The organism is Curvibacter fontanus (assembly GCF_054780335.1).
The window spans coordinates 54652-150000 of the sequence record NZ_BAAGWN010000003.1; the positions used below are offsets into that span (position 1 = coordinate 54652).

Here is a 95349-nt window from a genome sequence, read left to right on the forward strand (position 1 = left end):
CCAGCTCAGGATGCCGCCGCTGGTGGGTTATCTGCTGGCCGGTGTGGTCATCAGCCCGGCCACTCCGGGTTTTGTGGGGGACATCGGCCTGGCCGGCCAGCTGGCCGAGATCGGCGTGATGCTGCTGATGTTTGGCGTGGGCCTGCATTTCTCCATGCGCGAGTTGCTGGCGGTGCGGCGCATTGCCGTGCCGGGCGCCATCGTGCAGATCGCGGTGGCCGTGGCCCTGGGCATGGGCGCCAGCATGGCCTGGGGCTGGCACTGGGGCGGGGCGCTGATCTTCGGCCTGTGCCTGTCGGTGGCCAGCACCGTGGTGCTGCTGCGCGCGCTGGAAGCCAAGGGCCTGCTCGACAGCATCAACGGCCGCATCGCCGTGGGCTGGCTGGTGGTGGAAGACCTGGTCATGGTGCTGGTGCTCGTGCTGGTGCCGGCCCTGGCCGGTGTCATGGGCGAGGCGGGCGCAGGCAAGGCGGCCGACACCGGCAATCTCTGGACCGCCATGGGCCTGACCCTGGCCAAGGTGGCGGCCTTCATCGCCGTGATGCTGGTGGTGGGGCGGCGCGTGTTCCCCAAGCTGCTGTGGTGGGTGGCGCGCACTGGTTCGCGCGAGCTGTTCACCCTGTGTGTGGTGGCCGCGGCCATCGGTGTGGCCTTCGGCGCCGCCATGCTCTTCGACGTGTCCTTCGCGCTGGGCGCCTTCTTCGCCGGCATGATGATGCGTGAGTCCGAGTACAGCCACCGCGCGGCCGATGAGTCGCTGCCCCTACGCGATGCTTTTGCCGTGCTCTTCTTCGTTTCGGTCGGCATGCTGTTCGATCCGGCCGTGCTCTGGCAGCAACCGCTCAAGGTGCTGGCCGTGGTGGCCATCATCATGGTGGGCAAGACCCTGGCCGCTGTCGGCCTGGTGCTGCTGTTCCGTTACCCGCTCAACACGGCGCTGACCATCGGCGCCAGCCTGGCGCAGATCGGCGAGTTCTCCTTCATCCTGGCCGGCATGGGCGTGGCCCTGAAGCTGTTGCCGGCCGAGGGCCAGAGCCTGGTGCTGGCCGGGGCGCTGATTTCGATCGCCGCCAATTCGGCCCTCTTCGCCGCCATCGGGCCCTTGCAGGCCTGGCTGCGCCAGCGTTCCGATCTGGTGCGCCGTTTCGAACAACGCGACGACCCGCTGGCCGAGCTGCCCCTGTCCACCGACCCCAGGCAGCTCACGGGGCAGGTGGTGCTGGTGGGTTACGGCAGCGTGGGCCGTCGCATGGCGGCCGAGTTGCGCGAGCAGGAGATCCCCTTTGTCGTGGCCGAGCAGAACCGCGAGCTGGTGGAGACGCTGCGCAAGGAGGGCATTCCGGCCGTCAGCGGCGACGCGGCCGAAGCCGAGGTGCTGATCCAGGCGCACATCGCGCGTGCCGCCATGCTGGTCATCACCCCGCCCGATTCCATGCGCGCGCGCCGCATGGTGGAGACCGCCCGCGCACTCAACCCGAACGTGGAAATCCTGCTGCGCACCTTGAGTGAGGACGAAGCCCAGCTGCTGCGCCAGGAGGGCCTGGGCACGGTCTTCCTGGGCAAGGAAGAACTCTCGCGCAGCATGAGCACCCGGGTGCTGGACCGCATGCGGCCGCATCACGGCACGGTGCCCGTGCGGTCCTGAAGCCCCGCAGGGCTGGAGGTAAGATGAAGCGCAACCCGATCAGGAGGACCGTTCCATGACCGCATCCCTGCCTCACTGGCGTTTCTTCCGTGCCGGCGGTTTCGACCAGGTCCGCCTGGACACCGCGGCCGAACTGCTCAACATCGGCCAGCTCGACCAGAAGCTCTGGGTGGCCCTGTCCTGTCCGGTCAAGGGCATCGAGTTCGACGCCCGCACCCTGTCCTTTGTGGACAGCGATGGCGACGGCCAGGTCCGCGCGCCCGAACTGATCGCCGCCGTGGCCTGGGCCGGTGCGCGCCTGAAAGACACGAACGTGCTGGCGCAGAAACTGCCCGGCGTGCCGCTGGCCGCCATCCGTGACGACGATGAAGAGGGTGCGGCCATCGCCGCCGCCGCGCGCGAGCTGCTGGCCGACCTGAACAGCGGCGACGGGCTGGTCACGGTAGCAGTTGCCAACGCCGCGCAGCTGCGCCACGCGCAGCGCGCCCAGTCCGCATGGGAAGCGGCTGGCCAGGCCGCGCGCCCGCTGGGCGACGCCACCGCCGCCGCGCACGAGGCCCTGGCCGCCGTGGCCGGGAAGGTGGAAGACTGGTTCGTGCGCTGCCGTCTGGCGGCCTTCGATGCGCGTGCCGGCGCGGCCCTCAATGCGGCCGACGCGACGCTGGCCGCGCTCGGGGGCGCGACCTTGAAGAACGACGACGAGAACATCGCCGCGCTGCCCTTGGCGCATGTGCAGGCCGGTGCGACACTGCCGCTGGGCAGCGGGCTCAACCCGGCCTGGGTCGCGCGCATGGCCACCTTGAACCGGGCCGCCGTCCAGCCGCTGCTGGGGGATCGCGCGCTGTTGACCGAGTCCGACTGGTTGGCGCTGAAGGACAAGCTCGCGCCCTATGCCGCCTGGCTGGCCGCCAAGCCCGATGCGGCAGCCGAGGCCGAGGCCGTGCGCCAGCTCGAGCGCCTGGCCCATTACGTGCGCGACCTGCTGGCCCTGGCCAACAACTTCGTCGCCTTCCGCGATTTCTACACCCGCCAGGGCAAGGCCACCTTCCAGGTCGGCACGCTGTACCTGGACGGCCGTTCGGCCGAGCTCTGCGTGGCCGTCAACGACGCCGGCCGCCACGCGGCGCTGGCCACGCTTTCGCGCATGTGCCTGGTCTATTGCGACTGCGTGCGCGGCAGCGAGAAGATGAGCATCGCCGCGGCCTTCACCGCGGGCGACTCGGACCAGCTCATGGTGAGCCGCAACGGCGTGTTCTACGACCGCCAGGGCCGCGACTGGGACGCCACCATCGCCAAGATCGTGGACCACCCCATCAGCCTGCGCCAGGCCTTCTGGTCGCCCTACAAGCGCATCGCGCGTTTTGTCGGCGAGCAGATGCAGAAGATCGCCGCCAGCAAGGCCAAGGCCTCGGACGACAAGCTGACCACAGCCGTGGTCGACGGCGCCAAGAAGGTGGCCGCTGCCCCCGCCGCACCGGTGGCGCCCCCGCCGCCCCCTTTCGACGTGGGCAAGTTCGCCGGCATCTTTGCCGCCATCGGCCTGGCCGTGGGCGCCATCGGCACGGCCCTGGCCTCGGTGCTGGTGGGCCTGCTGACGCTCAAGTGGTGGCAGGTGCCCATTGCACTGGCCGGGCTCATGCTGGCGATCTCCGGCCCCGCGGTCATCCTGGCCTGGTTCAAGCTGCGCAGCCGCAACCTGGGCCCCATCCTGGACGCCAATGGCTGGGCCATCAATGCGCGCGCCAAGATCAACATCCCCTTCGGCACCTCGCTCACGCAGACGGCGCAGCTGCCGCCCAATGCCGAGCGCGCGCTGACCGATCCCTACGCCGAGAAGAAGCGGCCCTGGGCGCTGTACTTCGGCATCCTGGCGCTGATCCTGCTGGCGGCCTTTGCGTGGGTCTTGCGCGACCAGTGGCGCTGAGAACTTGCGAATAAATCTACTGCGCGACCCGATCGCCGCATTGGGCGGTGCTCGCCATCCTCACGTACCTGAAGTACGTTCCGGTGGCTGTGCTCCGTCCGCCTTGCGCTCGGGCCGCTCGCTACGATTTCTTCACAAGTTCTAAGTCCTCAGATACCGCGGGCCCGCTCGGCCGCGAACTGCTGCATGAAGGCCGCGTAAGCCCCGGCGTCCAGCGCGGCGCGCACTTCACGCATGAGGTTCAGGTAGTAGTGCAGGTTGTGCACCGTGCTCAGCATGGGGCCCAGCATCTCGCCGCAGCGGTCCAGATGGTGCAGGTAGGCGCGGCTGAAGCCGGCGCGCCCGCCCTCGTTCCAACTCACGCCAGCCGTGCCTGCGCAGGCATAGCAGGTGCAGGTCGGGTCGATGGGCTGCGGGTCGGACTTGTGGCGCGCGTTGCGCAGCTTCAGGTCGCCGTGGCGCGTGAAGAGGGTGCCGTTGCGCGCATTGCGCGTGGGCATCACGCAGTCGAACATGTCCACGCCGCAGTGCACACCGTAGACCAGATCCTCCGGCGTGCCCACACCCATCAGGTAGCGCGGCTTGTGCGCGGGCAGGCGGTGCGGCGTGTGCGCCATGATCTGGTTCATGAGCTCCTTGGGCTCGCCAACGCTCACCCCGCCGATGGCGTAGCCCGGGAAATCCATGGCCACCAGCGCTTCCAGCGATTCCTGGCGCAGGTCTTCGAACATGCCGCCCTGCACGATGCCGAAGAGCGCGTTGGGGTTTTCGAGGCGCGCGAACTCGGCCTGCGAGCGCAGCGCCCAGCGCCGGCTCATCTCCATGCTCTTGCGCGCCTCGGCCTGGGTGGTCACGTGGCCGCCCTTTTCGCCCTGCCAGTAGGGGGTGCACTCGTCCAGTTGCATCACGATGTCGCTGTTGAGCATGGTCTGGATCTGCATCGAGACCTCGGGCGACATGAACAGCTTGTCGCCGTTCACGGGCGAGGCGAAGTGCACGCCTTCCTCGGTGATCTTGCGCATCGCCCCCAGGCTCCAGACCTGGAAACCGCCGCTGTCGGTGAGGATGGGCTTGTGCCACTGCTCGAAGCCGTGCAGCCCGCCGAAGCTCTGCATCACGTCCAGGCCCGGGCGCATCCAGAGGTGGAAGGTGTTGCCCAGGATGATCTGCGCGCCCATCTCCTCCAGGCTGCGCGGCATCACGCCCTTGACGGTGCCGTAGGTGCCCACGGGCATGAAGATGGGCGTTTCGATCACGCCATGGTTGAGCGTGAGGCGGCCGCGGCGCGCGTGGCCCTCGGTCTTGAGCAGGTCGAATTTCAGCATGGAGGCCATGATTTTAGGTCGGGCCCCCAGGCAGACGCTCAGACGCGGTTTTGCTGCGCCTTTTTCTTCCAGACTTCCCAGGGGCGGCCCAGGTGCTCGTCGTTCATGTCGGAGGCGGCTTTCGCCTCCTGCGGCGTGAGAAAGTTGATCTCGCCCATGCGCATGGCCTCGCTCTGCAGGCGCGCGTTGCCCTCGGTGTAGATGGCGCGGAACACCACCTGCTGGATGGAGGCGCCCACCACCACATTGCCGTGGCCGCGCATCAGCGCCACGGCAGACTGGCCCAGGTCGGCGGCCAGCGCCTTGCCCAGGGCCTGGTTGCGGATCAGCAGGTCGGTGGCCTCGCCAGCCGCGTGGCGGATCTCGAACACCGGCACCTGGGCACCCAGGAAGCCGCTCATATGGCAGATGGGCCGCAGGCGCGCGCCCGTGACGCCAAAGGGGATGACGGCGGGCGAGTGGCTGTGGATCACGGCCTTCACGTCGGGGCGGGCGCGGTAGATCTCGCTGTGGATGAAACGCTCCACATAGGTCTTGCGGCCCTGGGCGTCGTGCACATTGCCGTCCAGGTCGCAGACCACGATGTCCTCGGCCGTCACCAGGCCGGGCGCCATGCTGCGCGCGATCAGGAAACGGTCGGGCTGCTGGTCGTGGCGCACGCTGATGTGGCCGAAGCCGTCGAGTACACCCTCGTTGACGAGGATGTGGTTGGCGGCGACCAGATCGTCGATCAGGGCGGGGCTGGCGGTCTGGGGCATGGTGTGTCTCCGGCTTGCGCAAATGATAAGTATGGTTATCATCTTAGAGCGAATTTCAATCAAAAGCATCAGGAGACACCATGGGATCGCCCAAACACATTCTCACCGGCCTCGCGCTGGGCCTCGCGTTGCTGACAAGCGCCAGCGCACAGAACTTCCCGCAACGCCCGCTCCAGCTCGTCGTGCCCGTCTCGGCCGGCGGCGGCACCGACGTGATGGCCCGCACCGTGGGCCAGAAGGTGGGTGAGCTGCTGGGCCAGTCCATCGTGGTGGAGAACAAGACCGGCGCCGGCGGCAACATCGGCGTGGAGTTCGTGGCCAAGGCCAAGGCCGATGGCTACACCCTGCTGTTCTCGCCCAGCACCATCGCCACCAATGTGGCGGTCTACCGCAAGCTGCCCTACGACCTGCTCAAGGATTTCCAGACCGTGGCCCTGGTCGGCCAGACCGACGTGGCCCTGGTGGTCCACGCCTCGGTCAAGGCGGGCACGGTCAAGGAGTTTGTGGACCTGGCGCGCAGCAAGGCGGGCGCGCTCAACTACGGCTCGGCCGGGCAGGGCAGCTCCCAGCACCTCACGGCCGAGTACTTCAACCAGCTCGCCGGCACCAGCTCCAACCACATCCCCTACAAGGGCCAGTCGCAGGCCATGAACGATCTGGTGGGCGGCCAGATCGACTACATGTTCAGCCCCCTGCAGAACGCCCTGCCCTACATCAAGCAGGGCCGCATCCGCGTGCTGGCCGTGGCCGCCAAGCAGCGCCACCGCGACCTGCCCCAGACGCCCACGCTGATCGAATCCGGCTACCCCGGCGCCGAGGTGTCGAACTGGTTCGCGCTCTACGCCCCGGCCGCCACGTCCCCGGCCGTGATCAAGCGCCTGCACACCGCCTACACCCAGGTGCTCAAGCAGCCCGAGATGAAGGCCAAGCTCGAAGGCATGGGCTTCGACATCGTGGACGCCACCCCGGATCAGGCCACCGACTTCATGCGCTCCGAACTCGTGCGCTGGTCGCGTGTGGCCGCGCATGCGGGCATCAAGGCCGAATAAGCCGACACGGCCCGGTACGCGGGGCTTTTTCTGTGAGGCGCTCTCCGTGCGCCCTGAGCTTGTCGACAGGCTGGCAGGGCTTCGGCAGGCCTGTCCTGAGCTGAGACGAAGGGCTCGGCCCGAACGGATAATTCCGTGATTCATCCCAAGGAAACCCATGAACCGCGTTGAACGTCACGGCAGCTACGGCGGCCGGCAGGAAGTCTGGAAACACCCCTCCACCACCCTGGGCTGCGAGATGCGCTTCGGCATCTATCTGCCGCCGGCCGCCGTGGAAGGCCAGCGCTGCCCCGTGCTCTACTGGCTGGCCGGCCTGACCTGCAACGAGCAGACCTTCATCACCAAGGCCGGCGCGCAGGAACACGCCGCGCGCCACGGCTTCATCCTCGTCGCACCCGACACCAGCCCGCGCGGTCCCGGCGTGCCCGATGAAGACAGCTACGACCTGGGCGAAGGCGCGGGCTTCTACCTCAACGCCACCCAGGCCCCCTGGGCCCGGCACTACCGCATGCAGGACTACGTGGCCCAGGAACTGCCCGCCCTCATCGAGCAGAACTTCCCCGCCACGGACGTGCGCGGCATCTTCGGCCACAGCATGGGCGGCCACGGCGCGCTCATCACCGCGCTGCGCAACCCCGGCCGCTACCGCAGCGTCTCGGCCTTTGCGCCCGTGGTGGCGCCCAGCCAGGTGCCCTGGGGCCAGAAGGCCTTCACGGCCTATCTGGGCGCGGACCCTTCAGTGTGGAAGGAATGGGACGCGGTGGAACTGATCGCCACCGCGCAGGAGCGCCTGCCCATACTCGTGGACCAGGGTGAGACCGATGAATTCCTGCGCAAGCAGCTGCGCCCCGAGCTGCTGGAACAGGCCTGCGCCCAGACGGGACATCCGCTGACGCTGCGCCGCCATGCGGGCTATGACCACAGCTACTACTTCATCGCGAGTTTCATGGTGGACCACTTTGCGCATCACGCAAAGGCGCTGAAACCTTGAGGGACCGGCCGGCTTCCAGATGTTGAGGCGGGGCGTTCCTGTTCCAGGTCGCACGGATTACCGGTGAGTGACTGTCAGCGCAGGGGTTTTCACGGTCTGGCCCACAAGGTTGCTCCAGTCAAATCGTCAGCGGATCCACATCCACCGCCCAGCGGATCAGCCCCTTGCCCTCGGGACCCTGCCGCACTTCATGCAGCACCTCATGCCAGCCCGCGAGGAAGCGCTGCAGCGCGGCGCGTGACGGGCTTTCAACCAGCATCTGCGCCCGCTCCACATTGGCCACACGCTGCACGCTCATGGGCACGGCCGGGTAGAGCGTGACGTTCAGTTCCGCAGCGGCTTCGGTGCCCAGGCCGCTGGCGGCATTGAGGAAAGCCTGGGCCGTTTCCTGCGCGCGCGCTTCCGCTCTTACCAGGGCCTGGAAGCTGTAAGGCGGCAGGCCGGCCTGTTCACGCTCCTTCAACTGCTGCGCGGCGAAGCCCGGATAGTCGTGTTTCTTGAGGTTCTCGTAGAGCGGGTGCATGGGATGCTGGGTCTGCACCCACATTTCGCTCTGCGCGCTGATGCCGGCGTCACGGCCCGCACGGCCCGCCGCCTGCATGAGCAGGTTGAAGAGGCGCTCGGGCGCGCGGAAGTCGCTGGAGAAGAGCGCGCTGTCGGGATTGGCCGCGGCCACCAGGGTGATGCGGCGGAAGTCGTGGCCCTTGGCGATCATCTGCGTGCCGACCAGCACGTCCACTTCGCCGGCGTGCACCTGGGCCAGCTGCGCTTCGAGTTCGCCCTTGAGCTTGGTGGTGTCGGCGTCGATGCGGGCGATGCGCACCGGTGAGCCATCGGGCCGTTGCACGTCGGCCAGCAACTCGGCCAGATGTTCTTCGAGTTTCTCGGTGCCGCGGCCCATGGGGCGGATGTCGGGGCTGCCGCAGCTGGGGCAGGCGCGCGGCACGCGCTCGGTGAACCCGCAGTGGTGGCAGCGCAGGGTGCGGTCGATCTTGTGGAAGACGCGAAAGGCGCTGCAGTGCGGGCACTCGCTTTTCCAGTCGCAGTCGCTGCAATGCAGCACCGGGGCGTAACCGCGCCGGTTCAGGAAGACCATGCTCTGCTCGCCCTGGGCGATGCGGCCCTTGAGGGCGTCGAGCAGGGGGGGCGAGAACACGGCGTGCTTGGGCTGGTGGTTCATGTCCACGCGGCGCACGAGCGGCAAGGCGCCGCCGTCGCCCACGCGGCTGGGCATGAGCAGGCGCACATAACGCCCGCCCTCGGCGGCCGGGCGGCTGTGATGCCAGGACTCCAGCGAGGGCGTGGCCGAGCCCAGGATGACCTTGGCGTTTTCCAGCCGGCCACGGTAGACCGCGAGGTCACGCGCCGAGTAGCGCGCGCCTTCCTGCTGTTTGTAGCTCGGGTCGTGCTCTTCGTCGACAACGATGAGCCGCAGTTTCGGCATGGAGGCGAACACGGCCATGCGCGTGCCCAGCACAATGCGCGCCGCGCCGCTGTGCGCGGCCAGCCAGCTCTTGAGGCGCTGGGGGTTGGTCATGCCGCTGTGCAGGGAGACCACCACGTCGGCACCGAAGCGGACCGCAAAGCGCGCTTCCAGTTGGGGCGTGAGGTTGATCTCGGGCACCATGACCAGGGCCTGGGCGTCCGGTTCGCGTTCCAGCAGGGCCTGCACGCTGCGCAGATAGACCTCGGTCTTGCCGCTGCCGGTGGCGCCGAAGAGCAGGAAGGGGCCGGCCTGGGCCTCGATCTGCGCCAGCACGGTGTTCTGTTCGGGGGTCAGTGCCGGCATGCTGTCGGCCGGGGCCACGCCGGCGGCTGCAGCCGTGCGCTTGAGGCGGCGCGTCAGTTGTTCGCTGCTGAGTTCACGCAGCTGCGGCGGCAGCGCAGCCAGGGCGATCTCGCCGGTGGCGCGCTGGTAGTAGCTGGCGGCAAAGTCCACCAGTCGGCGCCAGGCCGGCGTGAGCGGCGCCAGTGCGTCCAGCGCGCTGGCGATGGGGCGCAGACGGCTGCTTTCGACCTCGGCCTGATCCTGCGTTGCAGCATCCCAGACGATGCCCAGGGTCTCGCGTTTGCCCAGCGGTACGCGCACCAGCATGCCCGGGGGAAGTGCCTGCTCGCTCAGGTACGTCAGCGTGCCCGCCACCTGGCTGTGGGCTGGCGTCTGGACGAGGATGGGGAGCGGGGAGCTCATGCGTGGGGTTGCTTGGGGGCTGTTCTTCAAGCCGACTGGCGAAAGTCGCGCTAAGTGCTTGATCTGGAATGACTTTGCAAATGATTCAACAATTCTGTGGATAACTTTGTTGATACCTTGTCACGAGACTGTCCTAAGCCTTGATTTTCAAGGCTTTGCTCAAAATGCCCTTAAAAAAAGCATCGGGCAAATTTCTTATAAATCAACCACTTACGTTCGCTACTGCTTTTGTAGCAAGCGCCACACCCCGGGGGGCACTATGGCGCACCGCAGCACGGATTTTGTGCATAAGTGAGTCTGCACTGAGCCTTTTTGGGGCTGGCGGAACCGGGTGCTGGAATCAGGGTAATCCATGAGAACGTGCGCAGGCCAGGCGCTTGACAGCGCTCAGCCGCGCATCCGGCGCGAGTGCGCATGGACGGCCTGGACCAGGGCCGTCACATGCTCCGGCGGGGTGTACTGGCTGATGCCGTGACCCAGGTTGAAGATGTGCGTAGGGCCGCTGCTCTTGGGGTCGCGGTGCGGGGCGCCGAAGCTTTCCAGCACTTTCCTGACCTCGGCTTCGATGGCCGCGGGCGGGGCGAACAGCACATTGGGGTCGATATTGCCCTGCAGGGCTTTGCTGCCGCCCACCAGGGCGCGGGCGTGCCCCAAGTTCATGGTCCAGTCCAGGCCCAGCACCTCGCAGTCGAGCCGGCCCATCCGCTCCAGCCACAGGCCACCGCCCTTGGTGAAGACGATGCGCGGCACGATCTGCCCGTCCACACCGTTACGCTTGAGGCCGGCCAGCACGCGTGCCGTGTAGGCCAGGCTGAACTCCTGGAAGGCGCCGTCGGCCAGCACGCCGCCCCAGCTGTCGAAGACCATCACGGCCTGCGCGCCGGCGTCGATCTGGGCGTTCAGGTAGGCGGCCACGGCGTCGGCGTTGACCTGCAGGATGCGGTGCATCAGGTCCGGGCGGCCGTAGAGCATGCTCTTGACCAGGCGGTAGTCGTCCGAGCCCGCGCCTTCCACCATGTAGCAGGCCAGCGTCCAGGGGCTGCCCGAGAAGCCGATCAGCGGCACGCGGCCGTTCAGGGCCCTGCGGATCGAGGTCACGGCGTCGAAGACGTAACGCAGCTTGTTGAGGTCCGGCGCCTCGAGCCTGGCCACCGCGGCCTCGTCACGCACGGGCGTGGCAAAACGCGGGCCTTCACCCTGCGCGAAGCTCAGGCCCAGGCCCATGGCGTCGGGCACGGTGAGAATGTCGGAGAACAGGATGGCTGCGTCCAGCGGATAGCGCGCCAGAGGTTGCAGCGTGACCTCGGTGGCGTAGTCCACGTTGGTGGCCAGGCCCATGAAGCTGCCGGCTTGGGCGCGCGTGGCGCAGTACTCGGGCAGGTAACGCCCGGCCTGGCGCATGAGCCAGACGGGGGTGTGGTCGGTGGCCTGGCGCAGGCAGGCGCGCAGGAAGGTGTCGTTTTGCAGGGGGGCGTAGCTCATGGCCCCAATTGTCGCAGGCGCGGGATGACGCCCGCCATGCGGGCATGATCTCGCGCCGCAGGCGCATCATTGCGCCAGGCGCACTTCGAGGATTTCGAAGTCGATGGCTTCGCGGTAGATGCGGATGTCGTGCGTGGCCATGTAGAGCAGGATCTTGGCGGCCTGGTGCGCTACCAGGCGGTGCGCTGCCACGCCGAAGAGCACCAGGCCCAGGCCCAGCCAGGGGTAACCGAAATAGGCCATGCCGATGCCGGTGCCGATGATGGGCAGGATCAGCGCGGTCAGCATCAGGCGGTGCTTGACGTACTTGCGCGCGCGCTCCGGGTTGACGATCAGGCGGAAGCGCCCGGCCGGCAGGCCGGTGCGGAATTCCTCGAAGGGCACGTAGATCGGCTCGGGGCCGTCGACGATGCCGGTGCTGGCGGTCTCACTCATGGGTCTGGTTCTGGGCGTGGTCTATCTTGAGACAGCGATTTTGCCCCACACGCAGCCCGGCCTTGGTCGGGGGATGCGTTTGTTCATCCATAGGCCGGGCCGGGCTCAGGTAGTCGCCGAGTTTCACGGTCTGGCCATGGACGCCCTGGAGCGTGAAGTCGGGGCGCTCTGGCACACCGTGGGGGCCTTCGCGTTCGCCGGTACAGCGGCACGCAGGATGAAGGTGGAAACAAGCAGGCGTTGCCGCATGGTGATCTCCTTCAAGAACAGGCCCTAAAGCGTGGCCAGGGCCTGGCGCAATTCGTTCACGGACAGGACTTCGGACAGCAGCAGGGGGGCGCGTCCCTGGCGGTAGAGGACATACACCGGCACGCCGTTGCGGCCCAGCTGAGCCAGCGCGGCGGTGATGGCCGGGTCGCGCCGGGTCCAGTCGGCGCGCAGCATCACGACTTTTTTCGCATCGAAGCCGGCCAGCACTTCGGCGTCGGCCAGTGTGGTCTGCTTGTTGTACTGGCAGGTCACGCACCAGGCGGCGGTGTAGTCCACGAAGACGGTCTTGCCATCGGCCAGCAGGGCCTGCTGGCGTTCCGGGCTCCAGGGCAGCCAGCGTTCGTCGCCGGCCTGAAGGGTGGTCGCGCTTTCTTCCTGGAACAGGTAGGGGCCGAGCGCCCAGGCGCCCCAGGCGCCCAGGGCGATGAGCAGGCTGGCCAGCACCGTGCGCAGGCGGCCGGCGAGCGTGAACGCCCAGATCACGGCGCTGAGCGCGACCAGCAGGACCAGCAGGGCCGCAGCGCCGTTCATGCCGCTCTGGTGGCCCATGACCCAGACCAGCCAGACCACCGTGAGCAGCATGGGGAAAGCGAAGAACTTGCGCAGCGCGTCCATCCACGCACCCGGCTTGGGCAAGAGGCGCGCGAAGGCCGGGACGAAGCTGGCGAGCAGATAGGGCAGGGCCAGGCCCAGACCCAGGGTGGCGAAGATCAGCAGGGCCTGCGCGGCCGGCAGCGTGACGGCCAGGCCCAGCGATGCGCCCATGAAGGGGGCGCTGCAGGGCGAGGCGATGGCCACCGCGAGCACGCCGGTGAGGAAGGCGTCAACGACCGGATGACGCGCCTGGAAGGCCGCCAGCGAGCTGGGCGCGAACTGCCCGAACTCGAACACGCCGGCCAGGTTGAGCGCGATGACGGTGAAGAGGGCGGCGAGCGCGGCCACCACCCCCGGGTTCTGCAGCTGGAAGCCCCAGCCCAGGCTCTGGCCCGCGGCGCGCAGGCCCAGCAGCAGCAGGCCCAGGGCCACAAAGCTGACGATGACGCCGGCGGTGTAGGCCAGGCCGCTGAGGCGGTGGCCGCGGTGGTCGTCGGCGTGGCGCGTGAAGCTCAGCACCTTGATGGCCAGCACCGGGAACACGCAGGGCATGAGGTTGAGGATGAGGCCACCGAGCAGGGCGCCCAGCAGGGCCGCGTAGAAACCCAGAGGCGTGACCGGAGCGACCGTCGCGGCATTGGCCGCGAGCGCCGCCTGCAGGGCCGGCGAAACAGTGGCGGGCGCGGCGCCGGCCGGCCAATTGCCCTGGACCGGCAGCTCGACACGCCAGCCCTGGCCGCCCTGGGTCAGCAGCACGGGCAGGAGCTTGGGGCTGGCGCTGCGTTGCGCCATGAGCGGCAACTCGGCCGTCCACACGGCGCCTTGCCAGCTTTGCTGCCAGGGCGCCGCGGGATGGATGACTTCGGCGGTCTCGGGGAAGGCGTCGAGCTGTTTGCCGCGCAGGCTGGCCGGCAGGCCGGCCACGCTGAGCTTGAGGGTCTGGCCCTCGATCTGGACGCGGCTGTTCCTGTCCGTGTCCAGGGCCCGGGGCTGGGCCTGGCGCGCGGCCTCGAAGGTGGCGCCGTTCAAGGCGGTGGAGCTCTTGAGCGGAATGCGCAGGGTGTACTCGCCCTCCTCGGGTATGCACTCGGTCTTGCAGATCAGCCAGCTCGCGCGCAGCTTGACCGTGAGGTCCTGGCCCAGCAGGGGCGGCTTGAAGTCGGGCGTGATGGTCAGGGGCACGGCCAGCAGCAGCGTGCCTTCGTAGCCGTAATTGACCAGGGGGCCGACCGGGAGTTTCTTCGGAACCGGCCAGGCGATGTCACCGGCCTGGACACCGGGCGGCAGTGTCCACGCCAGTTCGGTGGGCAGGCCGGAGTCGCCGGGGTTTTTCCAGTAGCTGTGCCAGTGTTCCTGGTGCTGGATCTGCAGGCCCACCCAGACCGGCTGGCCGGGCGACACGCCTTCGGGCGCGTGGGCCAGCAGCTCGGTGCGCGACTGGGGTGTGGTGAGCACGGCGCCGCCGGCGCTGGAGACCCCCTGGGCTTGGGCGCCGCCGCAGAACACCAGGGTCAGGACGATGAAAAACAGCTTGCGCAGTACAGGGGGCAGGGGCATCAAGGACTTCCGGAGGGGCGGCAGGAGGATGGGAGTGCGCCGGGCTGGCGCAAGTTCCCCGCGGGCACCGTCTGGGGATGGGGCCGGCCATGAATATAAGCCAAGGCTGAAAGCCTTGAATTCCCTATGGTCCTCATAGACACTATCGAATTCCCGCTGCATTTTCTGGTCCGAATGATGCGTGCGTCGGAGATGACAACAGGCCGTCTGGCTGGCCTGTGCATGAAACGCTATTTGGAGGGGAGATTCATGATGGCGACCGGCATGGAAGCGGTGCTGAGCCCCTGGGTGGCCCAGATCAAGTCCAAGACCCAGCTGCCCCTGCTCGTGCAGTGGGGCGAGAACCCGGCGCCCGGCTCGGGCCTGCGCCTGGGGGACTTCAGCACGCCCAAGGTGGTGATCCGGGTGCGCAAGGCCAGCGCCGTGCCCCTGCTGCTTTCGCCCACGCTGGACAGCCTGGGCGAGGCCTATGTCGAGGGGCTGATCGATGTGGACGGCAGCGTGGACGACATCCTGGAGATGGCGCACCGTCTGGCCGAAGCCGGCAGCCGGACCGAGAGCCGCCTCACGCGCATCGCGCGCCATTTCCAGCACACCCAGAAGAGCGACAGCGCGGCCATCCAGTACCACTACGACGTCTCCAACGCGTTTTACCAGGCCTGGCTGGACCCGGCCATGGTCTATTCCTGCGCCTATTTCGAGAACGGCGACGAAACGCTGGAGGAGGCGCAGGTCAAGAAGATCGACCACATCCTGACCAAGGTGCAGCTGCAGCCGGGCCAGCGTCTGCTGGACATCGGCTGCGGCTGGGGCGCGCTGGTCATGCGGGCTGCAGCGAAGTTCGGCGCGCGCTGCACCGGCATCACGCTGTCGCAGCGCCAGTTCGAGCTGGCCACCGAGCGCGTGCGCGCCGCCGGCCTGCAGGACCGGGTGGAGATCCGGCTGCAGGACTACCGCGACGTGCAGGGCCCCTACGATCGCATCACCAGCGTGGGCATGTTCGAGCACGTGGGCCTCAAGCACCTGGAGGGCTACTTCGCCTGCATCAACGGCCTGCTGGCCGACGGCGGCTGGGTGCTCAACCACGGCATCACCTCCACCGACGTCAACGACGGCGAGACCGCCTACGGCGGCGGCCGTTTCATCGACCGCTACGTTTTCCCGCAAGGCGAGTTGCCGCACATCGCCACCGTGCTCAAGACCCTGCAGGCCGGCGGCCTGGAGGCGCTGGACGTGGAGAGCCTGCGCCGCCACTATGCCCGCACCACCGGCCTGTGGAGCCAGGCCTTCGAGGCTGCCGGCGAGAAGCTGCGCGACATGGTGGGCGAGCGCCGCTGGCGCATCTGGCGGGTGTACCTGGCTGGCTGCCAATGGGCTTTCGATCACGATGAAATATCGCTCTACCAGGTGCTGTGCACCAAGTCCGGTCGGCGCGCCCACGGCCTGCCTTGGGCGCGCCGCTGGATGTACCCGCGCTGAAGCGGCCGGGTTCGGCCGCGATGACCCCCGGGCGCGGTCGGTGATGCCGGAGGCTCTAAGATAGAAGGATGGGCACCCCTTCCCCCGCCAGCTCTCCGCGTTTCTGGGCCGACCTTTCCACGCGCGACTTCGCGCAGCTGGACACCGCGCGCGCCATTGCCGTGCTGCCGGTGGCCGCGATCGAACAGCACGGCCCGCACCTGCCGCTGAGCGTGGACACGGATCTGGCCAACGGCGTGGTGGCCGCGGCCCTGCCGCACATCGCCGCGGACCTGCCCGTGCTCTTCCTGCCGACCCAGGCCGTGGGCCTGAGCCCCGAGCACCAGGCCTTCCCCGGTACGCTCACCCTGTCCGCGCGCACCGTCATCAGCCTGTGGACCGAGATCGGCGAGTCGGTGGCGCGCGCCGGCGTCAGGAAGCTGGTGCTGCTCAACGCGCACGGTGGCCAGGTCGGCGTGATGGACATCGTGGCGCGCGATCTGCGCGCGCGGCTGGGTTTGCTGGTCTACAGCGTGAACTCGTTCGACCTGCCCTTGGGCGCGCAGGTCGAGGGCCTGTTCAGCGCCGAGGAGCATCGCTTCGGCATCCACGCCGGCCAGATCGAGACCGCCATGATGCTGGCGCTCAGGCCCGACCGTGTGGTCATGGCGCAGGCGCAGAACTTTGCTTCCGCCTCGCAGCAGCGCGCCCCACAATTTCCCATCCTGGGCAACGGCAAGAGCGCCAAGCTGGGCTGGCAGATGCAGGACTACAACCTGGCCGGTGCGGTGGGCAACGCGGCCGCCGCCACGGCCGAACAGGGGCGCGCCGTGCTGGATGCCGCTGGCCGCGCGCTGGCCGCCTTGCTGGCCGAGATCGACCGCCTGCCTGCGCAGACGCTGGTGCAAGGACCGCTGGCGTGACCCCGACACCGCCCACGCAGGATGAGAGACTGGCGGCAGAACAGCGCCGGCTGCTGGCCCTGGACAGCTATGCCGTGCTGGACACCCCGCGCACGCCGGGCTTCGACGAGCTGACGCAGCTGGCCTCGCAGTGGCTGGGCATGCCGATCTCCCTGGTCAGCCTGATCGATGCCGATCGCCAGTGGTTCAAGTCCAGCGTGGGCCTGGCGCAGCAGGAGACGCCGCGCGAGCAGGCCTTCTGCAGCGTGGCCATCGAGCAGCCCGGCGAGGTCATGGTGGTGCACGATGCGCAGCGCGATCCCCGCTTTCGCGACAACCCCCTGGTCACCGGCGAACCGGGCATCCGTTTCTACGCCGGGGCGCCGCTGCTCACGCCCGAGGGCGAGGCCCTGGGCACCTTGTGCGTGATCGACCGTGCGCCGCGCGAGTTCAGCGCGGCACAGCAGCAGACCCTGGCCCTGCTGGCCCGCCAGGTGATGGCGCAGCTCGAGCTGCACCGCCAGCAGGCCGCGCTGCAACTCGCCCTGGGCCGCTATCAGAAGCTGTTCGAACACACCCTGGACGGCGTGTTCCAGGCCGAGCCCGGCGGCGCCATCCTGGCGGCCAATCCGGCAGCCTGCGCCATGCTCGGTCTGAGCGAGGCGGAGATTTGCCAGCGTGGGCGCAGCGAACTGCTCGATCTGTCCGACCCCCGGCTGCCGGGGCTGATCGCGGCGCGCCAGCGCGACGGCCAGGCGCGCGGCGAGCTGCGCATGCGGCGCGGCGACGGCACCCTCTTCGAGGTGGAACTCACCTCGGCGCTGTACCAGGACCGGGCCGGCCACTGGCTCAGCAGCATCGTCTTTCGCGACAACACCGAGCGGCGGCGTCTGAACCAGCAGCTGCAGGCCCAGGTGAACCTGCTCGACAACCTGAGCCAGAACGTGCCCGGGGTGCTCTACCAGTTCCAGATGAGCCCTGACGGCCGTCTGAGCTATCCCTTTGCCAGCCATGGCATGCGCACCATCTACGAGGTCACGCCCGAGCAGGTGCGCGAGGATGCCAGCATGCTGCTGGAGCGCATCCATCCCGATGACCTGCAGGATGTGCTGGGGTCGATCCAGACCTCGGCGCAGACCTTGCAGCCCTGGCGCTTCGAGTACCGGGTGATCCTGCCCGAGCAGGGCCTGCGCTGGCGCGTGTGCAATGCCCAACCCGAGCGCCTGCCCGACGGCAGCACCCTGTGGCACGGCTTCAATGCCGACATCACCGATCGCAAGGAGGCCGAGGCCCACACCTTCCGGCTGGCCTACTTCGACGCCCTCACCGGCCTGCCCAACCGCAGCCTGCTGCGCGATCGCATCGACCAGTCGCTGGCGCAGGCCCGGCGCAACCGCCAGTACGGGGCTGTGATGTTCGTCGATCTCGACAACTTCAAGCAGATCAACGACGCCCGCGGCCATTCGGTAGGCGACCATCTGCTGACCGAGGTGGCGCAGCGCCTGCAGGCCCTGCTGCGCGTCGAGGACACGGTGGCGCGCATCGGCGGTGACGAGTTCGTGCTGCTGATCAACGATCTGGGGCAGGACGTGGAAGCCAGCGCACGCGCGGCCATGACCGTGGCCGAGAGGGTGCGCGCCACCCTGGACCGTCCGCACCAGATCGACAGCTTCAGCTACACCAGCACGGGCAGCATCGGCATCAGCCTGTTTCCCAAGGCCGGCCAGCAGATCGACGACCTGCTGCGCGAGGCCGACACTGCCATGTACCGCGCCAAGTCCACGGGGCGTAACCGCGTCGCCTTCTTCGAGCTGACCATGCAGCACGAGGTCGAGGAGCGGCTGGCCCTGGAGCAGGAGCTCAATGAGGCGCTGGCCACCGGCCAGCTGCGCCTGCATGTGCAGTCCCAGGTGGATGCCCATGGCCAGGCCGTGGCCGGCGAGCTGCTGGTGCGCTGGCTGCATCCGCTGCGCGGCCTGGTGCCACCGATGCGTTTCATCCCGCTGGCCGAGGAAACCGGCCTGATCCTGCCGCTGGGCGAGTGGGTGATCGAACAGGCCTGCCAGACGCTGGCGCGCATGCAGCGTGGCGGGCTGACGCAGGCCCTTTCGGTCAACGTCAGTGCGCGCCAGTTCCGCAGCGACGATTTCGTGCCGCGTGTGCGTGCCATCCTGCAGAGCACCGGCGCGCCGGCGCACCAGCTGATCTTCGAGGTGACCGAGAGCCTGTTCATCCAGGACTGGGAGCACTGCCTGCGACGCATCAGCGAACTGGTGCAGATGGGCATACGCTTTTCCATCGACGATTTCGGCACCGGGTATTCCAGCCTGCGCTATCTGCAGCGCCTGCCCCTGTTCGAACTCAAGATCGATCGCAGCTTCGTGCAGGACACGCCGCACGACGTCAACGACACCGCCATCGTGCGCTCCATCCTCTCGATGGCGCATCACCTGGGACTGGAGGTGGTGGCCGAGGGCGTGGAGAACCGTGCCCAGGCCGACTTCCTGCTGGCCAACCAGTGCGACCGGCTGCAGGGGTATCTGTTTGCCCAGCCGCAGCCGCTGGAAGACTGGCTGGCGCAGATGGGGCTGAACGACACCAGCCCGGCGTAGCCGGTTTGACAGCCCTGCCGGGGCTGCGGATACTCTCTGCATCCGTTCCTGGAACAGGAGCCGCCCTTGAACACCTCCACCGACCGCCGTCTTTTCCTGCGTTCCGTGTTCCATGCCCCGGTGCGCTTGCGACTGGGTGAGCAGGAGAGTCAGGCTTTTCTGCACGACGTCTCGCTCAAGGGCGCGCTGGTCGAGGTCTCGGCCAGCTGGGGCGGGCGGGTGGGCGAGGTCTGCCGTCTGCACCTGGAGCTGGCGCCGGATGCGGCCATCCTGATGGACACCACCGTGGCCTACATCGAAGGCCGCCATGTCGGCCTGCATTGCGAGCGCCTGGACCTGGACAGCATGACGCACCTGCGCCAGCTGGTCGAGCACAACGCCGACGATCCGGCCCTGCTGGAGCGGGACCTCGCCACCCTGGTGGCGCAGCGAGCAGGCTGAGAGGCTGAGAGCAAGTTGCCCATGGCTGCGCACCCCCCCAAACACCCCCACTCGGCGTTGCAAATGCTCGCCGTAGCCCGAGCTACGGCTGTGCTTTGCGCCTTGATTGGGGGCGTTTGCGTGGCCTGCTCGACCACGGTCAATTCACTCTCAGCCTCTGAGGCCGCCGGCCCGGGGTGGCATACGGATTGCTTGCTCCACCGGCATGTGCACCACAAGCCCCCACAGCCTGACAGCCGAGACGGACCGCGCCGGCACCCTGTGGCAGCGGCAGCTTGAGCTGCTGCTGGAATCCACCGGTGAAGGCATCTTCGGCATCGACCTGGCGGGCCACTGCACCTTCATCAACCGCGCGGGGGCGCGCATGCTGGGGTGGTCGGCGTCCGAGGTTCTGGGTCGCAATATGCACGAGCTCACCCATCATTCGCACGCGGACGGCCAGCCTTACGCAGCCCACGACTGCCCGATCTTCAATGCCTTCCGCCAGGGCCTGCCCTGCCGCATCGATACCGAGGTGTTCTGGCGCCGCGACCGGCAGCCTTTTCCCGTGGAGTACTCCAGCTACCCCCTGCTCGACGGCGAGCAGGTGCGCGGTGCGGTGGTGACCTTCGTGGACATCACCGAGCGCCGCCATGCGGCGCAAGCCCTGCAGCGGGCCAATGCGGAGCTGGCGGGGGCCAACGACGCGCTGGAGTCGCGCGTGGCCCGGCGCACGCAGGAGCTGTCGGTGGCGCTGGGGCAGTTGCGCGAGCTGGCCGCGTATTCGGAAAAGGTCCGCGAGGACGAGCGCACGCGCATCGCCCGCGAGGTCCATGACGAGCTGGGCAGCCTGCTGGTGGCACTGAAGATGGACGTCAACTGGATGGACAAGCGCCTGGGCGAGCAGCAGCAGCGCAGCGAGGACGATGCGCGGTCGATGCGCGGCCGGCTGCAGAGCAAATGCCGCAATATGAGCCGTCTGATCGAGGAGGCGGTGGACAACGTGGGCCGCATCATCACGGACCTGCGCCCCAGCATCCTGGACCACCAGGGCCTGTGGGCCGCGCTGGAATGGCAGGCGCACGAGTTTGCGCGCTCGGCCGAGCTGCGCCTGGCCTGGGCCATGGACGACACCGAAGGGATCGAGCTGCCCGAGCCTGCGGCGATCGCGGTGTTCCGCATCTTCCAGGAGATGCTCAGCAATGTGGGGCGGCATGCGCGCGCCAGCGAGCTGACCGTGCGGATCGGGACAAGCGGCGGGCAGCTCCACGTGGTGGTGCAGGACAACGGTTGCGGCGCCGCACCGCAGGCCCTCGAAGCGCCCACGGCCTATGGGGTCATGGGCATGCGGGAGCGCGCGCGGCATTTCGGCGGCGATATTTTCATCGCCAGCGAGCTGGGCCAGGGCGCGCGTTTTTGCCTGCAACTGCCCATCCAGCCATGATCAAAGTCCTCATCGGTGATGACCATCGCATCGTGCGCGAAGGCATCAAGCAGGTTCTGGCGGATGCACCGGATGTGTGCGTTGTGGCCGAGGCGCAGACCGGCCCCGAGGTTCTGGACCAGGTGGGCGTGCTCGGCGGCCGGCAGGGGCTGGATCTGGTGCTGCTCGATATCGCCCTGCCCGGTATCGACGGGCTGGAGGTGCTGCAGCATCTGCGCGTGCGCTGGCCCGAGCTGCCGGTGCTGATGCTCAGCACCTATCCCGAGAGCCAGTACGCAGCGCGTTGCATCAAGCTGGGCGCGGGGGGTTACCTCCACAAGAGTGCGGACCCGGACCCTATGCTCGAAGCCGTGCGCCAGGTCGCCGGCGGCGGCCGTTACCTGACCTCGGACACGGCGCAAGCCCTGGCGGCGGCCGTGGCGGCGACGGGCGCGGGCGGCGTGGAATCGTTGTCGCACCGTGAGCACCAGGTCTTCCGCCTGCTCACGGCCGGGCACAGCGTGGGCGAAATTGGTGCGCAGCTCAAGCTGGCCTCCAACACCGTGAGCACCTACCGCGCCCGCATCCTGGAAAAGACCGGCGTGAAGAACGACGTCGAGCTTGCGCTGCTGGCCGAGCGACACGGCAAGTCATCCCGTGCGGGCCCGATCTGAACGATTGATGTAGGGCCGCCCCTACGTGTCGTCATGCGAGATCGCATGAATTGCATCCGCTGGCGACCAGGGGCTGCGAACTGGCCCGACCCTTGCGAGACCGTGGCATCTCCACTCATGAGGTGATGTCATGGCCCCCTACTTCGATCCCTACAACGCCGACCGTCCGCTCATGCTCAAGTGCAGCTGCGGGCGCGACCACACGGTGGCCGAGCACCAGCAGGAACTCGTGGCCACGCAGGCCGCGGCCGAGTTGCGGCAGCGCAGCGAGAGCAGCGATTTCGAGGCCTACAGCCAGGAATTCATCGAGGCCACCCTGGTCAAGGCCCTGTTCCCGCAGGACGCGCTGCGTCGGCGCTTCCTGCGCGCCGTGGGCAAGGGCGCGGCCATGTCGGCCATTGCCAGCGTGCTGCCCGTGGCCAGCCTGCAGGCCATGGCCCAGGAGAAGGGCGCGCTGGAGAAGAAGGACCTGAAGATCGGCTTCATCCCGATCACCTGCGCCACGCCGCTGATCATGGCGCACCCGCTGGGCTTCTACCGCCAGCAGGGCCTGAACGTGGAGGTCGTCAAGACGGCGGGCTGGGCGCTGATCCGCGACAAGATGCTCAACAAGGAATACGACGCCACGCATTTCCTCAGCCCCATGCCCCTGGCCATTAGCCTGGGCCTGGGCTCCAACGCCACCCCCATGAATGTGGCCACCATCCAGAACACCAACGGCCAGGCCATCACGCTGGCGCTCAAGCACAAGGACAAGCGCGATCCGAAAGACTGGAAGGGCTTCAAGTTCGCCGTGCCTTTCGATTACTCGATGCACAACTTCCTGTTGCGCTATTACGTGGCCGAGCACGGCCTGAACCCCGACACCGACCTCCAGATCCGTGTGGTGCCCCCGCCCGAGATGGTGGCCAATCTGCGTGCCGGCAATATCGACGGCTTCTTGGGGCCCGATCCCTTCAACCAGCGCGCGGTGTACGAAGAGGTGGGTTTCATCCACCTGCTCACCAAGGAGCTCTGGAGCGGCCATCCCTGCTGCGCCTTCGGCACCAGCGCCGAGTTCATCCAGAAGAACCCCAACACCTTCGCGGCCCTGTACCGCGCGGTGCTCACGGCGGCGGCCATGGCGCGCAAGCCCGAGAACCGCGAACTCATCGCCAAGGTCGTTGCGCCCACCCCGTACCTGAATCAGCCCGAGGTGGTGCTGCAGCAGGTGCTGACCGGCAAGTTCGCCGACGGCCTGGGCACGATCCGCAACGTGCCCGACCGCGCCGACTTCGACCCCATGCCCTGGCAGAGCATGGCGGTGTGGATGCTCACGCAGATGCAGCGCTGGGGGTACATCAAGGGCGAGGTCAACTACAAGCAGATCGCCGAGAAGGTCTTCCTGCTGACCGACGCCAGGAAGCACATGAAAGAACTGGACCAAAAGGCGCCCGACGGCGCCTACCCCAGGTTCAAGGTCATGGGCCGCGAGTTCGACCCGGCCAAGGCGGCCGAGTACGCCGCCAGCTTCCCCATCCGCAAGGCGGTCTGAGATGCGGGTGTGGAACACGCTGGGCCTGCGCGCCGCGCTGGTCTCCTTGCTGCTGCTGGCCTGCCTGCTGCTGGCCTGGGGCTTGGCCACCCGGCCCAGCGCGGGCGCACCTGCGCCGGCGGCCACGGTCAGCCTGACCCCCGAACAGATCGAGTACCTCAAGATGATGGGCAAGGACCCGGACGCGCTCACGGCAGGTGGGGGCAAGCAGGCCGGCTTTCCCACGCCTTGGCAGACCGCACAGGTGGCCTGGAAGCAGCTCAGCAACCCTTTCTATGACAACGGCCCCAATGACAAGGGCATTGCCATCCAGCTCGCGCATTCACTGGGCCGCGTGGCGCTGGGCTTCGGCCTGGCCTGTCTGGTGGCCATACCCCTGGGTTTTGTGATCGGCATGTCGCCGCTCTTGCGCCGCGCCTTCGATCCTTTCATCCAGGTGCTTAAGCCCATCAGCCCCCTGGCCTGGATGCCGCTGGCGCTCTACACCATCAAGGACTCGTCGGTCAGCGGCATCTTCGTCATCTTCATCTGCTCGCTCTGGCCCATGCTGATCAACACCGCCTTCGGCGTGGCCTCGGTCAAGCGCGAATGGCTCAATGTGGCGGCCACGCTGGAGGTCAGCCCGCAGCGCAAGGCCTTCCTCGTGATCCTGCCGGCGGCGGCGCCGACCATCGTCACCGGCATGCGCATCAGCATGAGCATCGCCTGGCTGGTGATCGTGGCCGCCGAGATGCTGGTGGGCGGCACCGGCATCGGCTACTTCGTCTGGAACGAGTGGAACAACCTCTCGCTCACCAATGTGATCTTCGCCATCCTGGTGATCGGGGTGGTGGGCATGCTGCTGGACCTGCTGTTCGGTCGCCTGCAGAAGGCCGTGACCTATGTGGAGTGAACGCGTGTGAACGGATTCCTGAAAATCGAAAAACTCAGCAAGGCCTATGGCGGCGCGCGGCCCGTCTTCGCCGACGTGTCCTTCACCCTGGACAAGGGCGAGTTCGTCTGCATCATCGGCCATTCGGGTTGCGGCAAAACCACCATCCTCAACGTGCTGGCCGGCCTGGACACGGCCAGCTCGGGCCTGGTCTTCATGGACGGGCGCGAGGTGGTGGGGCCCAGTCTGGAGCGGGGCGTGGTGTTCCAGGGTCATGCCCTGATGCCCTGGCTCACGGTGCGCCAGAACATCGCTTTCGCCGTGCGTTCCTGCTGGCCCGACTGGTCCACGACCCAGGTCAAGGTCCAGGTCGAGAAATATGTCGCCATGGTGGGCCTGAGCCCGGCGATCGACAAGAAACCCAGCGAGCTGTCGGGCGGCATGAAACAGCGGGTGGGGATCGCCCGCGCCTTTTCCATCGCGCCCAAGATGCTGCTGCTGGACGAGCCCTTCGGCGCGCTGGACGCGCTCACGCGCGGCACCATCCAGGACGAGCTGCTGGCCATCGTGCGCCAGACGCAGCAGACCGTCTTCATGATCACGCACGACGTGGACGAGGCCATCCTGCTGGCCGACCGCATCCTGCTCATGAGCAACGGCAGCGAGCACGCGGGCGTCTACACGCCCGGCGGCATTGCCGAGGTGGTGGTCAACCCGCTGCCGCGCGAGCGTACCCGCGCCGGCCTGCACCACCTGGACGGCTATTACGAGCTGCGCAACCACATCGTGGACTTCCTGGTCACACGGGCCACGGCCCACTGAAATTTTTCAACCCAACCACAACCTGAAGGAGTTCGCATGAACCGCAACGACGTCACCGAGAAGATCATCACCGCCAAGGTCGCCAAGGGCCTCAAATGGGAAGACGTGGCCAAGAAGGTCGGCCTGAGCAAGGAATGGGTCACCGCCGGCTGCCTGGGCCAGATGACCTTCGACGCCAAGCAGGCCAAGGTGCTCGGCAAGATCTTCGGCCTCAACGAGGAAGAACAGAAGTGGCTGCAGGTCGTGCCCTACAAGGGCTCGCTGGAGACCGCGGTGCCCACCGATCCGCTGATCTACCGCTGGTACGAGATGGTCAGCGTCTACGGCACCACCATCAAGGAGCTGATCCACGAGGAGTTCGGCGACGGCATCATGAGCGCCATCGACTTCAGCATGGACATCACGCGCCAGGCCGACCCCAAGGGCGACCGCGTCAACGTGGTGCTGTCGGGCAAGTTCCTGCCCTACAAGACCTACTGAGCATGGACGCCAAACTTCCGCTGCCGCCCTATACGCTTGAGAGCGCAGCGCAGAAGGTGCGCCTGGCCGAGGATGCCTGGAACTCGCGCGACCCCGACCGCGTGGCGCTGGTCTACACCGAGGACACGCGCTGGCGCAACCGCGCCGAATTCCCGGTGGGTCGCGAGCAGGTGCGCCAGTTCCTGCAGCGCAAGTGGGCGCGTGAGCTGGACTACCGCCTGATCAAGGAGCTCTGGGCCTGCAGCGGCCACCGCATCGCGGTGCGTTTCGCCTATGAGTGGCGCGATGATTCCGGTCAATGGTACCGCTCTTACGGCAACGAGAACTGGGAGTTCAACGCGCTCGGTTACATGCAGCGGCGTTTTGCCAGCATCAACGACCTGCCCATCCAGGCCGGGGAGCGCAAGTTCCACTGGCCCCTGGGCCGGCGGCCCGACGACCATCCCAGCCTCAGCGATCTCGGGCTGTAGGCTTGAGGTTGCCCTTCAGTAGTGCGGCGGCAGATCGTCGCGCAGGTTGCGCAGCACCGGTGCGCTGCCTTCGGGTAGCTGCTGGCGCAGGTCGCCGATTTCGCGCAGCAGCAGGTCGATCTGTTGCTGCTGGCGGTAGATCGTCCGGTTCAGCTGTTCCAGCAGGTCTTCGGCGTAGCTGGCCTTGATTTCCAGTTCGGTCAGGCGTGCCTCGGCATCGTGCATCGGGTTCATGCCCGTATTGGACCTCAAAAGCATGGGTGTCGCCGAGGGCGCATGTGGCGCTGCGAGTTGCGAGCCGGTCCGATGAAATTCCTGAAGTGAAAACTTCGTTCATAGGTCATCACAGGGCATTGCGCAAGAGCCCTTTTTCGAGTGTTGCGCTCGGAAGACGCCACACTTCAAGCGATTTCTCAAGTCTCGGCCCTAAGCGCATGGACCGCCGTGATGCGCACGTAACAGTCTGATTATTCTGCGTTTTTCGCTCGCCTCATGTGCTGTTTTGATGCGCGCGGCCCGGACAATACGCACAGCAAAGCGACAGCGCGACAAGACCAGCACAGCAGAGAAAGGGCGACACACCATGTTCAAGACCTGGAAGAAATTCGCCGCACGCCCCGAAACCGTCGAGGGGGTGGAGGCCACGCCGGAGCTGGCACGCTCGCTGGCCTACCGGCGTTTCCTGCGCTCGGTGTACCAGGCGCCCGCCCGGCTCAATCTCGCGGGTTATATGCGCGAGGTCCAGGTGCTGGATGTCTCCCTCAGGGGCGCGCTGGTCGACATGGGCGCGGCCCTGCCCTGCCCCGTAGGGATGCGCGGTCGCCTGCGCCTGCAGCTCTCGCCCCTCACCTACATCGCCATGGACGTGGCGGTGACGCGTGTGCAGGGCAGCCAGCTGGGCCTGCAGTGCCTGCACATCGACCTCGACAGCGTGACGCACCTGCGCCAGCTGATCGAACGCAACTCCCCGGATCCGACCCTGCTGGTGCGTGAGCTCTCGGCGCTCGTGGGTGCTGCGGCCTAAGGCTGAGGCGCTCAGCGGTCCTTGCTGATCGCCTGGCGCGTCTGCGCTGCCTGTCCTGCAAGCCATTCGCAGAAAGCCTGCACCTCGGGCCGGGCGTGGCTGTGCGGCGCCGCGATGAGCCAGTAGGCCATGGGCGAGTCCAGGCGCATGCCGGGCAGCACCTCGATCAGGTCGCCTGAACGCAGGCTGTCGGCCACCAGGGGCATGCGCGTGAGCGCCACGCCCTGGCCGGCCAGCGCGGCCTGCGCGATCTGGTAGGCGTAACCGAAGTAGAGCCAGCGCTTGGGCTCGAGCTTGCGCAGGCGGTAGACGTCCAGCCAATGGCGCCAGGTCAGCCAGGCCATGGGCTGGCTGTGCTGCGCCTCGTTGGCCTCGATCAGCGTGAAGTGCGCCAGGTCCTCGGCGCGCTGCAGGCTGCGCCCGCTCTTGAGCAACCAGGGACTGACCACGGGGGTGAGCTGCTCGTCGAAGAGGTGCACGGCGTGCGCGGGCACGTTGGAGGCCTGGGTGTAGCGCAACACCAGGTCCACGTCGGCGGTGTCCAGGTCGACCAGCGCGTCGGAAGCGTCGATGCGGATGTCGATGTCGGGGTTCTCGCTCTGGAAGGCTTCCAGCCGCGGGATCAGCCACATGGAGGCGAAGGAGGCCCAGGTGCTGATGGCCACGCTCTTGCGTCCGGCGCTGCGCCGGATCTGGCGCACCGCGTTGTCCATGCGCTCCAGCGAAGGCAGCACGGCCTGCAGCAGCTGCGCCCCGGCGGCCGTGAGCTCCACCGCGCGCGTGTGGCGCAGGAAGAGGCTCACACCCACCTCGTCTTCCAGGGCCTGGATCTGCCGTGTCACCGCGCTCTGGGTCAGCGCCAGTTCTTCCGAGGCGGCGCGGAAGTTCAGGTGCCGCGCAACGGCCTCGAAGGCGCGCAGCTGACCCACCCCGATGGGTCGGGTGCGGGGCGAAAAATCGGTGGGCGACATGGCGATACCGTAGGGGGCTTGATTGATGCGTTTTGCGAATCAATAGCCTAACCGGATTTCATTGGACGGACCAGCGGATTCTGCTGATGATGCAATGCCGAACACTCTCAAAAGGAGTTTGTCATGGCCTCCCTCGGCGATCACGAATTGCAACAATCATTCGACGCGATCGGTGTCGCGCGGTGCTGGAATCTGGCGGCCGGACAGGTGCTCAGCCTGCGTCCGCGCAAGGCGGGCGTGTTGCGCATACGCGAGGGTCGGGCCTGGGTCACGCTGGACGAGCGGCCACGCGGGCACGGTCCGGACGCGGGGGACTATTTCCTGCGGGCCGGTGAGCAACTGGCGGTGCAGCCCGGGCGGCATCTGGTGCTCGAGTCGCTGGACGAGGGCGCGCTGAGTTTCGAATGGCTGCCTGCTGCCCAGACCGCATCGCGGCCACAGCCTGAGCCGCTGCTGCACACCCTGGGGGATCTTTACGCGGCGACGCGGCTGGCGGGCAATGCGCTGCTGCGCTTCCTGCACGCGCTGGCGGCCTATCCCGAATGCCTGCTGCTCGCGGGTTACCGCGGGCTCACGCGCCGGTGAGCCAGCGCGTGGCACCACCCAGGATGGGGGTGAGGCGCTGCATGACGCCAGTTCAGGGCCTCAGGCGTAGGTGATCCAGTCCGCGAGTTCAGGCCGGTCCAGGTGCGGCAGGGTGTTGTAGCTCAGCAGGGTGTGGCGCTTCGGCGTGTAGGTGAACTCCGTCACCGCGCTGTTGCGGATGCGCAGGTTCAGCTCGATCGTGGTCTCGGGCGTGGTGCCCAGCACATGGCCCACGGCGGTGGAAATCGGCCCGCCGCTGGAGACGATGAGCACAGGGCCCTCGTGGTTCTGGCGCACATGGTCGAGCGCCCCGGTCACGCCGGCCAGGAAGTCGGTGTAGCTCGGCATGCCCTTGGGGCTGACCACGCCGTTCATCCACTGGCGCAGGCCGTCGCGCAGCAGTCGGAAGTGGTGACGGTACAGCTCCGGCGTGTCGGGCTTTTGCAGCGGCTGCGGGTGGATGGCGGCGATCACCGCCTCGCTGTCGTATTCGTTCAGGCCCTCGAGGGCTTGCACGGTGTTGTCGTAGCCCGCACCGGCGGCGATGCCGGCCCAGGTCTGCGCGTGGCGGCGCAGCGTACCGGTGAGCACGGCGTCGAAGCGGATGCCGCGTTCGCGCCAGTAACGGCCCAGGCATTCGCTCTGCTGGCTGCCGAGTTCGCTGAGCTGGTCGTAGTCGGCCGCGCCGAAGGAGGCCTGGCCGTGGCGCACGAGGTAAAGGGTTCCCATGGAGAGATTGTCGCAAGTCCGGCGTCCGGAGCATGTCACCGGCGCGACGAGTGCTATTAATTCAGGAGCAAATCTCGACCAGGCCCTTCGGCGTCTGCAGCCCTGCCCGCAGCTGCGCCGGGCCGGTCTGCACGGACAGGCCCGGCAGGTCGAGGGCGCGACAGGCCGTCGCCAGCGTGTCGGCCCGAGGGTGCTGCCGTTCGAAAGACGCCAGCGTGACACCGCTGGCCGGCATGCCTGCAGCTGGATGCACCGCACCCCACTGGATCAGTGTGGGCAGGGCGCCGTCGTACAGGCGCTGGCCATCGGCGCGCACCGTGATCTGCCATTGCAGCAGGCCTGAGGGGGTCGGGCGCGATGCGGCGATGACCTCGCCGCGATCCAGGCCCTGCGTCTGCAGCGCGGCCACGGCGGCGTGGGCGTCGGGCACGCGTGCCACCCAGTGCGCGAGGTGCGGGCCCTGGCGGCGCACACGCTCCTGCAGGGCCGGGTCGTCCATGTCGAACCAGCGCCGGCGTGCCGGGGGCGGCGCCGCGGGGTCGATGGCGATGATCTCGAAGTAGGCCAGCGGAAAGGCGGGGCTGGCGATGCTGAAGAGCCGGTTGTGCGTGCCCATCAGCGCGTGCTGGCCGCCCGGCCCGGGTGTCACACCCAGCGTAGCCTCGCACCAGGCCACGCCTTCGTCCAGTGTGGCGGCGATCACCACCAGATGGTCGAGCTGCGCGCTCACAGCGAGACATTTCCCGTGATGCAGGTCTGCACCTGGCCGCCGACCCAGACCTGTCCCTGCGCATCACGCTCCAGCAGGACACGCCCGGCGCGGCCCAGGCAGGCGCCCTGCGCGGCCACATACCGCGCGGGCAGCCGGCCTTCGGCCATGAGCCACTGGGCCAGGCTGGCGTTGAGGCTGCCGGTGACCGGGTCTTCGGTGATGCCCACGGGCGCGGCGAAGGCGCGCACTTCCAGGTCGGGTTCGGCCAGTTGCGGTGCATCGGCCGTGTGTTCGGCGAAGGCGCGTGTTTCGCGGCTGCTGCGTGCGATCAGCTGCACCGCGCCGCTGTCCAGCGTGAGCGCGGCCACGCCCACCTTCTGGCCCAGCTCGCGCAGGCGCTGGTGCTCGGGTTCCAGGGCCAGCACGGTGTCCACGCTGTCCAGCAAGAGGCCCAGCCAGGACGGGCCGTTGACCAGCACTTGCGCCGCAAGGATCTGCTGCGCTTGGATGCCCAGGGCCTGCGCCACCTGGGCCAGCAGTTCGGGCGCCGGCGTGCTGCGCGTGAGCGGCGGCGCCGCGAAGGCCAGGTGCTGGCCCGCGCGACGGATGCTGACCAGGCCCACCGCGCATTCCTGCACGATGAGGTCTTTGTCCTTCGGCGCACCGCCGGCTTCCAGCCAGGCGTGGCAACTGCCCAGGGTGGGGTGGCCGGCGAAGGGCAGTTCGCCGCCTGGGGTGTAGATGCGCACGCGGTAGTCGGCGCCAGCCTGGGTGGGCGGCAGCACAAAGGTGGTCTCGGAGAGGTTGGTCCAGCGCGCGAAGCGCTGCATCTCGTCCTCGCTCAGGCCGCTGCCGTCGAGCACCACGGCCAGGGGGTTGCCCCGGTAGGGCGTGGCGGTGAAGACGTCGACCTGCTGGTAGGGGCGCTGGTGCTGGCTCATACCATGTGCTCCCGGATCACGGCGGACAGGGCGCAGACGCCGCGCTCGATTTCCTCCGCGCTGGCCGTGACGAAGGACAGGCGCAGGGTGCGGGCATCGGGCGCGCCGGCATAAAAGGCCGCGCCCGGCACATAGGCCACGCCGCGTGCCACGGCCTTGGGCAGGAGCGCCGCGGCGTCCAGTCCCGCGGGCAGGCGGGCCCAGAGGAACATGCCGCCCACGGGCCGGTTCCAGCTCACCTCCTGGGGCATGTGACGGGCCAGTGCGGCCAGCATGACGTCCCGCTGCGATTTGTAGAGCGCGCGGATGCGCGGCACATGGCGGTCGAGGAAACCGTCCTTCATGACCTCGGCCACCACGCGCTGGTTGAAGCCCGGGCTGTGCAGATCGGCCGCCTGTTTGGCCTGCAGCAGCTTGGGGAACACCTCTTTCGGGGCGACCAGGTAACCCAGGCGCAGGCTGGGCGCCAGCACCTTGGAAAAGGACCCGAGGTAGATGCAGCCGGCCGGGTTGCGTGCCGTCAGAGGGGCCGGCGGCGGCTGGTCGAACCAGAGTTCGCCATAGGGGTTGTCTTCGAGCAGGGGCAGGGCCAGCTCGGCCGCGGTGGCGCTGAGCGCCGCGCGCCGGGCCTCGCTCATCGTGCGGCCGCTCGGGTTCTGGAAGTTGGGCAGCACGTACATGAAACGCGCGGGTGTGCCGGCCGCCTGGGCCGCACGCAGCGCGGCGATGTCCACGCCCTCTTCGTCGCTGGCCACGCTGTGCACCTGGGGCTCCATGGGCGCGAAGGCCTGCAGGGCGCCGAGGTAGGTGGGTGTTTCCACCAGGATGCGGCTGCGTGTGTCGATCAGCAACTTGGCGGCCAGGTCCAGGCCCTGCTGTGAACCGGTGGTGATGAGCACCTGCGCGGGGTCCACCTGCCAGGGCAATCCGGCGGCCACCCGCTCGCGCAGCGGGCCGTAGCCTTCGCTGGCCGCGTACTGCAGGGCGGCATGGGCGTCGTCGCGCAGCACGCGCGCGCAGGCCTGTTCGAATTCCGCGACGGGGAAGGTCTTGGGCGAGGGCAGGCCGCCGGCGAAGCTGATGATGCCGGGCTGCTCGGTGAGCTTGAGCAACTCGCGCAGCACCGAGGGGTTCATCAGCGCGGCGCGCTCGGACAGCACCCAGGGCGAGGGGGAGGGGGTGCTCGGCTTCATGGGGTGCTTTCTTGGGTTTCAGTCGGACGGGTGCGGGCCCTGCGCACAGGCATTTTGCGCCCGGCAAAGACCACGGCGATCACGGCCAGACCGAAGCCCAGCGTGAGGGCATCGAGTGATTCGCCCAGCAGGGGCACGGCCAGGAGCATGGAGAGAAAGGGTTGCAGCAGTTGCAGCTGGCTCACGCGCACTGTGCCGCCCAGGGCCAGGCCACGGTACCAGGCGAAAAAACCCAGCCACATGGAGAACACCGCGACGTAGGCAAAACCACCCCAGGCCGCGGCTGAAACCGGTGACTGGGGCCAGCTCCACAACGTGAGTGGCAATGTCAGGGGCAGGGACAGCAGCAGGGCCCAGCAGATCACCTGTTCCGCCGGCAGGTGCTGCGCCAGGCGTGCGCCATAACCGTAGCCCACGGCGGCGCAGAGCATGCCCAGCAGCAGAAGCCCATCGGCCGGGTGCAGCGCGAGCCCCGCGCTGCCCGAACGCAGCAGGGCATAGGCCACAACCAGGGCCGTGCCCGCCAGCGCGCAGAGCCAGAAGCCGGCCGAGGGCCGCTGGCGCTGCAGCGCGGCGCCCACGGCCGCCGTGGCCAGGGGCAGCACGCCCACGATCACGCTGGCGTGCACCGCCTCGACGTGGCGCATGGCGATGGAGGTGCAGATGGGGAAGCCGAAGACCACGCCCCCTGCGACCAGCGCGAGCGCGCCCCAGTCGCTGCGGCGCGGCAGCGGGGCGCGCGCAACGAGCAGGAAGAGAACCGAAAGCACAGCGGCCACCACAGCGCGACCTGCGGCGATGTACAGGCCCGAGAGCTGCGGCGCCTCGGGTGTGCCCGTGGCCAGGCGGGTCATGGGCAGGGTCAAGGCGAAGATGAAAACGCCCAGCAGGCCGAGCCACAGGCCACGGCGCTGGATCGGATCGGGGGAGTGCAAGAAGGACGGGGTGCGCATCCCACCGACTTTAACGTGCAGCGTTGGTGAGTTTTCAGCCCGTCAGGGCGGCCAATGCACGCAGCAGTGCGCGGTTCACGTCCTGCGGCGCATACCCGTAGCTTTCGCCCAGCAGACGGGTGGCGCGCGTGTCGGTCGCTTCGAGCGCGCGCGCCAGCTGCAGGGCCGGGTGGTAGGGGCCGCTGTCTTCCAGCAGGGCCTGCAGGATGCGTTGCGACAGGGGCAGGCGTGGCAGCAGCTGCGCCAGGGGCTCGCCCAGCAGCCGGTGCAGTTGCGAGTACAGGCCGCAGAGGTAGACCTCGCGCCGCAGGTCTTCCTCGTCACCGGGGTCGAGCAGCTGTTCGATCAGGCGCGCGCGCAGGACCATGCCCAGGCGCACGGGCTGCAGATCCACCTCGCTGCCGGCCTGGGCCAGCTGGTCCAGCAGCCAGGCCTGCACATGGCGCAGGCCCCAGACCTGCAGGCCCTGGTACAGGGTGTCGATCTGGCCGCGCTGTTGCGGTGCGGTGGTGTTGACATGCAAGAGGAAGCGGTAGCTCAGCACGGGCTCGGCGCAAAGCAGGGCTTCGATGCGGTCCAGCGAGGCGTCCTGCTCGATGGCGCGCACCACGCGGCTGATGGCGGTGCGGTCGGGTAAGCGGGCCGGCGCCGGCAGTTCGTTCAGCATTTCGTCGGTGGGCCAGCCGGCCACGGCCCAGGCACCGCGCTGGTCCAGCGCGGTACAGGCCTGCGCACGGCTGGCGGGGGTGAGCAGGAGCTGCCCCGGTGGCAGGGCCTCGGCGTCGTCCAGGCGGTAGCGGCCGGGCCGTCCAGCGTTGGGCGCCGCCAGGCCGGGAGCATCCGGCCAGAGCAGGGGCAGGCCGCGTGCCTGGGCCTGCTGCGCGCGCGGGCGCAGCACGGCGTCGCTCAGCGCCTCGGGCGGCAGCAGCAGCCAGGGCCCGTCGGGGCGGCCGTGTTGCAGCAGGTCCAGCAGCAGCGCGGGATGGCGCACGGACAGCAGGAGTTGTGGCGCGCGCGCGGGCCAGAGCTCGTTCAGCACGGCCAGCAGATGGCGTGCATCGAGGCCTTGGGCTGCGGGCAGGGATTCGACCAGCAGCTGGACGCCCGCGATGTCGCGGCGGCGGTTCCAGAGCAGGCGGTGGCCCAGGGTCAGATGGTCCAGGACGGAAGCGCTCATGCGGGCGGGGCGCTCAGGAAATCAGTGCAAACAGGCCCCGGGCTCAGCTGATGTAGTTGAACAGCGAGAGGCGCTGGATCTGGGCGTAAGTCTGCAGCGCGGCACTGTAGCCGGTCTGCTGGGTCTGGAACTCGGAGATGCCCTTGATCATGTCCATGTCCTCGGCGCGCGAACGGTCGGCGGCGAGCTGGATGGTCTTTTCGCCCTGCGTGCCCTCGATGGTGTCGGCGCGCTTGAGCAGTTCGCCGGCCTGGCTTCGCGCCGACTGCACGCGTTCCATGCCGCTGTCTATCTGCGCCAAGGCCAGTGACAGATTTTGCGCCAGCAGGTGGCCATTGCCAGAACCCTTGATGCCGGAAATGGCCTGGTCGAGCACCGCAAACAGGTCGCTGCGCGTACTGGGGGTGATGTTGACGGTGTCGCCGTTCGCGGGCACGCCGCGCGCGACAAAGGACAGTCCGTCAAAGCTGATGTCCTGGCCGTCGGTATAGGGCTGGGCTGTCAGCACCGGGGTCGTCGTGATGGGCGGCGTGACCGTGGTCATGGAAACGTCATAGGTGGTGACGGGCGGGATGGTGGCGCTGACGTTGAAGGTGAGCGTGTAGTTGTTGCCGGTGATGGCGCTGGGCGTGAGGACCCGACCCACATCGGTCCAGAGCTGGCCGGTGTTGGTGGCGCCCAGATTCATCTTGAAGACGCCATTGCCGGTGGGCACGTTCATCCATACGGCCTGGCCGTCCATGGTGCCGGGAATGGAAACGGCGGTACTGGAGCGTGCGCCCGGAATGCCGTTGTAGACCACGCCGGCAGGCACGTCGACGAAGGGCTGCGGCGCGCTGCCGAGCCCGCCGAACAGGGGGATGCCGTTGCTGTCCACCTTGTTGGCATAGGCGAAGAGCTGGTCGCGCAGTCCGGCCATCTCCTGGGCGATGCTGGTGCGGTCGGTGGATGTATAGGACGCGTCGCCGGCGCTGACCACGAGCTGGCGCAGGGCCTGCAGGGCATCCATGCTGTTGCCCAGCGTGCCCTCGGCCACGGCGACCGAGTTGCGCTGCAGGTTGAGGGCGCGCACCTCCACATCGACGCGCGAGGAGCGCGTCATCGCGCGTTCGGCCTGGGCTGCGCCGGTCGGATCGTCGCTGGGGCGCACGACCTTCTTGCCGGCCGACAGCTTTTCCTGCAGGTCGGCCAGGCCGGCCTGGCGGTTGGTCATGTTGGCCAGGGTGTTGTCGTAGGTGTTGGCGGTGGCGAGTCTCATGGCGCGTTCCTTGTGGCGTCGTTCGGTCAGCGTGAGAAGGAGGCCATCAGGGTGTCGAAGATGCTCTGTGCAATCTGCATCATCTTGCCGGCCGCCTGATAGGCCTGCTGGTACTGGATCATCCGTGCGGCTTCTTCGTCCAGGTTGACGCCGGCCACGCTGGTGCGGTCCTTTTCCAGATTGGTGGCAATGTCGTTCGACACCTTGGCGGACTGCTGGGCGCCCTGCACCTTGGTGCCGATCTCGGCGATCACGCTGGCGTAGCCGTCGGTCAGCGGTCCGCCGTCGAACATCGCCAGATCGCGCAGATTCAGCATGGCCTGGGCGTTGCCTGCATCCAGCCGCGGATAGGGGTTGGCATTCACCGTGTAGGTGTCCCCCGCCTTCGGGATGCCTTTGAGCGTGAGCGACCAGCCGGTTTGCGGCGTGGTCGGCGGCACCGTGTACTCGATGGCCTGACCCGGCACATAAGCGTAGGCGGTGGCGCCGGTGTCCGAGCGCGTGTAGGTCCCCGGACCGGTAAAGGTCAGCGTGACGGCCGGCGGGATGGGAACCGTCCGAACCGTGAGACTCTGCAGCGTCAAGGCCCCGGTGTTGGTGGCGCCTGCGCTGGCGGCCAGTGGGCTGGCCATCGCCAGATCCTTGGGAGAGCTGAAGGCCGTGTTGATGCCGCGCGCGGCGCCGGCATAGGGCGTGACGAGGAAGCGGTCTCCGGCCGCGGCCGCGCCGCTTTGCTGGATCTGGAAGCCGTCGAGCAACACCGGGTTGGTGGCGCCGAAGTCAAAGGGGGTCTGCACGCCGTCGGACAGCCGGGTGATGGTGCCCGTGGTGGCGCTGGCGAACGTGAAATCGTAGTTGCTGGCCAGGAACGATGTGGTGCCCGAGGGGTTGGTCTGGATGCTGACGCTCAAGGCGGCCGTGCCGGCGTTGGCCGGCGTTTTCTGGGGCAGCGCCGCGGGGATGGCGGCCAGGTTGAACAGCGGGTTGCCGGGGTTGCCATTGAGGTCCAGCCCCAGGGACTGCTGCTCGTTCATCTTGCTGCCGATGGCCAGCGCCATGCGTCCCAGCAGGTTGCTGGCATTGGTCAGGTCGGTGTTCTGGAAGCGCAGCAGGCCGGCCATTTCTCCGCCCCCCAGCGTGGACTCTTCCAGCACGCGGGCCACGCCGCCGGTGGTGATGGTGAGCTTGGCCTTGGTGGGGTCGCCGTACGGGTCCTGGTGCAGGATGCCCACGGGCGACACGGTCTTGCCCAGCACCAGCGGCTGGCTGCCGGCCAGAAAGATGTTCAGGCTGCCATCGTCGGCGGCGATATTGGTCGTCTGGACATATTTGTTCAGATCGCGGATCAGCTGGTCGCGCTGGTCCAGCAGGTCGTTGGGGGGCTGGCCGCTGCCCAGCGCCAGGGCGATCTTCTCGTTGGCCTGGCCGATCTGGGTGGCCAGGTTGTTGACGGCCTTGACGTCGACGTCGAGCTGGCTGGTGGTGCCGATGCGCAGCTCGTTCATGGCGTCGGCCATGGCGCGGAAGCGGCTGGCCATCTCGTCGGCGCGCGCCAGCACCACGGAACGCGCGGTCAGGTCGGTGGGGGCGTTGGCGATGTCGGAGAAGGAGTTGAGCATGTCGCTGACGGCGGCGCCCAGGCCGTTGGCGCCACCGGGGAACAGGCTTTCCAGCTGCTTCATGTAGCTGTAGCGGGTCGCGTCGCTGGCGGACACGGACTGCGCGGTGGCGGCCTGGCGCGTCAGGAAATCGTCATAGATGCGCTTGACCGTCAGGACATCGACGCCCTTGCCGAAATAGCCGCTGCCGGTGAACTGGCCGGGGATGTTCTGCAGCTGCACCTGCTGGCGCGAATAGCCGGGGGTGTTGACATTGGCAATGTTGTTGCCGATGGTCTGCAACGCATTCTGATTGGCCGTCAGGGCGGTCACGCCGATGTTGATGATGCTGCTCATGAAGCTCTACCTCAGCCTTGGGCCCGCTGCAGCCGCAGCGTGGTGTTGATCGCGCGACTGAGTTTGGTCGCATAGTCCGGGTCGGTGGCATAACCGGCGTCCTGCAGGCCCTGGGTCCAGCCCTGCACCGAGCCGGTCTGCTGGCGTGCCTGCGCGTAGCGTGGGCTGTTGCCGATCAGGTTGGCGAAGTCGCGGAAGGATTCGGCAGGGGTGTCGTAGGCGCGGAAACGCGCCACGGTCTTGTGCGGCACGCCGTCCGTGTACTCGGTCGTGGTGACCTCGGCCACCTTGCCCTTCCAGTCGGCGCCGGCCTTGATGCCGAAGAGATTGTTCGAAGAGCTGCCGTCCTTCATGAGGATCTCGCGCTGGCCCCAGCCGCTCTCATGCCCGGCCTGGCCCAGCAGGTAGCTGGCGGGCAGGCCGCTGCTGCGCTGCACCTCCTGGGCGGCAGCGCCGTGCTGCTGCACGAAACCGCGCGCGGCCGCAGGTGCCGGCACGGGTGTGACCGCGCCGTCGGTCCCGGGTGTGGCGCCGGCCTTGTCCTTCATGCCCATCTGCTGCATCAGCTGTCTGGCAATCACTTCGGCCAGACCGCCGGGTTGGCCGGCCATCTGCACGGCGAACTGCTGGTCCAGCAGGTCCGTGCCCAGGTCGCCGCCCGGGCTGTCCAGCATGCCGCTTTTCATGGCGGCGCTGGCCTCGCGCATGCTCTTGAGCAGCTCGCGCATGAAGAGCGCCTCGAACTGCTTGGCGGTTTCCTTGACGGACTCGGGAGTGGACTGCCCGGCCTGGAACTTCAGGCGGTTCAGGCTGGCGCCATCGGCGGCCAGCGAGTTGCTGATTGGGTGAGTCCGCATCAGGGGGCCTCAGCCTCGTCGCTGTCAAAACGATGTGCGTGAAAAGACGCAAGCCCAGAACGCCGTGGAACCGGCTTTGCCGGGCCACTGGCGTTGCCCCCTTGAGGGTGGGAAGGGGCCACACGCAGTGGGCCGCCGACGGGGGTGGTCTTCATATCACTTCCAGTTCGGCGTTGAGCGCGCCTGCGGCCTTGATGGCCTGCAGGATGGCCAGCAGGTCCTGCGGCGTGGCGCCCAGGGCGTTGAGCGCGCGCACCACGTCGGCCAGCTTGGGTGCGGCGGGCACCTGGATCAGGATGCCGGGTTCCTGGCGGATCTCGATATTGGCTTTCTCGGCCACCACGGTCTGCCCCGAGGACAGGGGGCCGGGCTGGCTGATGACGGGCGTGGAACTGATGCTGACCGAGAGATTGCCGTGCGCGATGGCGCAGGGGCCCAGGGTCACGGCCTGGTTGAGCACGATGGAGCCGGTGCGCGAGTTGATCACCACCAAGGCCTTCGGCACCGAGTTTTCCAGCGGCAGCTCCTCGAGTTCGGCCAGGAAGCTGATGCGGTCATTGGGTTCGGTGGGTGCGCGCACGTCCACCGTGCGGCCGTCGAGCGCGCGGGCCACGCCGTCGCCGAAGCGGGTGTTGATGGCGACGGCCACACGGCGTGCAGTCTGGAAGTCGCTGGCTTCGAGGCCGAGCCGGATGCTGTCGCCTTCGAGCAGCGGCGTGGGCACGGCACGCTCGATCTGCGCCCCGCCGGGAATGCGGCCTGCGCTCAGGTGGTTGATCTGCACTTTGCTGCCGCCGGCGGCAGCGCCGGCGCCGGCGATGACCAGGCTGCCCTGGGCCAGCGCATAGACTTGACCATCTGCGCCGCGCAGCGGCGTGGAGATGAGGGTGCCGCCCTTGAGCGACTTGGCATTGCCCATGGAGGAGACAGTCACGTCCATGTTCTGGCCGGGGCGCGCGAAGGCCGGCAGCTGGGCCGTCACCAGCACGGCGGCGACGTTCTTGAGCTGCAGGCGCGAGGCAAGGTCCGGCGAGAGGGCGATGCCCATCTGCTGCAGGTAGTTGCTCATCGTCTGCGTGGTGTAGGGCATCTGCGTGGTCTGGTCGCCGGTGCCGTCCAGGCCGATCACCAGGCCGAAGCCGGTGAGCTGGTTGCTGCGCACGCCTTCGATGGCGGCCACTTCCTTGATGCGACCGGCCAGCGCGGGCTGGGTGGCCAGCAGGCACAGGCCCAGCAGCACGGCGCCGCGGCAAAGAGCGGCGAGCATGGAGGGGAGGGGGCCGGTGTTCATGGTGCGGAGCTCAAGTTCTGGCGGGAAAGGTTGAAGCCGTCATGGCTGATTCTGCAAGCGCCTAGAACGGCGAAATATTCAAAAAGAACCGGGTTAACCAGCCTACTGTCTGCGCTTCATGCTGCGGACCGCGGCCCCTGGACTCGACGCGGACATTGGCCACGGCGCTGGAGTTGACGATGCTGCCGGGCAGGATGGCCAGCGGATCGACGGTGCCGGTGAAACGCAGTACGTCCACGTTGTGGTTCAGGCCGATCTGTTTTTCTCCCGTAACGACCAGGTGGCCGTTGGGGAGCACCTCGGCCACGGTGGCCGTGATGGCGCCCGAGAAGGTGTTGGCCGCTTCCGTGCCCCCCTTGCCCGAGAAATCTGCCTTGCTGGCCGCGCCGATGCGGAAATTGTTCTCGGCAGCGGTGCCTGGGAAGGTCATGCCGGGCACCGCGGTGATGCTGCCGTCGATGCTGCTGCTGCGGTTGGCGGTGGAGCCGGATTTCTGGCTGGCCGTGACGTTCTCGACGATGCGGATGGTCACGGTGTCGCCGACCAGGCGCGCGCGCCGGTCCTCGAAAGTGGGGCGGTAGCTGGCGGGCAGGAACAGGCTGCCCGTCACCGGCCGCGCCGCGACAAGCGCCGGCGCCTGCGTCACGCGCGGCTCGGCGAAGTCCACGTTCGCCGGCCTGGGCATGGCGGAGCAGCCGACCAGGACAGTGGCGCCCAGCATGAGCGTGAGGTGTTTCATCACAGCTGTCCCAGCTTCTGCAGCATCTGGTCCGAGGTCTGGATGGCCTTGGAATTCATCTCGTAGGCGCGTTGGGTCTGGATCATGCCGACCAGCTCCTGCACCACATTGACGTTGGAGGTTTCGAGAAAACCCTGCATGAGCTGGCCCAGGCCGTTGGCGCCGGGCGTGCCGGTGTTGGGCTGGCCCGAGGCGGCCGTTTCGGCATAGAGGTTCTGGCCGCGCGGGTCCAGACCGGCCGGGTTGATGAAGCTGGCCAGCGGAATGGTGCCGATGGGCTGCGGCGCGACGGTGCCGGGAATGGTGGCGGTGACGTTGCCGTCGGCCGAGATCGAGACATTGGTGGCGTTGGCCGGCACCGTGATGCCGTTGGCCACCGGCAGGCCGTTGCTGGTGACGAGCTGGCCCTGGGCGTTGACCTGGAAGGAACCGTCGCGGGTGTAGTTGAGGGTGCCGTCGGGCATGGTGATCTGGAAGAAACCGTTGCCCTGGATGGCCACGTCCAGGCCGTTGCCCGACTGCTGCAGGCTGCCCTGCGTGAAGCTGCGGCTGGTGGACACGGTGCGCACACCCAGGCCCACCTGCAGGCCGGTGGGCAGTTGCGACTGTTCCGAGGTGCTGGAGCCGACCTGGCGCAGGTTCTGGTACATCAGGTCTTCGAACACGGCGTGCGCGCGCTTGAAGCCGTTGGTGGACGAGTTGGCCAGGTTGTTGGAGATGACGTCCAGCTGCATCTGCTGGGCTTCCATGCCGGTCTTGGCGATCCACAGGGAATTGAACATGGTGGTTTCCTAGGTGTGGCTTCAGCCTTGCAGGCTGAGCAGTTGACCGGCGGAGCGGTCGTTGGATTCGGCGGTCTGCATCAGGCGCATCTGCACTTCGAACTGGCGCGCGGTCTGGATCATGCCCACCATGGTCTCCACCGCGTTCACGTTGGAGCCCTCGAGCACGCCCACCAGCATGCGGGCGTTGGCGTCGTTGGGCAGGGGCGCGCCCGATTGCGGGCGGAACAGGCCGTCGTCGCCGCGCTTGAGCGGGTCTTCTGCGGTGGGGGTGGCCAGCTTGAGGCGGCCCACGGTGGTCGAGGGCTGGTTGCCGGTGCGCGCGCTGATGGTGCCGTCGAAGCCCAGGCTGATGACCGAGTCGTTGGGCACGGTGATGGGCGCGCCGCCGTCGGACAGCACGGACAGGCCGTTGCTGGTCTGCAGCACACCCTGGGGTGAGACTTCGAAGCCGCCGCTGCGCGTGTAGGCCTCGGTGCCGTCCAGGCCCTGCACGGCGAACCAGCTGCTGCCCTGCGGCATGGCGTCCAGATCGCGGCCGGTGCGCTGGGCCGGGCCGGGGGCGTCGCGGTGGCCCGAGGTCGCCTCCAGCGCGAACACGCGTGTGGTGGCGCCTTCGCCGCGCAGGGGCACGGCGCGGTAGGCCGAGAGCTCGGCGCGAAAACCGTTGGTCGACACGTTGGCCAGGTTGTTGGAGAGCACCGACTGCCGGTGCGCGGCGGCGTTGGCCCCGGTCATCGCGGTGTAGATCAGGCGGTCCATGGCAGGTCTCCTTCAGCCGTTTTCGGTATCAGCGCAGGTTGACCAGGGTCTGCAGCACCTGGTCCTGCGTCTTGATGGTCTGGGCGTTGGCCTGGTAGGCGCGTTGCGCGGTCATCATGTTGACCAGCTCGGCGGTGAGGTCGACGTTGGAATCTTCCAGCGCGCCGGCGCGCGTCACGCCGAACTTGCCCTGTCCCGGCTGGCCCATCAGGGGCTGGCCCGAGGCGTAGGTCTCTACCCAGTTGTTGCCGCCGACGGGCGCCAGGCCCTGGAGGTTGCGGAAATCGGCCAGGGCCAGCATGCCGTTGGCCTGGGTCTGCCCGTTCGAGTAGCGCGCAGTGATCACGCCGGTTTCGGCAATCCTCATGCCGACAAAAGAGCCGGCGGTATAGCCGTTCTGGGTCAGGTCGGTGACGCCGAACGAGGCGGCAAACTGGGTGGCGCCCGAAAAATTCAGGGTGGTCACGATGTTCGGCGTGGTAGGGGACGGGGTCGCGATGGATACCGATGGATTCACGACGGGCGCCACCAGGGCGCCGGTCGTGTCAAAACTCAGGGTGATGGGGTTGCCGCCCGTGTCCAGCAGCAGGGCGCCGGCGGAATCCCGCACCTGCCAGTTGTCCAGGGCCGGTGGTCCGACCGTCGCCGCCGCGCGCGTGAAGTTCATCGTGAAAGGGACGGACGCACCTTGCGAGTCGAAGACGTTCAACGCGGTGCCATAGGTCGTGTACGGCGGGGTGTTGGTGACGGCGTTGTAGACCGTGGAGGCGCCGGCGTCCAGGTTGAACTGGGCCGTGATGCTGGTGGTCGTCTGTGCCGGGATGGGCGCGCCCGTGGGCATCACCAGCGGCCTGGCGGTGGTGCTGGTGGCGACACCGGCCGTGGTGGTCGGGTAGCCCAGCACCTTGGCGCCGGAGTTGGTCACGATGGTGCCGGTGTTGTCCATCTTGAAGTTGCCGGCGCGCGTGTAGGCGATGGTGCCGTCGGGCATCTGCAGCGGGAAGAAGCCGGCGCCGTTGACGGCCACGTCCAGCGTGTTGCCGGTGATGGAGATGGTGCCCTGCGTGAACTGCTGGGCGATCGTGTCCACGGCGACGCCCAGGCCGGCGGTGTTGCCGCCGCCCGCGCCGATGGACGATGCCACCAGGTCGGAAAACTCGGCGCGCGAAGATTTCATCCCCGTGGTGTTGGCATTGGCAATGTTGTTGCCAATCACGTCCAGGTTCTTGCTGGAAGCGTTCAAGCCGGATAGACCTGTCTGAAAAGCCATGATGGATTCCTGTAGGTTTGTTAGAGGATGGCGGTGATGCGTGAATAGGGAATGCTGGCGCCGCTCTGGAGATCAACCGACACCAAGCCGTTGGAGGCGCCCACGGCAAGCACCCTGTCGGTGGTGTAGGGCGTCGCTGCCACGCTCTGCTGTCCGTTGCCGGCGGTGATGCGGTAGCTCAGGCTGGTGTAGTTCCCGTAAGCCGAGGCGTCCCAGCTGAAGAAATGACGTCCGGCGGTCATGGCGCTTGAATTGAGGGTCCCGAGCACGTCGCCGACCGGCGAGAGGATCTCGATCTTCACTTGCGAGGCGTTGCCGCCCAGATCGAAGGCCGAGCCGACCGTGCCTGTGGTGGCGTCGCGAGTCAGGGTGTTGCCGGGCAGCAGCACCTCGTGTCCGACCAGCGATGCGGCCTGCAGCACCTGCATGGACGCAAACTGGCTGGCCATGCCCTGGAGCGTTTCGTTGACCTGCTGGATGCCGTTGACCGTGTTGATCTGTGCCATCTGCGTGGTCATCTGCGCGTTGTCCATCGGGTTGAGCGGATCCTGGTTGTTGATCTGCGCGACCAGCAGCTTGAGGAAGCGGTCCTGCATCGAGGCTGCGTCGTTGGTCGTCTTGCCCGACGACGTGGTCGTCGGGCTGCTGGTGTTGCTGACGCTGGTGACCATGGTGTTGTCCTGCGCGGTCCGTTTACTGGCCGAGCTGCAGCGTCTTGAGCAGCAGGGTCTTGGCGGTGTTCATGACTTCGACGTTGTTCTGGTAGGAGCGTGAGGCCGAGATCATGTTGACCATCTCCTCCACCGGGTTCACGTTGGAGTGGCTCACGTAGCCTTCGGCGTCGGCCGAGGGGTGGGTGGGTTCGAACACACGGCGTGCCGGCGTCTGGTCTTCCTTGATGCCGCTGACCTTGACGCCGGCCGAGGACGCGGAGTCCATCAGCACGGTTTCGAAGGTCACCTGGCGGGCCTTGTAGGTCTGGCCGTCGGGGCCGGCCACGGCGTCGGCATTGGCCAGGTTGCTGGCCACCACGTTGAGACGCTGGGACTGCGCGCTGATCGCGCTGCCCGAAACCCCGAAGATGGAGAACATGGACATGATGGTCTTTCTTAGGCGCCGGTGCAGTGGCTCACTGGCCGGAGATCGCGCTCAAGATCGTGCGCGAAGTGCCGTTAATGAAACGCAGGGTGGATTCATAGCGCACCGCGTTGTCGACGAAATTGCCGCGCTCGCGGTCCAGGTCCACGCTGTTGCCGTCCATGGCCGGCTGGGTCTGCACGCCATAGCCGAGCTTGGAGCCCAGCGCGCTGCCGCTGGCCGTGAGCGGCAGGTGGCGCGGGTCGGGGGCGCTGGCCGTGGGCTGGGCCAGACCGGCGGCGCTGGAGCTGTCGAGGGCCTGGCTCATGGCCTCGCGGAAATTGAAGTCACGGGCCACGTAGCCCGGGGTGTCGGCATTGGCGATGTTGCTGGCGATGGTGCGCTGGCGTTCGGCGCGCAGCACCAGGGCCTTCCCTTGGAAGTCCAGTGTGCCTGTCAGTTTGTCGAACATGGTGATCACCTCTGCGGTCGGTGGGGCCCCTGGGGCGGGCGCTGGCTGGGACCCCGTACGGAAATTATGGGAAGAACTTGAATGATCGAGCCCCCGAAATACAGGGGGAAAGCTGCGCATTTGCCGGCTTTACGCGCTGGGCCTGTACGTATAGTCGGCAATGTGGGTGGAGTCCTGAGCACTTTTTTGTAACACCCCACGACGACGCTCGGACAGGAGGCGCAGCTCATGCAGGTGAATCAGACAGGCAGAACGATGTGGGCACGCGCCGCGCTGGCCCTGCTCGCCTGGGCTTGTGTCCAGCTGCCGGCCCAGGCCCAGGCCGTGAGCGGCGAGGCCCAGTTGCCGGCGCTGGCCCAGCGCTGGGTGGACCAGGCCCTGTCCACCCAGGCGACCCGCATCGGACAACCCGTGCGCCTGCAGGCCACGCTGGGGGCGCTGGACAGCCGCCTGAAGCTGGCCCCCTGCGCGCGCGTCGAAGCCTATCTGCCGCCGGGCAGCCGTCTCTGGGGCCAGGGCCGCATCGGCCTGCGCTGCCTGGACGGCGCCGTGCGCTGGAATGTTTTCATGCCGGTGAGCGTCAAGGCCACCGGATCGGCCTGGGTGCTGCGCCGTGACGTGGCGCCGGGCCGTGCCCTGGAGGCCGACGATGTGATGCTGGCCGAGGTGGATTGGGCGGCCGAGCCCAGCCCCGCGCTGGCCGGGCCGGGTGATTGGCAGGGCCAGGTGGCCGCCCGCGCCCTGGGCACCGGCCAGACCCTGCGCCAGAACATGGTGCGCCCCGCCCAGGTCTTCCAGGCCGGCGCCCAGGTGCGGGTGCTGGTGCAGGGCGGGGGTTTCCAGATCAGCTCCCAGGCCCAGGCCCTGTCGCCGGGGGTGGTAGGCCAGCTGGCCAGGGTCCGGATCGACAGTGGGCGCGTGCTTACTGCCACGGTTCTGGATGCCCGCACAGTCCAGATCGAGATGTGAGCGCGTCAAACGAAGGAAAAGCGGAGAAAAGCCTCAAGTCAGTCATGATGCTGCCGATACCCAACGTACGGGGCAAAACATGCCCTTCCGGCGGGTAGCTTCTACCTGCGGCAGTTTTGGAGAACGCGATGAAAGTAGGTCAACCGGCAGATTTGCCCAAAGTTTCGACACCGCCGGCGGCGGCGTCCGGCGCGGCTGCACCTGCGAAAAAGGAAGCGGCGGCCACGGCCGCCAGCACGGCCAGTTCCAGCGGCGTGGCGGTCACCGTCTCCACCGCGGTGCGCAACCTCGCGCAGGCCAACCGGGGCGAGGCCGCCGACATCGACACCGAGAAGGTCAATGCGGTGCGTCAGGCCATCGAGGACGGCACCTATGTCGTCAACCCCGAAGTGATCGCCGACAAATTGCTGTCCAACGCCCAGGAAATGCTGAACCGCACGCAGAACTGATCCCCTACGGAAAGAACCCATGCTGCCCGCCGAGATTGAAAAACCGCTGTTCCTGATCGAGCTGCAATGCGATGCCGTGGCTGCGGCCGTGGCCACGGGCGAGCCGCATGCCCTGGAAAGCGCCAGCCAGGCGCTGCGCCAGGCCGCCAGCGACTTTGCCGCCTTCATGGAGCAGATGGGCAGGCCGCAGCAGGCCAGCCCGGAATTGCTCGCGCGCCTCAAGAAGCTGGCCGGCCTGCTGTCCATCCAGCGCGAAAACCTGATCCGCCGCAGCGTGATGGTCGAAAGCGCCCTCAACGCCCTGGTGCCGGCCACGCGCAAGAGCACCTATGCGCCGGTCGGTCGCGCCAGCAGCTACAAGGCGTTTTCAGCCTGAGTTGAAGCGCTCCCGACACAAGGGCTGCCGTGGGCAGCCTTTTTTGTGCCTACATGGATCGCGGGAGGCTGGATATCTATGCGCCTTAGGCGTATAGTCACGTGATGCTTACCGTTGTCGAGAGCCCCATCTTCCAGCGTCTGTGGCCTCGGTATTGGGACGAAGACGAGCGCGCTGAGTTTGCTTCGTTCATCGCTGTCAACCCGGATGCTGGCGCTGTGATACGTGGTTCTGGAGGCGTTCGCAAGGTGCGGTGGGCAAGGGAGGTACTGGCAAGTCGGGCGGCGTGCGCATCATCTATCTCACCAGAAACGAAGCCGGCGAGGTTTACCTTCTCACCCTGTACGCAAAGTCGAAGTCGGAGAACATTTCTCTGGACACTCTCAAGGAGATCCGTCGTGCCCTCGAAACTTAAAAAACTTAGCTCTGCCGAAATAGCCGCGTTCGAGGCGAAGCGCGATATTGGCGCGGAGATACTCCAATCGATCAGGGACATGCAGGCTGGCAGAGGCAAGGTTGTGGTCTCGTCGGCCACCGAGGCCCGTGAGGCCACGGGCTTGTCCCAGTCACAGTTTGCCAGCCTGCTTGGTGTTTCCGTCCGTACCCTGCAAGGCTGGGAGCAGGGGCGCAAGCAGCCCAGCGGCGCGGCGCGGACCTTGCTGGCGATCGCCAGTACCAACCCCAAGGCGGTGCTGGCGGTGGCGGGGAGGTGAGTCGCACGTGACGTCCATGTTGAAAGGCTGCCGATGGCAGCCTTTTTTGTTACGGCTGGAAACACCGCGGGGTTTGCCGGTTTGTTAGGAGCGCAGCTCTGCGCTATATTGGTTTGAGTTCTTCAAACAAAACAAGCACTGAACTTGCAGCAAGGGAGGCGCCAGGATGAACATCCGTTCATGTTATTCCGCTCTTTTGCGGTCCATATCACGTTGAACCTCGCATGATGCAGCAGTCACAGAGCTCTGACGATAAGTCGACCGAGCCCGGTTCAGACACGAATCAGATAGGCATAAAGATACTTGCCTGGAGCTTTTGGGTGATTGGTCTGATCGGTGGGGGATTTATTGTCATCTTGTGGTTTGGCTTTGGTGTCGCTGCTGCACAAGGAGCCTCGACTACAGCGTTTATTGGAAAAACACTGCTTGCTGTCACCATTTCTTTAGGCGGGTCCTTATATGCGTTTTTAAAGAAGTATTTTGTAGTTGGGATCCTTCTTAATTGGGCGATGGTGCCTATCGTTTTTTTGCTGGACGATCCCATGTTCATGCTGCAACTGTTCCGCTGAATTTCTGATGGCACTTCACCGAATAAATGCGCGCTTTAACTCTTCGGCTCCGAGTCGACCATCTGCGGTGTCGACTGGCCCAAAACGTTGGACGATTTGAGAATGGGTGAGCCAATGCTAAAGAACTTAATCGCAATTTGTTTGCTTGTCAGTGTGTTTTGCAATAGGTCTGCTGCTTTCGAGTCGTCGAGCAAACTTGATGGCACATGGATCATCGACGCCGCAGCGACAGAAGAGTCTCTTGTGAGTTCGCCGCGACCGTCGAATGTCGACAATCTTGTCCAGTGGTTCGGGTTGGCATCCGGATACATGGCTTTGGTCACGTATGAAATCAAGCAGGACACGATTTTGGCGAGCGCATATCAAGGCAACAAGGTTCTTGAATATCAGCGATTTTCTGATCAAGGAACCGAGATAAGGTACATCTTGAAAGGCGGGCCAGACTCCCAAGAAAATATGTTGTCAGTTTCAATGTTGACAGACAAGAACTTAAAAATTATCCACTCGAATAGCCCGGAAATGGGTTACTTATTGTGGAAGCGCGGGCAGCTAAGAACCGGGATGGCCACACCGGATGAGGTAATGGAGGCGTCTCGTATTTAGCTGACATCCGTTCAGAAAATTGTGAACTCACTCAGGGCGCCTTCCAGCTCATCCGTCGATAGAGGATCGTCTACGGCACCAGCTAACCCCAATCGTTAACAAATTCGGCGCCAAAAGAAAAAGGGCTGCACGATGCAGCCCTTTTTCACGTGTGGCGCATTCTCAATGCGACCGCATCTTCGCCCGCAGCCGCGCAATCGACTGGCTGTGCAGCTGGCACACGCGCGATTCGGTGATGCCCAGCACGGCGGCGATCTCCTTGAGGTTCATGTCCTGCTCGTAGTACATGCTCATGATGTACTGCTCGCGCTCGGGCAGGCCCTTGATGGCGGTGACCAGCGCGCTGCGGATGCGCTGGTTGCGCAGCATCTGCATGGGGTCGGCGTCGCCGTCGACCATGTGGCGGTCGAGGAAGCCGTCTTCGCCCTCGCTGTTGCCGCTCATGTCTTCCAGGTAGACCAGCTGCGTGCCCTTGACCTTGTAGAGCAGGGCCTGGTATTCGAGCAGTTCCATGCCCAGTTCGGCGGCGATCTCGGACTCGCTGGCCGAGCGGCCCAGCTTGTGTTCCAGGCGGGTGAGCGCCGCCTCGATCTCTTTCTGGCTCTTGCGCGAGCCGCGGCTCATCCAGTCGTTCTCGCGCAGCTCGTCGATCATGGCGCCGCGGATGCGCTGGGTGGCGAAGGTCTCGAACTGCACGCCCTGGCTGGCCTCGAAGCGGGTCAGCGCCTCGGACAGTCCGATCAGGCCGACCTGGATCAGGTCGTCGACCTGGATGCTGGGCGGCAGCTTGGCCATCATGTGGTGGGCCAGTCGGCGCACCAGCGGCGAGTACTGCCGGATCAGGGCGTCGCGGTCGAGCTGGCCTTTGGCGGTGTACATCAGAGGCTCCTCACGGCCCGGGCTTCGCGGGGCGCCGTGTGCGGCGGGTTCCAGCGCGGCGCCTGCAGCGCATGTTCCAGGGTGCGCAGCGCCAGGCGCTGGACCTCGTCGGGCTGGGTGGGGCAGACCGTCAGTGCCGGGACCTCGCAGGCGAGGAAATCCCGGGCACAGTCCTGCAGGTTCCTGCTGATGCTGTGTCCCGAGACACGGGTGGCCAGGGCGGAGTCGTCCATCACGCTCACGATGGTAGGCCTAAGTTTGCCCAGGTTCAACAATTGCTTGAGCGCATGGTAGGCGCTCAGCAGGGCGGCGTCGTTGGCCGAGACCGGAAGCAGCGGCGACAGGCCGCTGCCGGGCAGCGAGCGCGCCAGTTCGTGCGCCGGGGCGTAGAGCAGGATCAGTTCGTAATCGTGGAAGCGTTCGGCCAGCTGGCGCACGCGTTCGGCGCTGGCGCTGGCCGGCGGTCTGGCCTGGGGCGTGCCCAGGGCGGTCAGGCCCAGGGCGGCGGGCACGATGGGCCAGTCTTGCAGGCCCTGGCCGAGATGACTCAGTTCGTCACCGTCCAGCAGCAGCTGTTGCAGGCCGGGGGCCTGTTCGGTCTCGCGTATGTGGGCGTCGAGCACCAGCACAGGGTAGTCCAGCGCCGTCCAGGCCGCGCACAGCTGCCACAGCAGGGGCAGCTCGCTGCGGTGGTCGCCATGGCTGGCCAGGGCGACGATGCGCGGCCTGTGCTCGGCGGCCAGGACGGCCAGACCGGCGGCCTGGTGGCTGTCGGTGTCACGCATGCAGGCGTCCCTGCGCGTGGACGCTCTGGGCGCCGGCTTGCGCGAAATACAGGCCCAGTTCAGCCATCTGCGGGTCGTGGGCCGATTTGCCCGAGGAGCGCATGGACAGCCGGACCAGTTGCTCGGCGTCGGCGCGCTCCCAGTCCTCGGGTACGCGCTGGCCGCTGCTGACGCCGCGCAGCACCAGGTGGTTGCGGATGACGGTGTCGAGCGCGGGGCCGAGCTTGACGGCCTCGTCGATCTTGGTCAGCACGGCCTGCCTGGCGCCGAAGTTGGCCACGGCCTCGTCCTGGGTGTCGCCATGGCTGGCGGCGTTGAGCACCAGCAGGCGCTTGATCTGCGGCAGGTTCAGGACATCGAGGATGTCGCGCTTGCGCGGGTCGCGCGGGGCCACGCCGGTGGTGTCGATGATGACCATCTTGCGGTTGGACAGCAGGCCCAGCAGGTCCTGCAGGGCGGCGCGGTCGTGCGCCATGTGGGCCACCACGCCCAGCATGCGGCCGTAGGCGCGCAGCTGCTCGTGCGCGCCGATACGGTAGCTGTCGAGTGTGATCAGGCCCACGCTGCCGGCGCCGTGCGTGCGTGCGCACAGTGCGGCCAGCTTGGCGGCGGTGGTGGTCTTGCCCACGCCGGTGGTGCCGACCAGGGCGAAGACGCCGCCTTCGTCCTTGAGCGCCGGGCCGCCGGCGTCGGTCTTGATGTTGCGCTGCAGGATGCCCAGCAGCCAGTGCATGGCCTCGGCCGGGTTGGCGTCGTCCGGCATCATGCTGAGCACGGCGCGCGCCAGGGCGGGCGAAAAACCGGAGCGGATGAGCTTGAGCGTGAGGTTGGCGCGGATCGGGCTCTGCCGGGTCTGGCCCAGCCAGGCCAGGGTGCCGAAGCGCTCCTCGATCATCTCCTTCATGGCGTGGAGCTCGTTGACCAGGCCGTGCGGCACGGCGGCCGGGGCTGCGGCCACGGGCGCCGCAGCGACGGGCTGCGGCAGGGGGGCGGCCACGGCCTTGCGCGGGGGCTGCGGAGCGACCTCGGGATCGGGCGGGATGATCTCGTAGGCGGGGCGGGCCGACATGGGTGTCGGCATGGCCTTGGCCTGTTGCTGGGCTTCGGCGCGGCGCTGCAGCATGCGTTCACGCACATAGTCCTGGAAGGACAGGGTGCTCATGGCCAGCTGGGCGGCGTCGTCTTCCACCGGGGTCTGGGGGTCGACGCGCACGGCGGACATCCTGGCGCGGACCGATGCGGCGGCGGCCGGGGCCGTCGGTGCGGCGGCAGCGGCGGGGACGCTCTGGTCCAGCGTGGCCAACGATTCCTCGGTGGTGGCCACCACTTCGATGCCCTGCGGGGTCTGGCGGTTGGAGAGGATCAGCGTGCCGTCGCCGAAAACCATGCGGGCCTTGGCCAGGGCTTCGCGGGCGGTGGCAGCGTAAAAGCGTTGGATGTTCATGTCAGGGCACCTCGAAGGATCGGGCCGATGCGGATGGAATGGGTGTCAGGGATCTCGCTGTGCGCCAGCACCTGCATGCGCGGCGCGGCGCGGCGCACCAGGCGCGCGATCGAATTGCGGATCGGGTCGGGCACCAGCAGGCAGGCCGGCACGCCGGTCTCTTCCTGCTTCATGGCCACGGTGGCGGCGTTGCGCGTGAGCATGTCCGCCACGCCGGGGTCCAGGGCCGGGCCGCCGGCATGGCCCAGGGCCTGCACCAGCAGGCGTTCCAGTGGCGGGTCGATGGCGATGACGTCGAGCTCCTTGGACGGCCCGTAGATCTGCTGCACGATGGCCGGCGAGAGGGCCACGCGCACGCGCTTGGCCAGTTCGACCGGGTCGGTCGTGGCGGGGGCGTGCTCGGCAATGGTTTCGATGATGGTGCGGATGTCGCGGATGTGCACCGACTCCTCCAGCAGCAACTGCAGGACTTTCTGGAACACGGCGATCGAGATCATCTTCGGGACCACTTCTTCGATCAGTTTCGGCGCCAGCCGGGCAACGTGCTCAACCAGCTGCTGGGTCTCGGTCCGGCTGAGCAGCTTGGCGGCGTGGACCTGCATCAGGTGTGATAAATGGGTCGCCATCACGGTCTCGGAATCAACGACGGTAAAGCCGGCCATCTGGGCCGCCTCCTTCTGGCGCTCGTCGATCCAGTGCGCAGGCAGGCCGAAGGCCGGGTCGATGGTGGCGGTGCCGATCAGCGGCGTGGTGATGCCGCCCGGGTTGATCGCCAGGTACATGCCGGGGAAGGCCTCGCCGTCGCCGACGACCACACCGCGCAGGCTGATGCGGTAGCCGCTGGGCTTGAGTTCGAGGTTGTCGCGCACGTGCACGGGCGGGGGCAGGAAACCCACTTCCTGAGCGAACTTGCGGCGCACGCCCTTGATGCGGGTGAGCAGGTCGCCCGAGCGGTTCTTGTCCACCAGCGTGATCAGGCGGTAGCCCAGTTCCAGGCCGAGCTGGTCCACGGGCTGCAGGTCGTCCCAGCTGGCTTCGCCGTCGCCCGGCGCCACCGGCGCCGCGACGGGTTCCTCGGTGGGCGCGGGCTTGTGCGCCAGCACCCAGGCGGCGTAGGCGATCAGGCCGGCGACGGAGAGGAAGACCAGGTTGGGCATGCCGGGGATCAGGCCCAGCACGCCCAGGATGCCGGCGGTGATGCCCAGCGCGCGCGGCGAGACGAACATCTGGTCGGCGATCTGGCGGCCCAGGTCCTGCTCCTTGCCCACGCGCGAGACCACCATGGCGGCCGAGACCGAGATCAGCAGGCCGGGGATCTGCGCCACCAGCGCGTCGCCCACGGCCAGCAGGATGTAGCTGTCGGCAGCCTGGCCGGCGCTCAGGTTGTGCTGCAGCATGCCGACGGCGAAGCCGCCGATGATGTTGATGAAGAGGATGAGGATGCCGGCGATGGCGTCGCCGCGCACGAACTTGGAGGCGCCGTCCATGGAGCCGAAGAAGTCGGCCTCCTCGCTCACCTCGGCGCGGCGGCGCTTGGCTTCCTTCTCGTCGATGATGCCGGCGGAGAGGTCGGCGTCCACCGCCATCTGCTTGCCGGGCATGGCGTCCAGCGCAAAGCGCGCAGACACCTCGGCAATGCGCTCGGCGCCCTTGGTGACGACCACAAAGTTGATCACCACGAGAATGGCGAAGACGATCAGACCCACCGCGAAGTTGCCGCCGATCAGGAAGTGGCCGAAGGCCTCGATCACCGCACCGGCGGCGCCGGCGCCGGTGTGGCCCTCAAGCAGCACCACACGCGTGGAGGCCACGTTGAGCGAGAGGCGCATCAGCGTGGTCAGCAGCAGCACGGCCGGGAAGGAGGCGAAATCCAGCGGGCGCAGCATGTAGGCGGCCACCATCATCACCATCAATGCGACGGCAATGTTGATGGTGAACAGGATGTCGAGCAGCCAGGCCGGCAGCGGCAGCACCATCATGGCCAGGATGGACACGACCAGCAGCGGCGCGGCCACGCCCGAGAGCATGGCGGCCTGGCGGCCGACGCGCTGTTGCAGGGTCTGGAGGAGCGGGTTCATGCGGTGCCAGGGATGGTTTGGGCCGAGGGCGGCGTCTTGCGTTCTTGCGGGTCCAGCCCGGCGGGCACCTGCGGTTGCGGCGGTTCACCGGGCATGGGGCCTTCACCGCGCAGGGCGGCGCGCAGGCGGTAGATGTAGGCCAGCACCTGCGCCACGGCGGTGTAGAGGCTGGCGGGGATGTCCTGGTCGATCTCGGCATGCGCGTAGAGCGCGCGCGCCAGCACGGGCGACTGCAGCACCGGCACCTCGTGCGCCTTGCCGATGTCGCGGATCTTCATGGCCAGCAGGTCGGCGCCTTTGGAGACCACACGCGGTGCGCTCATGGTCTTCTCGTCGTAGCGTATGGCCACGGCGTAGTGCGTCGGGTTCATCAGGATGAAGTCGGCCCGGGGGACGGCCTTGATGCTGCCGCGCTGCGCGATCTCGCGCGCCTTGTTGCGCCGGTGACCCTTCATCTGCGGGTTGCCCTCGGACTCCTTGTGCTCGTCGCGCATCTCCTTGAGCGACATCTTGAGCTCGGACTTGTGCAGGAAGTTCTGCAGCGGCAGGTCCACCAGGGCCACCAGCAGGATGACTGCCAGCAGCAGACCGGCGCCGGTGAGCAGCCATTCGAACATGCGTCCCAGTGCGCCGACCGAAGGTTGCATCACCAGAGCCGCGATCGAGGGCAGCGTGGCGTGGATGAAAGCTGCAGCCAGCGCCAGGATGAAGGCCATGATGAAGGTGGTCTTGGCCGTCTCGGCCAGCTTCTTCTTCGAGACCAGGCCCTTGAGGCCCGCCAGGGGGCTGAGCCGCGTGAGGTCCGGCATGATGGGCTTCAAGCTGAGGACCCAGCCGCCCGAGGCCAGTGTGCTGAGCACGGCGATGGTGGTGACGATGGCGGCAAAGGCGATGCAGGCGATCAGGCCCGTCATGGCCATGGACTCCAGACGATCGAGCATGCTGCCCGATTGCTGGACCACGGCCACATCGAAGGTGAGCTGCCGCCCCAGAGCCAGCTTGAGCTCGCCGTACATGTAGGGGGCCAGGAACAGCAGGGTCAGCGCGCCGCCGCCCAGCACCGCGAGGTGCCCGAGGTCACGTGAGCGCGCGACCTGGCCGTCTTCACGCGCCCGCTGCAGCTTGCGCGGCGAGGCGGGTAAATTGCGGTCCTGACTGCTGGAATCCATGATCCTAGAGCCGGTAGTTGGACACGCCCGAGTGGGCTGTCATGGGGTGGGCTGGGTAGGCACGACGACGCAGCGGGCTTCTGCCCGCAAGGAGGAGCAACGCCCCCAGCGCGCCCCAGGGCAGCCCACTCGGGAGGGTAGCGCTCTCACCCGACCGGTGAGCGTCTTCGTGGCTGCAATAGACAAGATTCACGAGATTTTCCTGCGGAAAATCAGCGGTCAACTGCCGGTTCTAGGATGAGGGCGCGACGCTGAAGTTCACGCCATTGTCGTCCCGGGGCCTGCGGACTAAAGGGGGAAAAGCCGGGTGTTTCCGGCTTTCATGACGCGCTCTCTGAGCGCATGACCTTGTCGCTGCGCGACCTCGATGACGGAATGAATGAAGTCATGCGGGCATAGCCCGCGTCATCAATGCGCCATCGGCGCGAGGTCATGCCCGCATCGCGGACGTCATCAGAAACCCAGACTCGCCAGCAGGTCGTCGACCTGGGACTGGCTGGTGACCACGTCGCCGGATTGGGCGGCGTCCACCACCGGGCCCGAGAGCACCACCTCGTCCACGCTGACCGGGGTGATGGCGGCAGCCGGGCTCACGCGGGCCTGGACTGCGGGCGGTGCGGTCTGGATCAGAAGTTCGACCAGCTGGTCCTCAATGACGGTGGCCAGGTTCACGACGCGCGCGATCACCTGACCGGTCAGGTCATGGAAGTCCTGGGCCATCATGATCTCGGTCAGGTGCTGGTCGACCTCGCCATTGGCTTTCTCCAGGTCGGTCAGGAAATTCATGATGTGGCCCTTGGCCACCGCGGCCACGGGGTCGGCCACCAGCAGGGCGATCATGTGCCGGGTCTGGGCCGCGACGTGGTCGTGCTGGGTCTTGGCCTGATCGACGCGGTTGAGCACCTTCTCGGCGGCTTCACCGGTCAGGCGGGCGATGTAGGACAGGCGCGAGCGGGCATCAGGCAGCTCGCCGGCCGTGCCTTGCAGCTTGTCGGCCAGGCCGAGTTCCTGCAGGGCGTCGTGCAGCTGACGGGTCAGCTGGCCGATCTTGTGGTGCACGGCCGGGGCGGCATCCGGGGAAGCGGCGTCCCCGGCGTTGTGAGCTGAGGCGCTGGTTTCCATGATTTACTGCAGCCCCGTCTTTTTCAGGATGTTGAGCAGCTTGTCTTCGAGGGTGGCCTTGGTGAAGGGCTTGACGATGTAACCGGCCGCGCCCTGCTGGGCTGCCAGCACGATGTCTTCCTTGCGCGCCTCGGCGGTCACCATCAGCACCGGGATGTGCTTGAGTTTCTCGTCCTTTTTCATCTCGGCGAGCAACTGGAAGCCGTTCATGTTCGGCATGTTGATGTCGCTGACGACAAAGTCGAAGTTGCTGGCGCGCAGCTTTTGCAGTGCGACCACACCGTCCTCGGCCTCGTCGGCCTCGCTGAAGCCGCTTTCCTTGAGCAGGTTGCGCACAATGCGCCGCATGGTGGAGAAGTCGTCAACGACCAGGAATCGAAGTGGGTTGTTGGCCATAACCGAGCCTTTCTGATTTATGGAGCAGATTATCGCAAGTCCGGGCTGCGGCCAAGTCTGTCGGATTCACTGCGTGGGAACTGCAGGGGGTGGGGGCGGGGCGCTCGGCGGGGTGGCGCCGGTCCCGGGTTCGGCCAGCACGGCTTCCCGGTTGATGCCCAGCAGGCGATCCTCGGCCTCGCGGGTCAGGACCAGGATGCTGATGCGGCGGTTGACCGGGGCGGTCGGGTTGGCCGGGTCCAGCAGCGTGCTGGAGGCCAGGCCGGTCACGCGGATCAGCTTGTCTTCGGGCATGCCGGCGACCACCAGCTCACGGCGCGAGGCATTGGCGCGGTCGGCCGAGAGTTCCCAGTTGCTGTAGCCGCGGTCGCCGCTGCCGTAGGGGGTCTGGTCGGTGTGGCCGTCCAGGCTGATGCGGTTTTCCACGCCATTGAGGGCCGCGCCGATCTCGCGCAGGATCTCGCGCATATAGGGTTGCACCACGGCGCTGCCGCTGGTGAACATGGGCCGGCCCTGTTCGTCGACGATCTGGATCTGCAGGCCGTCGGGCGTGGTTTCCAGGCGGATCTGGTTGCTGTACTGGGCCAGTTTCTTGTTGTTGGAGATCGCTGCGCTGATCTTGGCGCTCAGGGCCGCCAGGCGCCGTGCATCCTGGCGGGCGGCCTCGGCGCGGGCCATTTCCAGCGCGCGCCGTTTTTTCATGGGGTCGGCGCTTTCACCCTGGTGCTGCTGTCCGGCCTGTTGCGTCAGATCGGCGCCGCCACCGGGCAGGATGGTGGGGCTGCCACCCGCGCCGCTGCCCCCGGCCATGGCGACCTTGAGCGGTGAGCTGAAGTAGTCGGACAGGCCCTTGAGGTCGCCCTTGGAGGTCGAGCCCAGCAGCCACATCAGCAGGAAGAAGGCCATCATGGCCGTCACGAAGTCGGCATAGGCGATCTTCCACGCTCCGCCGTGCGCGGCATGGCCGGCCTTCTTGACCTTCTTGACGATGATGGGCTGGAGCTTTTTGGCGTCGGAGGCCATGTCTGACAATCGGCGTTGCGCTTACTTCTTGCCGCGCACGTGGCTCTCGAGTTCGATGAAGGTCGGGCGCTCGGTCGAGAACAGCACCTTGCGGCCGAACTCGATGGCGGTGGACGGGTTGTAGCCCTGCATGCTGGCCAGCAGCGTGGACTTGATGCACTCCAGTTCCTTGGCGCTGTCCTGCGCCTTCTGCTCCAGCAGGCCACCCAGCGGCTCGACCACGCCGTAGGCCAGCAGAATGCCCAGGAAGGTGCCGACCAGGGCCGAGGCGATCATGCCGCCCAGCACGGCCGGGGGCTGGCCCACCGAACCCATGGTGTTGACCACGCCCAGCACGGCGGCCACGATGCCGAAGGCCGGCAGGGCGCCGGCCAGGCGCGCGATGGCGGCGATGGGGCCGTGGGCTTCCTGGTGGTGGGTTTCGATCTCGTTGTCCATCAGGGACTCGATCTCGTGGGCGTTGAGGTTGCCCGAAACCATCATGCGCAGGTAGTCGGTGGTGAACTCGACCACGTGGTGGTCGCTGCCCACCACGGGGTATTTCTGGAAGATCGGCGATTCATGCGGGTTCTCGACATCCTTCTCGATGGCCATCAGGCCTTCCTTGCGGGCCTTCTGCAGGATGTCGTAGAGCATGGCCATGAGCTCAAGGTAACGGTCCTTGGTGTACTTGGAGCTCTTGAGGGCCTGGGGGATCATGGCGATGGTCGCCTTGAGCACCTTGGGCTGGTTGTTGACGACAAAGGCGCCGAGTGCGCCGCCGAAGATGGTGATCAGCTCGAAAGGCAGCGCTGTCAGGATCACGCCGATATTGCCGCCGTGCACGATGTACACCCCGAAGATGCACCCCATGGCAACGGCATAACCTACGATGACTAGCATGTTCGTGGAGGGTCAGTATGGAGTGGGCGGTCGGGGGTGTACTTCAGGGCCGTGCCGAACCATTTTAGGGGAAAGGTCGGCGGTGGTTTTATGAAAAAAAGGGGGCGTATCCGCCCCCTTTTCCGGGAATGGGAGTCGCTTGCCTGTCCTCAGTGCAACAGGATGCCGCCCGCAGCGCTGCCTTTGCCGGCGCGCGCCGGCGGTTCGCACAGGCCGCAAACGTAATGGCGGGCGTTTTCGTAGGGTTCGGAGACGAAATGCCCGTTGCACTTGGAGCATCGTGTCATGGCCAGCATGTTGTTGTCAACGAACTTGACCAGGCGCCAGGCGCGCGTGACCGAGAGCAAGGGCTCCATGTCCAGGGTGACCATCTGCTCGTTGTAGAGGCGGAAGGCTTTCATGACAGCTTCGATGTCTTCCAGGCTGCTGGTCTTGCTCAGGTACTCGTAGATGTTGAGAAAGAGCGAGGCGTGGATATTGGGCTGCCAGGTCAGGAACCAGTCGGTCGAGAAGGGCAACTGGCCCTTGGAGGGCGATTTGCCGGCCACTTCCTTGTACAGGCGCAGCAGACGCTCATAGGACAGGCTGGTTTCGCTCTCGAGCACCTGCAGGCGGGCGCCCAGCTTGATCAGCGCGACGGCGCGCTCGATCTGGCGCGATTCGTTGAGGACACTTTTGCCGGTGGCCATGGTGTGGATCCTCGCTTCAGGTCGCTTCGGCGAAACGGCCGGCCATCAGGATGCTGGCGTGCAGGCGGGTGGTGGCATCGTTGTCCACCTTGCGGGCGGCCTGGTTGGTCAGCAGGCTCCAGACCACCTCGTCGTCCATGCGGAAGCGGCACAGCAGCATGCTGCTGGAGGCGATCTTGGAGATCTGCGCCGGCGAGAGCGTGGCCATCAGGTCGGCCGATTCCTCGGAGAGCCCCAAGCGGAACTGCGCCTCGGCCTTGTCCTTGCGGATCAGGTTCTGCGCCAGCATCAGGTAGGTGAGATTGGTTTCTCGGATCTCAGCGATCATCTGCTCGTCAGTCATTGGTGTCTCCTTTAGGGCGCAATTCGAAAGTTTCGTGTCGGGGTTGATTCTGAACAGCGGTCGCAAAACTTAAATCAGCCGGCGGCTGTCCCGGGTGAAAGGAAAGGCGGTAGTGCTTTGTAGGGGGAAATCCTACAAACTAACGGCCGGGGAAAATGCATGAATTGCCGCATGAATGCCGGCCAATTCCTCCGTTCCTGAAGTCGGGCCTGCCGTATTCTTGGTCTTCTATATAAAGAGAGCCTCCTGCGGCGCCAAACCATGAAAGCAGTCATCCTGGCCGGCGGCCTGGGCACCCGGATTTCCGAGGAAACCCATCTCAAGCCCAAACCGATGATCGAAATCGGGGGCAAACCCATCCTGTGGCACATCATGAAGATCTACAGCGCCCACGGTGTCAACGACTTCGTGATCTGCTGCGGTTACCGCGGGTATGTCATCAAGGAATATTTCGCCAACTACTTCCTGCACACCTCGGACATCACCTTCGACATGGGCAACAACCGCATGGAAGTGCATCGTCGCCATGCCGAACCTTGGCGCGTGACGGTGGTCGACACGGGTGAAGACACCATGACCGGCGGGCGTCTCAAGCGCGTGGCCGACCACGTGGCCGATGACGAGGCCTTCTGCTTCACCTATGGCGACGGTGTGGCCGACGTCAATGTCACCGAGGCCATACGCTTTCACAAGACACATGGCAAGCTGGCCACCGTGACGGCCGTGCAGCCGCCCGGGCGCTACGGCGCCTTGGAAATGCAGGGCTCGCAGGTTTCCGGCTTTACGGAAAAGCCGCGTGGCGAGGGCGGTTTGATCAATGGCGGTTTCTTCGTCGTTTCTCCGCGTTGCATCGAGCGCATCGGGGGCGATCCTACGAGCTGGGAAGCAGAGCCTCTCACAGACCTGGCCGCTGATGGCGAACTCATGGCTTTCGAACACCATGGCTTCTGGCAGCCCATGGACACGCTACGCGACAAGAACCAACTGGAAGCTCTCTGGGCTTCGGGGCAGGCCCCCTGGAAGGTCTGGTGATGATTGCCGGCCGGCCTGAGACCGCCTTCTGGCACGGCAGGCGCGTGCTGCTGACCGGGCACACCGGCTTCAAGGGCGCCTGGCTGGCCCTGTGCTTGCAGCGCCTGGGCGCGCAGGTCACGGGGCTGGCGCTCGCGCCGCCCACGCAACCCAGCCTGTTCGAGCTGGCAGATGTGGCCCAGGGTCTGGACCATCGCATTGCTGACATCCGTGACGCAGGCGCTGTGATCCGCGTGGTGCAGGAGTCCCGTCCCGAGATCGTGCTGCACCTGGCCGCACAGGCCCTGGTGCGCGCAAGTTACCAGGATCCGGTCGCGACCTATGCCACCAATGTCATGGGCACCGTGCACCTGCTGGACGCCCTGCGGCGGCAACCCGGCACCCGCGTGGTCGTGCTGATCACGACCGACAAGGTCTACCGCAACCGCGAATGGCACCACCCCTACCGCGAGAGCGACGAGCTCGGCGGGCACGATCCCTACAGCGCCAGCAAGGCTGCCAGCGAGATCGCCATCGCCAGCTACCGTGAGGCTTTTTTTTCATCGCAAGGCGTGGCCTTGGCCAGCGCACGCGCCGGCAATGTGATCGGGGGTGGCGACTGGGCTGGCGAACGCCTGCTGCCTGACGCCGTGCGTGCCTGGCAGGCCCGGCAAACGCTGCAGATCCGTCGGCCGCAGGCCACCCGGCCCTGGCAGCATGTGCTGGAGCCTCTGGCCGGCTACCTCTGCCTGGCCCAGGCCCTGTGGCAGGACCCGTCCCTGGCCGGCGCCTGGAACTTCGGTCCCCATGCCCATGAGCGCGCCACCGTGCGGCAAGTGATCGAACTCGCACGCGCGGCCTGGGGCGGCGGCGACGTCGCGTACGAGCAGACGGAACAGGGCCCGCACGAAGCCGGCTGGCTGGCGCTCGAAACCGCTAAGGCCCAGGCCCAGTTGCATCTGCAGCCGCGCTGGTCCCTGGAGCAGGCGGTGCAGCGCAGCATGCGCTGGTACCGGGCGCGAAAAGACGGCAGCGCGGCGCGTGCCTTGTGCCTGTCCGACATCGAAGCCTGGGAGGCCGCCGCATGAGCCGTTTGACGGTGACGGATCTACCCCTGGCTGGACTCAAGCGTGTGCAACGCCAGTTGCTGGCTGATGAGAGGGGTGCTTTCGCGCGTCTCTTCTGTGCCGAGGAACTGGCCGTCGCTGGCTGGAAGGTGCCCGTGGCCCAGATCAACCACAGCGTCACACGCCGGCGCGGCACCGTGCGCGGCCTGCACTACCAGCGCGCACCTCATGCCGAGATGAAACTGGTGAGCTGCGTGCGTGGCGAGGTGTGGGACGTGGCCGTGGACTTGCGCGCTGGCTCGCCCACTTTTCTGCGCTGGCATGCCGAGCGCCTGAGTTCCGCCGAGGGCGCGGCCCTCTTGATTCCGCCCGGTTTTGCCCATGGTTTCCAGGCGCTGAGCGACGAGGCTGAACTGGTCTATTGCCATTCCACGGCCTACGCGCCAGCCGTCGAAGCCGGTTTGCATGTGCGCGATGCGCGCCTGTTCATCACCTGGCCCTTGCCTTTGCAGGGCCTGTCGCCGCGTGACGCCGGTTTTACCTGGTTGACACCCGGATTCGAGGGGGTGAGTTTGTGAAGTGTCGTCACTGTGAGCAGGGTTTGCGTCTGCCCTTTCTGGACCTGGGCAGCGCCCCGCCGTCCAATGCCTATCTGAAAGCGCAGGACCTGCAGGTGCCCGAGACCTGGTACCCGTTGCGCCTGCTGGTGTGTGAGGCCTGCTGGCTGGTGCAGACCGAAGACCATGCCGGGCGCGAGCAGCTTTTTCCCCACGACTACGCCTACTTCAGCTCCTACTCCAGCTCCTGGCTGGCCCATGCGCAGGCCTATGTGCAGGCCATGCGCACGCGCTACGGCCTGGGGGCTGACAGCTGCGTGGTGGAAGTGGCTGCCAACGACGGTTATCTGCTGCAGTATGTGCAACAGGCCGGTGTGCCCTGCTACGGCATCGAGCCCACGGCCAGCACCGCAGTGTCGGCGCGCGCCAAGGGCCTCACGATCGTCGAGCGTTTTTTCGGTGTGGGGCTGGCGCGCGAGCTGGCCGCGCAGGGCCGCCAGGCCGACCTGATGGCCGCCAACAATGTGCTGGCCCATGTGCCCGACATCAACGACTTCGTGGCCGGCTTCGCCATCCTGCTCAAAGCGCAGGGCGTGGCCACCTTCGAGTTCCCGCACCTGCTGCGCATGGTGCAGGAGTGTCAGTTCGACACGGCCTACCACGAGCACTATTCCTACTTGTCCTTGACTGCTGTGCAGCGCATCTTCGCGGTCAACGGCCTGCAGGTCTTCGACGTGGAGGAGCTGTCCACACACGGCGGCAGCCTGCGTGTGCACGCGCAGCGCAGTGACGCCGGCCGCCGGCCGGTGGCGCCGGCCGTGGCCGCGCTGCTGGCGCGCGAGCAGGCCGCGGGCATGACCACGCCGGCTTTCTATGCCGGCTTCCAGCGCGAGGCCGAGCGCATCAAGCGCGAGCTGCTGGAGTTTCTGTTGCAGGCCAGGCGTGAGGGGCTCAAGGTCGGCGCCTACGGTGCGGCGGCCAAGGGCAACACTCTGCTGAACTTTGCCGGCGTGCGCGCGGACCTGCTGCCCTATGTGGTGGACCTGAATCTCTCCAAGCAGGGCCGGTACATGCCGGGCAGCCGCGTGCCCATCGTGGACGAGGACCATCTGCGCCGTGACCGGCCGGACCGCGTGCTGATCCTGCCGTGGAACCTGCGCAAGGAAATCACCGCCCAGCTGGCCTATGTCCGTGACTGGGGCGGGCGTTTTGTCACGGCTGTGCCGGGCACGCGGATCGATTGAACTGACGCTACGCGAGGAAGACGATGCTGAACCAGCTGCCATCCAGCTTTTACAGCCTGCGCCATCCCGAAGGTTTTTTCGAGGGCATCCAGAAGGCCGTCGGCAGTATAGAGCAGGAGACCGGCATTTATGCCGGCGACAACCTCTTCACCTACCATCGCAATCTGAGTTTCCTGGAGGACGAGGCCTTGATGCTCGCCTTCAACCGGCATGCCACCACCTCGATCGAGCAATCGCTGCTGTGGCGGGTTTCCACCCTGCTGTGGGGTGTGCGCAATGGCTTGCGCCTGCTACAAGGGAACCACCGCACGCATCCTCTGCGGCGCGGTCAATTTTGCGCAACGGGTCGATCACCACTACTACCTGTATGACCTGTTTGATCACGATCCGAGCATGCCGCACCACGCGATGTCCGAGCATGGGGACAAGCTCTATGCGGAAGTGAAGGCCCGTTTCTCGGACACACCCAATGTGACGGTCACCCAGGGCAAGGTGCCCGAGGTGCTGGCCGAGGTGGCGCCACAGAAGATCGCCTTCATGCATCTGGACCTGAACAACGTTGATGCGGAGATGGGCGCCCTGGAGGTCCTGTTCGACCGCCTGGTGCCCGGTGCCATGCTGGTGTTCGACGATTACGGCTGGATGGCCTACCGCAACCAGAAGCTGGCCGAAGCCCCCTGGCTGGCCGCGCGCGGCTACCGGGTGCTGGAATTGCCCACCGGTCAGGGCCTGGTGATCAAGTAGTCCGCTGCGCGGGTGGCCTCAGGCCTTGCGCTTGAGAAAACCGTCCGGCGCCACCGTGACCTGCAGCTTGTGCGGGATGGTGGTGTCGATCTCGAAATTCCTGTGGGTCTTGAGGTATTCGTGTACGGCGGTCTTGGGGTTGTCGCCCGGCGCCCAGGGGCGGTCGGGGAAGAGATCACCAGGCATGTCCTCGACGAAGGTGTCGAAGACCACGCAGTAACAGCCCACGCTGGTCAGGGGCGCATAGGCCTGCAGTTCGGCCAGCACGTGGGCATGCGTGTGGTTGGAGTCCAGGCAGACCATGACACGCTGGTAGTGGCGTGCGATGGCCTGCACCCGGGCGATGACTTCGGGCGAGATGCTCGAGCCCTGGATCATCTCGATCTTGTGCGCCATGGGGTGGGCTTCGATGGCCGCGCGGTTGTGCGCGCGGATGTCAATGTCCAGGCCCAGCACCTTGCGCCGGCTGGCCTTGGGGTCCAGCACGCTGCCGCCCTGCACCGCGTCGCAGTAATCCAGCATGGCCAGCAGCGAGGCGCTGAGGACCAGGGAGCCACCGTGGGCGATGCCGGTTTCGATGATCAGGTCAGGGTGTGTGCTCCAGACCAGCTCCTGCATGGCCACCATGTCCTGCGGGTATTGGATGATGGGGCGACCCATCCAGTCGAAGTTGTAGACGTAGCGCTGGCGCATGGACGTTTCCAGCCAGGCCTGGGACTGGGCCGTGAAGGCCGCGTCTTTTGCGTAGCCGGAAATCTGGGCGCTGCGTTCCTGGGCGAATTGTTCGATGGGGTTGCTGGACATGGGGCACCAAACGGTTCAGGAGAGGGTGGCCTGCGCGGGCAGGGCGGACAAGACGGGGCGGGGTGTGAACGCGAATTCCGTGCGGATGCGCGTGATGTCGATGGGGGTGAAACTGACGGTGGGTGCGCCGGGCGCGACTTCCACCGCGCAGCCGGTCTGCGCCTGCAGCTGTGCGGTCCATTGCGCATGGCGCGTCTGCAGCCCGCTGGCCACGTTGTACAGGCGCTCGCGGCCCTGCGTGGCGATGCGTGGCAACAGTTCGGCCACGTCGTCGATGTGGATGTAGTCCTTGACCGAGTCGGGCGCCGTCTGCAGCACGATGTGCCCACCGCGCGCTTCACGGACCAGGCTGGGCACGAAATTGCCGGAGTCCCTGTCCTCGCCCCCCACCACATTGGACAGGCGTGCCACGCGCACGCCCGTGCGTCCGCCGGTCAGGCAGAGCGACTCGCCCATCAGCTTGGACAGGTTGTAGAGGTCGGACGGGTCTTGCGGCTGCACGGTCAGATCAAGGTCCTCACGCCCCAGTGCGGAACGCCCATAAACGCGTGTCGAGGACAGGTAAAGCAGGGAAGTGAAGTTGGCGCCTTGCAGTAGTTCGGCCAGCAGGCTCACATGGGCCTGCACGGTGTCGTAGGGCCGCGTGCGGAAATCAGCCGTCAGGCCGATGGCATAGATCACATGGCCCAGCGGCCGCCCGTACAGGCCGGGCTCGCCGCGGCCTGGTGTGTAGACCGCCTGGCCGTCCGCGCGCAGCCGCGCCACGAGGTGCCGGCCGATGACACCGCTGGCGCCCAGCACGGTCCAGTTCATTGCCGTTCTCCCACCACCCGCAGGGGCTGGCCGGCGTAGACGGTATAGGCGGCGAGTTCGCCGCGCACGATGCTGCCTGCGCCGACCACGCAGCCGCGCCGCAATACGGCGCCGTCGAGCAGCACGCAGTTGGCGCCGATCCAGACGTCATCCTCGATCACGATGCCGCCTTTACCGGGCAGAAAGCCCTGCTCCATGATGAGCCGCGAGCGGTCCTGGTAGGCGTGGTTGACCGGTGCGAAGGTGCAGTTGGCGGCAATCGCCACGTGCTTGCCGATGCTGATGCCCTGGCCCGTGTAGAGCACGCAGCCGGAATTAATGACCACATGCTCGTCGATCAGCAGGTCACCCGAGCCGCCGGCGGGTTTGATCTTGACGAAGCTGTCGATGACCGAGTGCGCACCGATGGCTATGCGGCTGCCACGCACCGAATCCTCGATGTCGGCCAGGGGCGAGATGCGGGCGCTGGGGTCGATCTGGAGCATGGTGGGTGCGGCAGGGATGGGCTATTGTGCCGCGCGCACAAGCGCCTCCTGCGCGTAGCGCAGATACGTTACCGCAAATTCGGTATGGCCGTGGGCGTGTTCCACCTCGGCCAGGCAGGCCAGGGCCACCGGATCCTGCGGCACGGCGCACAACAGCCGTTCGGCCATCTCGGTCACGTCCTTCCAGCAACGGTGGCTGATCTGTCCGTCGGCGTTGTTCACCTGGGGGCGTTGTTCACGCGCCTTGTCCAGCAAGGCCTGCAGGCGTTGGTGGGCTTCGGCCAGGCTCACGCGCTGGCCCGGGGCCAGGCCAACACCGGGTGTCGGTGGTTCGCTCCACCCGGCGGGCAGGCTGGGCAGCCAGCTTTCGATCAGGCGGCCCTGGGCCTCGGGGTCCTGCGGGTGCTGGCCCTGAGCCAGCCACTGCAGCCACATGAGACGCAGGCCTTCGCCCACGTGGTGGTTGAACAGGTCCTCGCGCATCAGCACCGACTGTTCGACCTCCGGGCGCAGGCCCAGGCGCAGGGTGTTGAGCTGCGGCACATCGGCGGCCAGCGCGGCGGCGATGCGCACATAGGCATCGGCGTCCTGCGCCAGCCACTCACTGCGTCCCAGGTAAGTGAGGATGCCGGTGCTGAGCCGGCTCTTGAAGCTGTCGCCCACCATGGACACCAGGGGCACGCCCATCCACAGCAGGTCAAAAGTGGTGGTGCCACCTGTGAGCGGAAAGGGGTCGAGCGCGATGTCGATGCGGTGGTAGGTCAGGTACTGGTTGCCCGTGTCCAGCGGCACCAGTTCCAGTCGTGTCACGTCCACGCCCAGCTTGGCGCAGCGTTCGCGGTAGGCCTGGGCGAAGGCAGGCTGGCCGAAGTTCTTGCCTTCGATCAGCAGGCGTGCGTTCGGCACGGTGGACAGCACGCGGCCCCACAGGGCCAGCACTTCGTCGGTCAGCTTGCCCAGGTTGTTGCAGGAACCGAAGGTGACAAAACCGTTATGTACGGCGGGGGCCGGCCGCACCTGGTAGGCCGGCTGGTAGCGCCACAGCGGCTCGCGGCTCAGGGGCCGGTAACAGCAGAACAGGGTGGGCAGGCGGTACAGGCGCTCGGTGTACAGATCGTCGGCGTCCGGCGGGTCGGTGACTTCGTCGCTGAACTTGTAGTCGATGGCACTCAGACCCGTGGTGGCCGGATAGCCCAGCCAAGAGACTTGCACTGGTGCGGCCTTGTGCGCCATGGCCAGCAGGCCGTTGTAGCCGGTGTGGCCGGCCAGGTCGAACAGGATGTCGATGCCCTGGGCGCGGATGGCCTGGGTCTGTTCGGTGGCGTTGAGGCCGGCGAGGTGCACGAACTGGTCGACATGGCAGCGTACGCGCCCGGTGACGGCGTCGTCCTTGGGGTAGAGGTGGAAGCCCCAGACCTCGAACTGGCGCCGGTCCAGCTGTGCCAGCAGGCCTTCGACGAAGTACATGACCGAGTGGGTGCGCAGGTCGGGTGAGAGAAAGCCGATCTTCAGGCGCCGCCAGGGCCCCTGGCGCTGGGCGACGAAATCGGGCCATTGGGCTCGCAAAGCGGGCTCGAAGGCGGCGCCGTATTCGCGGGCGGCGGCAGCCAGCTGCTGGGCGCTGACAGTCGGGTCGGCCAGCATGAAGAGCAGGCGGTTGGTGTGGTTGGCCAGGTCCTGCGGTTGCAGGTGCAGGGCGGCCTCGCAATCCTGCACGGCTTCGCGCACCTGCCCCATCTCTCGTCGGTGGATGGCTTTTTGTGTCAGTGCAGCCAGTTGTTCGGCCGGATTTTTTGCCAACTCGGCCGCCTTGAGGGCGGCGGCAAAACCCCGCTCGTGCTGGCGCGTGTCATAACAGCACTGGGCCAGCATGAGCCAGGCCATGGCTTCTCGCGGGCGCATGGCACAGACTTTTTCCAGCAGCGAGCCGGCTTCGGCATGCAGGGCATGCTCGATCAGCAGGCTGCTGTAATTGATCAGGAGTTCGGCGTCGTCCGGCCACAGGGCGCAGCCCTGCCTGTAGGCTGCCAGTGCCGCGTCGGTGTCGCGTTGTTTGTTGAGCGCAAAGCCCAGCAGGCGGTGTGCCCGCAGGTGGCGCCCGTTCTTGCGCAGGGCCTGGCGGCACAGGCGCACCAGCAGCGGCCAGTCCGCCGCCTGCAGGGCGGCCTGCAGCTTCGCGTCGTGCGGGTCTGCGGCAACGGGAGGGCGCGCAGTTCGCACGGGCTTGCTTGCCGTTCAGCCGGCTTACTGGCGCAACAGGGCCAGAACGCCCTGCGGGATCTGGTTGGCCTGGGCCACCATGGCGGTACCGGCCTGTTGCAGGATCTGGGCGCGCGACAGGGCGGCGGTTTCCGCGGCGAAGTCGGCGTCCATGATGCGGCTGCGCGAGGCGGTCAGGTTCTCGGAGGTGATTTGCAGCGCGGAAATCGCCGTTTCGAAGCGCGCTTGCAGGGCACCCAGCTTGGCGCGTTCGCCGCTGAGGAAGGACAGGGCCGAATCCACCGTCTTGAGCGAGTCGTTGGCCCGGATGGCGGTCGTCACGTCCAGGTTGGCCACCTTCTTCAGCGTCGAGTTGCCGTCGATGATGAGCGAGGCGGCGCCACCCGTGGTGGCATCCACTGCGAAGGACTTGTCCGAATCCAGCGTCACATAGCCGCTGATGATGGCGTTGTTGGCCGTGGTGTCGGCAGCCAGCGTCTGGTTGCCGGCCACGGCCACCAGGGTCCCGGTGGTGTCGGAGACATATTTGGTGACGGTCACGGCACCGGCATTGACGGTGGCCGTATCACCGACGCGGATGTCGTTGCCGGTGGCGTTGGTCAGGATGATGCCGGTGCCGGCCACGTTCAGGCTGGCGATCACGCCGGTCTTGGACGATTTCTCGTTGATGGCCGACACGGCGTTGGACAGGCCGTCGGCGCCGGTGGTGGCCGAGATCGCAAAGGAGATGGACTCGTCAGCCGAGTTGTCCGAGCGCAGCAGCAGCGAGTAGGCCCCGGCGGCGGCGAAGGTCAGTTGCACGTCGGTGCGGGCCGAGGCGGACACGCCGGTGTTGGGCGTTTGCAGATTGATGGTGTCGGCGGCCAGCTTGGCCGTGCCGTTGGCAGCCAGGTTGACGGAGGCGCTGCCCAGTGCGCCGTTGATGGCGACGGTGTCGATCACGCTGCCATTGGCACCCCAGGCACCGGAGCCGGCCGAGGGGCCGCTGGCGATGACCTGGTTGTTACCGTACTGGCTGGTGCGCAGATTGGCGGTGGAGGCCACGATGACCTGGCCGGAATTGGCGCCGACCTGGAACTGGGCGGTACCGAAGGTGCCGTCCAGGATCTTCTGGCCGTTGAATTCCGTGGTTTGCGAGATGCGGTCCAGTTCGGCCACCAGCTGACCCACTTCCTGGTTCAGGGCCTGGCGGTCCGAGGCGCTGTTGGTGGCGTTGGCCGATTGCACGGCCAGTTCGCGCACGCGCTGCAGGATGTTGCTGGCCGAACCCAGGGCGCCTTCAGCCACCTGGGCCAGGGAGATGCCGTCGTTGGCATTACGCGCCGCCTGGTTCAGTCCGCGGATCTGGCTGGTGAAACGCTCGGAAATCGCCAAGCCAGCGGCGTCGTCCTTGGCGCTGTTGATGCGCAGGCCCGAAGACAGACGCTGGATGGAAGTGGCCAGGGATGCCTGGCTACTACCTTGGTTACGCTGCGCGGTCAGCGAGCTGATATTGGTGTTGATAACGGCAGCCATTGAATCACTCCTTCAGTTCAGGGTTGTGGCCCTTTCGTGGCCGGTTCGCGCCATGAAAGATGGGCATGGCAAAACGATGGTTTGATTGTGGGCGGCGCGTTTCGGGCCGGTGCAGCGATAAAAAGGGGGAAAACCGGTCAGCTCTTGCATTTGGGCCTCAAGTTCGGCCGGCCAGCGCCGATATAAGGAGATGTACCTGGTCTGTGCCGGAGCTTGTGCCATGGCCAGTCGGTGCAAATGGGCGGGAAAAGTAGCGTAATTCGATGAATCAGGCCTCAAGTTTTGTTCTGGCCGCGCCGAAAAGAGATGCAACGGTCCTATCCAGGTCCGCCATTCACCGCGACAGCAATGTTGCACTGGTGAATCAAGTCGCCAGCATCGTCTGGCGTCCTGGTTGGCGGTAACGCCATCTGTTTGTCAAGGAGATTTGCAATGGCATCGATCATCAACACCAATATCAGCTCGCTGACCGCCCAGCGTAACCAGGGCACCAGTCAGGCTTCGCTGAGCACCGCAATCCAGCGCCTGTCCTCGGGCCTGCGCATCAACAGCGCCCGTGACGACGCCGCCGGTCTGGCGATTTCCGAGCGTTTCACCAGCCAGATCCGCGGCCTGAACCAGGCCGTGCGTAACGCCAACGACGGCGTGTCGCTGGCGCAAACCGCTGAAGGCTCGCTCAAGGCCTCCAGCGACATCCTGCAGCGTGTGCGCGAACTGGCCGTGCAATCGGCCAACGCCACCAACAGCGCCTCGGACCGCCAGGCCCTGAACCAGGAAGTGGGTCAGCTGGTGGCCGAACTGGACCGCATCTCGCAAACCACGGAATTCAACGGCCAGAAGCTGCTCGACGGCACCTTCGGTTCCGCCCAGTTCCAGGTCGGCGCCAATTCCGGCCAGGTCATCGTGGCCTCCACCGCCAATCTGCGCACCAGCCAGTACGGTAACAACCAGGTCATCGCCAGCGGCCCCTCGGCCGGCTCCGGTGCCTGGGGTGCCAATGGCAGCGTGATCGACACCGTCGCCATCAACGGCGCACTGGGCAGCGCCTCCGTCAACCTGGCTGCCAACGGCACGGCCAAGGCGGCCGCGGACTCGATCAACCTGCAGACTTCCGCCACCGGCGTGTCCGCCTCGGCCCGCACCGACGTGCAACTGACCTTCGCCGCCGCCGGGGCCTACTCGCTGCTGCTGCGCTCGGACAACTCGGCTGACGAGACCATCTCCTTTGCGATCTCGGCCACCACCGGCGCCGACGGCCTGTCCAGCGCCGTGTCGGCCATCAACGAGAAATCGTCCAAGACCGGCGTGATCGCCAGCCTGAACACGGCCGGCACCGGCATCATCCTGACCAACGCCACCGGCAACGACATCCGCGTCGGTGATACGGCCACCGCCAACGCCGGTGCCGTGACCGTCACCAAGTACGTGGCTGACACCACGGGCGCCCTGGTGGCCGTGGCCGGCAACCAGACGCTGGCTGCCGACACCACGGCCAACAACGCCATCATCAGCGGCTATGTGACGCTGGATTCGGACAAGTCCTTCGCAGTGGATGCCACCACGGGTGGCGCCGCCTCGCTCATCATCGACGGCAACTCGACGCTGAAGAAGGTCTCCAACCTGGACGTGACCTCGGTCATCAAGGCGTCTGACGCGCTCAAGACGGTGGACTCGGCCCTGTCCTTCCTCAGCGGCGAACGCGCCAAGCTGGGCGCCCTGCAGTCGCGTTTCGACACCACCATCGCCAACCTGCAGGTGACGTCGGAGAACTTGACCGCTTCGCGCAGCCGTATCCTGGATGCCGACTTCGCCGCGGAAACCGCCGCCCTGTCGCGCGCCCAGATCCTGCAACAGGCGGCGACGGCGATGGTGGCCCAGGCCAACCAGCTGCCCCAGGGCGTGCTGGCCCTGCTGCGCTAGACCTTCAGGTTCTGACGTCGGCTCGGCGTGGTTCGTCCACGCCGGGCTTTTTTATTCCGCTGCTGCTGCTCGCGTCGGCTCAAGTTACAAGTAAATCCGTCGATAAACGAGAGAGCGGGAAATATGGTCTTTTTGCGCCCCAAATCGAAGTGACAGTGTCGGGGGTACGGCCGATAATCCCACAGGGAATGCTGGCGCCCATGCCAGTCAGGAGTTCGCCATGGCCACCATGTCATCGCCGGGTATCGGCAGCAATCTGGATGTCAAGAGCATCGTCACGCAACTCGTGGCGCTGGAAAGAAAGCCGCTGGGGAAACTGCAGCTGGCGGCCACCACGGTGCAGGCCAAGATCTCGGCCTTCGGCCAGATCAAGTCCCTGGTGTCGGCGTTGTCCGACGCCATCGGCAAGCTCAGCAGCATCACCGGCTGGAACGGGGTGTCGGCATCGTCCTCGGACACATCCTCGGTCACGGCCAGCGCCATCGGCGGCACCCAGCCCACGGCCTTCAGCGTCGAGGTGCAGAACCTGGCCAAGGCGCAGTCCACCTACTCCATGCCCCTGTGGCCGGTGGGCGGCGCCATCGGCGCGGGCACGCTGCGCCTGGAGATCGGCCAATGGGCCGGGGCGGTTTTCACGCCCGGCGGCGGCACGCCGGTGGACCTGACCATCAGCGCCACCGACACGGTGTCCGACATCGCCGGCAAGATCAACGGCGCCAATGCCGGCGTCACCGCCACCGTGCTGAGCGACGCCTCGGGTGAGCGCCTGTTGATCAGTGGCAAGAACACGGGTCTGGCGGCGGGTTTCAAGCTCAGCGTGACCAGTGACGCGGACGGCAACCCGACCGATGCTCTGGGCCTGTCGCGCCTGGTCAACGGCAGCGTGACCAACCAGGCGGCGGTCAACGCCGCGGCCACCATCAACGGCATTGCCGTCAGCTCGGCCACCAATACCTTTGCCAGCTCGGTGGCGGGTGTGACTTTCGTCGCCGTCAAGCAGACGACCGCGCCGGTGACCATCACCATCGCCAAGGACACCTCGACCGTCAAGAAGAACATCGAGGACTTCGTCAAGGCCTACAACGACATCAACGGGGTCCTCAACGAGGCGACCAAGTACGATCAGGCCACCAAGACCGGCGGCCTGCTGCAGGGCGACAGCACCACCCTGGCCCTGCAGAACGCCCTGCGTGCGGCCGTGCAGTCCGTGAGCACCGGCTCCAGCGTGTTCCAGCGCCTCAGCGACGTCGGCATCAGTGCGCTGCGCGGCGGCAATCTGGAGATCGACAGCACCAAGCTGTCCAAGGCCATGGAGAAAATGGATGAGATCAAGGCCCTGTTCAGCAGCACGACCCCCGGCAGCGCCGAGGGGATCGCCGTGCGCCTCAAGGGGCTGACCAAGACCCTGCTGGACAGCACGGGCTTTTTCAAGACCAAGGACGACAACCTCAAGCGTTCCCTGGACAACAATGCCAAGGACCAGGCCCGGGTCAACGACAAGGCCACACGGATGGAAGCCGCCCTCAACCGGCGCTACAGTGCGCTGGACGTCCAGCTCACCGGCCTGAACTCGCTCAACTCTTACCTGTCGCAGCAAATCACCCAGTGGAACAAGTCCTCGAGGTGAGAGTGACGAGCTTCATTTTCAGGCCATTCGGTCGATAAAGAGAGAATCAAGACCTGACGCCGCCAAAGAGGACATACAAGCATGTTTCGCACCGCAAGCCCCCGCTCGGCCGATGCCTACCGGCGCATCAACGTCGAGACCAGCATGCACACCATCGACCAGCACCAGATCGTCAGCCTGTTGTTTGACGGCATGCTGCAGTCGCTGGCGACCGCGCGCGGCGCGCTGGCGCGTGGTGACGTGCCGGCCAAGTGCGAGGCCATTGCGCGGGCCTTGCGCATCCTCGAGGAAGGCCTGAGCACCGGACTGGACCGCGTCGACGGCGGCGAGCTCGCCGAGAACCTGGCCGCCCTGTATGACTACTGCACGCGCCGCCTGATTCTGGCCAATGCCCAGAACGACGACACCATCCTGCAGGAGATCCAGCGCCTGATCGAGACCATCGCCCAGGGCTGGAAGGGCATGAAACAGGGGACCGTGGCCGAACCGGCCGCGTCCGTGAGCACGGGAGCCTGAACCATGCCCCAGATGCTGATCGACTATTACAAGGCCATCGAGGACAGCAGCGCCAAGATGCTGGAAGCTGCCCGGGTCCAGGACCTGGAATCCGTGATGCGCTACGAAGGTGTGTGCGCCGTGCTGATCGAGCAGCTGCGCCACCGCTCACGCGAAGAGGATCTGCGGCCCGAGGAGCGCAGCGAGAAGACGCGCATCATGCAGCGCATCCTGCGCAACGACGCCGAGATCCGCCACCTGACCGAACCCTGGCTCACCCATCTCGAGGAGATCCTGGACGGCGGCGGTCGACGCGTGCTGCACTGATGACGTCCGCTGCGCGGACATGACTCAAGTCATTTCGTCGTCGAAACCGCGTAGCGGCAAGGTCATGCGTTCGCAGAGCGCGTCATGCCTCAAACCTGCATGTTCATGATGTCGGTGTAGGCCTGGACCATCCGATTGCGCACGTGCAGCGTGGCCTGGAAGCCGATCTGCGCTTTCTGGATCGCCACCATGGTCTCTTCCAGGCTGACCTTGGGATTCTCCATCTGGACCTGTTTTTGCAAGGTGGTGGCGAAATTCTGCGCTTCGCTGACCGACTTCAGCGCCGACTGCATCTCGGCCTGAAAGCCCTTGGCGGCAACACCGGCCTGGGCGGCCCCGGTTTTGGCGGCCAGGCCGGGGCGCACCGTGACCGGCATGGTGGTGGGTGTCAGACGTAAATCCATGAGGCAGTCCCGAAGGAATGATGTTGGGACTGATGCTAGTCCTGCCGCTGGCCGCCATTATTTTGAAATGGCGGGGAAATCAGGGCCTTTTCCCCCTAATGTTTTGGAGGTCAGCCAGAATAATCGGATGCACAGGCGCTGAAAACCGCGCCAGGATGTACCGGAACACACCATGGCTGAAGCTGCTGCGATCCCCCTGAACCCCACTCTGGGCCAACGTTTTGCCGCGCTGGACCAGGGGCAGATGTTGCGTCTGGCCATGGGTGTGGCCCTGTTCGTGGTCATTGCCATCGTCGGTCTCATGATGGGGCGCCAGGCCGAATGGCGGGTGCTCTATGCCAATCTGTCCGACAAGGACGGCGGCGCCATCATCGCCCAGCTCTCGCAGCTGAACATCCCCTACAAACACGCCGAGGGCGGGCACGCCATCCTGGTGCCGGCCGACAAGGTGCACGACACCCGCCTGCGCCTGGCCTCCCAGGGCCTGCCCAAGGGCTCGGTGGCGGGTTTCGAGCTGATGGAGGCCAACCGTTTCGGCGTCACCCAGTTCCAGGAGCGCGTGAGCTTCCAGCGCGGGCTCGAAGGCGAGCTCACGCGTTCGATCCAGGCCCTCTCTTCCGTCCAGTCGGCGCGGGTGCACCTGGCCCTGCCCAATCAGAATGGTTTCTTTCGCGAACAGCAGAAACCCTCGGCCTCGGTGCTGCTCAGCCTCAACCCGGGCCGCCCGCTGGACCGCAGCCAGATCGCCGGCATTGTGCACCTGGTGGCCTCCAGCGTGCCCGAGATGAAACCCGAGGCGGTCAGCGTGCTGGACGACACCGGCAAGCTGCTGTCCCAGCCCGTCAACGGCCCCGACGGCGCTGCCGGCGGTGTGGACGCGCAGCAGTTGCAATACGTGCAGCAGCTCGAAACGCTCTACCGCCAGCGCATCCTGGACATCCTGGAGCCCTTGGTGGGCCGCCAGAACGTCAAGGCGCAGGTGACTGCCGAGGTGGATTTTTCGCAGACCGAGCAGACCTCGGAGACGCACAAACCCAACCAGACGCCCGATTCCGGCAGCATCCGCAGCCAGCAGCTGCTGGAGAGCAGCAACCCCGGCCCGGCCGGTCCGGCCGGTGTGCCCGGCGCCACCAGCAACCAGCCGCCCGCCCCGTCCACCGCGCCCATCAACGGGCCGGCGCAGGCGCTCGCGCCCGGCGCTCCGGGCGCCGCCGCCGCGACACCGCCCAGCACACGGCGTGAATCCATCATCAACTACGAGGTCGACAAGACCGTGCGGGTGGTGCGTGCCGGCAGCGGCATGGTCAAGCGCCTGAGCGCGGCCGTGGTGGTGAACTACAGGACCGAGACCGATGCCAAGGGCAAGACGACCACGACGGCCCTGACCGAGCAGCAGCTTGAAAGAATGACGGCGCTGGTGCGTGAGACCATCGGTTTCAGCCAGGAAAGAGGTGACTCCGTCAACCTCATGAACGCCCCGTTTGCCCAGGAAAAGATCGCGATCCCGGATCTGCCCCTGTGGAAACAGGGTGAAGTGCAGGAGCTGGCGCGCAGCTTTGCGTGGCCGCTGGGCACCCTGCTGCTGGCCGTCCTGGTGCTGTTTGGCGTCATCCGCCCGGCCCTCAAGTCCCTGGGCAAACCGTCCGAGCAGCGTCGTCCGCAGCTCGACGCCATGCTGTCCGAAGAGCCGGATCGTCCGCAGCTGGCTGCGCCGACCCGGGAAGAAACGGGCTCCACGCCCGGCGAACTGGCGCTGGAGGATGCCCGCAAGCTCACACGCGACAACCCGGCGGCCGTGGCCGGCATCGTCAAGGGCTGGATCAACGGCGAAGCTCAGGGCGGCGCCCTGACGGCGGGATAAACCATGGCGACACCGGACGACGGTCTGCAGGACGCCGCAGTCCTCCTCATGTCCCTGGGGGAGGAGGAGGCGGCCGAGGTCTTCAAGCATCTGTCACCGAAAGAGGTGCAGAAGCTCGGCGAGGCCATTGCCAAGACCAAATCCATCACGCGCGAGCGGGTCGACGACGTGGTGACCAAATTCACCAACATCGCGGCGGCGCAAAGCCTGCTGGTGTCCGACTCGGGCGACTACGTGCGCTCGGTGCTCAAACGCGCCCTGGGCGACGACAAGGCGGCCCTGCTGATCGACCGCATCCTGCAGGGCGGCGACGTCTCGGGCATCGAGAGCCTCAAGTGGATGGACCCGATGTCGGTGGCCGAGCTGCTGCGCAACGAACATCCGCAGATCGTGGCGGCCATCCTGGTGCACCTGGACTACGACCAGTCGGCCGACATCCTCAAATACCTGACCGAGCGCCAGCGCAACGAAGTCATGCTGCGCATCGCCACCATGGAGGGCATCCAGCCCAACGCGCTCAAGGACCTCAACGAGGTGCTGTTCAGGGTGCTGGCCGGCGGCGACAAGATCCGCAAGGCTTCGCTGGGTGGCGTGAAGACTGCGGCCGAGATGATCAACCTGATGGGCGCTGTGATCGAAGGCACGGTGCTGGAGTCGATCCGCGGGCACGACCCCGAGCTGGCGCAGAAGATCATGGACAAGATGTTCGTGTTCGACGACGTCATGAAGCTCGACGACAAGGCCATCCAGATGATCCTCAAGGAAGTGGCGTCCGAGCCGCTCATCGTCGCGCTCAAGGGGGCCCAGCCCGAGCTCAAGGAGAAGTTTCTCTCCAACATGTCCTCGCGTGCAGCCGAAACGCTGCGCGAGGACCTGGAGTCGCGCGGCCCCATGCGCCTCTCGGAGGTCGAAGCGCAGCAGAAGGAAATCCTCAAGATCGTGCGCCGCCTGGCCGACGAAGGCCAGATCGTCATCGGCGGTGGCGCCGACGACGCCATGGTCTGAGACACACCTGACAAGACCGACCCATGCGCCCCATCACCCGTTTCATCCCCGGCGAGGACATCGACGCCGTTTCCCGCTGGACTTTCAGCGACGTCGATGCCGCAGCCATGCTGCTGGAGCAGCAAAGCCGCGAGCATGAGCTCAACGAGCAGATCGCCTCCGTGCGCCAGCAGTTCCACGCCGAGGGGTATGCCGACGGTTTCAAGCAGGGCCGGGCACAGACGCTGCTGGAGGCGCAGAAACAGATCAGCGATTACATCGCCGGGCAGGGCCGCGAAACCGCCGAGCAGTTCGGCCGCCTGGTCGAGTCCGCCAGCAAGCAGCTGGAGGCGGCCGAGCAGATGGCGGGCCAGGCCGTGCTGGAGCTGGCCTGCGAAATGGCGCGCCAGGTGCTGCGCCACGAGATCTCCAGCAATCCCAATGTGCTGTTGCCGGTCATCCGCGAGGCCCTGGGCCTGCTGTTCACCGACAGCAAGGCCGTGCAGATCAGGCTCAACCCGCTGGACCTGGACGTATTGCAGGACATCCTGAGCGAGGAATACCCCAATTTGCCGCTGACGTTGCAACCCGATGCAAGCATCACGCGCGGCGGCTGCCTGGTCGAATCCGGCGGCACCGTGATCGACGGCCGGTTGGAGAAGCGCTGGGCGCGTACCGTCGGCCGGCTGGGGCAGAACCTGGCCTGGGAGGGGGTGTCCGGTGACGATGCCTGAAGCCGGCGCCCGCTGGCAGCGGTTTCTGGACAGCGCCCGCCAGCAGGCCGCCGCGCCGCAGAGCACGCTGGAAGCCGGCGGCACGCTCACGCGCCTGACCGGTCTGGTGCTGGAGGCGGTGGGCATCCGCGTTCCTGTGGGTTCACAATGCCTGATCAGCCAGGCGGCACAGCCGCCGGTGCTGGCCGAGGTGGTCGGCTTTTCCGGCGACCGTGCTTTCCTGATGCCTGCGGGTGATGTGCAGGGCCTGTCCAGCGGCGCCAGCGTGGTGCCCACGGCGCCCTATGTGACCACGCCGCGCCTGGGTGATGCGGCGCCGGCGCAGACCGCGAGTTACGCCCAGGGCCAGTTGCGCCTGCCCCTGGGGCCGGGCCTGCTGGGCCGTGTGGTCGATGCCCATGGCGAAGCGTTGGACCGTCGCGGCCCCGTCGTGAATGTGGTCTCGCGCCCGCTGGACCGCAGCCCCATCAATGCCATGGACCGCGCGCCCATACGCGATGCGCTGGACACCGGGGTTCGCTCCATCAACGCCCTGCTCAGCGTGGGCCGCGGCCAGCGCCTGGGCCTGTTCGCCGGCGCCGGCGTGGGCAAGAGCGTGTTGCTGGGCATGATGGCGCGTTACACCCAGGCCGACGTGATCGTGGTCGGCCTGATCGGTGAACGCGGCCGCGAAGTCAAGGAATTCATCGAGGACATTCTGGGCGAGGAGGGGCGCGCGCGCTCCGTTGTGGTGGCCGCGCCCGCCGATTCCCCGCCGCTGCTGCGCATGCAGGCCGCTTCCTACGCCACCGGCGTGGCCGAATACTTCCGCGACCAGGGCCTGCACGTGCTGCTGCTCATGGATTCGCTCACGCGTTACGCCATGGCGCAGCGCGAGATCGCGCTGGCCGTGGGTGAGCCCCCTGCCACCAAGGGCTATCCGCCCTCCTGCTTCGCCCGGCTGCCGCAGCTGGTGGAGCGCAGCGGCAACGGCCTGAACGGCGTGGGGTCGATCACGGCCTTCTACACCGTGCTGACCGAGGGCGACGACCAGCAGGACCCGATCGCCGACGCCGCGCGCGCCATCCTGGACGGTCACATCGTGCTCACGCGCGCGCTGGCCGAGGCGGGTCACTATCCGGCCATCGACATCGCGCAGTCGGCTTCGCGGGTGATGCACAACGTGGTCTCGCGCGAGCATTTCGAGCTGGCGCGGCAGTTCCGCGCCATCGCCTCGCGCTACGAGCGCGGACGCGATCTGGTGCAGATCGGCGCTTATGTGCACGGCTCCGACCCGGCCCTGGACGAGGCCATCCGCCTGCACGAGCCCATGAGCGAGTTCCTGCGCCAGGACCTGTACGCCGGCGCCGGCTTCGAGGAAAGCCTCAAGGCCATGGCGGCCACCATCCAGCGCGAAGAGGCCTTCCCATGAAGACCCGCGCAGAACCGGACGGGAGGCTGCCATGTCGGCGCTGAAGAGCCTGGCCCTGGCCATCGAGGTGGCCACGCGTGCGCGTGACCAGGCCGACCAGGCCCTGATGCAGGCGCGCCGCGCCGTGCAGCAGGCGCAGGGCCAGCTGGACCAGCTGGAGAGTTATGCCGCCGATACCGAGTCGCGCTGGGCCACGGCCGCCGCGGTCACCATCAGCGCCGAGTTGATGCACCACCACCAGCATTTTCTGCAGCGTCTGCATCAGGCCACGGGCATGCAGGGGGGCGTGATTGTCGATCTGCAGCTCCAGGCCGAGACCGCCCGCCAGCGTTGTGTGAAGGAAGAAGTACGCCTGGCCGCCCTGCAGCAGCTGGTGAAGAAAAAACTCGGCGCGCGCGCGCAGCTGGAAGCGCGGCGCGAACAGAAACAGATGGACGAACTGGCCATCCTCAAATACGCACGTGGCGCCGGCGGTGCCGGCGGCCTCTTGAATGGAGAACGATCATGAGCATAGAACACGGTGTGACGGCAGGCGCCCCCAAGCCGGTGGCCAAGGCGCCCCAGGCCGGGGCACACGGACAGGGCGCTGGCAAGACCCCGGCCGCGACTCCGGGAGACTTTGCCTCGCTGCTGATGAATCTGGGTGCCGAAGAACTGGCGCCTCAGGAGCCGGCGTCCGACGCGGCAGCCGGCGCGACCGTGCTGGCCGTCGATCCGGCGGTGCTCCCGGCGGATGCCGGCCTGGCGGTCCCGGTCCTGCCGTCGGCAGTGCCTGCCGTTGCAGCGGAAGCGCCGCCGCAGGCGCCCGACCCGGGCCTCAAGCTTCTTTCCTCTGTCGGTGAAGCCACTGCGGCCTTGCCGTCCCCGGCAGCGGGGCGCGCTGAACTGCGCACGCCCCAGACGGGGGAGCAGCCGGCGGCAGTCGACGCGCCCTCCCTGCCCTCGCTTGCGGCCGACGCAGCAAACGCCACGGCCGTGCCGGCCGACGGGGTGCAGCCCCTGTTGCGCCAGGCTGCATTGGCCCAGCGCATGGCGCAGCACAGGAGCCAGACGGCGGAGCTGGCGGCGCAAGCTGGCAAGGAAAAGCGCGGCGAAGACGTGGTGGCCCGGCTGGGTTGGCGTCTCAGCGAGCAGCCGGCCCCGGTGGGCAGCCCCATGCTGGCGGCGGGGCTTGGCGAGTCCGGCCTGCGTTCTTTTGAGCGCCGGGGTGAGAAAAGCGGCCCGCGCGTGGGTGGTGTTGGCGAAGCGGGGAGCTGGAGCGGCGTTGCCCAGCCTGATAACTCTCGCGTGGCCGTGCTTGCCGTGGCGCCCGATGGCGGCCTGACGACGGAGATGCGCGTGGCCGAGCAGGTCAGCTACTGGATAGGCCGCGGAGCACAGAACGCGGAGCTGGAGGTCGAGGGGCTGGGCGAAGGCCCGGTCAAGGTCAGCATCGAATTGCAGGGCCAGGAGGCGCGTGTTGAGTTCCGCGCCGACCAGGCGCAGACACGCCAGATGCTGCAGGATTCCATGCCGCATCTGCGCGAACTGCTGGAGCGCGAAGGGCTGGTGCTCTCGGGCATGTCGATCGGCAGTTCGGGCGCCGGGGGCGGCCAGGGCCAGTCTTCCGAGGATCGGCCGGGCCATCGCCAGGGTCGGGCAGTCTTGTCTGAATTACCGGCGGTGGCGCGGGCAGCATCCCATCGCGCGGCGCCGCTGTCGGGCCGCTCCGTCGATCTCTTTGTGTGAACGTACCTTGCTATCGGGACCAGCGGTCCGGATTGGCATGGTTTTTTACCCTTAATCCGGGTATCGTAGGCAGGGATGTCGAGAATAATTTGACGAACGTGCGGGTCCGCGTGCCTGTGCGGTGCGCGGTGTCATGCCGTTGTGAAACCAGCAAAGTTGTAGAGGACTAGACCGTGGCCACCAAATCCCCCGACGCCGAAGCCGCACCGCCGCCCAAAAGCAAGAAGACGCTGCTGATCGTGGCGGTGGTGCTGGTGGTGCTGGCCCTGGCCGGAGCCGGGGGTTGGATCTTTCTCAGCAAGAAGCACGCGGCCGCACTGGACGACGAGGAAGAGGTGGCCACCGTCGTGGTCGAATCCACGGGCCCGCCGACCTATCTGCCGCTGGACAATATGGTGGTCAACCTGGCCGATCCGGGCGGAGAGCGCGTGGCGCAGATCGGCATCACCCTGGAGCTGACCGGCGTCCTGGAGGTCGAGAAGGTCAAGGCCTATCTGCCCACCCTCCGCAGTGATGTGCTGCTGCTGGTGTCGCAGCGCACGGCGGATGAGCTGCTGAGCCGCGAAGGCAAGGAAAAGCTGGCCGAGGACATCCTGGCTGCGGCCTCCCGGCATTTCAAGCCCGCCGCTTCGGCGGCCAAGAGAGACAAGAAAGCGGCTGCCAAGGATGGCGGCAACGGCAACCCCGTGCGGGGCGTGCTGTTCTCCAGCTTCATCGTGCAATGAGCCCGCAAGGATGCCAGGACCATGAGTGAATCGTTTCTTTCGCAGGAAGAGGTCGATGCCCTGCTGGAAGGGGTCACCGGCGAGAGCCAGAAATCGGTCGAGGAAGTGGCCGAGGCCGGGGAGATCCGCGCCTACAACATGTCCAGCCAGGAGCGGATCGTCCGCGGGCGCATGCCGACGATGGAAATCGTCAACGAGCGTTTCGCCCGCAATCTGCGCATCGGCCTGTTCAACTTCATCCGTCGCAGCCCCGAGATCTCGGTCGGCCCGGTGCAGGTGCAGCGCTACAGCGCTTTCCTGCGCGAGCTGGCGGTGCCGACCAATTTCAACATCGTGGCCATCCGCCCGCTGCGCGGCAGCGGCCTGATCGTCTGCGAGCCGGCCCTGGTGTTCGGCGTGATCGACACGCTCTACGGCGGCATCGGCAAGTTCCAGACCCGCATCGAAGGCCGGGACTTCTCGGCCACCGAGCAGCGCGTGATCAACCGCCTGGTCGACGTGATCTCCGAGGAATACAAGAAGGCCTGGCGCGGGATCTACCCGATCGAGCTGGACTACCAGCGCAGCGAGATGCAGCCGCAGTTTGCCAACATCGCCACGCCCAGCGAGATCGTGATTTCAACCTCCTTCCAGCTGGAGATCGCCGAGATCACCGGCTCCATCCATTTCTGCATGCCGTACGCGACGATGGAGCCCATCCGCGACGTGCTGTATTCATCCACCCAAGGCGACTCGATCGAAGTCGACCGCCGCTGGGTCACTGTGCTGACGCGCGAAATCCAAGCCGCCGAGGTGACCCTGGTGGCCGAGCTGGCCCGGGCCGACGCGACAGTGGAGGATCTGCTGGCCATGAAACCGGGCGACTTCATCGAGCTCGAACGCCAGCCCAGGATCGAGGCCTCGGTCGACGGCGTGCCGGTGTTCGAGTGCCAGTACGGCACGCACAACGCCAGGTACGCCATCCGCGTCGACAAATGCCTGCGCGGCAATGACAGCAACTGGTTAGGGGAACGCTATGGCGGTTGATGACAAACCGGATCAGAAACCCGAAGACGACGGCATGGCCGACTGGGCCGAGGCCCTGCAGGAGCAGAAGAGCACCGACAAGGGACCCGAGGTCGAGCCCGGTGGTGTCCTGAGCGGCGCGGCGCGCCCGTTTTCCGCCGGTGATGCACCGGCCACCGACATCAACATGGTGCTGGACATCCCGGTCCAGCTTTCGGTCGAACTCGGGCGGACCAAGGTGCCGATCAAGCATATCCTGCAACTGGGCCAGGGTTCGGTGGTCGAGCTCGATGCCATGGCCGGCGAACCCATGGACGTGCTGGTCAATGGCTACCTGATCGCCCAGGGCGAGGTGGTGGTCGTCAACGACAAGTTCGGTATCCGCCTGACCGACGTGGTCACGCCTTCCGAACGCCTGCGCCGCATCAGCCGGGGCTGAGGCTGGGGCCTGTTCACCCGGATTTCTCAAGATGCGTTGCGAATCAAAAAAGTCATGCGGTAGGCGCGTGGACGCCGCCGGAGTCATCTCCGGCAAGTCCGCGCAACACCCCGCATGGATTTTTGGGCCGCACCCCGTTCGCACTTGAGAAATCCGGGTGAACAGGCCCGATCCGCAACTGTCACGGGTTCGGACCGTTTTTCCCACGGTCATCCGGCAGGCTTGACTTAAACTGCGAGCATGACGCAAACCATCGTCTCGGTCGTTCTCTTCCTCGTCATCCTGGCCCTGCTGCCCCTGGCCATCCGCTGGTACCAGCAACGCGCCCCCGGCGGCGCGGCGCCCGCCGCCGCCTCCCGCATCGTCTCGACCCTGGCCGTCGGCCCCCAGCAAAGGGTGGTCACGGTCGAGGTCGGCCCTGAGGGCGCGCGCGTCTGGCTGGTGCTGGGCGTGACGCCGCAGAACGTCAACTGCCTGCACAGTCTGCCGGTGGGGTCGGCAGCGACGCGTTCCACCGTTTTCGCCTCCACCGCCGGCAAGCCGGTGGCCGATGCCGGGGGCTCGGCCTGATGCGCCGGACCGGCTCCCTGCGTACGGTCGCCGGCCTGGCGGCCGCACTGCTGCTGCTGGCGCTACCGGTGCTGGCCCAGGAGAACGCGCCCCTGGCGGCGGCGCAGGTCAACAGCACCCAGCTGCCCCTGATCGTGGGCAGCGATGCATCGGGCACGAGTTACTCGGTGCCTATCCAGACCCTGCTGTTCTTCACGGCCCTGTCCTTTTTGCCGGCCATCCTGCTGATGATGACGGGCTTCACCCGCATCGTCATCGTGCTGTCCCTGCTGCGCCAGGCCCTGGGCACGCAGTCCTCGCCGCCGAACCAGGTGATCGTCGGCCTGTCGCTGTTTCTGACCTTTTTTGTCATGGGCCCGACCTTTGATCGCATCTACGCCGATGCCTATCAGCCTTATGTGCAGAGCGTCATCAACTTCGATCAGGCGCTGGCGCGGGGGGAGGCGCCGATCCGCCAGTTCATGGCCAAGCAGACGCGCCAGTCCGACTTCGCGCTGTTCGTGAAGCTGGGCAAGCTCGACCCCTCGACCAGGATCGAGGCCGCGCCCATGCGCGTGCTGATCCCGGCCTTTGTCACCAGTGAGCTCAAGACCGCCTTCCAGATCGGTTTCCTGATCTTCATCCCCTTCCTGGTGATCGACCTCGTGGTGGCCAGTGTGCTCATGTCGCTGGGCATGATGATGCTGTCGCCCGTGCTGGTGGCCCTGCCCTTCAAGCTCATGCTTTTCGTGCTGGCGGACGGCTGGAACCTGTTGATCGGCTCGCTGGCGGCGAGTTTCGTCCCCTAGACTAGGAGCCGTCCATGAATGCACAAATGGTCTTGACCATCGGGCAGGAAGCGCTCATCACCATGCTGATGGTGTCGGCGCCGCTGCTGGGTGTGGTGCTGCTGGTGGGGCTGCTCGTCAGCCTGTTCCAGGCCATCACGCAGATCCACGAGGCCACGCTGGCCTTCGTGCCCAAACTGGTGGCGGCCATGGCCGTGTTCGCCTGGGCGGGGCCCTGGATGCTCAACATCCTGGTCGAGTACATCCGGCGCACCATCGAAGCGATCCCCGGCATCGTGCTCTGAGCAAGACCCCGGGCGTGGTGCCATGATCACCTTCAGCGAAGCCCAGATCATGGCGTGGATCACGCCCTTGCTGTGGCCTTTCCTGCGTGTGCTGGCGGTCTTCACATCGGCCCCCATCTTTTCTACGCGAGCCTTCCCGGTGCGTGCCCGTATCGGCCTGGCCCTGCTGGTCACCCTGGCGGCCCAGGCGACTTTGCCGCCTATGCCGGTGATCGACCTCAACAGCCCGGTGGCGCTGGGCGTGGTGATCCAGCAGGTCGGCATCGGCCTGGCCATCGGTTTTGTCGTGCGCCTGGTGTTTGCCGCCTTCGAACTGGCCGGTGAGGTGGTGGGGTTCCAGATGGGCCTGAACTTCGCCGCTTTTTTCGACCCTTCGCTCAACAGCCAGGCCAGCGCTGTGGCGCGTTTCTTCGCTTACATGGCCTCGTTGCTTTTTGTGGTGCTCAACGGCCACCTCATGGTGCTGATGGCGGTGACCCGCAGCTTCGAGGTGTTCCCCGTGACACAGAACTTCCTGGAGGCGCTGCGCCTGATGCAGCTCTACACCCTGGGCGGCGAGCTGTTTGCCAGCGCCCTCTGGATCGCTCTGCCCATGCTGGCCCTGCTGTTGTTCACCAACCTGGCGCTGGGCATCATCTCGCGCGTGGCGCCGCAGATGAACATCTATGCGGTTGGCTTCCCCATCACCCTGAGCGTGGGGCTGGTGGGCATGACGGCCACCCTGCCGATGCTGGACCAGCCTTTCCAGAGCCTGCTGGAGCGGGCCATCGAGATCTTCACCGGGCGCTGACCGTGCCGCGCAGTAGATTTGTTCGCGAGTTCAGACCAGGCCGTTGCGGATGGCGTACACCGTCAGCTCGGCGTTGTTCGAGAGCTTGAGTTTTTCCAGCACGCGCGAGCGGTAGACGCTGACCGTCTTGGGGCTGAGCATCAGCTCCTCGGCGATGTCGGACAGGCGCTTGCCGGAGGCGATCTTGAGCAGGGTCTGGAGTTCGCGCTCCGACAGCGCATCGTGCAGCGCCTCGCTGGTCGGCGCGGAGAGGTTGTCGACCAGCATCTGGGCCACGCCGGGGGTGACGTACTTGCGACCCTGGGCGATGGTGCGCACCGCGGCGATCAGTTCGGCCGGGTTGCCGGCCTTGTTCAGATAACCCTGGGCGCCCGCACGCAGGCAGCGGATGGCGTACTGGTCTTCGGGGAACATGGACACCACCAGCACCCTGGTGGGGGAGTCCGCTTCGCGCAGCGAAGCCAGCACCTCCAGGCCGCCGCGGCCCGGCAGGTTCAGGTCCAGCACCAGCACGTCGCAGGGGGTGGCGCGCAGCAGTTCGCGTACTTCCGAATAACTGCCGGCTTCACCGACGACCTTGATGTCAACCGCTTCGGACAGGGTGTCGCGGATGCCGCGCCGTACGACCGCATGGTCGTCACAAAGTATCACTCGAATCATTGAACCTGGCCTTTTGCCTCGTTTGTCAGGGGAACTGACAGCGTAATGGATGTGCCGGCGCCTTCGCGGCTGCTCACGTCCAGCCAGCCGCCCACAGTGCGCGCCCGCTCTTGCAGGCCCTTGAGTCCGAAGGTCTTGGCTTTGTTGCGCTCCGGCGGCTGGATACCCTGTCCATTGTCGGTGATCTCCAGGGTCAGCACACCTTCGGCATCGGACAGTTCGAGCCGGACCTCGCTGCAGCGGGCGTGTTTGGAGATGTTGGTCAGTGCTTCCTGGGCTGTCCGGTAGGCAGTCAGCTGGATGGCCTTGGAAAGCGCAGGCTGGCGCACCGCAGCGCGCACCAGGGTGCGGATGCCGGTGCGCCGCTCGAATTCGCCGGCCAGCCAATCAACGGCCGCTTCCAGACCCTGGTCCAGGATGGCGGGGCGCAGGTTCATCATGATGCGCTGGCTGGCGCCGACGGCGTGCTGCAGCATGCCGGTGGCGGCTTCCACATGGGCCTGCGTGTCGGCATCGGCGTGGTGGCGGATGATCCAGGAGAGATCGAACTGGATGGCGGCCAGCGAGCCGCCGATGTCGTCGTGGATCTCGCGCGCAATGGCAGCGCGCTCCTGCTCGATCGACATCTGCAGATGCTCGGCAAAACGTGCCAGGCGCTGCTCCGAGGCGGCCAACTCCTCGACGGCGCGTTCGCGTTCGCGTTTGGCCTGCTGCACTTCGATGGCGCGCTGGATCACATGTGCAAGCTTGCCCAGGTCGTCCTTGAGCAGGTAGTCGCTCATGCCCAGCTTGATGGCGTCCACCGCGGCGGTTTCGCCGATGGCGCCCGAGAGCAGGATGAAGGGCGGGGGGTGCGGGACCGTCAGCAGGGCCTGCCACGCGTCCAGGGCGGTGAAGCCGGGCAGGCGGTAGTCGGCCAGCACGGCATCAAAGCGGCTGTCTTGCAGCTTGCACACGAAGTCGTCCAGATTTTCGACCCGCTCTAGCGTGCAGGCCATGCCGGCGCGACGCAGAGTCTGTCGCACGGTCTCGTGATCCAGTTCCGAATCTTCGAGGTGCAGGAGATGGAGAGGGGCGGAGGAGGGGGCTTCTGACTGCATGCGGTTGACAGTATGGTGGAAATCGCCGGCAGCGGGTCGCTGGACCTCGCAGCGGCGGGCCTGAACGTCCCGAAATATTGACGAATTCCCTCCCATTTCCGCGGAATCCTGCTACTCTATATCGTGCAAAATTCTAATGCCGGACCAGATGAAGCGGTGAACCAGCCAGCATCCTGACGTCAGACTGGAGATACCATGCAAGCCCCCAACACCCTGCCTGCGGAGCAGCCCGCCGTGCAACTGCCGGTGATGCTGGTGGCCGAGGTGCAAGACTCCTTGCTGGTGGTAGTGCATGACCTGGCCCGGCTGGACGGGTTGCTGGCACACACCATGGACAACCTGATGCAGCGCTTCACCAAGGCCATCGGCGGCCTGGACAAGCCGGGCACCAGTGACCTGGCTGCGCTGGATGAAGTGCGCAACCTCCTGCGTTCGGCCGTGACCGAGCTGCAGTTCCAAGACATGGCCTCGCAACTCATCGTCCATACTTCCAAGGTGCTGCAAGGTTGTGCCTATCGCCTGGCTTCCGAATCCATGGGGCGCGAAGACGGCGAGGCCGTGCCCTTTGTCGAGGAGGTGCCTGAGCGTCCCAACCCGGTGACGCAGGACGAAATGGATGCCGGCTCGATCGAACTGTTTTGACCATGCACAATCCCAGCCCCAATTTCTCCGGAGCCCAGACATGCCACTGATACTCGCTGTTGACGATTCGCCCTCGATGCGAAAGATGGTCTCATTCACCCTGGCGGGTGCTGGCTACCAGGTGGTGGAGGCCGTCGATGGGCAGGATGCCTATGAAAAGGCGCAGACCCAGACCTTTGACCTGGTGCTGACCGATCAGAACATGCCCCGCCTGGATGGCCTGGGGCTGACGCGCAAGCTGCGCGAGCATCCCAATTTCAAGACCACACCGATTCTGATGCTCACCACCGAGTCGAGCGACCTGATGAAGCAGGCTGGCCGTGCCGCCGGCGCCACCGGCTGGTTGGTCAAGCCCTTCGATCCCGCGCGACTGCTCGAGGTCATCAGGAAAGTCATCAAGTAATACGGTCCGCCGGTGCGCAGGCGATATCACGACAGGAGACAGGCATGACCGAGGGACATCAGGACAGTGGCAGTGCCGGCGATTCGCTGGATCTGAGTCAGTTCTATCAGATTTTTTTCGAGGAAGCGGGTGAGAACCTGGACCTCATGGAGCAGATGCTGCTCAATCTGAACCTGGAAACCGCGGACGACGAGGAGCTCAACGGCATCTTTCGTTGCGCGCATTCCGTCAAGGGCGGCGCGGCCACCTTTGGTTTCGCGGACGTAGCTGAGCTGACGCACCAGATGGAGTCCCTGCTGGACAAGCTGCGTCGTCACGAACTGCAGCCCAACCCCATGATGGTGGATGTCCTGCTCGAATCCGCTGATGCCTCGCGGGTGCTGCTCGTGCGTCATCAGACCAGCGATACCAGCGCGCCGCCCTCTAACGCAGACCTGGTGCGCCGCATCAGCGAACTGGCGGCCGGTGGCACGCCGGCCACCGCTGTTGCTGCCCCCGTTCGGGCTCCGGCGGCGGCGGCCCCGGTGGCTGTGGTCTCCGCGCCTGCGTCGGTTGCCGTGGGTTCGCGCCAGCTCGAGATACGCATGGGCCCGCTGGACCGCCTCGATCAGGTCGATGGGATCAAAGACTTGTTCCGAGACATCGTCGGCCTGGGTTCGGTGGCCGAGGTGGCCAGCGACCGCGCTGACACGAGGGTGTTTCACGCCTCGACGTCCTCCAGCAATGAAGACCTGCTGGATCTGTTCGCCTTTCACGTGTCGCGCGAGCAGGTGAGCATGCAGGAGCTGACCGCAGCAGCGCCGTCCTGGACGGACCGGGACGATCCGCCTGCGGGCGCCCCGGTGGCTCCGGCGCCCGGTTTCGGCTTTTTCGAAGGCTCGCCGGGTGTGCCTGCGGGGCATGCAACGGTGTCGGAGCCGGTCGAGGGGGGTGAAGCCAAGCCGGCGGCCGGCAAGGCTGTGGCCAAGCCGGCCGCCAGCCAGGTCACGGCCCAGCCGGAAGCAGCCACCATTCGCGTGGCCATCAACAAGGTCGATCAGCTGATCAATCTGGTGGGCGAGCTGGTCATCACCCAGGCCATGCTGGCCCAGAACAGCCGTGCTCTGGATCCGGCCGCCAACCAGCAGTTGCTGGCCGGGCTGGCCGATCTGGACCGCAACACGCGCGACCTGCAGGAATCCGTGATGTCGATCCGGATGATCCCGATGTCCATCGTGTTCAGCCGTTTCCCGCGCATGCTGCGCGATCTCGCCATCAGGCTGGGCAAGAAGGTCGAGTTCGTGACCCAGGGTGAGGCGACCGAACTCGACAAGGGGCTGGTCGAGAAGATCACCGACCCGCTGACGCACCTGGTGCGCAACAGCTGTGACCACGGCATCGAGCTGCCGGTCGATCGTGCTGCGGCAGGCAAGCCCGAGACCGGCACCATCACCCTGTCGGCCGCCCACCAGGGGGGCTCCATCGTGATCGAGGTGCGCGACGATGGCCGTGGTCTGTCGCGCGAGAAGATCCTGACGAAGGCGCGCGAGCGCGGCCTGGACGTTTCCGACCAGATGGCAGATGGTGATGTCTGGCAGCTGATCTTCGCGCCGGGCTTCTCGACGGCCGAAGTCGTGACCGATGTCTCCGGCCGCGGTGTCGGCATGGATGTGGTCAAGAAGAACATCGCGGCGCTCAACGGCACGGTCGAGATCGATTCGTCCGAAGGTTATGGCATGCGGGTCTCGGTCCGCCTGCCGCTGACGCTGGCCATCATGGACGGCATGTCGGTCGGCGTGGGCGACGAGGTCTACATCCTTCCGTTGTCTTCGGTGGTCGAATCCTTCCAGGTCAAGGACGACGCCGTCAACACGGTGGCCCAGGGCTCGCGCCTGGTCAAGGTGCGCGACGAGTACATGCCCGTGATCGAGCTGGAGAAAGTGTTTCAGGTGCCGCGCTACGACGGCGGCAAGTCCAGCGACATCATGGTGGTCGTGGAGGCCGAGGGCAGCCGCGTGGCCCTGCTGGTCGACGAGTTGCTGGGCCAGCAGCAGGTCGTGGTGAAGAATCTCGAGAGCAACTATCGCAAGGTTCCGAATGTGTCGGGCGCCACCATTCTCGGGGATGGCAAGGTTGCCCTGATCCTGGATACCAGCGCCCTGGTGCGGCGTTCGCGTCATTGAGTCATCGCAAGGAGTAGTCGTTTATGAATCGGTCGGAAGAAGACGGAAAAGTCGTGGCCAGGCCGCGTGAATACCTGACGTTCAGGCTGGATCAGGAGGAGTACGGTATCGACATCCTGAAGGTGCAGGAAATCCGAGGTTATGAAAAGCCCACGCGCATCGCCAATGCGCCCGGATTCATCAAGGGCGTGGTCAATCTGCGCGGCACCATCGTGCCCATTATCGACATGCGCCTGAAGTTCAACTGCGCCCAGGCCGAGTACAACAATTTCACGGTGGTCATCATCCTGAACCTGCACAACCGCATCGTCGGTATCGTGGTGGATTCGGTCAGCGACGTGATGGAGCTGGCGCCCGAAAACCTCAAGGCCGCGCCGGAAATCGACAGCTCGATTGACAGCGCGGCCGTGGTCGGTCTGGGTTCGGTGGGTGACCGCATGCTGATCCTGCTGGACATCGAGAAGTTGATGTCCAGCGTTGACATGGGCCTGGTGTCCGTCGAGGCCTGACGCTTTTCTGTCGCAGCCCCCAACTACCTGAGCCCAAACCGTCCCCGCCATGCTGACATCGGACAAAGCCGCCAGGACTTCAGGAGCGGGCGCAGACAGGGAGGGAGCGGCAGAAATCGCCGGGGGTGATGTGCAGGCCAGGGAGTTCAGCTGGACCCAGTCTGATTTCGCCCGCGTCCAGTCCCTGATCTACCAGCGCGCCGGCATCAGCCTGCATGACGGCAAGCACGCCATGGTGTACAGCCGTCTGTCGCGTCGATTGCGTGACACCGGTCACCAGAGTTTTCGTGACTATCTGAGCTGGCTCGAATCCCACGACGGACCGGAGTGGCAGGAGTTCGTCAATGCGCTGACGACCAACCTGACGTCCTTTTTCCGCGAGCAGCATCATTTTGAAATTCTGGCCGAGCACCTGAAATCCCGTCCGCCCACCACGGCCTGGCGGGTCTGGTGCAATGCCGCCTCGACCGGCGAGGAACCCTACTCCCTCATCATGACCGCGCTGGATTCGCTGGGTCCCCAGACCAGTTTCAAGTTGTGGGCCAGCGATATCGACTCCAAGGTGCTGGCGACCGCTGCGCGAGGGGTCTACCGGCAGGACTCCATCAAGGGGGTCGACATGGCCAAGCTGCAACGTTTTTTCCTGCGCGGCAAGGGGAGCAATGAAGGTTTTCTGCGCGTCAAGCCCGAGTTGCAGCGTCTGGTGGAGTTTCTGAGTGTCAACCTGATCCGCGACGATTGGCCTTTTCGCGAACCTTTCGACGTCGTGTTTTGCCGCAACGTCATGATCTATTTCGATGCGCCGACCCAGCGCAGCGTGCTGGAGCGCATCCATCGGGTGATGAAGCCGGGTGGACTGCTCTTCGTGGGCCATTCCGAAAACTTCAACGAGTCGCGTGACCTCTTCGTCCTGCGTGGAAAGACGGTATATGAGCGCCGTTGACAGATCCAGGTACGCCTCTGGTTCCCGGACTGCTCGTCAGTGTCTCTGGCGGGAGCGGCATGAACCCGTCTGAGCTTGCCTTGCGGACTGCGCCGCTGCGTCCTGTGACTTCTGGCGCCAAGGCGCTGGCAGGAGGACGCGTGTCCCGGGTCGATGAGCTCCGGGCCCAGGCCCGCAAGCCCGGGGAGGCCTCTTTCTTTTACGCGGACCATCACTTCCAGTACGACGCGGTCAAGGTCCTGCCCGGCGAATATTTCGTGTCCACCGAGGATGTTCTCATCATGACGGTGCTGGGCTCCTGCATTGCCGCTTGCGTCTGGGACGGCAAGGCGCGTGTGGGTGGCATGAACCATTTCATGTTGCCCGAGGGCGAGGATGGTTCGGGCCGCTACGGCTCCTATGCCATGGAGCTCTTGCTGAACGAGATGATCAAGATGGGCGCCCGTCGCGAAACCATGCAGGCCAAGGTGTTCGGGGGTGGGGCCGTCATGGCCGGCTTCACCACCATGAATGTGGGGGAGCGCAACACCAAGTTTGTGCTGGATTACTTGGCCACGGAGCGCATCCCGGTGGTGTCGCAGGATGTGCTGGACATCCATCCGCGCAAAGTATGTTTTTTCCCGGTCACCGGCAAGGCGCTGGTCAAGCGGCTGGCCCATGCACATCCCGAAGCCCTGGCGGTGGAGGAGCGCAAGGGCAATGCGGCCACTGTGGCCAAGTCCACGGCGGGTGGTTCTGTGGACCTGTTCTAAGGGGCGAGCGTGGGCAAGATTCGTGTCTTGGTGGTCGATGATTCGGCCTTGGTGCGCAGCCTGCTGGCCGAGATCATCAACCGGCAGCGCGATATGGCGTGCGTGGGTGCGGCCAACGATCCGCTGATTGCGCGCGAGATGATCCGCGAACTCAATCCGGACGTGATCACGCTCGATGTTGAAATGCCGCGCATGGACGGCATTGATTTCCTGGGGCGCCTGATGCGCCTGCGCCCCATGCCTGTGCTTATGATCTCCACGCTGACCGAGCGTGGCGCCGAGGTCACCATGCGGGCCCTGGAGCTCGGCGCGGTCGACTTCGTCGCCAAGCCCCGCATCGGTCTGGCCGATGGCATCAAGGACTTGTCTGACCAGATCGTCGAGAAGATTCGCATTGCGGCTTCCGCTCACATCCGCCGTGCACCGACAGCTCCTGCCGGTGCGCCGGCCGCGGCGGGTGCGGCCGGCGCACCGGCAGCGACACTTCCCAAGCTGCTGGGACGCCTGTCCACGGAGAAGCTGATCTGCATCGGTTCTTCGACCGGCGGGACCGAGGCGGTCAAGGAGGTTCTGATCCGCATGCCGGCGGACTCGCCTGGCATCGTGATCACCCAGCATATGCCGCCGGGTTTCACCACCAGCTTTGCGGCGCGGCTCAATGGCCTGTGCCAGATCACGGTGAAAGAGGCGGCCCATGGCGAGCGTATTCTGCCCGGCCACGCCTACATCGCCCCGGGCGGCAAGCAGTTTCGCATCGATCGCAGCGGCGCCAACTACGTGGCCGTGGTTGAAGATGGCGAGCCGGTCAACCGGCACAAGCCTTCGGTCGAGGTGCTCTTTCATTCCTGCGCCCAGGTGGTGGGGCCGAACGCCTTCGGCATCATGCTCACGGGCATGGGCAACGATGGCGCCAAGGCCATGCGCGAGATGAAGGACGCCGGCAGCTACAACTACGTGCAGGACGAGGCCAGCTGTGTCGTGTTTGGCATGCCGCGCGAGGCCATTGTGCACGGTGCGGCCGACGAGGTCCTGCCTCTGACCGCCATCGCCCCCGCCCTGCTGGCGCGTCTGAGCAGCAGCGGCAGTGACCGTTACCGCGTTTGATTCTTGTTGGCGCTGCTTAGGCGCGCGCTGACAAGGTTTCCCAGCGTGCCAGGGCGGCCATCAGTTCTTCTTCGATCGTCCCGTCGCGCTGGTACAGGGTGGCAGCTTGCTCCGGGTTTCTCGTGTACAGGGTGCCGTCCGCCAGTTCCTGGCGCAGTTGTCCTTGCTCCCGTTCCAGGGCGTCGATCAGCTCGGGCAAGGTTTCCAGCTCTTTTTGTTCCTTGTAGCTGAGCTTGGCACCGCCAGGCGCTCGCGTCGTTGGATTGAGCGGTGCTGCCGGGGCCTCCTTGCTGGCGGTAGCCGGTGCGGCGGCTGCCAGGATGGCCTGGCCGCGTTTGGCCTGTGTCAGCCAGTCCTCGATGCCGCCCTCGTATTCGCGCCAGCGTCCATCACCCTCATGCGCGATGATGCTGGTGACCACATTGTTGAGGAAAGTGCGGTCGTGGCTGACGAGGAAAACCGTGCCGGGATAGTCCTGCAGCAGTTCTTCCAACAGGTCCAGTGTATCGATGTCCAGGTCATTGGTCGGCTCGTCCAGCACCAGCACATTGGCCGGCCGTGCAAACAGGCGCGCCAGCAGCAGGCGGTTGCGTTCCCCGCCGGAGAGGGAGCGCACGGGTGAATTGGCGCGCGCCGGGGAGAACAGGAAATCGCCCAGGTAGCTTTTGACGTGCTGACGCTTGTTCCCTATCTCGATCCACTCGCTGCCGGGGCTGATGAAATCTTCCAGGGTGGCGTCCAGATTGAGCGCATTGCGCATCTGGTCGAAATAGGCCACCTGCAGGTTGGCGCCCTGGCGCACCTGCCCGCTGTCGGCTTGCAACTCGCCCAGGATCAGTTTCAGCAGGGTGGTCTTGCCGGCGCCGTTCGCGCCGATGAGGCCGATCTTGTCACCGCGCAGGATGGTGGCGCTGAAATCACGGACCACGGTTCGGTTGCCAAAGGTTTTGCTGACCTCCGTCAGCTCGGCCACGAGCTTGCCGCTGCGTGCCCCGGCGGCAATGTCCATCTTGACGCTGCCCAGGGTTTCACGACGCGCCGTGCGTTGCGCACGCAGTTGCTGCAGGCGGGTGATGCGGCTCTGGCTGCGCGTGCGTCGGGCTTCGACGCCCTTGCGCACCCAGACCTCTTCCTGCGCCAGCAGCTTGTCGGCCTTGGCGTTGACAACCGCCTCCTGCGCGAGCTGTTCCTCCTTCTGCACAAGGTAGGCGGCAAAGTTGCCGGGATAGGAGCTCAGGTGCCCGCGATCGAGCTCCACGATGCGCGTGGCCACGCGGTCGAGGAAGCTGCGATCGTGCGTGATCGTGACGATGCTGCCCTTGAACTCCAACAGCAGGTTCTCCAGCCACAGGATCGAGTCCAGGTCCAGGTGGTTGGTGGGCTCGTCCAGCAGCAGGA

99 protein-coding genes (2 of these 99 cut by a window edge) are annotated in these 95349 nt (G+C 66.4%); 54 read left to right on the forward strand and 45 right to left on the reverse strand.

The annotated features are described in order from the left end of the window. Positions 1-1645, forward strand: the 3' portion of a protein-coding gene (locus ACYVH8_RS00840) for a cation:proton antiporter domain-containing protein (RefSeq protein ID WP_460486983.1). It extends 77 nt beyond the left edge of the window; 1645 of the gene's 1722 nt are visible here — the last part of the coding sequence; its start codon lies beyond the left edge, outside the window; it ends in the stop codon at positions 1643-1645. A gap of 55 nt (positions 1646-1700) precedes the next feature. Further along, the gene (locus tag ACYVH8_RS00845; RefSeq protein WP_460486984.1) at positions 1701-3569 is read left to right on the forward strand and encodes a hypothetical protein; all 1869 of its coding nucleotides are present in this window, start codon (positions 1701-1703) and stop codon (positions 3567-3569) included. 149 nt (positions 3570-3718) lie between these two features. On the opposite strand, the gene tgt is transcribed toward ACYVH8_RS00845, so the two are convergent. Together tgt and ACYVH8_RS00855 are read right to left on the reverse strand one after the other, a co-directional pair. Beyond that, positions 3719-4894: a tRNA guanosine(34) transglycosylase Tgt gene (gene tgt, locus ACYVH8_RS00850; protein WP_460486985.1), complete on the reverse strand. Its 1176-nt coding sequence runs from the start codon at positions 4892-4894 to the stop codon at positions 3719-3721. A 38-nt stretch (positions 4895-4932) separates the two neighbouring features. Beyond that, positions 4933-5652, reverse strand: a complete 720-nt coding sequence (locus tag ACYVH8_RS00855) for a class II aldolase/adducin family protein (protein WP_460486986.1) — start codon at positions 5650-5652, stop codon at positions 4933-4935. 80 nt (positions 5653-5732) lie between these two features. On the opposite strand from ACYVH8_RS00855, the gene ACYVH8_RS00860 reads away from it, so the two are divergent. Together ACYVH8_RS00860 and fghA are read left to right on the forward strand one after the other, a co-directional pair. After that, positions 5733-6701: a Bug family tripartite tricarboxylate transporter substrate binding protein gene (locus tag ACYVH8_RS00860; RefSeq protein WP_460486987.1), complete on the forward strand. Its 969-nt coding sequence runs from the start codon at positions 5733-5735 to the stop codon at positions 6699-6701. Between the two features lie 157 nt (positions 6702-6858). After that, positions 6859-7692, forward strand: coding sequence for an S-formylglutathione hydrolase (gene fghA / locus ACYVH8_RS00865; protein WP_460486988.1), 834 nt, complete (start codon positions 6859-6861; stop codon positions 7690-7692). Between the two features lie 118 nt (positions 7693-7810). On the opposite strand, the gene priA is transcribed toward fghA, so the two are convergent. The 3 genes from priA to ACYVH8_RS00880 all read right to left on the reverse strand — a co-directional run bounded on the left by priA (position 7811) and on the right by ACYVH8_RS00880 (position 11800). Next, a complete protein-coding gene (gene priA, locus ACYVH8_RS00870; RefSeq protein ID WP_460486989.1) occupies positions 7811-9883 on the reverse strand; it encodes a replication restart helicase PriA in 2073 nt (690 codons plus the stop codon). 387 nt (positions 9884-10270) lie between these two features. Beyond that, positions 10271-11365, reverse strand: a complete 1095-nt coding sequence (gene hemE, locus ACYVH8_RS00875; RefSeq protein ID WP_460486990.1) for a uroporphyrinogen decarboxylase — start codon at positions 11363-11365, stop codon at positions 10271-10273. A gap of 66 nt (positions 11366-11431) precedes the next feature. Continuing rightward, complete coding sequence (locus ACYVH8_RS00880) at positions 11432-11800, reverse strand: hypothetical protein (protein ID WP_460486991.1); 369 nt, start codon at positions 11798-11800, stop codon at positions 11432-11434. Between ACYVH8_RS00880 and ACYVH8_RS00885 the strand changes: the two genes are divergently transcribed. Further along, positions 11799-12077 (forward strand): hypothetical protein, encoded by a 279-nt coding sequence (locus tag ACYVH8_RS00885; RefSeq protein WP_460486992.1) that lies wholly within the window; start codon positions 11799-11801, stop codon positions 12075-12077. The two genes, ACYVH8_RS00880 and ACYVH8_RS00885, sit on opposite strands and share 2 nt — an antisense overlap. Here ACYVH8_RS00885 and ACYVH8_RS00890 read toward each other — a convergent pair. Further along, the gene (locus tag ACYVH8_RS00890) at positions 12074-14221 is read right to left on the reverse strand and encodes a protein-disulfide reductase DsbD family protein (protein ID WP_460486993.1); all 2148 of its coding nucleotides are present in this window, start codon (positions 14219-14221) and stop codon (positions 12074-12076) included. The genes ACYVH8_RS00885 and ACYVH8_RS00890 overlap by 4 nt on opposite strands. 264 nt (positions 14222-14485) lie before the next feature. Between ACYVH8_RS00890 and ACYVH8_RS00895 the strand changes: the two genes are divergently transcribed. The 11 genes from ACYVH8_RS00895 (at position 14486) to ACYVH8_RS00945 (ending at position 25887) form a co-directional block, all read left to right on the forward strand. Then, a complete protein-coding gene (locus ACYVH8_RS00895) occupies positions 14486-15700 on the forward strand; it encodes a class I SAM-dependent methyltransferase (RefSeq protein ID WP_460487134.1) in 1215 nt (404 codons plus the stop codon). 68 nt (positions 15701-15768) lie between these two features. Next, entirely contained in the window at positions 15769-16602 is an 834-nt protein-coding gene (locus ACYVH8_RS00900) for a creatininase family protein (RefSeq protein ID WP_460486994.1), read from the forward strand. Further along, positions 16599-19193, forward strand: coding sequence for a sensor domain-containing phosphodiesterase (locus tag ACYVH8_RS00905; RefSeq protein ID WP_460486995.1), 2595 nt, complete (start codon positions 16599-16601; stop codon positions 19191-19193). The genes ACYVH8_RS00900 and ACYVH8_RS00905 overlap by 4 nt, the downstream gene beginning before the upstream one ends. 66 nt (positions 19194-19259) lie before the next feature. Next, positions 19260-19634 carry a PilZ domain-containing protein gene (locus ACYVH8_RS00910; RefSeq protein WP_460486996.1) on the forward strand — a complete coding sequence of 125 codons (375 nt, stop codon included), beginning with the start codon at positions 19260-19262 and terminating at the stop codon, positions 19632-19634. Between the two features lie 205 nt (positions 19635-19839). Further along, positions 19840-21057: a sensor histidine kinase gene (locus tag ACYVH8_RS00915; RefSeq protein ID WP_460486997.1), complete on the forward strand. Its 1218-nt coding sequence runs from the start codon at positions 19840-19842 to the stop codon at positions 21055-21057. Beyond that, positions 21054-21710 carry a response regulator gene (locus tag ACYVH8_RS00920; RefSeq protein WP_460486998.1) on the forward strand — a complete coding sequence of 219 codons (657 nt, stop codon included), beginning with the start codon at positions 21054-21056 and terminating at the stop codon, positions 21708-21710. Before ACYVH8_RS00915 ends, ACYVH8_RS00920 begins: the two co-directional genes overlap by 4 nt. A gap of 130 nt (positions 21711-21840) precedes the next feature. Then, positions 21841-23244, forward strand: coding sequence for a CmpA/NrtA family ABC transporter substrate-binding protein (locus ACYVH8_RS00925; RefSeq protein WP_460486999.1), 1404 nt, complete (start codon positions 21841-21843; stop codon positions 23242-23244). A 1-nt stretch (position 23245) separates the two neighbouring features. Beyond that, on the forward strand, positions 23246-24136 hold the full coding sequence (ntrB, locus tag ACYVH8_RS00930) for a nitrate ABC transporter permease (protein WP_460487000.1): 891 nt from the start codon (positions 23246-23248) through the stop codon (positions 24134-24136). Positions 24137-24142: 6 nt separating this feature from the next. Further along, positions 24143-24937: an ABC transporter ATP-binding protein gene (locus ACYVH8_RS00935; RefSeq protein ID WP_460487001.1), complete on the forward strand. Its 795-nt coding sequence runs from the start codon at positions 24143-24145 to the stop codon at positions 24935-24937. Between the two features lie 36 nt (positions 24938-24973). Beyond that, complete coding sequence (gene cynS, locus ACYVH8_RS00940; protein ID WP_460487002.1) at positions 24974-25417, forward strand: cyanase; 444 nt, start codon at positions 24974-24976, stop codon at positions 25415-25417. 2 nt (positions 25418-25419) lie between these two features. After that, entirely contained in the window at positions 25420-25887 is a 468-nt protein-coding gene (locus tag ACYVH8_RS00945) for a nuclear transport factor 2 family protein (RefSeq protein WP_460487003.1), read from the forward strand. Between the two features lie 15 nt (positions 25888-25902). Here ACYVH8_RS00945 and ACYVH8_RS00950 read toward each other — a convergent pair whose 3' ends face one another. Beyond that, positions 25903-26121 (reverse strand): SlyX family protein, encoded by a 219-nt coding sequence (locus tag ACYVH8_RS00950; protein WP_460487004.1) that lies wholly within the window; start codon positions 26119-26121, stop codon positions 25903-25905. 349 nt (positions 26122-26470) lie between these two features. Here ACYVH8_RS00950 and ACYVH8_RS00955 point away from each other — a divergent pair, with 349 nt between their 5' ends. Further along, positions 26471-26911 (forward strand): PilZ domain-containing protein, encoded by a 441-nt coding sequence (locus ACYVH8_RS00955; RefSeq protein WP_460487005.1) that lies wholly within the window; start codon positions 26471-26473, stop codon positions 26909-26911. A gap of 11 nt (positions 26912-26922) precedes the next feature. On the opposite strand, the gene ACYVH8_RS00960 is transcribed toward ACYVH8_RS00955, so the two are convergent. Continuing rightward, complete coding sequence (locus ACYVH8_RS00960; protein ID WP_460487006.1) at positions 26923-27882, reverse strand: LysR substrate-binding domain-containing protein; 960 nt, start codon at positions 27880-27882, stop codon at positions 26923-26925. Positions 27883-28005: 123 nt separating this feature from the next. Here ACYVH8_RS00960 and ACYVH8_RS00965 point away from each other — a divergent pair, with 123 nt between their 5' ends. Then, positions 28006-28467 (forward strand): DUF2917 domain-containing protein, encoded by a 462-nt coding sequence (locus ACYVH8_RS00965; protein ID WP_460487007.1) that lies wholly within the window; start codon positions 28006-28008, stop codon positions 28465-28467. Positions 28468-28527: 60 nt separating this feature from the next. Here ACYVH8_RS00965 and ACYVH8_RS00970 read toward each other — a convergent pair whose 3' ends face one another. From ACYVH8_RS00970 to flgB, 17 genes are all read right to left on the reverse strand, one after another. Then, on the reverse strand, positions 28528-29196 hold the full coding sequence (locus tag ACYVH8_RS00970) for a histidine phosphatase family protein (RefSeq protein ID WP_460487008.1): 669 nt from the start codon (positions 29194-29196) through the stop codon (positions 28528-28530). A gap of 61 nt (positions 29197-29257) precedes the next feature. After that, positions 29258-29926: a VOC family protein gene (locus ACYVH8_RS00975; protein ID WP_460487009.1), complete on the reverse strand. Its 669-nt coding sequence runs from the start codon at positions 29924-29926 to the stop codon at positions 29258-29260. Beyond that, positions 29923-30849 (reverse strand): PhzF family phenazine biosynthesis protein, encoded by a 927-nt coding sequence (locus ACYVH8_RS00980; protein ID WP_460487010.1) that lies wholly within the window; start codon positions 30847-30849, stop codon positions 29923-29925. The genes ACYVH8_RS00975 and ACYVH8_RS00980 overlap by 4 nt, the downstream gene beginning before the upstream one ends. Next, positions 30846-32042, reverse strand: a complete 1197-nt coding sequence (locus tag ACYVH8_RS00985; protein WP_460487011.1) for an aminotransferase-like domain-containing protein — start codon at positions 32040-32042, stop codon at positions 30846-30848. The genes ACYVH8_RS00980 and ACYVH8_RS00985 overlap by 4 nt, the downstream gene beginning before the upstream one ends. Next, a complete protein-coding gene (locus ACYVH8_RS00990; RefSeq protein WP_460487012.1) occupies positions 32039-32995 on the reverse strand; it encodes a DMT family transporter in 957 nt (318 codons plus the stop codon). Before ACYVH8_RS00990 ends, ACYVH8_RS00985 begins: the two co-directional genes overlap by 4 nt. Positions 32996-33029: 34 nt before the next feature. Then, complete coding sequence (locus ACYVH8_RS00995) at positions 33030-34172, reverse strand: YuxH family protein (protein WP_460487013.1); 1143 nt, start codon at positions 34170-34172, stop codon at positions 33030-33032. Between the two features lie 43 nt (positions 34173-34215). Beyond that, a complete protein-coding gene (flgL, locus tag ACYVH8_RS01000; RefSeq protein WP_460487014.1) occupies positions 34216-35430 on the reverse strand; it encodes a flagellar hook-associated protein FlgL in 1215 nt (404 codons plus the stop codon). A 26-nt stretch (positions 35431-35456) separates the two neighbouring features. Then, positions 35457-37385 carry a flagellar hook-associated protein FlgK gene (flgK, locus tag ACYVH8_RS01005; protein ID WP_460487015.1) on the reverse strand — a complete coding sequence of 643 codons (1929 nt, stop codon included), beginning with the start codon at positions 37383-37385 and terminating at the stop codon, positions 35457-35459. A gap of 11 nt (positions 37386-37396) precedes the next feature. After that, positions 37397-38242, reverse strand: coding sequence for a glucosaminidase domain-containing protein (locus ACYVH8_RS01010; protein ID WP_460487016.1), 846 nt, complete (start codon positions 38240-38242; stop codon positions 37397-37399). A gap of 151 nt (positions 38243-38393) precedes the next feature. Continuing rightward, positions 38394-39533, reverse strand: coding sequence for a flagellar basal body P-ring protein FlgI (locus tag ACYVH8_RS01015; RefSeq protein WP_460487017.1), 1140 nt, complete (start codon positions 39531-39533; stop codon positions 38394-38396). Between the two features lie 61 nt (positions 39534-39594). Then, entirely contained in the window at positions 39595-40272 is a 678-nt protein-coding gene (locus ACYVH8_RS01020) for a flagellar basal body L-ring protein FlgH (protein WP_460487018.1), read from the reverse strand. Next, complete coding sequence (gene flgG, locus ACYVH8_RS01025; RefSeq protein ID WP_460487019.1) at positions 40272-41054, reverse strand: flagellar basal-body rod protein FlgG; 783 nt, start codon at positions 41052-41054, stop codon at positions 40272-40274. The genes ACYVH8_RS01020 and flgG overlap by 1 nt, the downstream gene beginning before the upstream one ends. A gap of 21 nt (positions 41055-41075) precedes the next feature. After that, positions 41076-41816, reverse strand: a complete 741-nt coding sequence (locus tag ACYVH8_RS01030; RefSeq protein ID WP_460487020.1) for a flagellar basal body rod protein FlgF — start codon at positions 41814-41816, stop codon at positions 41076-41078. Positions 41817-41844: 28 nt separating this feature from the next. After that, positions 41845-43086 carry a flagellar hook protein FlgE gene (gene flgE, locus ACYVH8_RS01035; protein WP_460487021.1) on the reverse strand — a complete coding sequence of 414 codons (1242 nt, stop codon included), beginning with the start codon at positions 43084-43086 and terminating at the stop codon, positions 41845-41847. Between the two features lie 20 nt (positions 43087-43106). Beyond that, positions 43107-43757 carry a flagellar hook assembly protein FlgD gene (locus ACYVH8_RS01040; RefSeq protein WP_460487022.1) on the reverse strand — a complete coding sequence of 217 codons (651 nt, stop codon included), beginning with the start codon at positions 43755-43757 and terminating at the stop codon, positions 43107-43109. Between the two features lie 22 nt (positions 43758-43779). Next, positions 43780-44184: a flagellar basal body rod protein FlgC gene (flgC, locus tag ACYVH8_RS01045; RefSeq protein WP_460487023.1), complete on the reverse strand. Its 405-nt coding sequence runs from the start codon at positions 44182-44184 to the stop codon at positions 43780-43782. Positions 44185-44215: 31 nt separating this feature from the next. Continuing rightward, positions 44216-44635: a flagellar basal body rod protein FlgB gene (flgB, locus tag ACYVH8_RS01050; protein WP_460487024.1), complete on the reverse strand. Its 420-nt coding sequence runs from the start codon at positions 44633-44635 to the stop codon at positions 44216-44218. 255 nt (positions 44636-44890) lie between these two features. Between flgB and flgA the strand changes: the two genes are divergently transcribed. The 6 genes from flgA (at position 44891) to ACYVH8_RS01080 (ending at position 48314) form a co-directional block, all read left to right on the forward strand. Continuing rightward, positions 44891-45604, forward strand: coding sequence for a flagellar basal body P-ring formation chaperone FlgA (gene flgA / locus ACYVH8_RS01055; protein ID WP_460487025.1), 714 nt, complete (start codon positions 44891-44893; stop codon positions 45602-45604). A gap of 128 nt (positions 45605-45732) precedes the next feature. Further along, a complete protein-coding gene (flgM, locus tag ACYVH8_RS01060) occupies positions 45733-46053 on the forward strand; it encodes a flagellar biosynthesis anti-sigma factor FlgM (protein ID WP_460487026.1) in 321 nt (106 codons plus the stop codon). 19 nt (positions 46054-46072) lie between these two features. Continuing rightward, positions 46073-46429: a hypothetical protein gene (locus tag ACYVH8_RS01065; RefSeq protein ID WP_460487027.1), complete on the forward strand. Its 357-nt coding sequence runs from the start codon at positions 46073-46075 to the stop codon at positions 46427-46429. A 398-nt stretch (positions 46430-46827) separates the two neighbouring features. Beyond that, positions 46828-47142 (forward strand): helix-turn-helix domain-containing protein, encoded by a 315-nt coding sequence (locus tag ACYVH8_RS01070; protein ID WP_460487028.1) that lies wholly within the window; start codon positions 46828-46830, stop codon positions 47140-47142. A 224-nt stretch (positions 47143-47366) separates the two neighbouring features. Further along, positions 47367-47711, forward strand: coding sequence for a hypothetical protein (locus ACYVH8_RS01075; RefSeq protein ID WP_460487029.1), 345 nt, complete (start codon positions 47367-47369; stop codon positions 47709-47711). A gap of 102 nt (positions 47712-47813) precedes the next feature. Beyond that, a complete protein-coding gene (locus ACYVH8_RS01080; protein ID WP_460487030.1) occupies positions 47814-48314 on the forward strand; it encodes a hypothetical protein in 501 nt (166 codons plus the stop codon). A gap of 162 nt (positions 48315-48476) precedes the next feature. On the opposite strand, the gene ACYVH8_RS01085 is transcribed toward ACYVH8_RS01080, so the two are convergent. From ACYVH8_RS01085 to flhD, 11 genes are all read right to left on the reverse strand, one after another. Further along, positions 48477-49193 carry an RNA polymerase sigma factor FliA gene (locus ACYVH8_RS01085; protein WP_460487031.1) on the reverse strand — a complete coding sequence of 239 codons (717 nt, stop codon included), beginning with the start codon at positions 49191-49193 and terminating at the stop codon, positions 48477-48479. Continuing rightward, complete coding sequence (locus ACYVH8_RS01090; RefSeq protein ID WP_460487032.1) at positions 49193-49978, reverse strand: hypothetical protein; 786 nt, start codon at positions 49976-49978, stop codon at positions 49193-49195. Before ACYVH8_RS01090 ends, ACYVH8_RS01085 begins: the two co-directional genes overlap by 1 nt. Beyond that, positions 49971-51422, reverse strand: a complete 1452-nt coding sequence (gene flhF / locus ACYVH8_RS01095; RefSeq protein ID WP_460487033.1) for a flagellar biosynthesis protein FlhF — start codon at positions 51420-51422, stop codon at positions 49971-49973. Before flhF ends, ACYVH8_RS01090 begins: the two co-directional genes overlap by 8 nt. Then, positions 51419-53500, reverse strand: a complete 2082-nt coding sequence (flhA, locus tag ACYVH8_RS01100; protein WP_460487034.1) for a flagellar biosynthesis protein FlhA — start codon at positions 53498-53500, stop codon at positions 51419-51421. Before flhA ends, flhF begins: the two co-directional genes overlap by 4 nt. Continuing rightward, on the reverse strand, positions 53497-54669 hold the full coding sequence (locus tag ACYVH8_RS01105; RefSeq protein ID WP_460487035.1) for an EscU/YscU/HrcU family type III secretion system export apparatus switch protein: 1173 nt from the start codon (positions 54667-54669) through the stop codon (positions 53497-53499). Before ACYVH8_RS01105 ends, flhA begins: the two co-directional genes overlap by 4 nt. A 453-nt stretch (positions 54670-55122) precedes the next feature. Beyond that, positions 55123-55791 carry a protein phosphatase CheZ gene (locus ACYVH8_RS01110; protein WP_460487036.1) on the reverse strand — a complete coding sequence of 223 codons (669 nt, stop codon included), beginning with the start codon at positions 55789-55791 and terminating at the stop codon, positions 55123-55125. A gap of 3 nt (positions 55792-55794) precedes the next feature. After that, positions 55795-56187, reverse strand: a complete 393-nt coding sequence (gene cheY, locus ACYVH8_RS01115) for a chemotaxis response regulator CheY (protein WP_460487037.1) — start codon at positions 56185-56187, stop codon at positions 55795-55797. Positions 56188-56253: 66 nt separating this feature from the next. Beyond that, positions 56254-57210, reverse strand: coding sequence for a flagellar motor protein MotB (gene motB, locus ACYVH8_RS01120; RefSeq protein WP_460487038.1), 957 nt, complete (start codon positions 57208-57210; stop codon positions 56254-56256). A 21-nt stretch (positions 57211-57231) separates the two neighbouring features. Further along, on the reverse strand, positions 57232-58092 hold the full coding sequence (motA, locus tag ACYVH8_RS01125) for a flagellar motor stator protein MotA (protein WP_460487039.1): 861 nt from the start codon (positions 58090-58092) through the stop codon (positions 57232-57234). 149 nt (positions 58093-58241) lie between these two features. Continuing rightward, positions 58242-58781 carry a flagellar transcriptional regulator FlhC gene (gene flhC, locus ACYVH8_RS01130; RefSeq protein ID WP_460487040.1) on the reverse strand — a complete coding sequence of 180 codons (540 nt, stop codon included), beginning with the start codon at positions 58779-58781 and terminating at the stop codon, positions 58242-58244. 16 nt (positions 58782-58797) lie between these two features. Then, positions 58798-59124 carry a flagellar transcriptional regulator FlhD gene (flhD, locus tag ACYVH8_RS01135; RefSeq protein WP_460487041.1) on the reverse strand — a complete coding sequence of 109 codons (327 nt, stop codon included), beginning with the start codon at positions 59122-59124 and terminating at the stop codon, positions 58798-58800. Positions 59125-59385: 261 nt separating this feature from the next. Between flhD and rfbF the strand changes: the two genes are divergently transcribed. From rfbF to ACYVH8_RS01165, 6 genes are read left to right on the forward strand one after another with little or no spacing between them, the layout of a single operon-like run. Next, positions 59386-60156, forward strand: coding sequence for a glucose-1-phosphate cytidylyltransferase (gene rfbF / locus ACYVH8_RS01140; RefSeq protein ID WP_460487042.1), 771 nt, complete (start codon positions 59386-59388; stop codon positions 60154-60156). Continuing rightward, positions 60156-61223: a CDP-glucose 4,6-dehydratase gene (rfbG, locus tag ACYVH8_RS01145; protein WP_460487043.1), complete on the forward strand. Its 1068-nt coding sequence runs from the start codon at positions 60156-60158 to the stop codon at positions 61221-61223. Before rfbF ends, rfbG begins: the two co-directional genes overlap by 1 nt. Further along, the gene (locus ACYVH8_RS01150; RefSeq protein ID WP_460487044.1) at positions 61220-61780 is read left to right on the forward strand and encodes a dTDP-4-dehydrorhamnose 3,5-epimerase family protein; all 561 of its coding nucleotides are present in this window, start codon (positions 61220-61222) and stop codon (positions 61778-61780) included. Before rfbG ends, ACYVH8_RS01150 begins: the two co-directional genes overlap by 4 nt. Next, positions 61777-63003: a methyltransferase domain-containing protein gene (locus ACYVH8_RS01155; protein WP_460487045.1), complete on the forward strand. Its 1227-nt coding sequence runs from the start codon at positions 61777-61779 to the stop codon at positions 63001-63003. Before ACYVH8_RS01150 ends, ACYVH8_RS01155 begins: the two co-directional genes overlap by 4 nt. Positions 63004-63026: 23 nt before the next feature. Beyond that, positions 63027-63374 (forward strand): hypothetical protein, encoded by a 348-nt coding sequence (locus ACYVH8_RS01160; RefSeq protein WP_460487046.1) that lies wholly within the window; start codon positions 63027-63029, stop codon positions 63372-63374. Continuing rightward, a complete protein-coding gene (locus tag ACYVH8_RS01165) occupies positions 63280-63747 on the forward strand; it encodes a class I SAM-dependent methyltransferase (protein WP_460487047.1) in 468 nt (155 codons plus the stop codon). The genes ACYVH8_RS01160 and ACYVH8_RS01165 overlap by 95 nt, the downstream gene beginning before the upstream one ends. Positions 63748-63765: 18 nt before the next feature. Here ACYVH8_RS01165 and ACYVH8_RS01170 read toward each other — a convergent pair whose 3' ends face one another. Genes ACYVH8_RS01170 through ACYVH8_RS01190 form a run of 5 tightly spaced genes read right to left on the reverse strand, consistent with a single transcriptional unit; the run spans position 63766 to position 69584 of the window. Further along, positions 63766-64551, reverse strand: a complete 786-nt coding sequence (locus ACYVH8_RS01170; protein ID WP_460487048.1) for a cephalosporin hydroxylase family protein — start codon at positions 64549-64551, stop codon at positions 63766-63768. A gap of 15 nt (positions 64552-64566) precedes the next feature. Then, complete coding sequence (locus ACYVH8_RS01175) at positions 64567-65364, reverse strand: NAD-dependent epimerase/dehydratase family protein (protein WP_460487049.1); 798 nt, start codon at positions 65362-65364, stop codon at positions 64567-64569. Beyond that, the gene (locus tag ACYVH8_RS01180) at positions 65361-65849 is read right to left on the reverse strand and encodes an acyltransferase (RefSeq protein ID WP_460487050.1); all 489 of its coding nucleotides are present in this window, start codon (positions 65847-65849) and stop codon (positions 65361-65363) included. The genes ACYVH8_RS01175 and ACYVH8_RS01180 overlap by 4 nt, the downstream gene beginning before the upstream one ends. Positions 65850-65870: 21 nt before the next feature. Continuing rightward, positions 65871-68069: an O-linked N-acetylglucosamine transferase, SPINDLY family protein gene (locus ACYVH8_RS01185; protein WP_460487051.1), complete on the reverse strand. Its 2199-nt coding sequence runs from the start codon at positions 68067-68069 to the stop codon at positions 65871-65873. A gap of 24 nt (positions 68070-68093) precedes the next feature. Next, positions 68094-69584, reverse strand: a complete 1491-nt coding sequence (locus tag ACYVH8_RS01190; protein WP_460487052.1) for a flagellin N-terminal helical domain-containing protein — start codon at positions 69582-69584, stop codon at positions 68094-68096. A 432-nt stretch (positions 69585-70016) separates the two neighbouring features. Between ACYVH8_RS01190 and ACYVH8_RS01195 the strand changes: the two genes are divergently transcribed. The 4 genes from ACYVH8_RS01195 to ACYVH8_RS01210 all read left to right on the forward strand — a co-directional run bounded on the left by ACYVH8_RS01195 (position 70017) and on the right by ACYVH8_RS01210 (position 73953). Continuing rightward, positions 70017-71504: a flagellin N-terminal helical domain-containing protein gene (locus ACYVH8_RS01195; protein WP_460487053.1), complete on the forward strand. Its 1488-nt coding sequence runs from the start codon at positions 70017-70019 to the stop codon at positions 71502-71504. Positions 71505-71724: 220 nt separating this feature from the next. Continuing rightward, positions 71725-73131, forward strand: a complete 1407-nt coding sequence (fliD, locus tag ACYVH8_RS01200) for a flagellar filament capping protein FliD (protein WP_460487054.1) — start codon at positions 71725-71727, stop codon at positions 73129-73131. A gap of 81 nt (positions 73132-73212) precedes the next feature. Continuing rightward, positions 73213-73647: a flagellar export chaperone FliS gene (fliS, locus tag ACYVH8_RS01205; protein ID WP_460487055.1), complete on the forward strand. Its 435-nt coding sequence runs from the start codon at positions 73213-73215 to the stop codon at positions 73645-73647. 3 nt (positions 73648-73650) lie between these two features. Continuing rightward, on the forward strand, positions 73651-73953 hold the full coding sequence (locus tag ACYVH8_RS01210) for a flagellar protein FliT (protein ID WP_460487056.1): 303 nt from the start codon (positions 73651-73653) through the stop codon (positions 73951-73953). An 89-nt stretch (positions 73954-74042) separates the two neighbouring features. On the opposite strand, the gene fliE is transcribed toward ACYVH8_RS01210, so the two are convergent. After that, positions 74043-74357 (reverse strand): flagellar hook-basal body complex protein FliE, encoded by a 315-nt coding sequence (gene fliE / locus ACYVH8_RS01215; protein ID WP_460487057.1) that lies wholly within the window; start codon positions 74355-74357, stop codon positions 74043-74045. 172 nt (positions 74358-74529) lie between these two features. Here fliE and fliF point away from each other — a divergent pair, with 172 nt between their 5' ends. The 13 genes from fliF (at position 74530) to fliR (ending at position 85676) form a co-directional block, all read left to right on the forward strand. Further along, positions 74530-76218, forward strand: coding sequence for a flagellar basal-body MS-ring/collar protein FliF (gene fliF, locus ACYVH8_RS01220; RefSeq protein WP_460487058.1), 1689 nt, complete (start codon positions 74530-74532; stop codon positions 76216-76218). A gap of 3 nt (positions 76219-76221) precedes the next feature. Further along, positions 76222-77223, forward strand: coding sequence for a flagellar motor switch protein FliG (gene fliG / locus ACYVH8_RS01225; RefSeq protein ID WP_460487059.1), 1002 nt, complete (start codon positions 76222-76224; stop codon positions 77221-77223). A gap of 23 nt (positions 77224-77246) precedes the next feature. After that, on the forward strand, positions 77247-77936 hold the full coding sequence (locus ACYVH8_RS01230; RefSeq protein WP_460487060.1) for a FliH/SctL family protein: 690 nt from the start codon (positions 77247-77249) through the stop codon (positions 77934-77936). Further along, positions 77929-79347, forward strand: coding sequence for a flagellar protein export ATPase FliI (fliI, locus tag ACYVH8_RS01235; RefSeq protein ID WP_460487135.1), 1419 nt, complete (start codon positions 77929-77931; stop codon positions 79345-79347). Before ACYVH8_RS01230 ends, fliI begins: the two co-directional genes overlap by 8 nt. 31 nt (positions 79348-79378) lie before the next feature. Beyond that, positions 79379-79855, forward strand: a complete 477-nt coding sequence (gene fliJ, locus ACYVH8_RS01240) for a flagellar export protein FliJ (RefSeq protein WP_460487061.1) — start codon at positions 79379-79381, stop codon at positions 79853-79855. Continuing rightward, positions 79852-81075 carry a flagellar hook-length control protein FliK gene (locus ACYVH8_RS01245; RefSeq protein ID WP_460487062.1) on the forward strand — a complete coding sequence of 408 codons (1224 nt, stop codon included), beginning with the start codon at positions 79852-79854 and terminating at the stop codon, positions 81073-81075. The genes fliJ and ACYVH8_RS01245 overlap by 4 nt, the downstream gene beginning before the upstream one ends. 173 nt (positions 81076-81248) lie before the next feature. Further along, on the forward strand, positions 81249-81800 hold the full coding sequence (locus tag ACYVH8_RS01250; protein ID WP_460487063.1) for a flagellar basal body-associated FliL family protein: 552 nt from the start codon (positions 81249-81251) through the stop codon (positions 81798-81800). A 21-nt stretch (positions 81801-81821) separates the two neighbouring features. Continuing rightward, positions 81822-82826, forward strand: coding sequence for a flagellar motor switch protein FliM (gene fliM, locus ACYVH8_RS01255; protein WP_460487064.1), 1005 nt, complete (start codon positions 81822-81824; stop codon positions 82824-82826). Beyond that, positions 82816-83244 (forward strand): flagellar motor switch protein FliN, encoded by a 429-nt coding sequence (fliN, locus tag ACYVH8_RS01260; protein WP_460487065.1) that lies wholly within the window; start codon positions 82816-82818, stop codon positions 83242-83244. Before fliM ends, fliN begins: the two co-directional genes overlap by 11 nt. A 240-nt stretch (positions 83245-83484) precedes the next feature. Then, complete coding sequence (locus ACYVH8_RS01265) at positions 83485-83814, forward strand: FliO/MopB family protein (protein ID WP_460487066.1); 330 nt, start codon at positions 83485-83487, stop codon at positions 83812-83814. Further along, positions 83814-84602 (forward strand): flagellar type III secretion system pore protein FliP, encoded by a 789-nt coding sequence (gene fliP, locus ACYVH8_RS01270; RefSeq protein ID WP_460487067.1) that lies wholly within the window; start codon positions 83814-83816, stop codon positions 84600-84602. The genes ACYVH8_RS01265 and fliP overlap by 1 nt, the downstream gene beginning before the upstream one ends. A 14-nt stretch (positions 84603-84616) precedes the next feature. Beyond that, positions 84617-84886 (forward strand): flagellar biosynthesis protein FliQ, encoded by a 270-nt coding sequence (gene fliQ / locus ACYVH8_RS01275; protein WP_460487068.1) that lies wholly within the window; start codon positions 84617-84619, stop codon positions 84884-84886. Between the two features lie 22 nt (positions 84887-84908). Then, positions 84909-85676: a flagellar biosynthetic protein FliR gene (gene fliR, locus ACYVH8_RS01280; RefSeq protein ID WP_460487069.1), complete on the forward strand. Its 768-nt coding sequence runs from the start codon at positions 84909-84911 to the stop codon at positions 85674-85676. A 30-nt stretch (positions 85677-85706) separates the two neighbouring features. Here fliR and ACYVH8_RS01285 read toward each other — a convergent pair whose 3' ends face one another. Then, entirely contained in the window at positions 85707-86336 is a 630-nt protein-coding gene (locus ACYVH8_RS01285; protein WP_460487070.1) for a response regulator, read from the reverse strand. After that, on the reverse strand, positions 86333-87436 hold the full coding sequence (locus tag ACYVH8_RS01290; RefSeq protein WP_460487071.1) for a hybrid sensor histidine kinase/response regulator: 1104 nt from the start codon (positions 87434-87436) through the stop codon (positions 86333-86335). Before ACYVH8_RS01290 ends, ACYVH8_RS01285 begins: the two co-directional genes overlap by 4 nt. Positions 87437-87631: 195 nt before the next feature. On the opposite strand from ACYVH8_RS01290, the gene ACYVH8_RS01295 reads away from it, so the two are divergent. Genes ACYVH8_RS01295 through ACYVH8_RS01325 form a run of 7 tightly spaced genes read left to right on the forward strand, consistent with a single transcriptional unit; the run spans position 87632 to position 93951 of the window. Then, positions 87632-88078, forward strand: coding sequence for a hypothetical protein (locus tag ACYVH8_RS01295; protein WP_460487072.1), 447 nt, complete (start codon positions 87632-87634; stop codon positions 88076-88078). Positions 88079-88118: 40 nt separating this feature from the next. Next, positions 88119-88481, forward strand: coding sequence for a response regulator (locus tag ACYVH8_RS01300; protein WP_460487073.1), 363 nt, complete (start codon positions 88119-88121; stop codon positions 88479-88481). Positions 88482-88525: 44 nt separating this feature from the next. Next, the gene (locus ACYVH8_RS01305) at positions 88526-90643 is read left to right on the forward strand and encodes a chemotaxis protein CheW (RefSeq protein ID WP_460487074.1); all 2118 of its coding nucleotides are present in this window, start codon (positions 88526-88528) and stop codon (positions 90641-90643) included. A 23-nt stretch (positions 90644-90666) separates the two neighbouring features. After that, a complete protein-coding gene (locus ACYVH8_RS01310; RefSeq protein WP_460487075.1) occupies positions 90667-91152 on the forward strand; it encodes a chemotaxis protein CheW in 486 nt (161 codons plus the stop codon). Between the two features lie 49 nt (positions 91153-91201). After that, positions 91202-92095, forward strand: coding sequence for a CheR family methyltransferase (locus tag ACYVH8_RS01315; RefSeq protein WP_460487076.1), 894 nt, complete (start codon positions 91202-91204; stop codon positions 92093-92095). A 59-nt stretch (positions 92096-92154) separates the two neighbouring features. Next, entirely contained in the window at positions 92155-92847 is a 693-nt protein-coding gene (cheD, locus tag ACYVH8_RS01320; RefSeq protein WP_460487077.1) for a chemoreceptor glutamine deamidase CheD, read from the forward strand. A gap of 9 nt (positions 92848-92856) precedes the next feature. Beyond that, positions 92857-93951 carry a protein-glutamate methylesterase/protein-glutamine glutaminase gene (locus tag ACYVH8_RS01325; RefSeq protein WP_460487078.1) on the forward strand — a complete coding sequence of 365 codons (1095 nt, stop codon included), beginning with the start codon at positions 92857-92859 and terminating at the stop codon, positions 93949-93951. A gap of 16 nt (positions 93952-93967) precedes the next feature. On the opposite strand, the gene ACYVH8_RS01330 is transcribed toward ACYVH8_RS01325, so the two are convergent. Next, positions 93968-95349, reverse strand: the 3' portion of a protein-coding gene (locus tag ACYVH8_RS01330) for an ATP-binding cassette domain-containing protein (RefSeq protein WP_460487079.1). It continues 493 nt past the right edge of the window; the window shows 1382 of its 1875 coding nt (coding positions 494-1875); the start codon falls outside the window, past its right edge — the gene reads right to left on this strand; the stop codon is at positions 93968-93970.

What these genes read in the sequence shown, in the direction of transcription:
- ACYVH8_RS01170 (WP_460487048.1), bottom strand. Translation starts at nt 64,551, where the DNA reads ATGTCCAGCAACCCCATCGAACAATTCGCCCAGGAACGCAGCGCCCAG.
- ACYVH8_RS00845 (WP_460486984.1), top strand. Translation starts at nt 1,701, where the DNA reads ATGACCGCATCCCTGCCTCACTGGCGTTTCTTCCGTGCCGGCGGTTTC.
- ACYVH8_RS01085 (WP_460487031.1), bottom strand. Translation starts at nt 49,193, where the DNA reads ATGTACACCGCCAAAGGCCAGCTCGACCGCGACGCCCTGATCCGGCAG.
- fliI (WP_460487135.1), top strand. Translation starts at nt 77,929, where the DNA reads ATGCCTGAAGCCGGCGCCCGCTGGCAGCGGTTTCTGGACAGCGCCCGC.
- ACYVH8_RS00885 (WP_460486992.1), top strand. Translation starts at nt 11,799, where the DNA reads ATGGGTCTGGTTCTGGGCGTGGTCTATCTTGAGACAGCGATTTTGCCC.
- ACYVH8_RS00860 (WP_460486987.1), top strand. Translation starts at nt 5,733, where the DNA reads ATGGGATCGCCCAAACACATTCTCACCGGCCTCGCGCTGGGCCTCGCG.
- fliF (WP_460487058.1), top strand. Translation starts at nt 74,530, where the DNA reads ATGGCTGAAGCTGCTGCGATCCCCCTGAACCCCACTCTGGGCCAACGT.
- ACYVH8_RS01080 (WP_460487030.1), top strand. Translation starts at nt 47,814, where the DNA reads ATGGGTGAGCCAATGCTAAAGAACTTAATCGCAATTTGTTTGCTTGTC.
- ACYVH8_RS01245 (WP_460487062.1), top strand. Translation starts at nt 79,852, where the DNA reads ATGAGCATAGAACACGGTGTGACGGCAGGCGCCCCCAAGCCGGTGGCC.
- cynS (WP_460487002.1), top strand. Translation starts at nt 24,974, where the DNA reads ATGAACCGCAACGACGTCACCGAGAAGATCATCACCGCCAAGGTCGCC.
- flhC (WP_460487040.1), bottom strand. Translation starts at nt 58,781, where the DNA reads ATGGCCACCGGCAAAAGTGTCCTCAACGAATCGCGCCAGATCGAGCGC.
- ACYVH8_RS01305 (WP_460487074.1), top strand. Translation starts at nt 88,526, where the DNA reads ATGACCGAGGGACATCAGGACAGTGGCAGTGCCGGCGATTCGCTGGAT.
- flgK (WP_460487015.1), bottom strand. Translation starts at nt 37,385, where the DNA reads ATGAGCAGCATCATCAACATCGGCGTGACCGCCCTGACGGCCAATCAG.
- motB (WP_460487038.1), bottom strand. Translation starts at nt 57,210, where the DNA reads ATGGCCTCCGACGCCAAAAAGCTCCAGCCCATCATCGTCAAGAAGGTC.
- fliS (WP_460487055.1), top strand. Translation starts at nt 73,213, where the DNA reads ATGTTTCGCACCGCAAGCCCCCGCTCGGCCGATGCCTACCGGCGCATC.
- flgE (WP_460487021.1), bottom strand. Translation starts at nt 43,086, where the DNA reads ATGGCTTTTCAGACAGGTCTATCCGGCTTGAACGCTTCCAGCAAGAAC.
- cheD (WP_460487077.1), top strand. Translation starts at nt 92,155, where the DNA reads ATGAACCCGTCTGAGCTTGCCTTGCGGACTGCGCCGCTGCGTCCTGTG.
- ACYVH8_RS01310 (WP_460487075.1), top strand. Translation starts at nt 90,667, where the DNA reads ATGAATCGGTCGGAAGAAGACGGAAAAGTCGTGGCCAGGCCGCGTGAA.
- ACYVH8_RS00950 (WP_460487004.1), bottom strand. Translation starts at nt 26,121, where the DNA reads ATGAACCCGATGCACGATGCCGAGGCACGCCTGACCGAACTGGAAATC.
- ACYVH8_RS00915 (WP_460486997.1), top strand. Translation starts at nt 19,840, where the DNA reads ATGTGCACCACAAGCCCCCACAGCCTGACAGCCGAGACGGACCGCGCC.
- ACYVH8_RS00945 (WP_460487003.1), top strand. Translation starts at nt 25,420, where the DNA reads ATGGACGCCAAACTTCCGCTGCCGCCCTATACGCTTGAGAGCGCAGCG.
- ACYVH8_RS00960 (WP_460487006.1), bottom strand. Translation starts at nt 27,882, where the DNA reads ATGTCGCCCACCGATTTTTCGCCCCGCACCCGACCCATCGGGGTGGGT.
- ACYVH8_RS01160 (WP_460487046.1), top strand. Translation starts at nt 63,027, where the DNA reads ATGCTGAACCAGCTGCCATCCAGCTTTTACAGCCTGCGCCATCCCGAA.
- ACYVH8_RS00900 (WP_460486994.1), top strand. Translation starts at nt 15,769, where the DNA reads ATGGGCACCCCTTCCCCCGCCAGCTCTCCGCGTTTCTGGGCCGACCTT.
- ACYVH8_RS00970 (WP_460487008.1), bottom strand. Translation starts at nt 29,196, where the DNA reads ATGGGAACCCTTTACCTCGTGCGCCACGGCCAGGCCTCCTTCGGCGCG.
- ACYVH8_RS00995 (WP_460487013.1), bottom strand. Translation starts at nt 34,172, where the DNA reads ATGAGCGCTTCCGTCCTGGACCATCTGACCCTGGGCCACCGCCTGCTC.
- ACYVH8_RS01090 (WP_460487032.1), bottom strand. Translation starts at nt 49,978, where the DNA reads ATGCGTGACACCGACAGCCACCAGGCCGCCGGTCTGGCCGTCCTGGCC.
- ACYVH8_RS01265 (WP_460487066.1), top strand. Translation starts at nt 83,485, where the DNA reads ATGACGCAAACCATCGTCTCGGTCGTTCTCTTCCTCGTCATCCTGGCC.
- ACYVH8_RS00920 (WP_460486998.1), top strand. Translation starts at nt 21,054, where the DNA reads ATGATCAAAGTCCTCATCGGTGATGACCATCGCATCGTGCGCGAAGGC.
- ACYVH8_RS01165 (WP_460487047.1), top strand. Translation starts at nt 63,280, where the DNA reads ATGGCTTGCGCCTGCTACAAGGGAACCACCGCACGCATCCTCTGCGGC.
- ACYVH8_RS01110 (WP_460487036.1), bottom strand. Translation starts at nt 55,791, where the DNA reads ATGGAAACCAGCGCCTCAGCTCACAACGCCGGGGACGCCGCTTCCCCG.
- fliG (WP_460487059.1), top strand. Translation starts at nt 76,222, where the DNA reads ATGGCGACACCGGACGACGGTCTGCAGGACGCCGCAGTCCTCCTCATG.
- hemE (WP_460486990.1), bottom strand. Translation starts at nt 11,365, where the DNA reads ATGAGCTACGCCCCCCTGCAAAACGACACCTTCCTGCGCGCCTGCCTG.
- flgG (WP_460487019.1), bottom strand. Translation starts at nt 41,054, where the DNA reads ATGTTCAATTCCCTGTGGATCGCCAAGACCGGCATGGAAGCCCAGCAG.
- ACYVH8_RS01315 (WP_460487076.1), top strand. Translation starts at nt 91,202, where the DNA reads ATGCTGACATCGGACAAAGCCGCCAGGACTTCAGGAGCGGGCGCAGAC.
- fliJ (WP_460487061.1), top strand. Translation starts at nt 79,379, where the DNA reads ATGTCGGCGCTGAAGAGCCTGGCCCTGGCCATCGAGGTGGCCACGCGT.
- ACYVH8_RS01210 (WP_460487056.1), top strand. Translation starts at nt 73,651, where the DNA reads ATGCCCCAGATGCTGATCGACTATTACAAGGCCATCGAGGACAGCAGC.
- ACYVH8_RS01030 (WP_460487020.1), bottom strand. Translation starts at nt 41,816, where the DNA reads ATGGACCGCCTGATCTACACCGCGATGACCGGGGCCAACGCCGCCGCG.
- cheY (WP_460487037.1), bottom strand. Translation starts at nt 56,187, where the DNA reads ATGGCCAACAACCCACTTCGATTCCTGGTCGTTGACGACTTCTCCACC.
- ACYVH8_RS01010 (WP_460487016.1), bottom strand. Translation starts at nt 38,242, where the DNA reads ATGCGGACTCACCCAATCAGCAACTCGCTGGCCGCCGATGGCGCCAGC.
- ACYVH8_RS01180 (WP_460487050.1), bottom strand. Translation starts at nt 65,849, where the DNA reads ATGCTCCAGATCGACCCCAGCGCCCGCATCTCGCCCCTGGCCGACATC.
- flgB (WP_460487024.1), bottom strand. Translation starts at nt 44,635, where the DNA reads ATGTTCGACAAACTGACAGGCACACTGGACTTCCAAGGGAAGGCCCTG.
- tgt (WP_460486985.1), bottom strand. Translation starts at nt 4,894, where the DNA reads ATGCTGAAATTCGACCTGCTCAAGACCGAGGGCCACGCGCGCCGCGGC.
- rfbF (WP_460487042.1), top strand. Translation starts at nt 59,386, where the DNA reads ATGAAAGCAGTCATCCTGGCCGGCGGCCTGGGCACCCGGATTTCCGAG.
- motA (WP_460487039.1), bottom strand. Translation starts at nt 58,092, where the DNA reads ATGCTAGTCATCGTAGGTTATGCCGTTGCCATGGGGTGCATCTTCGGG.
- fliP (WP_460487067.1), top strand. Translation starts at nt 83,814, where the DNA reads ATGCGCCGGACCGGCTCCCTGCGTACGGTCGCCGGCCTGGCGGCCGCA.
- ACYVH8_RS00965 (WP_460487007.1), top strand. Translation starts at nt 28,006, where the DNA reads ATGGCCTCCCTCGGCGATCACGAATTGCAACAATCATTCGACGCGATC.
- ACYVH8_RS01295 (WP_460487072.1), top strand. Translation starts at nt 87,632, where the DNA reads ATGCAAGCCCCCAACACCCTGCCTGCGGAGCAGCCCGCCGTGCAACTG.
- ACYVH8_RS01065 (WP_460487027.1), top strand. Translation starts at nt 46,073, where the DNA reads ATGCTGCCCGCCGAGATTGAAAAACCGCTGTTCCTGATCGAGCTGCAA.
- ACYVH8_RS00925 (WP_460486999.1), top strand. Translation starts at nt 21,841, where the DNA reads ATGGCCCCCTACTTCGATCCCTACAACGCCGACCGTCCGCTCATGCTC.
- flgC (WP_460487023.1), bottom strand. Translation starts at nt 44,184, where the DNA reads ATGTCCATGTTCTCCATCTTCGGGGTTTCGGGCAGCGCGATCAGCGCG.
- ACYVH8_RS01020 (WP_460487018.1), bottom strand. Translation starts at nt 40,272, where the DNA reads ATGAAACACCTCACGCTCATGCTGGGCGCCACTGTCCTGGTCGGCTGC.
- flhA (WP_460487034.1), bottom strand. Translation starts at nt 53,500, where the DNA reads ATGAACCCGCTCCTCCAGACCCTGCAACAGCGCGTCGGCCGCCAGGCC.
- fliD (WP_460487054.1), top strand. Translation starts at nt 71,725, where the DNA reads ATGGCCACCATGTCATCGCCGGGTATCGGCAGCAATCTGGATGTCAAG.
- ACYVH8_RS00980 (WP_460487010.1), bottom strand. Translation starts at nt 30,849, where the DNA reads ATGAGCCAGCACCAGCGCCCCTACCAGCAGGTCGACGTCTTCACCGCC.
- fliQ (WP_460487068.1), top strand. Translation starts at nt 84,617, where the DNA reads ATGAATGCACAAATGGTCTTGACCATCGGGCAGGAAGCGCTCATCACC.
- ACYVH8_RS01075 (WP_460487029.1), top strand. Translation starts at nt 47,367, where the DNA reads ATGATGCAGCAGTCACAGAGCTCTGACGATAAGTCGACCGAGCCCGGT.
- ACYVH8_RS01015 (WP_460487017.1), bottom strand. Translation starts at nt 39,533, where the DNA reads ATGAACACCGGCCCCCTCCCCTCCATGCTCGCCGCTCTTTGCCGCGGC.
- ACYVH8_RS00895 (WP_460487134.1), top strand. Translation starts at nt 14,486, where the DNA reads ATGGAAGCGGTGCTGAGCCCCTGGGTGGCCCAGATCAAGTCCAAGACC.
- flgL (WP_460487014.1), bottom strand. Translation starts at nt 35,430, where the DNA reads ATGAGACTCGCCACCGCCAACACCTACGACAACACCCTGGCCAACATG.
- fliE (WP_460487057.1), bottom strand. Translation starts at nt 74,357, where the DNA reads ATGGATTTACGTCTGACACCCACCACCATGCCGGTCACGGTGCGCCCC.
- ACYVH8_RS01285 (WP_460487070.1), bottom strand. Translation starts at nt 86,336, where the DNA reads ATGATTCGAGTGATACTTTGTGACGACCATGCGGTCGTACGGCGCGGC.
- ACYVH8_RS01290 (WP_460487071.1), bottom strand. Translation starts at nt 87,436, where the DNA reads ATGCAGTCAGAAGCCCCCTCCTCCGCCCCTCTCCATCTCCTGCACCTC.
- priA (WP_460486989.1), bottom strand. Translation starts at nt 9,883, where the DNA reads ATGAGCTCCCCGCTCCCCATCCTCGTCCAGACGCCAGCCCACAGCCAG.
- ACYVH8_RS01190 (WP_460487052.1), bottom strand. Translation starts at nt 69,584, where the DNA reads ATGGCTGCCGTTATCAACACCAATATCAGCTCGCTGACCGCGCAGCGT.
- fliM (WP_460487064.1), top strand. Translation starts at nt 81,822, where the DNA reads ATGAGTGAATCGTTTCTTTCGCAGGAAGAGGTCGATGCCCTGCTGGAA.
- flgA (WP_460487025.1), top strand. Translation starts at nt 44,891, where the DNA reads ATGTGGGCACGCGCCGCGCTGGCCCTGCTCGCCTGGGCTTGTGTCCAG.
- ACYVH8_RS00990 (WP_460487012.1), bottom strand. Translation starts at nt 32,995, where the DNA reads ATGCGCACCCCGTCCTTCTTGCACTCCCCCGATCCGATCCAGCGCCGT.
- flhD (WP_460487041.1), bottom strand. Translation starts at nt 59,124, where the DNA reads ATGACTGACGAGCAGATGATCGCTGAGATCCGAGAAACCAATCTCACC.
- ACYVH8_RS00955 (WP_460487005.1), top strand. Translation starts at nt 26,471, where the DNA reads ATGTTCAAGACCTGGAAGAAATTCGCCGCACGCCCCGAAACCGTCGAG.
- rfbG (WP_460487043.1), top strand. Translation starts at nt 60,156, where the DNA reads ATGATTGCCGGCCGGCCTGAGACCGCCTTCTGGCACGGCAGGCGCGTG.
- flgM (WP_460487026.1), top strand. Translation starts at nt 45,733, where the DNA reads ATGAAAGTAGGTCAACCGGCAGATTTGCCCAAAGTTTCGACACCGCCG.
- flhF (WP_460487033.1), bottom strand. Translation starts at nt 51,422, where the DNA reads ATGAACATCCAACGCTTTTACGCTGCCACCGCCCGCGAAGCCCTGGCC.
- fliR (WP_460487069.1), top strand. Translation starts at nt 84,909, where the DNA reads ATGATCACCTTCAGCGAAGCCCAGATCATGGCGTGGATCACGCCCTTG.
- ACYVH8_RS01230 (WP_460487060.1), top strand. Translation starts at nt 77,247, where the DNA reads ATGCGCCCCATCACCCGTTTCATCCCCGGCGAGGACATCGACGCCGTT.
- ACYVH8_RS01175 (WP_460487049.1), bottom strand. Translation starts at nt 65,364, where the DNA reads ATGAACTGGACCGTGCTGGGCGCCAGCGGTGTCATCGGCCGGCACCTC.
- ACYVH8_RS00855 (WP_460486986.1), bottom strand. Translation starts at nt 5,652, where the DNA reads ATGCCCCAGACCGCCAGCCCCGCCCTGATCGACGATCTGGTCGCCGCC.
- ACYVH8_RS01195 (WP_460487053.1), top strand. Translation starts at nt 70,017, where the DNA reads ATGGCATCGATCATCAACACCAATATCAGCTCGCTGACCGCCCAGCGT.
- ACYVH8_RS00880 (WP_460486991.1), bottom strand. Translation starts at nt 11,800, where the DNA reads ATGAGTGAGACCGCCAGCACCGGCATCGTCGACGGCCCCGAGCCGATC.
- ACYVH8_RS01300 (WP_460487073.1), top strand. Translation starts at nt 88,119, where the DNA reads ATGCCACTGATACTCGCTGTTGACGATTCGCCCTCGATGCGAAAGATG.
- ACYVH8_RS00985 (WP_460487011.1), bottom strand. Translation starts at nt 32,042, where the DNA reads ATGAAGCCGAGCACCCCCTCCCCCTCGCCCTGGGTGCTGTCCGAGCGC.
- ACYVH8_RS01105 (WP_460487035.1), bottom strand. Translation starts at nt 54,669, where the DNA reads ATGGATTCCAGCAGTCAGGACCGCAATTTACCCGCCTCGCCGCGCAAG.
- ntrB (WP_460487000.1), top strand. Translation starts at nt 23,246, where the DNA reads ATGCGGGTGTGGAACACGCTGGGCCTGCGCGCCGCGCTGGTCTCCTTG.
- ACYVH8_RS01040 (WP_460487022.1), bottom strand. Translation starts at nt 43,757, where the DNA reads ATGGTCACCAGCGTCAGCAACACCAGCAGCCCGACGACCACGTCGTCG.
- ACYVH8_RS00890 (WP_460486993.1), bottom strand. Translation starts at nt 14,221, where the DNA reads ATGCCCCTGCCCCCTGTACTGCGCAAGCTGTTTTTCATCGTCCTGACC.
- ACYVH8_RS01150 (WP_460487044.1), top strand. Translation starts at nt 61,220, where the DNA reads ATGAGCCGTTTGACGGTGACGGATCTACCCCTGGCTGGACTCAAGCGT.
- fghA (WP_460486988.1), top strand. Translation starts at nt 6,859, where the DNA reads ATGAACCGCGTTGAACGTCACGGCAGCTACGGCGGCCGGCAGGAAGTC.
- fliN (WP_460487065.1), top strand. Translation starts at nt 82,816, where the DNA reads ATGGCGGTTGATGACAAACCGGATCAGAAACCCGAAGACGACGGCATG.